Source organism: Novosphingobium sp., from assembly GCF_037133355.1.
Lineage (GTDB): Bacteria > Pseudomonadota > Alphaproteobacteria > Sphingomonadales > Sphingomonadaceae > Novosphingobium.
On sequence record NZ_JBAXOI010000002.1, the window covers coordinates 170,780 to 284,350 of the forward strand.

Genomic DNA, 113,571 nt, shown 5'->3' on the forward strand with positions numbered 1-113,571 from the left:
TGCAATCCTGTCACCCTTGCCCACCCCGCGCGCCGCCAGCGCCTCGGCGAGCGCCGCCACAGCGCGGTGAAAGGCATCGAAGCTCACGCGCTCGGCGCCGTAGACGAGGAAATCGGCCCCGCCGTGCGTCCGCGCCGCCGCCAGCACGGCGCGCAAATCGGGGAGCGCGTTCTTCCACACCCGCGTCGGCACGCCGCGAATGGTCACGGTTTCCATCTCGAACGGCTGGCCAGGCGCGCAAAGCTCCGCGCGGATCTGCGCCAGCGTGTGCACGGGCCAGCCGGCGGGAATCGTGGGGAGCGCGCCTGTTGGTACGGGGGTCGGTTCAGTCATGGCATCCTCATGAGCGCCGCTCGATCGGTGGCGCTTTTGGGGCCAAGACTAGTGGCAGCCCCGCCTTGCAGCAAGGCCCGGCCCAAGGTCCGCCAAAGCGCCCGATGCCGTAGCGGAATGCACCAAATCCGTGGGAATTGCTGGGTTTATTGGCCAGCGCTCCCGCGCAAAGCGCTTCCCTGATCCCCCTTGATGACCTAATCCGGCGCGACCGAGAAGATTCGCAAGAGGGGACAGAATTTGCCGCCAGCCGATGGCCCGGACCTGGTCGAGACGGCACCGAGCGAAGCGGACATGGGCCTCGGCGCGCTCGCGGCCCGGCTTGTTCCGCTGGGTGAAGGGCGTTTCCGGCTCGATGGCGCCGAAGGCTGGATGCAGGGCCGCACGATGTATGGCGGCGCCGCAGCTTCGATCGCATACGCCGCCGCCATAAAGGCTTTTCCCGGCCTTCCCCCGCTGCGCGCCGCGCAAGTCGGCTTCGTCGCGCCAGTGGGCGAACATCTTGAAGCCGAGGCGGTCATGCTCCGCCAGGGCCGCAGCGTCTCGCAGATCGAGACCTCGCTCTACTGCGAAGGCACGCTGGTCCAGCGCACGCTGTGGCTTTTCGGCGCAGGTCGGACAAGCAACGGCAGCATAACCGCCGCGCGCGATGAGGGCCTGACCTCCCCCGAGGACTCTCCAAACCTCGGCAAGAACGAAATGGCCCCCGCCTTCACCGCCCGGATGGACTTGCGCCGCGCCGACCTTCCCGGCGGCTCGCCTCCGGGCACGATCCGCCGCTGGGTTCGGTTCAAGGATCGCTCGGGCCTCGACCCCGTGTCCGAACTCGTCGGCATCGGCGATGCCCTGCCCCCCGGCTCGGCCCGCGCGATGGAGCGTCAGGGGCCGATCAGCTCGATCACCTGGGCGCTCACGATCCTCGGCGATGTGCCCCCGACGCGCGAGGGCTGGTGGCTGCTCGAAACCCGATCAAACCACATGGGCGAAGGCTTCAGCAGCGAAACGCTGCGCCTGTGGAACAGCGAAGGAGTGGAAGTGATGCGTGGTCTTCAATCGGTAGCGGTGTTCGGATGACAGACCTCGCCGATCCCGCCGCTCATGGCTTTGATGCCGCCCGCCTCGCGCGCATTCCCGGCTTCATCGAGGAACACTACCTCGCCCCGGGCCACTTGCCACATGCAGACCTGCTCATCGCCCGCGACGGAGAGCCGTTCTACCGCATGACCATGGGCCATGCCCGCGCCGATGGCACGCCGCTTGCGCAGGATGCCATTTTCCGCATGGCTTCGATGACCAAGCCGCTCACGTCGATCGCCTTCATGATGCTGCTCGAGGACGGCAAGGTCGCGCTTGATGATCCCGTCACCAAGGTGATCCCCGAATTTGCCGGCATGGGCGTCTATACCGGTGGCGGCGGCGATGCGCCGTTCTTCCCTGCTCGCCCTGCCACCAGCGTGATGCGCATGGTGGACCTGCTCACTCACATGTCGGGCCTTACCTACGGCATCCAGAACCGCACCAACGTGGACGCAGCCTACCGCAAGGGTCGGCTTGACGGGCATCCCTCGCTCCCCGGCGACGACCACTTCATTGCCGAACTCGCCAAACTGCCGCTCGAATTCGATCCGGGCACCGGGTGGAACTATTCGGTCGGCATCGATGTCCTCGGCGTCATCGTCTCGCGGCTTTCGGGCAAGAGCCTGGGTGAATTCTTCGCGGAGCGCATCTTCGGCCCGCTCGGCATGGTCGATACCGGCTTCTCCTGCCCGCCCGAGAAGGCCCACCGCCTCACCGACAGCTGGGCCTGGCGCCCGGCCGATGCGCCGATGCTGATCGACGTGGCGGAAAAGTCGAATACCTTGCGCGAGCCCCGCTTCCAGAGCGGCGGCGGCGGCCTGCTTTCGACCACAGCCGACTACCACCGGTTCTGCGCCGCGCTGGTGAACGGCGGCGCGCCGCTGATTTCGCCCAAGACGCTCGCGCTGATGACGGCCAACCACCTCCCCGGCGGCGCCGATCTCACCACGCTCTCGCGCGCCTTGTTCAGCGAGGCGGGCAATGCCGGCATCGGCTTTGGCCTGGGCTTCGGTGTCGTCATCGATCCGGCAAAAACGCTCGTGCAAGGCACCGTGGGCGAATTCCACTGGGGCGGCATTCATTCGACCGCGTTCTTCGTCGATCCGGCGGAGAAGCTGCACATGGTCTTCATGACCCAGCTCTTCCCCTCCTCCACTTATCCCATCCGCCGCCAGCTCAAGACACTGATCTACGCGGCCATGGCGCAAAGCCGCGCCTGAACCTACCAAAGGAGACCAACGATGTCTGATCCCATTACCGGCGCCAAGGAGCATATCGACACCGCGCGCGCCCTCGCCGCGACGATCAACGATGTTCCCGCCGATACCGCGCTCCTGCCCATTGCCAAGGTCGGCGTGATCGGCGCGGGCACGATGGGCGGCGGCATCACGATGAACTTTCTCACAGCCGGCATCCCCGTCACCATCGTCGAGATGACGCAGGAAGCGCTCGACCGGGGCGTCGCCACCATGGGCCGCAACTACGAGAACACGGTGAAGCGCGGCAAGATGGACGCTGCGCTCGCCGAAGCTGCCATGGGCCGCCTTACGCCCACGCTGGATTTCAACGCGCTCGCCGATGCCGATCTCGTGATCGAGGCAGTCTACGAAAGCATGGAAGTCAAGAAGGACGTCTTCGGCAAGCTCGACAGCATCGTGAAGCAGGGCGCGATCCTCGCCAGCAACACGAGCTACCTCGACGTGAACGAAATCGCCGCAGCCACCAAGCGGCCCGAAGCCGTGCTCGGCATGCACTTCTTCTCGCCCGCCAACGTGATGAAGCTGCTCGAAGTCGTGCGCGGCTCGGCGACCGCCAAGAACGTGCTCGCAACCGTCATGGCGCTCGCGGTGAAGATCGGGAAAGTCCCGGTCGTCTCGGGCGTATGCGACGGCTTCATCGGCAACCGCATCCTCAGCAAGCGCCAGCAACAAGCCAACGCCCTCATCATGGAAGGCGCGGACTTTGCCGAGGTTGACAATGCCTTGCTCGAATTCGGCTTCCCGATGGGACCGTTCCAGATGTCGGACCTTGCGGGCCTCGACATCGGCTGGCACCGCGATCCCGCGCGGATCGAAACCTTGCGCGATGCACTCTGCGCGCAGGGCCGCTGGGGCCAGAAGACCGGCAAGGGCTTCTACGATTACGACGCCAACCGCCAGCGCACGCCTTCCGAAGTCACGCGCGGCTTGATCGCCGAATGGGCCGCGAAGGAAGGCAAGCCCCAGCGCGAGATCGGCAAGGACGAGATTCTCGAGCGCCTGCTCTATCCCATGATCAGCGAAGGTGCGCTGATCCTCGAGGAAGGCATTTCGCAGCGCGCGTCGGATATCGATACCGTCTGGCTCAACGGCTACGGCTGGCCCGCCTGGACCGGCGGCCCGATGTTCTGGGCCGACCACATCGGTCTTGCCACGGTCGTCGCCGGCCTTGAAAAGCATGGACTCCCGGTCGCGCCGCTGCTGGCGCAAAAGGCGGCAGCAGGCGAAACCTTCAACTGAAAGCAGCTTCGGCCATGCAGATCGAGGATATCATCGCCGCGCCGTTCATTCCGCTCAGCGTGATCCTGCGCGATCACGCTGAGCGGCGCGGCCCGGCGATCGCCATCGCGGACGAGACCGCCCGAATTTCATGGGCCGATCTCGACACGATGCTCGACCGCGTGGCAGCGGCTCTGCAGCGCGAGGGCGTCGCGGCGAACGAACCGGTGGCGATTGCCGCAAGCAATGCGGTGAACACCGCGCTCGCTTTCCTCGGCGCCTTGCGCGCCGGGGCGGTCGCCGCACCGCTGACCTCGACCGCCGCGCCCGCCACCGTGCTCGCCATGCTGGCGGACAGCGGCAGCCGGGTGCTGTTTCTCGACAGCGCCATGGCCGCCGGACTGGAAGGCCTGCCCTTCCCGGCGCAAGTGCAGCGCATCGCGCTCGACGACAGCGACGTAGGCGTACCCTTCTCCAAATGGATTGCCCCCGAAGGCGCGAAGCCCGAGGAACGCCTGCCCCGCCCGGAAGACCCCTTCAACATCATCTATTCCTCGGGCACCACGGGCACGCCCAAGGGCATCGTGCAGAGCCACCAGATGCGCCACGAATATGTCCGGCGCGGGCTCGGCTCGGGCTTTGACGACGACAGCGCGACGATCTGCTCCACCCCGCTCTATTCGAACACCACGCTTGTCAGCTTCCTGCCCACACTCACGGCGGCGGGCAAAGTCGTGCTGATGAAGAAGTTCGATGCGCGCAGTTTTCTGGAACTCAGCGAGCGCGAGCGGGTGACTCATGCCATGCTGGTGCCGGTGCAATACCGCCGGATCATGGAGCACCCGGATTTCGACAGCTTCGATCTGACGTCGTACCGGCTCAAGACCTGCACCTCCGCACCGTTCCCCGCCTGGCTGAAAGCGGACGTGCTCAAGCGCTGGCCGGGCGGTCTTGTCGAAGGCTATGGCCTCACCGAAGGCGGCGCGACCACCAACCTTGTCGCGCACAAGCATCCCGACAAGCTCCACACCGTCGGCCAGCCCTCGCCGGGCCACGTCATCAAGATCATCGACGAGGACGGCAACGAACTGCCACCGGGCGCGACAGGCGAAATCGTCGGCCGCTCTCCGATCATGATGAACGGCTATCATGGCCAACCTGCCAAATCGCGCGAGATGGAATGGTTCGACGCGGACGGGAACCGCTACTTGCGCCACGGCGATGTCGGCCGGTTCGACGAGGACGGCTTCCTCATCCTGATGGACCGCGCCAAGGACATGATCATCTCGGGCGGGTTCAATATCTACCCGACCGACCTTGAATCCGAATTGACCCGCCAGAGCGCGGTGCGCGAGGCCGCCGTCGTCGGCATCCCATCCGACCAGTGGGGTGAAACGCCGCTTGCCGTGGTGGTTCTGGCCGATCCTGCTGCTGACCCCGAAGCTATCCGCACCGAAGCCAACCGCGCGCTCGGCAAGACGCAGCGCATCGCCCGTATCGAAGTGGTCGATGAACTCCCGCGCAGCCCCATCGGCAAAGTCCTGAAGCGCGAGCTGCGTGATCACTTCGGCGGTAACCCGATTGCCCAGACCCCCGTACTCTCATCCGATTCCAAGGAGACCAATGATGCGTGATGCTGTTATCGTCGCTGCCGCCCGCACCCCCATCGGGCGCGCTTACAAGGGTGCGTTCAACGCCACTGCCGGCGCCACGCTCGGCGCCCTGTCGCTAGAAGCCGCCATCGCGCGCGCCGGGATCGAAGGCGCCGAAGTGGATGACGTCGTGTGGGGCGCCGCGCTCCAGCAGGGCGCGCAGGCCGGCAATATCGCCCGCCAGGTCGCGCTGCGTGCAGGCCTGCCCGTCACTGTCTCGGGCCAGAGCATGGACCGCCAGTGCTCCTCGGGTCTGATGACCATCGCTACCGCCGCAAAGCAGATCATCGTCGACCGCATGGATGTGGTCGCAGCCGGCGGGCAGGAATCGATCAGTCTCGTCCAGACCAAGGACATGCGCGTGATGCCCGACCGCAGCCTGGTTGCCATGCACAATGCGGTCTACATGCCGATGCTGCAAACCGCCGAGACGGTGGGCAAGCGCTACAACATCAGCCGCGAAGCCTGCGATGAATACGCCCTGCAATCGCAGCAACGCACCGCCGCCGCGCAGGAGGCGGGCAAGTTCGACGACGAGATCGTGGCCGCCAGCGCCTCGATGGGCGTGCAGAACAAGGAAACCGGCGAGATCACGATGCACGACGTGACGCTCACCAAGGACGAAGGCAATCGCCCCTCGACCACGCTGGAGAACCTCCAGGCGCTCAAGCCCGTGATCGAGGGCGGCATCGTCACCGCGGGCAATGCCAGCCAGCTTTCCGATGGTTCGGCGGCAGTCGTTCTGATGGAAGCCGGTGTCGCCGCGCAGAAGGGCCTCACCCCGCTCGGCCGCTATGTCGGCATGGCAGCGGCGGGCACCGAGCCCGATGAAATGGGCATCGGCCCGGTCTTCGCGATCCCGGCCCTGCTCAAGCGCTTCGGCCTCAAGATCGACGATATCGGCCTCTGGGAACTCAACGAGGCCTTCGCGGTGCAGGTGCTCTATTGCCGCGACAAGCTTGGCATCCCCAACGACCTGCTCAACGTCAACGGCGGCTCGATCTCGATCGGCCACCCCTATGGCATGACCGGCGCGCGCTGCACCGCGCACGCCCTCATCGAAGGCAAGCGCCGCGGCGCCAAGCACGTCGTCGTCACGATGTGCGTCGGCGGCGGCATGGGCGCGGCGGGGCTTTTCGAAGTTCTCTGAACAGGAAAGCCCACCCCCAACCCCTCCCGCATGCGGGAGGGGGGAAGCTTCGACTGCACCGCCCGTTTGCCGAAAACGGCAACTCCAAGCCCCCCTCCCGCTTGCGGGAGGGTTTGTGGGTGGGCCAGTGCGCAGCAACCAAAAAACAAAAAGGGGCGCTGCCGGACCATCCGGCAGCGCCCCTTTTGTCATCCCAGCTTCAACCGATCACAGCACCAGATCGGCGGCCGTGATGGCGTTGACGCCGTCGAGCACGATGGCGAATTCCGCTGCCGGGCCCTTGTCGATGCTGCCGTAAAGCGTGTGGGTTGCGGCATCGAACCAGACCTTGCCCGCCGGATCGCCCGCCGCCGGCGCCGAGGCTACCAGCGTGAAGGCATCGTTGGCGCCGCCCTTGATCGCGTCGATTGCCGAAAGGTCGATCTTGTCGCTGCCCGAGACGAAATCCGTGATGTGGTCGGCAAGGCCGGGGCGCGAGTCTTTCGTTTCCGTGAAGCGGAAGGTATCGTTGCCTGCCCCGCCGGTCAGCATGTCGCCACCCTTGCCGCCGGTGATCGTGTCGCTGCCCGCGCCGCCATTGAGGACATTGGCTTCCTTGGTGCCGATCAGCACGTCGTCGTAATCCGAGCCAATCGCATTCTCGATACCCTTGATGGTGTCGAGCCCGGTGCCCGAATCGTTCGCGATCGGATTGGCGATGCCGATATCGAGATCGATGCTCACCCCGGCCTTGGCGCCCGAGTAATCGATCGTGTCGTTGCCCTTGCCGCCTGCGAAGGAATCATTGCCGGCGTCAAGCCCGGCGAGGAACGTGTCGTCGCCGTCGCCGCCGGCCAGCTTGTCCTTGCCCTCACCGCCCAGCAGGGTGTCGTTGCCCTTGCCGCCGTCGAGCTCGTCATCGCCGATGCCGCCGTTCAGCGTATCGTTGCCGTCGCCGCCGAAGACCTTGTCGTTACCGTCCCCGCCGCTCACAGCATCGTTACCATCGCCGCCGCCGACGACATCGTTGCCGTCACCGCCATTGAGCGTGTCGTTGCCTTCCTCGCCGCGCAGCACGTCGTTGCCGATGCCACCGGTCAGCGTATCGTTGCCAAGCCCGCCGAACAGGTTGTCGTTGCCGTCGCCCCCGGTCAGGCCGTCGTCGCCCTCTCCGCCAAGCATCTTGTCGTCGCCGGTGTTGCCATAGAGCGTATCGTCGCCCTTGCCGCCGTCGAGATAGTCACCGTTCGCGCCGCCGTAGAGGTCGTCGTTGCCTTCGCCGCCGAACATCTTGTCGTTGCCGTCGCCGCCGTCGAGAATGTCGTTGCCGGTGCCGCCGTCGATCACGTCATTGCCGTTATCGCCGATCAGGCCGTCATTGCCCGCCCCGCCATCCAGCACGTCGCCGCCGTTGCCGCCGAGCAGGACGTCGTCGCCCGTGCCGCCGTGGAGAATGTCGGCGCCGCCAAGCCCGGCGATATGGTCATCGCCCGCGCCGCCGCTGATCACGTTCTTGCCGCCATCGCCCTGGAGCGAATCGTCGTTGTTGCCGTCGTTGTCCTGATCGCCGGGCACGTTGCCGTCGCTCTCGCCTGCGGTGGGATCATTGATCACCGTGCCGTCGAGCGCCTTGAACACGATCTTGTCCTTCACGTAGAAGGTCGGATCATCGGTGGTCGAGGGCGTCGGCACGAAGGTCTTGAGCTTGACGTAGGCACCGAAAGTGCTGGTCAGCGTGATCACGCCGGTCCCGGCATCGAAGCTCAGCGACTGGTTCTTGGCGAGCGGATCGATCTCGAGCGAGCCGTCCTTCTCGACCTCGAAGCGCTGGATCGGGTTGGTCGTCGTATCGAACTTGTAGGTCTGCGTCATGGGTGGTCCCTCCTTCGCAATGCATTGCGTTCAGGCACGCGGCAAATATGGCGCGGACTGCCTTTGGCTTGCCTCCGCAAATATCGGAAATCGCAGTCAGATTGACGACATTTTCGTTCATGAGGGGTACAGGTTCGGGGGCCTTTCGGCGCAGCATTGACCGTTCAAAGCCGTGAAAACAGTTCGAAAATCCGCCCGCTTTCATGCCATCTATCGCCACTCCCCAGCGCCTCGGGAAAACACCTATGCTGCACCCTTCCCGCACCGCGCGGCGACAGGGCGAATCGCCTCGCGCCACCCGATTGGGGCTTGAGCCCGAGCCCGCACCGCCCTAGCCCATGCGGGACAAGGAGCCCTGACCATGACCGCTGCAACCGATGATCTGTGCCCCAACGACGACCGGGCATGGCCGCAGGAAGGCCGCGAGCGTCTGATCTATCCTTCGCCCGTAGGCTGGAAGGGCACCGATTTCGTCGACAACGAGGGCGAGCTCCTCAAGCTGCTGAACCCCAAGACGGTGTTCATGATGGGCGACAACCCCGCCCTGCCGCGCATGCCCGAGCGCCCGCGCCTGATGGATTTCTTCCGCTGCCGCTTCGGCGATATCACCGTGCGACACCTCCTCGTCAGCGCCAAGCGCGCACTGGATGACGGGCTGCCGGAAAAGGTCGTCCTGGCCTGCCTGCTGCACGACATTTCCAACGGCTGCCTGATCCGCTGCGACCACGGCTACTGGAGCGCGCAGCTGGTCGAGCCCTATGTCGATCCCGAAGTCGCTTTCGCGGTGAAGTACCATCAGGCGCTGCGCTATGTGCCCGACGAAAGCGTCGGCTACGCCTATCCCGAAAGCTATCACGCCTTCTTCGGCCCGGACTATCAGGTGCCGGACTACCTGCTGCGCGATGCCGAGTACGCGAAGAACCACAAGTGGTACATGACCGCGCGGCAGATGACGCTCTACGACACCTACTTCTTCGACGATTTCCCGGTAGTGGTGCCGGAGGAGCTGGAGGACGTGATCGGGCGGAACTTCAGGGAGCCGGAGGAAGGGCTGGGCTTTGATGGTTCGCCCACGGCGCATATGTGGCGCACGATGATCTGGCCGAACAACTTTCTATGAAAGCGCTGCTCAAGGGCTTCGTCGTGCTGTTCGGCGCGGTCTGCATGGCCATCGCGCTGGTGCACATCGGCTATGGCCCCGCCAGCATCCCCGGCAGCGTCCCGGTCAACGCCACGATGGACAGCGAGGACCGCTTCTATGCCACGCTGTTCCTCGGCTTCGGCGCGGCCAGTATCTGGTGTGCTCAGGATCTCGGCACGCGCGCGGCAATGTTTCGCGCGCTGATGCTGGTGTTCTTCATCGGCGGCATCGCGCGCCTGATCTCGGCTGTTCAGGTCGGGTTGCCGTCGCCGCTCTTCGTGTTTCTCGGAGGGCTTGAGCTGGCTATCCCGCCGATCCTGCTATGGGCGCGCGCCAAGGCCTTTCCAGGCTAGGCCACGCCCGCCTCAACCTTCCCCGCATGCCCGGCAAAGCCCTGCATTCCCAGCCACCACTGAAGCGCGATCACACCGCCCTTGGCGGGGCGCAGGATTGCGGCGATCAGCGCCGCCGCCATGGTCAGCGCGATCAGCATCATCGCCCATTCCGGCAGGCTCTCGATCTTGCCAAGGCCGATGATCACCGGCGCCATCAGGTGCCCCGTGAGCAGGATCGCGATATAGGGCGGGAAATCGTCGGCTGCATGCAGCGTCCAGTTTTGTCCGCACATCCGGCAGCGCTCGACCGGCTTCAGCCCGCCTGCAAACAAATGCGTGCCGCCGCAGCGCGGGCACTTGCCCTGGACGCCCCGCATGATCGCGCTGCCTGCGCTATGCGGCAGGATCGCGGGGTCGAGCGGCAGGGCGGTATCGGGCATGGTGAAACCTCAAAGGTCAAAACGAACGTCGACTTGAAAACAACCCGTCACCCTGAACTTGGTTCAGGGTCCATCCTTCCGCGCGCGCAGAGGTCAGCGCTAATAGCGCAACGACGCCGCGTCGTGCCCCCACTGAGTGCTCCGCGCTTTAGGGCGCGATGGACCCTGAAACAAGTTCAGGGTGACGAAGCAGGAACGGAAGTGAGACTTGGCTACTTCTTGGCGAAGGGGTTCGTCGGGCTGCGCAAGGTCAGCCGGATCGGTACCGCATCAAAACCCAGTTCGCGGCGGATGCCGTTGACCAGATAGCGGCGATAGCTTTCGGGAAGCTGATCGAGCCGCGTGCCGAACATCACGAAACTCGGCGGGCGGATGCGCGCCTGCGTGATGTAGCGCAGCTTGATGCGGCGGCCGCCCGGTGCCGGCGGCGGATTGGCAGCCAGCGCATCATCGAACCAGCGGTTGAGCGCCGAAGTCGGCACACGCTTCGACCACGCCGCGCGGATATCGAACGCCGCTGTCAGCATCTGGTCGAGCCCCTTGCCCGTCCGCGCCGAAACCGCAAGCAGCGGCACCCCGCGCACTTGCGCCAGCCCTTCTTCCAGCGCCGCGCGCACGCCGTTGAACAGCGCCGAAGCGTCCTCGGCAATGTCCCACTTGTTAATCGCGATCATCAGCGCCCGGCCTTCCTCGAGCACCATCGAGGCGATCTTGAGGTCCTGATGCTCGAGCCCGCGCGTCGCATCGAGCAGCAGCACCACGACTTCGGCAAAGTCGATGGCCCGGCGCGCGTCGGCGACCGACATCTTCTCCAGCTTCTCGACCACTTGCGCCTTCTTGCGCATCCCGGCGGTATCGATCAGCCGCACCGGGCGGTAGGCATCGCTGGCGGGATCGAACCACTGCCAGTCGATCGCGATCGAATCGCGCGTGATCCCCGCCTCGGGCCCCGTCAGCAGCCGGTTCTCGCCGAGCAGCTTGTTGATCAGCGTGGACTTGCCCGCATTCGGCCGCCCGACGATGGCGAGCTTGAGGACCGATTCGGGATCGAACTCCTCTTCGTCCTCCTCGCCTTCCGGCGGGGGCATGTCGTCATCGTCGTCCGCGCCTTCGATATGCGGGCGCAGCGCCTCGAACAGATCGGCGAGGCCCTGTCCGTGCTCGGCGGAAAACGCTACCGGCTCGCCAAAGCCCAGCGCGAAGGCATCGTAGAGCCCCGGATCGCCCGCACGCCCTTCGGCCTTGTTGGCCATGAGCACGATGGGGATGCGGCTGGAACGCAAATATCGCGCAATTTCCTCGTCGAGCGGGGTCACGCCCGCGCGCGCGTCGATCACGAACAGCGCGACGTCCGCACCCACCAGCGAGGCTTCGGTCTGCTGGCGCATCCGCCCGGGCAGCGTCTCGGGATCGAGATCTTCCCAGCCCGCCGTGTCGACAATGGTAAACTTCAGGCCGAGCAGATCCGCATCGCCAAAGCGGCGGTCGCGCGTCACGCCCGGCTGGTCGTCGACGAGCGCAAGCTTCTTGCCGACCAGCCGGTTGAACAGCGTCGATTTGCCCACATTGGGCCGGCCGATGATGATGACCTGAGGCAGCATCACGCCCCCGTGGCCCCATCGCGCGCGGAAGGCAAGGGCAAGCGTGGTGCGTGTTCCGTGCTAAGCCGGCGTTAACCAGCCTGACGAGAGCGGCCTTAACCAGACCGCGGCCAAGAACAGGGCATGAGCTTCAGTTCTACAAACAATGCGAAACTCCGTGGTCTGCCTATAGGCGAACGCGTTGACCAGGGGGCGCTCGCGCGGCTTGCTGTTCCTTACGTAGCCGCTGAGGGCTTCCTTAATCGTACACCCTTCAAGTCGTTTGGCATGAGAGCAAGAGCCAAAGCTGCACTGATGCTGATTGCCCTGGCATCATGGTCTGCTGAGAGTCGGGCCCGCCCCGCTGCCCCCGATCCAGCGTCGATTACCGGCGATGATCGGGGCGAGGAAGCTGGCCTCCCTTACATCCAGTGCGTGCCATACGCGCGAAAGGTTTCGGGCATCCAGCTCTATGGCGACGCGCATACCTGGTGGCCGCAAGCCGCAGGGCACTACGCGCGCGGCACGCGGCCCAAGGCCGGCGCGGTCATGGCTTTCCGCCCTTACGGCGCAATGCAACTCGGCCATGTCGCCGCAGTCAGCCGGATCGTCGATTCGCGTACCGTGCTGCTGCGCCACGCCAACTGGTCACCCATCGACGGGCGGCGCGGCCAGCCGGAAGACAACGTTCGCGCCGTCGATGTCTCCCCCGCCAACGACTGGAGCGAGGTGCGCGTGTGGTACGCCCCGCTCGGCGGGCTCGGCACCACGCACTGGCCGGTGAGCGGGTTCATCTACAACCGCAAGCCGCTAGCAAACGAACGACTGACAGTGCTCGCCTCGGCCGGAACCCCCGCCGCCAAGCCCGCCTACACCTCGCGGATCGGCCCCGATTTCCTGAAGGGCATCGTTCCCGAAACAACGCGAACCCCGGCGCGGCGCCAGTACGCTCTGCGCGAGACGCCGGTGACCGTGACGCCCAGCCTGAAGAACGACCCCATCGGCCGCATCATCGCCAGCCGCTTGCGCTGACCCCCAAACCCTCCCCATTTTTGCGCAGCACAAATGGGGAGGTGGCCCGCGAAGCGGGTCGGAGGGGTAAAAATCACAAAGTCTTGATGATCGCCGAAAAGTCGAGCCCGCCATTGCCCGCATCGGCGAAGGCCGCATAAAGCTCGGCCGCCCGCGCGCCCATCGGCACGTCGGCCCCGGCGCTCTTGGCCGCTTCCATCGCGAGCTTCAGATCCTTGAGCATCAGCGCCGTGGCAAAGCCGCCCTGATAGCCGTTGTCCGCCGGGGTCGTCGGGCCGACACCGGGCACCGGGCAATAGCTCGTCATCGACCAGCACTGGCCCGAAGCCTTGGACGAAATGTCGAAGAAGGTCTGGAGATCAAGCCCCAGCTTCTCAGCCATGGCAAAAGTCTCGCAGGTCGCGATCATCGAGGCGCCGAGCAGCATGTTGTTGCAGATCTTCGCCGCCTGCCCCGCGCCGCTGTCGCCCGCATGGATCACTGCCTTGCCCATCGCGGCAAGGATCGGCTCGCCGCGCGCAAAGGCGTCTGCGCTGCCGCCGACCATGAAAGTCAGCGTGCCGCCATTGGCCGCCGCGATCCCGCCCGAAACCGGCGCATCGACCATGGCATAGCCCGCGTCCGCCGCGAGAGTGGCCACTTCGCGAGCGGTGGCCACGTCGATGGTCGAGCAATCAAGCAGCAGCGCCGAGGTGGGCGCTTGGCCGATCACGTCCGCAGTGTAGACCGCCTTCACGATGGCACCGTTCGGCAGCATCGAGACGACGGCATCCGCGCCCTGCACCGCTTCCTTCACCGAGGTGTAGGTTGTGCAGCCGTTTTCCTTGGCGCGCGCCAGCGCCGCTTCGGCAAGATCGAACGCGTGGACGTCATGCCCCGCCTTGACCAGATTTGCGGCCATGCCGCCGCCCATGTTGCCGAGGCCAATAAATGCGATTTTCATATGCTCCCCTCCCGCTTGCGGGAGGGGCCGGGGGTGGGCCTCCTCCCAAATTGTTGTGGGCGAACTGGCCCACCCCTAACCCCTCCCGAAAGCGGGAGGGGGACTGAAGCTTACCGCCCCTTCCACACACCCGGGCGCTTCTCGATGAAGGCGGCCATGCCTTCGGCCTTGTCCTCGGTCGCGGTCAGCACCTGGAACACGCGGCGTTCGAACAGCACGCCCTGATCGAGCGTCAGCTCGAAAGCAGCGTTGACCATTTCCTTGTTGGCGATCACGGCCACCGGCGGCATCGCCGCGATGGCTTCGGCAGCGGCGACTGCCTCATCGATCAGCGAGGCCAGCGGCACGACACGGCTGACAAGGCCCGAGCGTTCGGCTTCGACCGCGTCCATCATCCGGCTGGTGAGGCACATGTCCATCGCCTTGGCCTTGCCCACCGCGCGGGTCAGGCGCTGCGAACCGCCCATGCCGGGCGCGACGCCAAGCTTGATTTCGGGCTGGCCGAACTTGGCGTTTTCCGAGGCGATGATGAAATCGGCCATCATGGCAAGCTCGCACCCACCGCCGAGTGCAAAACCGTTCACCGCCGCGATCCACGGCTTGCGGGTGGCTTTCACGATATGGCTGGTCCAGCGCGAGAAGAAGTCGCCAGTGTAGAAATCGGTCGCGGCCTTGTCGGCCATTTCCTTGATGTCGGCGCCGGCGGCAAAGGCCTTCTCGCCTGAGCCGGTGAGAATGGCGCAGCGCTGGCCGGGGTCCGCCTCATAGGCGCCGAACGCCACGATCAATTCCTCAAGCACCTGCGAATTCAAGGCGTTGAGCGACTTGGGGCGGTTGAGCGTGATCAGCGTGACCGCGCCGCGCTGTTCGACAAGGATCGTTTCGAAAGTCATAGGGGGCTCCATTCCTCGTTTGCAGGCAGGGGCGCGAAGATCGCGTCCAGCATGTCATCGGTCACGCCTTCCGGCGTCGCCGGGTTCCACTTCGGGGCATTGTCCTTGTCCACGATCACCGCGCGCACGCCCTCGGCAAAATCAGGGCGCACCAGCACGCGCGCGCCGATGCGGTATTCCATCACCATGTTGGCGGCGAAATCGGGCAAGGTCAGGCTGGTAGCAAGCTGGCGCAGCGCAACCTTGCAGGTCTGCGGGCTCTTGGTGTGGAGCGTCGTCAGCGTCGCGGCCGCGAACTCGCTGCCCTCGGCTTCAAGCGCCGCGAGGATATCTTCGTAGCGATCCGAAGCGAACAGCCGCGCGATGTCATCCGCATGGCCCGCGATCTTCGGCGCGGGCGGCACAGCGGCGAGGCTGTGAAGGATCGCCGGGATGTCCGCCGGATCGGCAGCGATCCGCGCCTTGGCATCCGCCAGCGCCGCAGCGGGCAGGTAATGCGTGGCCGAACCCGCCCAAAGGCAGTCTGCCCCGTCCATTCGCGCGCCGGTGAGCGCGAGATACTGGCCCAGCCGCCCCTTCATGCGCGAAAGGAACCAGCCGCCGCCGACATCAGGGAAAAGGCCGATCCCGGTTTCGGGCATGGCAAGGCGCGTGTTCTCGGTCGCGACGCGGTAGCGCGCCGGATCGGCAAGGCCCACGCCGCCGCCCATGGTGATCCCGTCCATGAAGGCCACGATCGGCTTCGCGTAGGTCATGATCAGGTGGTTGAGGCGGTATTCGTCAAAGAAGAACTTGCGGCCGCCCGCGCCCTCGTCGGTCAGCGCGGAATTGCGCAGGAATGCGATATCGCCGCCTGCGCAGAAGCCGCGGCCTTCGGAATGGTCGATAATCACGGCCGAAACCGCCGGATCATCGCGCCAAGCCAGCAGCGCCTCGGTCATCGCCACAACCATGTCGTGGTTCAGCGCGTGGATCGCCTTGGGGCGATTGAGCGAGAGCACGCCGCAGGCGCCCTCGATGCGAACAAGAAGATCGTCGGTCATGCAGCTTTCTCTGATGTGGCTGTGGCAGCGGGTTCGATCAGATCCCACAGATTGCCGAAGGGATCGCGGAACACCAGCACCGCGCCATAAGTCTCGCGGCGCAGCGGACGCTCGATGGCCACTCCGGCCGCTTCCAGCAATCTGGCGCTCCGGGCAATATCTTCGGTGTGCAGGAAGAAGCCGACGCGCCCGCCGGTCTGATGGCCAATCGCAGCGACCTGATCATCGTTCGCGGCGCGGGCGAGGAGCAGATGCGTTCCGTTGCCCGGTGAGACAACCACCCAGCGCTTGCACTCGCCCAGCGGGGTATCCTCCAGCACGGCAAACCCCAGCTTTCCGGCGAAGAACGCAAGTCCTTCGTCGTAATCGGGCACCACAACGGTAACCATGGCGAGCCGGCTGGCGATCATTGGCGCAGCAGATCGCGGCCGATGATGAGCTTCATCACTTCGTTCGTGCCCTCAAGAATGCGGTGCACGCGAAGGTCACGCCAGAAGCGCTCGATCGGATAGTCCTTGAGATAGCCGTAGCCGCCGAAGACCTGCAGCGCGCGGTCGACCACCGACGAGCCGGTGTCTGTGGCGAAGCGCTTGGCCATCGCGGAAAAACGCGTCTTGTCGGGCGCATTGTCGGTCACCTTGGCCGCCGCCAGATAGAGCAGCGCGCGCGCGGCTTCGAGGTCGGTCGCCATGTCGGCCAGCGCGAACTGCGTGTTCTGGAAATCGGCGATGGGCTGGCCGAACTGGCTGCGCTCCTTGGCATACTTGACCGCCTCATCCAGGCACCGCTGCGCGCCGCCGAGCGAGCAGGCTCCGATATTGAGCCGGCCGCCATCGAGCCCGGCCATGGCGAAGCGGAACCCGTCGCCCTCCGCGCCGACGCGGTTCGCCACGGGTACCTTTACGTTCTCGAAAATCACCTGCGCGGTGGGCGAGGCGTTCCAGCCCAGCTTGCGCTCGTTCGCGCCGAAGCTGAGGCCCGGCGTGCCCTTGTCGATCACGAGGCACGAAACACCCTTGGGGCTCGCATCCCCGGTGCGCACCATAGTCACATAGACATCGCTCACCCCGCCGCCCGAAATGAACTGCTTGGTGCCGTTGACGACGTAGTGATCGCCTTCAAGCCGCGCGGTGGTGCGGAGCGCCGCCGCATCCGATCCCGAACCCGGCTCGGTCAGGCAATAGCTGGCGATCTTGTCCATGGTGATGAGCGAGGGGAGATAGCGCCCCTTGATCTCGTCCCCCCCGAACCGGTCGATCATCCACGAGGCCATGTTGTGGATCGAGATGAACGCGCTGGTCGTCGGGCAGCCATAGGCCATGGCTTCCATGATCAGCGCCGATTCGAGGCGCCCCAGCCCGATGCCGCCGCTCTCCTCGCTGACATAGATCGAGGCGAAACCCAGTTCAGCCGCAGCCCTGATCGTATCGAGCGGGAAGGTGTGGTCCTCGTCCCACTGCGCGGCGAAGGGGGTGATGGCATCGGCGGTAAAGCGCCGCGCCATCTCCTGAATGGCAAGCTGATCGTCGGTAAGGGCAAACTGGTCGGTCATGCTCTGGCCTTGCGCTGCATGGGGGTATGGAAATGCGGGTGAAACGTTGCCGCCGCGCGTCGTCCTAGCCGAACCGGGGCGCGTGACAAGCGCGCCGCCGGGGCATGGACCTTGGGGCGGCTCCGGGCCATAGAAGCGCGGGCAAGCCCCAACGCCTTCACGGACCACGGATGGACAGCCTCGATACTGCCCTGCGCCTGATCGGCATCGGCCAGCTGGTGCTTGTGGCATTGGTGATCTGGCGCAGCGATGCGGCGCCACCGGTGCGCCGGATCACGGTCGCGCTGCTGGTCGGCGTAATCGGCTACCTGATCAACTCGGCCCCGCAATTTCCCGTCACGCCCTCGCCGCTGCGCTTCGTCGTGGTGCTGGCCAGCAATCTCGCGCCTTGGTTCCTGTGGCACTTCGCGCATCTGGTGTTCGATCGCGCCGTCGACCGGAGAATCGGCCTTGCCGCTCTTTCGCTGATTCTGGCCAGCGTGGCGGTCTATGTGCTTCGCCGCTGGTGTGAGCCGCTGATCCCGCTGGCCGACGCGGTGGGCCACCTCACCGCCGCGCTGCTCGTGCTCCACGCCATGGTCATCGCGCTGACCGAACGCGACGACGATCTTGTCGAGAAGCGCCGCCGCTTCCGCGTCGCCTTCGTGCTGATCGTCGCGGTGCTGTCGATCGGCGTGCTGGCAAGCGAGGCCTGGTTCGGCTTCGGCAACGAACCGGCGTGGATGCTGGCGGGCCAGTCTCTGGTCATCGCGCTTGCCATTCTCGTGATCGCCGTTGCCATGCTCGGGGCTGATCCTGCCCTGCTCGCACCCACCCGCCCGGCGGGCTCCGCTGGTCAGAGCGACGACTGGAGCCCGGCCGAACGCGTCCTTCGTGACAAGCTCGAATCTGCCATGGCGAGCCGCATCTGGCTCGAACCCGGCCTGACTATCGGCTTGCTCGCCGCCCGCCTCGATGTGCCCGAACACCGCCTTCGCGCGCTCATCAACCGCCGCCTCGGCCACCGCAACTTCTCGGCCTTCCTCAACGCGCACCGGATTGCCGAAGCGAAAGCCGTGCTGGCCGATCCGGCCCGCGTCGATCTGCCCGTCCTTACCATCGCGATGGACCTCGGCTACGGCTCGCTCGCCCCCTTCAACCGGGCGTTCCGCGAGGCTGTGGGCCAAACCCCCACCGAATACCGCCGCGCCGCGTTTGCCGAACCTGAAAAACCCTGATCGATTCCGGAAAGCATCAGCATTTTCGGGGCCAGCGCAGCCAAGCCGCCGACAGTCTGACACAGCCGGGGCATCCCCTTCACGGAGAGCCCCATGCCCATCACGTTCCTGTTCCTGGTCCACCGCATGATCGACAGCGTCTGGATCGAAGGCCTGCGCTATTTCATCGGCGCATCCGCCGTTGCGCTGCTGTGCTGGCTGCTCGCCAGCCGCATTGCCCACCGCCGCATCCAGACCCGCCGCGCGACCACCGCCGACCGCCTGCGCGAAGTGCGCCAGTCGATGTGGGCCATGGCGGTCTTCGCCTTTGTCGATCTGATCACTGTGGTGCTGATAGTGGTCGGCGCCATCGCTTTCAACCAGGGCCCGCCGGTGCTCGTCACGATCCTGTGGCAGACCGCCGCACTTATCCTGATGCACGATGCCTATTTCTACTGGATGCACCGCGCGCTGCACCACCGCACCCTGTTCCGCGCGTTTCACTCGGTCCACCACCTCAGCCGCACGCCGACGAGCTGGGCGGCCTACAGCTTCGCCACCGGCGAGGCCGCGTTCGAGGCGGTGATCGTGCCGGTCATGGTCGCCGCGCTCACACTCGTCGCCCCCGCTGAGCCCTGGGCGGTGTTCATCTTCCTCGGCCACCAGATCGCGCGCAACGCCTTCGGCCACGCCGGTTTTGAACTGGCCTGGCCCGGCTTCACCCGCTCGCCGCTCACCGGCTGGCTGACGACCACCGTCCACCACGATCTCCACCACAGCGAAGGGCGGCACAACTTCGGGCTCTACTTCACCTGGTGGGACCGCTGGCTGGGCACCGAGCACCCGCGCTACCACGAGCGGTTCGAGGCGGTGGTGAACCGCCGCCGCGAAACCGCCGGGCATGAGGTGCCGGTCCATGTTGCCGTGAGCCCTTAAGCCTCAGGTCACCCCATCGTCGGAATGACGAAGGCGTTCCCGCTGGCCGGCAGACCATCCGGCCAGCGCTGCGTCACGGTCTTCACCTTGGTCCAGAACTTCACGCCTTCAACGCCGTGCTGGTTGGTGTCACCGAAGGCGGAGCGCTTCCAGCCGCCGAAGGTGTGATAGGCGACCGGCACCGGGATCGGAACGTTGATGCCGACCATGCCGACATTGACCCGCGCTGCAAATTCGCGCGCCGCGTTGCCGCTGCGGGTGAACAGCGCCACGCCGTTGCCGTACTGGTGCTTCGAAGGCAGCGCGAGCGCTTCCTCGAAGTCCTTGGCGCGCACGATTTGCAGCACGGGGCCGAAGATCTCGTTGTGATAGCTTTCCATGTCGGGCGTCACGTGGTCGATCAGCGTCGGGCCGACGAAGAAGCCGTTCTCGTGGCCCTGCAGCGTGAAGCCGCGACCATCGATCACGATCTCGCCGCCTTCTTCCTCGCAGCGCGTGATCCAGCGCTCGATGCTCGCCTTGTGCGTGGCGGTGACGACCGGACCGTAGTGGCAATCGGCGTCGGTCGAGATGCCCACCCGCAGCTTTTCGATCGCCGGGATCAGCTTGGCCTTCAGGGCCTCTGCGGTCTCGTCGCCCACCGGCACGACCACCGGCAGCGCCATGCAACGCTCGCCAGCCGAACCGAACGCGGCACCGGCGAGATCGTTGACCACCTGATCGAGATCGGCATCAGGCATCACCACGCCGTGGTTCTTCGCCCCGCCCATCGCCTGCACGCGCTTGCCCGCCGCGACGCCGCGCTTGTAGACATAATGCGCGATATCGGACGAGCCGACGAAGCTCACCGCGCCGATGGCGGGGTGATCGAGGATCGCATCGACCATTTCCTTGTCGCCATGCACAACCTGGCAGATGCCCTCGGGCAGGCCCGCCTCGATGAACAGCTCGGCAAAGCGCACCGGCACCGACGGGTCGCGCTCGGAAGGCTTGATGATGAAGGCATTGCCGCAGGCGATGGCGACACCGGCCATCCACAGCGGGATCATGCCCGGGAAGTTGAACGGGGTGATACCCACGCCGATGCCGATCGGCTGGCGCATCGAATAGATGTCGATGCCCGGGCCCGCACCTTGCGTGTACTCGCCCTTCAGCACATGCGGGATGCCGCAGCAGAACTCGATCACTTCAAGCCCACGCTGGATGTCCCCCTTGGAATCGGCAATCACCTTGCCGTGTTCGGAGGAAAGCAACCGGGCCAGCTCGTCGATATTCGCCTCGACCAGCCGCTTGAACTCGAACATCACGCGCGCGCGGCGCTGCGGGTTGACCGCGGCCCAGGCGGGCTGCGCGGCCAGTGCGGCCTGCACCGCGCGTTCCAGCGTGTCGGCCGTGCCCAGTGCCACTTCGGCCTGCACCGCACCGGTGTTGGGATCGAACACGGGGCCCTTGCGCGCCGGGGCTCCGCCCGAACCGCCAACAATGAAATGATCGATCTGGCGCATGGCCTGCATCCTTTCCTGACTAATGTGACGGGCTTCCTGCACCCCGGATGATTTGCAAGCAAGGTGAGAAAATGCGAGGGAGGCCTGCAATGATGCAGCCGCCAGACTGGAACGACTATCAGGCTTTTCTCGCCATCGCGCGGGCCGGCCAGCTGGCGCGCGCGGCGCAGGCCATGGCCGTGGATGCCACCACCATGGGCCGCCGCCTGCGCCGCCTCGAAGCGCGCGTCGGCGCCACGCTGTTCGAACAGACGCGCGAGGGCCAGGTCCTGACCGAGGCGGGCGAGGCCTTGCTCGTCGAAGTCGAAGCGATGGAGCGCGCCGCCAGTCGCATTGCCGAACATGGCGGCGGCGGCCCGGCGGGCCTGCTTCGGGTGAGCCTTTCGGAAGGTTTCGCCAGCTGGATCGTCGCCCCCGCCCTCGCCGGCTTCACGGCCGCACACCCGCGGCTGGTGATCGATCTCGTTGCCAATTCGGGCTTCCTCAGCCCCTCGAAGCGCGAAGCGGACCTCGCCGTCACGCTTTCCCGCCCGCGCGCGGGGCCGGTGATCGCTGGCAAGCTCTCGGACTACGCGCTGCGCCTCTATGCCGCGCCAGACTACCTCGCCGCCCACGCGCCGCTGCGCCGCCCGTCCGATCTGGCGCGCGGCCATGCGCTGGTCGGCTACATTCCCGATCTGCTTTATGCGCCCGAACTGCGCTACCTTGCGGAAATCGAGCCGGGCCTCGCCGCCGCCGTGCGCTCGTCCTCGATCAATGCGCAGCACCGCCTGATCGCAGCGAGTGCCGGCATCGGCGTGCTGCCGTGCTTCGTCGGCGATGCCGATCCGAGGCTGGTGCCCGTGCTGCCTGAACGCCGGATCACGCGCTCGTTCTGGCTGGTGATGCACAAGGACACGCACAGCCTTGGACGGGTGCAAGCGTTCAAGACCTGGCTGACCGCGCTGGTAGAGCGCGAGCGGGGGAGGCTGCTCCCCCACTAGGTCCTCCCCATTTTTGCGAAGCACAAATGGGGAGGTGAGCCGCCGAAGGCGGATCGGAGGGGTACTTCCTAAAGCTTCGCGACCGGCGCGTCCTCGCCCAGATCCTCGTACCAGGCCTCGACCGGGCCGGAGAGCTTGAGCGTCAGCGGATTGCCCTTGCGGTCCATGGTCTTGCCCGCCTGCACGCGCACCCATCCTTCCGAGATGCAATACTCCTCGACATTGCGGCGCACCGTGCCCTTGAAGCGGATGCCGATGCCCCGTTGCAGCTTCTCCGCATCGAAGAAGGGGCTGCGCGGATTGATCGCGAGGTGATCGGGCGGCACGTCGGGCCCGGCAGCAGGTGCGGGGGCGCCGGTTTCGGGCGCGGCGGAGTCGGGCTGGGTTGCTTCGTCGGTCATGACGGGCGCAAATATCTTGATCCCCCCACTTGTCAATCAAGCGCCGCCATGGCAGAGGCCCGCGCCTGTTCGGCCATGACTGGCCGCGCGGGCGCGTAGCTCAGTGGTAGAGCACACCCTTCACACGGGTGGGGTCGCAGGTTCAATCCCTGCCGCGCCCACCATCGGCCCTGCCGATACGGCAAGCGCCCTTATTCGGCCGCCCACCACTCTTCCATCACCGGCAGGATCGCGCGGGCAACCAGTTCGATCACCGGGCTGCCGGGGCGTGAAAGATAGGCGATGGCGCCGTGGCCCTGATCAGCCGGCGCGCCTGCCAGCACGAGTTCCCAGCCGTCTGCCAGCATCGCCGCCGCGCTGTCCGCTACCGAATCGACCCAGACGCCAAGGTGCGAGCGGCCAAGCGCGCGCATTGCATCATAGGCAGAGCCCGGCACGCTCTCGATAAGCTCCATCCGCAGGGGGCCCTGGTGCGAATAGACGACGCGCAGGCGGGCATCCAGTTGCTCGCCCGCCGCGTTCCACACCGGCATGGGATCAAAGCTGCGCACCGGGGTCCAGGTGCAGTCCATTGTCGCGCTGAAATGAGCCATCGCGGCCTCAAGGTCGTCGACAAGCACGCCATGGTGAAAGATACCCGCCAAAATCTCCATTCGCATCGCTCCCTCTGCACTTGCCAGACATCGGCAAGCCTATGATTCTGAATTTGAAAATGAGCCTATAGCGGCCCGGAAAGCATTACTTTACAAGCATACATGAATGTTTTTAAACTGCGCCCGGAACCCGACCGTTCCGGGAGAGCAACCGATGTCCGAAACCATGACTGCCGAGCCCCCTGCCGACGATCTGGCACGCATGGCGTGGGAACGCGACCGCAATGGCCCGCCCGTCGGATTCCCTGCGCTCCCCTCGATCCCGGGCGGCCGCTATGTCGATCCCGCCTTCCTCGCGCTCGAGGAGCAGGGGATGTGGCAGCGCTCTTGGCTCTACGCCGGCCATGTCGACCAGCTTCCCGAGCCCGGCTCGTGGTTCCTCTGCCGCAACACCGGCTCCCCCGTCATCGTCACCCGCACGCTCGCAGGGGACATCAGAGCATACTACAACACGTGCCAGCACCGCGGCGCACCTCTCGTAAAGGAGGAGAGCGGCACCTCGCGCGGCTTTGTCTGCGGCTATCACGGCTGGTCCTATACGCTCGAAGGCAAGCTCACTGCGGTGCGCGACCGGCGCGACTTTGCGGATGGCTTCGACTTTTCCTGCCATTCGCTCAGCCAGGTGCGCTGCGAGCTGCTCGGCAGCATGATCTTCCTCAACGCCGATCCCGATGCGCAGCCACTGATGGAGCATATCGGCCCGATGGCGGCCGAGCTCGAACAGCTCCAGCTCGAAAAGCTGCGCCTTGTCGACAGCCGCACCTACGAGACCGAGTGCAACGTCAAGGTGCTGCTTGATGCGTTCCTCGAGGTCTATCACCTCAAGTCGATCCACGAGAACACGGTGGACCGCTTCCTCGATCACCGCGCGATGATCGTCACGCTCTGGCCCAATGGCCACAGCCGCATGGCGACGCCCAACCGGCGCGAGGGCTGGATCGATCCCGGCACCGTGGGCATGCCCGAGATCCCGACGATCTCGGAGTTCGTCGCCAAGAACAACGTCAGCTATTCGATCTACCCGAACTTCGTGATGCCGCCCGCCCCTACCGGCGTTCCGCTGCTGCAGTTCTGGCCGATGGGCCCGCGCCGCACCCGCGTGGTCTCGACCTGGCTCGCGCCCGATCACGATGCCGCCAATCCGCATCCGCTGTGGGAGATGCGCATCAAGAACTGGGAGCGCATTCTCTACGAGGACCTGCAATTCGCCCCGCAGATTCAGGAATCGGTCGAAGGCCCGGGCTTCAAGGGCATGTCGCTCAACTATCAGGAGCGCCGCATCTACAACTGGCACGAGGAACTCGACCGCCGCATCGGGGTGGAGAACGTGCCCGAGCACTTGCGCGTCACACCGGTGCTCGCGCCCTTCATCACGCGCGAATGACCGGAGCGCTTTCGCCGCTGGGCACGCCCTGGCGGACCTTCGAGGACCTGCAGGTGGGCGAGACGAGGCTCTCGCCCTCGCGCACCGTGACCGAGGCGGAAATCCTCGATTTCGCCCGCGCGCATGATCCGCAGTGGTTCCACACCGATCCCGAAGCGGCGCGCGCCTCGGTGTTCGGGCAGGTAGTCGCGAGCGGCATCCACGTTCTGGCGATCTGGCGGCAGATGGACCACGCGATCAACGGCGACATCGATTTCGTCTGCGGCGTGGGCTGGGACCGCCTGCGGCTGAAGCGCGCCGTCCGCGCGGGCGACACCCTGCGCGTCTCCAGCGATATCCTCAGCCTCGAACCCTCGCGCAGCGGCAAGCCGCGCGGCACGGCCGTCACGCGCTATGTGGTGATGCTCGAAGATGGCACCGAGTGCGTCACCTTCGAGAGCACCAACCTCGTCTACACCCGCGATGCACGGGACAGGTCGTCAACCAGCGCTTCGGCAGAAGAATAGGCCTCGGCCATCGCCGCCTCGACCGCATCAGGCGGGCCGTAAGTCGGGCGCAGATGCACAACATGCACATCGGTGATGCCGATAAAGCCAAGCCAGGCCCGCATGAAGCGCACCTGGAAATCGAGCTCGGCGGTGGGGCTGTCCGGCCGGATATCGAGCGCGCCCGAGGCGACAAGGATCGCCCGCTTTCCCGCGCCCATCCCCTCTACGCCGCTTTCCGAAACGCGGAAGGCCATGCCCGGCTGCGTGATCGTGTCGATGTACTGCTTGAGCTGCCAGGGGATGCCGAAGTTCCACATCGGCACGCTGAACACGATGCAATCGAACGAGAGGAAATGCGCCACCGCCTCGCCGATCCGGCCCCAGGCCGCGCGCACATCGTCCGCCACCTCACGGCCCTCGATCAGCGCATAGCGCCCCTCGATCACCGGTCCGGTCAGCGCGGGAAGATCGGCGTGGCAGACATTCAGCGTCTCGACCTCGGTGCCGGGGCTCGCCGCCGCCAGCCTCTCGATCAGCCGCTGCGCCACCTTCACCGAACGCGAACGCTCGCCGCGAGGGGAGCCGATGACGTGAAGAATGCGCTGGCTCACAAGTCCCCCTCCCGCTTGCCGCCGGGCCCGTAAACGTAGTCGTCGAGCACCTTGTGGAAATAGCGGATGCGCAGTTCCTGCTCGCCGATCCACAGGCCCGGGAAGCTTTCGCTCTGCATGCCGAGCTGCACTGTCGGCAAGTTGTAGGCATCCTGATCGAGCACCTGGCCGATGCTCCGCTCGCCATGCTTGAAGCGGCGGTGCTTGGCGCGGGCGGGCCAAGGCTCGCCTTCGGGCACCAATTCGAACACCCAGACGTCGTAGAGCATCTTGTTCGGATCGCTCGCGTGCGGGCGCTGGCGGAACAGCATCACATCGTCCGCATGCATGTTTACCGCCACATTGGGGAAGATCATGTAGTGGTAGTCGTCGGTCAGCTGATCATCGTTCAGCGCCGAATAGTCCTTCCCCTGCGCCTTGCCATGCTCGCGCTTGAAACGCTGCACATCGCGCCGGATATCGCCGACGCGGCCCTCATACTCGGCGGGGTCCATGCCTGCATGGCGCATGATTTCCTCGATCGCCGGCGGGATCGCACTCGGCATCGCAACGCGCGGGGAGATCGCGGCAAACGGGATCAGGTAGCGGTTGTGCCGCTCGTAGCAGTCGATCTGGATATTCACGTCATCGAGGTACCACTGCAGCTGCGGGTGTATCCCCTGCACGTGATAGCTCTCGTTGAAGGCGTCGACCGAAGCCTTCCAGTTGCAGTCCCACTCCACCGTAACATCGCGTTTCCACGCCATCCGCTCGGGGTGGTAAGGCTCGAGATGCTCCCTGAGCGGCGCGATGTACTGGTCGAACGGCTCCACATCCGGGTTCAGCGAGAACCACACGAAGCTGTTCCACTCCGCCACCGGCAGGCTCGGCAGGGTCATCCCAGGAGGCCCGCCCTGCGGGAATGTGCAGAGGTCCGGCAGCCGCTCGATCTTGCCGTCGAGCCCGTAAGTCCAGTGGTGGTACATGCAGCGGAACGCCTGCGCATTCCCGATCCCCTCGGGCCGCAAGCGATTGCCGCGATGCAGGCAGACATTGGGGAAGCAGCGCAGCGAGCCATCATGCTGGCGCACGATCAGCACGCTTTCCTTGCCGATCTCGGTGCAGATGTAGTCGCCCGGCGACGGGATATCGTCGGCCCGCCCGCCCAGCAGCCAGACCTTCGTCCACACCCGCTCCCATTCGAGCTTCATGAACTCGGCCGAATGGTACCGCGCTGCCGGAATGAGATTATGGCCCAGTTCCGGATCGGGCGCCTTGTCGACCGGGGTGCGGCCCGGATTGTCTTCGGGAGAGACGCGGATCACATCGACGACGCGCTTCACGTCCATGCGCGCCGTGTCCCAGGTTACCCGGCCGCTCATTTCAGAAGTGCGTCCGGTTGGTGAAGGCGCCATCGACCACGAGGTGCGAGCCGCTGCACCAGCTGGCCGCCTCGCTCGCCAGGAACACGATCGCGCGCGCCACTTCCTCAGGCTTGCCCAGCCGCCCCATCGGCTGCTGGCGCAGCTGCGACTGGTAGAATTTCTCCATTGTACCCTTGATCATGTCCCAGTTGCCGCCCTCGAACTCGATCGGCCCGGGCGAGACGATGTTGACGCGGATGCCATCCTTGCCGTGCGCCAGCGCCAGCTGCTTGCCATAGGTGATCAGCGAGGCCTTCATCGCGTTGTAGGCTTGCGGTCCGCCCATGGCTTCCAGCGCGCTGGTCGTGGCGACGAGCACGATCGAACCGCGCTTCTGCGCCGTCATCACCGGGATCACCGCCTCGATCGCGCGGACCGGACCCATCACGTCGGTCTCGAAGGCGTTGTGCCAGTACTTCTCGCTGCCCATGCCGCCACCGGCCGAGCTCAAGGGCACCAGCACATCGACGCCTTCCAGGGCCTCGATGGCCCATTCGAGCCATCCCTTGTAATCGTCCGCGCGCTTCACGTTGACCGACTTGCCGACGACTTTGGTGCCATAGCGCGAGAGCGCGGCGACCGCGTCCTTCACGCTGTCCTCGCCGCGCGCGCTGATCGCCACATCGGCGCCTTCGCGCACGAGGATCTCGGCGACCGCAAAGCCGATGCCGCGTGCTCCGCCGACGACGATCGCCTTCTTGCCCTGAAGTCCCAGATCCATGCCTTGTCCTTTCCTGCGGCGGGGCTACCATCTTCCGGGCAGCACATGGCTCGAATTGCACGAACCCAACCCGCTCCTCAACCGCCGCGCACTCTATTGGGCGGGGGGCAAGGCGCCAAGAAAAAAACATGCTTGAATGCTTTTTTGTGGTCCTTCATAGCGGACCGGAGCGCCGCCCCACCGAGGCTGGAAACGGGAGAAATATGAGGCACAAGGGCATCACAGGCGCGGCCATCACGGCAGCGAAGCGGGCATGAGCGGGCGCGGCAAAGGCCCCCTTGCGGGCGTACGCGTGCTTGATTGCACCAGCGTGCTGATGGGCCCCTATGCCACGCAGATCTTCGCCGATCTGGGTGCCGACGTGATCAAGATCGAAGGCCCGGCGGGAGACACCACCCGCTTCATCCCCCCCGGCCCCGACCCGACGCGCGGCGCAATGTTCCTCAACGTCAATCGCGGCAAACGCAGCCTCGCGCTCGATTTGAAGCAGCCCGCGGCGCGCGATGCGGTGCTGCAGCTTGCCAAAGGGGCAGACGTCTTCATCCACTCGATGCGCGCGCAGGCGATTGCCCGCCTCGGGCTGGACTATGCAGCCGTCGCTGCGGCCAATCCGCGCATCATCTACGCCAATCTCTATGGCTATGGCCGCACCGGCCCCTACCGCGACTATCCCGCCTACGACGATATCGTGCAGGCCGCCTCGGGCATTGTGGACTTGCAAGCGCGCCTCTCCGGCGGCGAGCCGACCTACAGCGCCACCGTCATCGCCGACAAGGTGGCCGGCCTCACCGGCGCTTATGCCGTGATTGCCGCGCTTTATGCGCGCGAAAAGACGGGCGAGGGCCAGGAAATCGAAGTGCCGATGTTCGAGACGCTTGTCTCGTTCGCGGCCACCGAACACATCTGCGGCTCGCTGTTCGATCCGCCGCTGGGCCCGCCCGAATATCCCCGCGCCACCTCGCCCTCGCGCCGCCCCTACAAGACGGCGGACGGCCATGTCGGCGTGATGATCTACAACGACAAGCAATGGCAGGCCTTCTTCCGCGAACTCGGCCATCCCGAGTGGTCGAACGACCCCATGTTCACCTCGATGCGCAGCCGCAGCGAGAATATCTCGGCGGTGCTCGCGCATGTCGAGAAGGTCATGGCCACGCGCACCACGGAAAGCTGGATGGACCTTTTCCGCCGCGCTGAAATCCCCGCAACCCCCATCGCCTCGCTGCAGGGCCTGCTCCACGATCCGCACCTCGTGGAAACCGGCTTCTGGCACAGCGCTGAAACGGAGCTTGGCACCTTGCGCTATCCGGGCATCCCCACGAACTTTTCCGGCACCCCCGGCGCGATCGGCGATCCGGGGCCGGTGCTTGGCGCAGACAGCGCAGCAGTGCTTGCCGAAGCCGGTTTTGGCGAGGACGAAATTGCGGCAATGGTCGCCAGCGGCGCGGTGCTTTCATGAGCGGGCCGGGAACCGAATGGGATGCAGCGCTCGCCGAAGGCCGCTTCCTCCTCCAGCGCCCGGTCGGCGGCGGCAAGGCGGTCTTCCCGCCGCGGGCCTTTGCTCCCGGCACCGGTGCTGAGCTCGAATGGTTCGAGACCTCGGGCCTTGGCACCGTCTATTCGGCCACCTGGATCCAGCGCAAACCGCCCGAACCGCCGTACAACGTCGTGCTTGTCGATCTCGCGGAAGGCGTGCGCATGATGGGCCGGGTAGAAGACGTGACGCCCGAAACGCTGCAGATCGGCATGGCGGTCAAGGCGCGGATTATCGGCGGGGAAGTCCCCATGATTGTATTCGATCCGGTGGAGCAGGCCGATGGGTGACATTTTCCCGCGCGGCCGCGTTTCCGTCGCCGGCGCCTCCACGTTTGGCGTGGGCGAAATGCCCGGCCATTCGACGATCGAAATGGCGGGCAAGGCAGTCCAGCTCGCGCTCGCAGACGCCCAGATCGGCCTGCCGGAAGTAGATGGCCTGTTCATCGCGCTGCCCGACGACCTCTTTGCCGGGCTCAGCCTCGCGCAGTATCTCGGCCTCCACCCGCGCTTCACCGACAACAACCGCGCCGGCGGGGCCTCGTTCATGAGCCACCTCGTCACCGCATGCATGATGCTCGATGCAGGCTACCTCGATTGCGCGGTGATCGCCTATGGCGCCAATCAGCGCTCAAGCGGCGGCAAACTCTCGACGCCCGCGCGGCCTGACCGCTGGGACGCGCCCTACAATCCGATGTATCCGCTCTCGTTCTACGCGCTGGCCGCCGCCCGGCACATGCACCAGTACGGCACGACGCGCGAGGAACTGGCGAGCGTCGCCGTCGCCGCGCGCCTCTGGGCCAATACCAACCCCGAAGCTTTCGCGAAGGGGCCGCTTACGATCGAGGACGTAGTGAATTCCCGCCTCATGAGCAGCCCGATCCGCGCGCGCGATTGCTGCCTCGTGACGGACGGCGCCGCCGCCATGGTCCTCACCCGCACCGACCGCGCGAAGGACGGGCCGCAGCCGCTCGTCCCCGTGCTCGGTGCCGCTGCGGCAACCTGGTACAATTCGGTCACGCAGGCGGATGACATAACGGTGACCGCCGCCGCCGAATCCGGCCCGCGCGCGATGGCGATGGCCGGGCTCACGCCGGGCGAGATCGACACCGTCCAACTCTACGACGCTTTCACCATCAACACGATCCTGTTCCTCGAAGACCTCGGCTTCTGCGCCAAGGGCGAAGGCGGCAAGTTCGTGGCGAGCGGCGCGATTTCGCCGGGCGGCTCGCTGCCGGTCAACACCAACGGCGGCGGCCTCTCGTGCTGTCACCCGGGCATGTATGGCATGTTCGCCATGGTCGAAGCCGTGCGTCAGATGCGCGGAGAAGCGGCGAACCAGATCGCGGGCGCCCAGACCGCGCTGGCCCATGGCAACGGCGGCACGCTCTCGGCGCAGGCGACAGTGATTTTCGGTAATGCGGAGACGGTTTGAACCGCCTCAATCCGTCGCCCCGGTCACCTCGTCACCCGCGAGCGTAGCGAAGCAATTCAGGGCGTCACGCACCACCGCTCTGGATCCCCGCCTGCGCGGGGATGAGGAAGTGTTTGATGAGGTATATCCACCCTCGTCATCCCCGCGCAGGCTGGGATCCAGAACGGCCGAGCGCCACGCTCACCCCAGCCCAAGTTCCTCGATCAGCTCGCCGCGCAGCTTGAATTTCTGGATCTTCGAGGTCGACATCGGCCACTCGCTCACCACCCGCACATGGCGCGGTATCTTGAAGCCTGCCAGCTTGCCCTTGCAGTGCGCGATCAGTTCCGCCTCGCTCGCTTGCGAACCGTCCGCCAGCTCAACGAACGCCGCCGCCACTTCGACGTAGCGGTCATCGGGAATGCCCACGACTTGCGCCAGCTTTACCGCCGGATGAGTCTGCAGCATGGACTCGATCTCGGCAGCGGCAACATTCTCGCCGCCGACCTTGAGCATGTCCTTGGTCCGGCCATGGAACATCACGTTGCCGCCCGCGTCCACGGTGCCGATGTCGCCAGTATAAAACCAGCCATCGCGGATCGCCTCGGCGGTCTTTTCCGGCGCGTTGTAATAGCCCTTGAGCATATGCGGACCGCGCAGCACGATCTCGCCGCGCTCGTCCGTGCCGCAATCCCGCCCGGTTTCGGGATCGACGATGCGCATTTCCCAATCCTCGAGCGGGAAGCCGCAGCGCCCGGTACGCACATCGAAGCTGTCATCGAGCCGGCTCGTCGAAACCGTGCCCGCTGCCTCGGTCAGGCCATAGGTCCCCACCTGGATCGTATGCGGCATGGCGGCGACAACCGCGTCCTTGATCCACGCGGGCTGCACCGCGAAGTTCGAGTTCATGACCCGAAGGCGCGAGAGATCGGTGGTCTTGAAGGTCGGGTGGTTGATCAGGTCCTGCATGATCGTAACAAAGCTGGGGTACGCAATCGTCGCCCCCTCCGCGCCCAGCATCGCCAGCGCCTGCCCGGCCTCGAAATGCGGCACGGTCATGTAGACCCCGCCCAGATCGAGGATCATCGTCATCGGCAGGATGCCGGCAATGTGGAAGATCGGCAGCGGCGACCAGACCTTGTCGTCCGCGGTGCACAGGTAGCGTTTGCCGAGATTGCGGCTGTTGCCCACTTGCGCCCGGTGCGAGATCAGCGCGCCCTTTGGGTTGGCCGTCGTCCCGCTGGTGTAGAGGATCATCGCGATGTCTTCGGGCTCGACATCGTCGATCCGCCGGTCGATCAGCTCCGCTTCCGTGCCCTCGCCCAAGGCCAGCGCCTCGTCGACCGGCAGCATGGCGTCCGCGCCGTCAGGATCGAGCGAGATGATCGTGTGCAGCATCGGCGCTTCATCGAGGCTCAGCCCCCGCACGGCATCCGCTTCAGCCAGCGAAGGCAGCGCCGCTCGCACGCGGTCGCGGTAGTCGAGCCCTTCGGCCACCTTCCCCGCCGTCACCAGCACAACAAGATCGGCATCGCGCACCAGATAGGCCAGTTCATGCGACTGGTAGCGCGCATTGATCGGCACCGCGACCGCGCCGGCCATCGTAATGCCGTAAAACGCCTCGATGAACGCGGGGCACGTCGGCATGAACAGGCCGACGTGCTGGCCCGGCTGCAAGCCAATCGCGATCAGCGCAGCGGCCCAGCGGCGCGCGGCGGCATCAAGATCGGCGTACGAAATGCGCCGGTCGGGAAAGACCAGCGCCTCGCGCTCCCCGAAGGCCTGCGCGGAACCGCGGATCATCGCGCCCATGGTGAGGATCGGCCCGCTGGCCGGCGGCTGTCCGTTGTTCATGCATCCCCTGCCCCGGCGGGGCCCATTATTGCTCTTGGGAAATGGATACACCCTGCACCGAAAAAGACAATCATATCTGTCTTTTTCCTGACGATCCGCTACCTTGTCCCCAAGGGCGGCCGGCAGGTCCTGGACGTTCGATCGAATGCGCTTTCACGCTGGGGCAAACCCACCGCTTGCACAGGTACGCCGGCACTTGTCCCCGGACCGGTGGCAACGGCGGTTTTACCAGTGCTGAAAACGCATTATGGGTTGGGAAACAGTACGCCGGGCCCGGCGTGCTTTCGGTTTGGGCAGTTTTAGCATGGCTCTTTCTCGTACGCGGGCGGCACGGCCCGCACCACGGCCCGCCCGCCCGGTGGCCGATCGCGCGCGCACATTGCAGGCTGCCAAGGCAGCACAGACCCGTGCGCGGCTGATCGACGCGACGGTGCGGTGCCTCGTGAAGTACGGCTATGCCAACACCACTACGCCCAAGGTGGCCGAAGAGGCTGGCCTATCGCGCGGTGCCATGGTCCACCATTTCGAGAACGGTTCGGCGCTGATCAAGGCCGCGATAACCGAGCTTCACGAAAAGCGCCTGCGTGCGTTCCGGCGCGCTGCCGACCGACCCGAGCATGAGGTAACCGACCTCGTCGAAACCTACTGGCGCCAACTGCAGAAGCCGGCGTTCATCGCGTTCCACGAACTCGCCGTCGCCGCGCGCACCGATGCCGATCTCGCCTCGATCCTCTCGCCGTTGCAGGACGAATTTCGCTCCAAGTTCAATGCGCAGGCCGAGCAGCTTTTTCCCGAATGGCTGGGTTCGCGCAACTTTGCGCTGGCCATGACGCTCTCGCAGACGATCCTCGAAGGCATGGCGATCTCGCTGCAGACGGGCGGGATGGAGCCGGCTCAGGTCGAGCCGATGCTGCGCCATCTCGAAGCCCAGATCCGCGCGCTCGCGCCCGCGCAGCAAGGCTGACTCGCCCACCATCACGGGCGCTTTTCCCGGCGGTCATTGGAGGTAACAAACCCCGGCGCGCCTTGCGCAAATCAAGGCGCGGGAACGCGAATCAAAATCAAACCTGTTTGTTTTTTCCGAGCTATGTTCTAGCACATCTCAACCGACTTCCTGAGGGACGAACCGTTGAACGCGCCGAACATGCAAGCCCCGCGCATCTTCCGCCCAGAACCCGGCGATCCCGGCCGGCCCAAGCGCGGGCTTGATGAAGAGGCGTTGCGCGCGCAGCAAAGCGTGTTCCGCGAAGACCTGCTTGCCGGCCACACCATACTGATCTCAGGCGCAGGCAGCGGCATGGGCAAGGCCGCCGCCTTCCTCGCCGCGCGCCTCGGCGCCAATGTTGCGATCTGCGGCCGCACGCGCGAAAAGCTCGACGCCACAGCCGCGTTGATCCGCGAGGAAACCGGCCGCGAAATACTGTGCCATGAAGCCAATATCCGCGATCCCGAAGCGGTCGAGGGGTTGATCGGTGCGGTCCACGATCATTTCGGCGGGCTCGACACGCTGGTCAACAATGCCGGCGGCCAGTTCCCGCAGGACGCGATCGATTTCAGCCGCAAGGGCTGGCTCGCGGTGATCGACACCAATCTCAACGGCACCTGGTGGATGATGCAGGAAGCCGCCAAGCGCTGGCGCGCAGATGGCAAGCCCGGCCATGTCATCAACATCGTCGCCAATGTCGAGCGCGGCATGCCGCAGGCTGCACACACCTGCGCGGCGCGCGCCGGCGTGATCTACCTTTCGAAAACAGTCGCCACCGAATGGGCGCAGCACAATATCCGCGTCAACTGCATCGGCCCCGGCGTGATCGAGACCGAAGGCTTCCGCATGTATCCGGAGGAAGCGCTTGCCCGCTTCCACAAGGCCAACCCGCTGAAGATGCGCGGCAATGCCTGGGATGTGGCGGAGGCCATCGCCTACCTTGCCAGCCCCGCTGGCCGGTTCATCAATGGCGACCTCATGATCATCGACGGCGGACAGGCGCAGTGGGGCGTGATCTGGCCAGCCGGAATGCCCGATTATTTCTCCGAAGACGGCGCCGCCTGAGCGCGGCCGGATTTTCGACACCACAGCAGGGAGAACAGGGATGGGACGGCTTGAAGGCAAGGTGGCGCTGGTCACCGGCGGCGGTTCGGGATTGGGTGCGGCAGACTGCGAGGCGCTCGCAGCCGAAGGCGCCAAGGTGATCGTCACCGATGTGAACCTCGCCGCCGCGCAGGCCGTGGCGGACCGCATCGGCGGGGATGCTGTGGCGATGGCCCTTGATGTTGCCGACGAAGCGCAATGGGTCGCGACTTATGCCGCGATCGAGCAGCGCTTCGGCGGCCTCCACGTGCTGGTGAACAACGCTGGTGTAGTGCTCAACGCCGATGTCGAGGACACCAGCCTCGACAAATTCCGCTGGGTCAATTCTATCATGATCGACGGCGTGTTCCTCGGCATGAAGCACGCGATCCCGCTGATGAACAAGAGCGGTGGCGGCTCGATCATCAACATGTCGTCGGTCGGCGCGCTGCTCGGCTATCCGATCTTCTTCGCCTACTCCGCAGCCAAGGGCGCAGTCCGTTCGATGAGCAAGTCGGTCGCGGTCATGGCGCAGGTCAAGGGCTACAAGATCCGCTGCAACTCGATCCACCCCGGCGCGATCGAGACGCCGATGGTCCAGCAGGCCGAGGGCCGCCCGGGCGAGGCCAAGGACATTCCCGAGGGGGTACTGCCGCACGGTTCGCCAGGTCATCCGAAGGATGTCGCCGCGCTGGTCGTGTTTCTGGCGAGCGATGAAAGCCGCTACATCACCGGCGCGGAGCTGGTGATCGACAACGGACTGACGATCCGCCCGTTCTGAGGGCCGCAGGCGCTGCGGCTGGCGCTCTGGATTCCCGCCTGCGCGGGAATGACGAAGGGTGGGACGGGGATGACGAAAGGCTGAACCTCGTCATCCCCGCGCAGGCGGGGATCCAGAGCCGCACACACCGGCGGCGAGGAGATCAGGCCCCCATCATCCGGTCCAGCTCGGCATGGAAGTGCCGCAGCCGGCCTTCCTGCTCGCTCCACAACGGGCCCCTGAACCCGCGCGAGCGGGCGCCCCTCTGCACGATCGGCAGCAGGTCGCTGTCCTGGTCGAGCACTTCGCCAAGGCACGGCGGTTCGCCCAGCCTCGTGTGGATCACCTCGGGGCGGGTACGGCCCGACAGGTCCACGTCCGCGCCCATGCCCATCCAGGCCGGGGCCGAATATCCCGGCGCGTCGACATGGCGGTAGAGGATGATGGTGTCGTAGGTGAACTGGTTCGGATCACTGGCGTGGGGGATGAAGCGGTGGAGGAACACTGCTTCGGGGTGGCAACCGATCTGGACGTTGGGAAACACCGAATAGACCACCGAATCCGAAAGCTGGCTGTCGCTGAACCGCTCGTAGCGCAGGCCCAGTTCATCCGAGCGCTGGCGCTTGGCCTGCTGGACAGCGGTGCGCGTGTCACGCGCAGTGCCCTCGTAGGTTTCGGGATCGATCCCGGCATCGCGCAGCATCATCTGGATGCCGGGGTTGACACTTTCCTGATCGGGAAAGCGCGGGCTCGGCTGGGCGAAGGGCACAAACTGACGGCTGAGGCCGCCCGGCCAGAGGTCGATCTGCGTGCGGTCGTCCATCAGGCACTGGGTCTGCGGGTGCACGGCGTGGAGGTGATAGATCTCGGCGAAGGCATCAACGCCGCCTTTCCAGTTCGCGCCCCAGTCGGAACGACGATGCTGGACAACGTACATCTGGTCGATTTCGTAGAGTTCGAGGTGCGGCAGGATTGGCCCGAGGAACTCGGCCAGCGGCTTGATCTCGGGGTCCATCGCAATGAACACGAAACCCGCCGCCACTTCGCAGCGCACCGAGGTAAGGTCGGTACCATGGCAGAGCACTTCGGGGCGGAAGGTCTCGGCATCGGTGATTTCGACGCTTTTCCCATCAAGCGAGAACTTCCACGAGTGGAAGGGGCATGTGAAGCTGTCCACAGATCCGAGATCGGCGGTCACGAGCTGGCTGCCCCGATGCGGGCAGACGTTGTAGTGCGCGCGCACCGAACCGTCGTCGTCGCGCACCACGATGAAGCTTTCCGGTCCGATATCGAACTTCATGAAGTCGCCGGGTTCGGGGATGTCGGACAGCGGGCCGGCCAGCAGCCAGCTCTTCGCGAAGACCTTGTCCCATTCGGCGGCGGCATAGGCCGGATCGACATAGCGGTCCGGTGCGGGGCGACCGGTGCCGTTCTCGATACGCGGCGCGCGGGCGTCGAAGGGAAAGCGCTTGCCGGTGTGAATGTCCCAGAGATCCAAAGCGTTCATCGTCTTACCCCAAGATGATTGTGGGCCGCCCGCGCGCAAAACCTTGCACGGGCGGCCCACAGGCGTTGGTCTTGCCGGTCACAATGGGCCGGTCGCTGGCGATCAGTGATTGCGGAACTTCACACCGACTTCGAGGCCGAAGTACCGCGGGGCGCCGAAGTTCGAGTTGAGCCACAGGCCCGCCACGTTCTGCGAGGCGATCCGGTAGCGCTCGTCGGTCAGGTTCCGGCCGATCGCCTTGATGTAGTACTTGTCGTCGATCTGCGAGAGCGTGAGCGACGCGTTCACCAGCGTGCGGCTGTTGAGGAACGTGTTGCCCGCGATATCGGTGATCGACTGGGTATTGAGGTTCTTGGCCGTGTAGGCGGCCGAGGCATTCGCGATGATCTTGTAGTTCGAGCCGAGCGGCACCTCATAGGCGCCGTCGATCGTCCACTGCCACTCGGGTGCACGGTCCAGAGGCGCGTCGGCGAGGTTGTAGCCCGCACCGGCCGCTGTGTACTGGTTGTACTTGCCGTTCTGGTAGCCCAGCACGCCGCGCAGGGTGAAGCCCTTGAACAGGCGAGCGGTGGCTTCCGCCTCGATACCCTTCACCGTGGCGCTTGCCGCGTTGACGAAGAGGGTCACCTGGTTCGGATTGCCGTTGACCACGATCGGCACGTTGAGCTGCTTCTGGAGATCCTTGTACTTCACGTAGAAGCCGGTGAGGTTGAAGCGCAGGCGGTGATCCCACAGCTCGGTCTTAACACCTGCCTCGAATGAGTCGGCAGTTTCCGGACGTGTGGCACGCGCCGCTTCGCGGAACGCGTTGAGGTCGCTCGCGAAAGCCGCAAATCCGCCAATCTGGTCGTTGAACCCGCCCGCCTTGAAGCCGCGCGAATAGTTCACGTAGGCGTAGATGTCAGGCGTCGCCTGATAGCCGAGCGTGATGCGCCAGGTCGGCTTGTTCGACTTGTTGTTCACCGTCACGACGTTGGCCGGGAACTTGAACACGCTCGCGTCCAGCGCTTCGTTGACCTTGATCGAGGGATCGAAACCGCCGTTCAGCTGCGGAATGAACGCCTGATTGCGGCCATACCAGGTCTTGTCTTCCCAGGTATAGCGCATGCCGCCGGTCAGCGAGAGCTCTGGCGTGATCTTGTAGGTGCCTTCGGCGAAGACCGCCTTCGAGTTGGAACGCTGCGCGTTGCACAGGATGTAGGGCGTATCGTTCCAATTGCCGAAGGGCAGCGGCCCGGCGGTAAGATCAAGGAAGCCGAGGATCTGCGCCACGCAGAAGTCCACCGTCTCGCGCTGGTAGAACCCGCCGATCACCGCATCGAACGCCGTGCCGGTGTTGGTGGCGAAGCGCAGTTCCTGCTGGAAGGTCTTGCGATTGTCGTCGCGCGTCGCATCGAAGAACGAAAGCGGCGTGCCATCCTTGCCGATCGGCGCAGCGCCGGCGTAGGAGTTCGGGATGCGCGAGAGCTGGCGGCGCCAGCCGGTGACCGAGGTCAGCTTGCCGAAGTCGAAGTCGTAGTCGGCGTTGAGATAGAAGCCGTCGACCGAAATCCGCTGGCCGTTCTTCATCTTGATCAGGCCGTCCTGACGGAACGAAACTGCCGCGTTGTCGAGCGGATCGCTGCTCGCCGGGTTCTGGCGGATGGTGCCGAGAATATCGGTGAGGAACGGCGTTGTGCCCTTGTAGACGTAGTTCTCGTTGACCGAGGGCACCGTCTCCGAGCGGTCGCGCAGATACTCATACTGCGCCAGGATGCTGAGGCGGCTGGTGGGCTGCCACAGCAGCTTGCCGCGCAGCGTGGTCACGTCCTTGCCGCCGGCCGTCCGGCCGTCGAGACAGCCCGAGACGCCCGAGTAGTTGCTCGGCACGAAGCTGACCACCGGGCCATAGCAGGCGCCGTTCTTGTAATAGCCGTCCGAGGTCTCGGCCCCCGCTACGACGCGCAGCGCCATATTGTCGAAGATCGGAATGTTGGCGGCCAGCTGCAGCTTGCGCGTGCCGAACGAGCCGATCTCGCCGCGGCCGTCGATGCCGACAACGCCGAGCTCGGGGCGCTTGGTCTTCACCGTCACCGCGCCGCCGGTGGTGTTCTTGCCGAACAGCGTGCCCTGCGGGCCGCGCAGCACTTCGACCTGCGCCACGTCGAACGTGTCGAGCAGCTGGGTCTGCACCGAAGGCACGACGAAGTCGTCGACCAGCACCGCGACCGGCGGCTCGAAGTAGACGATGATCGAGGTCTGGCCCACACCGCGCATCGCGAACGAGGCCGCGTTGAAGTTGGTGATCGTGTTGGCCGAGAAGTTGGGCACGAAGGCAGCGAGATCGCCGATATCGCGCGGGCTCGACTGACGGATCAGCGAGGCATCGACCGCAGACACCGCGACCGGGGTGCGCTGGAGGTTGGAATTGCGCCGGGTGGCGGTCACGACGATATCGCCAAGCCGATCGCTCGCCATCTCCTCCGCGCTCGACTGCGTCTGAGCAGCCTGGGCCTGGCCAGCCTGCGGCTCGTCATTCGCCAATGCCGGTGTCGCCATCATCGCCGCAGCAATCGCCCCGAATGCCGCCGACCAGCGAAGGTCCCTCAGTTCCATCCCCATACTCCTCAAGTCCCGCATGTAGCTGCGAGTTCGCCCAAAGGATAACCCGGGCGTCGGGTTTTGCAAGCAGACATGTATGTTTTTTTAGCCGACTCCGGCGAAGCTTCCAAAGCCTGTTGCAAAGCCGCCGCAGCCCTTGAAGGCGCCCGCCTCGGGGAATGTCAGTCGAGCTTTCCCTTGGCGCGCATACCGGCGAGACTAGGCGGCATAAGTCAGCGGGTCACCCCAAACATTCATGATTGTTTTCACTCGCCGCCGGGCTATCATGCCGTCAAGCAGGCACGCACCAAGCGCGCCGCGGGAGAGAGCATATCGGCATGGCCAACCCTGGGGCCGATCTGGAAGCGCGCATCGCTCGGCTTGAAGCCGAATCGCAGATTCGCCAGCTCATCGCGCGCTACTCCTTCGATATCGATGATCGCCGCATCCCCGCAGTGCGGGCGCTATTTGCCGATGATGCGGTGCTGCGCTCGCACGACGGGGTGATGCACGCCGAAGGCGTCGATGCGATCATGACCCAGTTCGCAGGCCGCTTTGCCGTGCTCGGCCCTGGCCACCATGTGATGCACGATGTGCAGATCGATTTCGTGGATGCCGCGAATGCCACCGGCCGCGTCTCGGGCCATGCCGAACTGATGCGCCACGGCCGCATGATGGTCGCCGCGATCCGCTACGACGACCGCTACCGCCTGACCCCACACGGCTGGAAGTTCGCCGAGCGGGTCATCGGCTTCCTCTACTACGTGCCGGTCGAGGCCTATCCCGGAATACTCGCCCGGCCCGACCGCAACCACGCCTACGCCCAGCCCATGCCCGCCGACTATCCCGAAAAGCTGGCGGACTGGGCCGCCTACGCCAGCAGCCAGCGGGACTAGCGCCCAGAAAGACACGCCGATGCCCTTTTCCTTCCTCTCCCGCTTCCGCATCCGCGCCGACAAGGAAGCCGAATTCATCGATCTCGCCAAAGCCATGGAAGCGCTTGCCCCGGGCGAGCCGGGCACCTTGGCCTATCAGTTCTACCGGCTTGCGGAACCGGGCATGTTCGCGGTCTACGAACGGTTCACCGACGAGGAAGCAGATCAGGCGCATATGGCCTATCCCCACAACCAGCCACTGATCGAACGCATGATCGCCTGCATGGACGGCTCCTACTCGCGCGAGCTGCTTTTCGATCTCGAACCTGCTGCCGAAGGCTGAACCAATGACCTCCAAGAGTTTCATCGCGCAGTTGCGCACCCGCCCGGAGAAGCGCGACGAGCTGATTGCGCTCCAGACCGAGCTCAAGAAGCTGGTTTTCGCAAATGAGCCGGGCGCACTCGTCTATGAACTGTTCCAATCCGAGGAGGACCCGGACCTGTTCCAGTGCGTGGCGACCTTCAAGGACGATGCCGCGTTCGAGACGCACATGCATATCGATTTCCATGACCGGCTGGTGCCGCCGGTCCTCGCGTGCCTCGCCGAGGACATGCAGATTTCATTTTACCGCTCGCTCGATTGAAGGGCCCACACGCCATGCTGTTCAAATCCGGTCGTCTCGCCGTGCTCTCGGGGCTCGCCGCGCTCGCACTCGCCGCGGGGCTGAATGCCGCGCCGCCGCAGCAGCGCATCAAGTCGACCGAGGAGATGAATACCCGCGCAGGGCCGCGCATCGATCCGGAAACCGCACCGGGCCGATCGCTGTTCGAGAAGGCCTGCGCGATGTGCCACCTCGGCGGTGTGCCCAAGGCGCCCTCGCCCGGCTTCCTTGCCATGCTTGCGCCCGATGCCATCGTCGCGGCGATGACCACCGGCGTGATGCGCCAGCAGGCCGCGAGCCTGAGCCCGGCGGAAAAGATCCAGGTCGCCGAATACCTCACCCGCACGCCCTATGCCTCCTACCAGCGCCCGGCCCCGCCGCCGCGCTGCAAGGGCGCTGCTGCGAAGTTCGACATGACCGACGTGCCGGCGGAAATTGGCTGGGGCCATGACAACCGCCGCTTCATTCCCGCGGGGATCGCGGGCCTCGCCAAGGCCGACGTGCCCAAGCTGAAACTCAAGTGGGCCTTCGCCTATCCTGCGGCGACGCATATCCGCTCACAGCCCACGATCGGCTGGGGCACGCTTTTTGTCGGCAGCCAGGATGGCACGATCTATGCCATGGATCCCGATAGCGGCTGCACCAAGTGGACCACGCGCCTCAGTGCCGAAGTGCGCACCGCAATCGTCACCGATGCCGCCACCAAGCGCCTCTATTTCGGCGATCTCCTCGGCAAGGTCCATGCGCTCGATGCCATGACCGGCAAGGAGCTCTGGGCGAGCAAGATGAGCGACCACGCCGACGCCACGATCACCGGCACGCCGACGCTCGGCGGCGGGCTGCTCTATGTGCCCGTGTCCTCACTCGAGGTCGTGCAGGCTGGCAATCCTGCCTATCCGTGCTGCACCTTCCGCGGCTCGGTCGTCGCGGTCGATCCCGAGACCGGTGCCGAGAAGTGGGGCGCCTGGACAGCGGGCCAGCCCGTGCCGCAAGGCAAGACCGCCGACGGCACCCCGATCCTCGGCCCCTCAGGCGCCCCGGTGTGGAACAGCCCGACGTATGACGCCGCCACGAACCGCGTCTATTTCGGTTCGGGCGAGAACTACTCGAGCCCCGCCGACGACGGCTCCGACGCGGTCTTCGCGGTCGACGCAAAGACCGGCGCGCGCGTCTGGCACACCCAGCTCACGCTGGGCGATGCCTGGAACGTCGGCTGCATGATGGGCCTCGGCTCGTGCCCCAAGGAAGGCGGCCCGGACTACGACGTCGCCGCCTCCCCGCTTCTCATCGATACCGGCACGGGTAACAAGATGCTCGTCATCGGCCAGAAATCGGGTCAGGCCTGGGGCCTCGATCCCGACAGCGGCAAGGTCAAGTGGATGACCCGCCTCGGCCACGGCGGCACACAGGGCGGCGTCCACTTCGGCATGGCCGCCGAAGGGAGCCACGTCTTCGTCCCCATCAACGACATGGCCGATACCGGCGACGCCCGCCTCTATGATCCAGCCATTCGCGGCGCCGGGCTCCACGCACTCGATGCCGCCACTGGCAACGTGATCTGGCAGGCCCGCGCGCAGGACAACTGCGCCGGCCACAAGTTCTGCGATCCCGGCATTTCGGCCGCGGTCACCAGCATCCCCGGCGTGGTCTTCGGCGGCCACCTCGACGGCATGCTACGCGCCTACGATGCCGGTTCCGGCGCGGTGCTCTGGCAGTACGATACGACCCAGCCGGTCAAGGGGATCGATGACCGGATGGCGCAGGGCGGCAGCATGAGCGGCCCCGGCGCGGCGGTGTGGAAGGGCAAGGTCTTCGTGAACTCGGGCTATGGCATGTACAGCCATATGCCCGGCAACGCGCTGTTGGTGTTCGAGGTGGCGAAGTAAGGGGGGCCACTTCGTCATTCGCCCCCCACTACCGTCAATCCGTAACCCACCCTTCGTCATCCCCGCGAAGGCGGGGATCCAGTGCGAGGTAGCGCTGTGGCCGCTCTGGGTTCCGTGAGTTCACGACACAAGTGCAATACCGTGGGAAGGTGTTGCCGCGATGGGAAAAAGCTATGGCCAGCTCAGCCTTGATGAGCGCGTTGAGATATACCGCCTGCATGCAGGCGGTATATCTCAAACCGGAATTGCCTCCGCGCTTGGGCGGTTAGGTTCGACGATCAGTCGGGAATTGAGACGCAACGGCAAGCGCACCAAAAGCTGGCCGGGCGGTTACAAGCCAGTTCGTGCCCATGAATTGGCGAGGCGCCGAAGGCGTTGGGATGCGCGCTTCAAGCTGGTACGCCAGCCGGACCTGCGCAAACGCGTTGGAGAGCACCTTGCGATGGGACACTCCCCCGAGCAGATCGCCGGCCGACTGGCGCTCGAAGACGGTCACACCGTTATCAGCCACGAGTCAATCTATCGGTACATCTATCACCGCACCGGCCAGAAGGATTACTGGCACCGCTTGCTGCCGCGCGCCAAGCACAAACGCGGTCGTCCGGGACGACAAGGAGGAAGTGCGGCCAGTTTCATCAAGTTGCGCCGTCCGCTCTCGGAACGGCCTGCTGAAGCCGAAGACCGCAACCAGGCGGGACATTGGGAAGCCGACTTCATGTTGTTCGCCAAGTACGGGCAAAACCTGCTCGTTCTTCACGAACGCCAGACGCGCTTCACACTCGTCAGCCATCCTGCCGACCGGAAAGCTGCGTTGACCGCAAGGACCATCACACAAAACCTCGTCGATCTGCCCTCCGCCCTGCTGCGAACGATCAGCTTCGACAACGGCACAGAGTTCGCCGAGCACCATCGACTGCACGATACTCTCGGTGTCGAAACATTCTTCTGCGATCCCCATAGCCCCTGGCAAAAGGGCGCCGTCGAAAACGCCATCGGACGGCTGCGAAGAGGCCTCCCTCGCAAAACAAACCTCGATACCATCGATCAGGCCAACATCGCGGCAAACGCCGATCGCCTCAACCACACACCCAGAAAATGCCTTGGCTTCATAACCCCCTTCGAGGCATTCTCCGCCCTCAAATCAGCCATTGCACTTCAAACGTGACTCCATCTCCCCGCCTTCGCGGGGATGACGAGTGACTGGGTGGAACCACCCGCCGGGCTTCGTCGCCCCCATTTCGTCATTGCGAGCGCAGCGAAGCAATCCAGAGCAACATGCACTAACGCTCTGGATTGCTTCGTCGCTTCGCTTCTCGCAATGACGATGGCCTGAGGGCTACCCCTTCTTCGCCTCGAACTCGATGTGCAGCGCCTTCAAGCTGCGCAGGAGGAAGTGCGGATGGACCGAAAAGTCGTTCGCTCCGTCCGCGAAGTGCATGTCCTCGAACCGGTCGACCACCGCCTGGAAACCCCAGGCGAGCTCCCGCCGGGCGAGCGGCGCGCCGAGGCAGTGGTGTGTGCCCGAACCAAAGCCCATGTGCGACCCCGCCTTGGGCCGGTCGAGATCGAGCTTCTCGGGGCATTCGAACACGCGCTCGTCGCGGTTGGCGGCGGCAAAGCGCACGTTCACCAGCGCCCCCTTGGGGATCACCGCACCATCCAGATCGGTATCGTGCGCGCAGAAGCGCATCAGGCTCTGCACCGGGGATTCGAGGCGCACCACTTCCTCGACGAAGGTCTTCATGTAGCGCTCGGGATCGGACCTGAGCTTGTGCCAGACATCCTTGTTCTCGATCAGCAGCTTCATCCCCGCTGCCAGAGCATTCGTCGTCGTCTCGCTGCCGCCGACAAAGGTATCGGCCATCATCTCGGCGTGGAGCTCGTTGTCATTGAGCGGGCGCCCCCAGCCCTCGATCACGGTGTTGACCAGCACGCTGATCAGCGAATCGTCCGGGCTGGCGCGCAGTCGTTCGAAGATCGGCTGGAAATAATGCTGCGCCTCGATTTCGCGATCGACCATCTCGATCTCGTCTTCCTCGGGCAGCATCATCGAGATGCGCTTGAAGAAGGCGTCAGTCCACCGCTTGATCTTCCACATGTCCTCGCGGCGTGCGCCCATCTGCTCGCCGATGATGTAGAGCGGCAGCGGCACGCAGAACTGGCTGACCCATTCGCAGCGCCCATCCGCCACGAAGCCGTCGATCAGCTCGTAAGCCAGTGTTTCCACCAGCGGATCGATCTCCTTGATCCGGCTGGGCTTGAACGCCTCGTTGAACATGGCGCGCATCTGCTTGTGGTTCGGATCGTCGCGCCCGCTCAGGGTTGGTTCGGGCAGCCAGCCGCGCTCTTGAAACCGCGCGACGACCTTCTTCTGCCGCTCGACGCTGGCCGACAGAGTCTGAAGCCCGGCGGTCTTTGGGCTGCTCGGGAAATTTTCGGTATCCAGCAGCACCCGCCGCACATCCTCATAACGGGTGACCACATAGATATTTGTGCCCGGCTGCCGATAGGCCGGCGCCTGATCCCTGAGCGTGCGATAGGCATCATAAGGGCACTGCTGCACTGCCGGGTCGAACAGGTTGACGCCCAGCTCCTGCGCGCCATCGCTCATCGCACGACCACCCGTTCCTCACCCCAGGGCGCGACCACACCCTCGCGCCGGAAGGCATCGGGCAGTTCCTCGACCATGTGGAGCGTCGCCGCCAACCGGCCGAAGCCCACGAAGAATGCGCAGGTCATGCCGAGTTCGACAATCTCGGATTCGCTGAAATGCTCGCGAAGCGAAGCGTACATCGCCTCGTCGATGCGCAGATGGTCGGTTGCGAAGGCCTCGCCGAAACGGATCGCTGCTTTCTCGGCGGGCGTGAGGTTCTCCGCCTCCTGCGGCCGCTCGAGCGAGCACACGAGGTCTTCGGTCACGCCGTCTTCCAGCGCGTCGGTATAGCGGATCGCCATGCAACTGCGGCACTGGTTGAAGAAGGCGACGCGCAGGCGCACCAGTTCGACCAGCTTCTCCGGCAGTTGCCGATGGACCTTCAGCGCCCCGGCAAACTGCATCATGCCCAGCACCTGATCGGGGCAGTGGGCGAGGAATCGGATCATGCCTTGCTCGATCTCGGTCCGGTCTTCGGGCCGCAGTGCGGCGCGCAGGCGCGGATCCCAGTCCTCGGGGGCAATCTTGGCGACGCGGGTCATTGGGCAGTCCCTTCCGTCAGGCGCTGCCAAAAGTGAGCATGGCAGGCTCCGCATTGGTCATGCACCATGCCCCCAACAACAACTGGCGATTTGAATAAAGCCAGGGGAGAGAGGCCATGCGCCACGCCAATCACGAGCTGAGCCCGATGCCGTGTCCGCACGCGCTGGCGGATGTCGACCTTTTCGCACCCGGCGCGGCGGAGCATTGGTACGAAGCCTATGCGATCCTCCACGCCGAAGCGCCGGTGCTGCGCCTTCCCGGCGAGGGCCTGACGGCAGACCGCGACGCGTTCATTCTCTCCAAGTACGAAGACATTGCCCGGGTGGTCCGCGATTGGGAGCGGTATCCGCCGACGCTTTCGCTGCTCCTCGCCGCGCGGGCGCAGGACCCGGCTTCGGTCCGTGCCATGCCCGATATCGATGCCATGGTGAAATCGATCGCCTCGCTGCGCCCCAATCCCGAACTGTGGCGCGCCCACCGCCAGCAGCTCACCGATCCGTGGGTCGGCCCCGGCGCCAAGCGGCACGAGGCTATGATCACCGGCCATGTCGATACGTTGATCGACGCGTGGATCGCGGGCGAGAGCTTCGATTTCGTCGCAGATTTTGCGCGCCCCCTGCCCCAGCGCACCATGGCCAGCGTACTCGGCTTTCCGCTGGAAGACGTGAAGGACCTCGAGATCTGGGGCAACGCGCAGGTCATGTCGTATGTCCACGGCTGCGGGCACAACAACGTGCTCACACCCGAACAGTCTGCCGAGAAGTTCCGCCTTCTGGCGGGCTTCTCCGATTATGTCGGGACGCATGTCCGCCGCCGCCGCGCCAATCCCGGCGAGGACATGATCAGCTACCTCACACAGGTCCATTACGAGGCGCTGGACCGCAAGCTGACGGACGAGGAGATCGACGGGATTGTCTACGCCATGGTCATCGGCGGACTGGAAACCACGCAGTACGCGCTGGTCGAGCAGGCCCAGCTCCTGATCGAGCGCCCCGGCCTGTTTGGCCAGATCAAGGCCGACCGCGCACTGATCCGCAGTTTCATCGAGGAAGGCATGCGCCTGCGCTCGCCCACGCAGGGCCTCTCCACCCGGATCACCTCGCAGGACGAGGTGTTCCAGGGCGTTCAGGTCCCCGCCGGATCGACGCTGCATCTTCGGTGGGGTGCGGCCAATATCGACCCGGACGAATTCGAGGACCCGCTCGACCTCAAGCTCGACCGCGCAGCCGTCACCCGACACCTCGCGTTCTCGGCAGGCCCGCGCGTCTGCCCCGGCACCGGCCTCTCGCGGCTCGAACAGACCATCGCCTGGAACCGCCTATGCGACCGGCTCGCCGCGCTCGACTACGCCCCCGGCAACACCTTCCTCCACCAGCCGGGCATCATGCTCGGCACGCTCGCGCTTCATTGCACCTTCCAACGGGAGACCACAGCATGACCACCCTGCTCGCGCATATCCGCATCAAGCCCGGCGCCGAGGCGCAGTGGGAAGAGATCATGGCAGATATGGCCCACCAGACCTGGACCACCGAGACCGGCGTCAAGCGCTACGAGTACTGGAAGGGCGAGGCGCCCAACCTCTACTATTGCCTGCTCTCGTTCGACGACAAGGCCACCTTCCACCGCCACCAGATGTCGCCGCACCACGAAGGCCACGATTTCGGGGCGGTGCTTGAAGACATCCGGCTCGAGTATGTCGACCCGGTCAAGGGCGCGGGCGGTGGCCTGGTTCCCACCGTCGACACGCCGCTGCCTGCCGACGCGGATGCGGACCTCACGACCGCTCAGGAGCGCTTCCCTCTCACCATCCCGGCCTGGTGGAGCGGCCGGGCATGAGCGGCGCGACCTCGCTTGACGAGCTGCTTGCCAAGGACGCGATCATCGATGTGCTGGCGCGCTATTCGCGCACGCTGGACTGGCTCGACGAGGCGGGGCAGGCCAGCTGCTACTGGCCCGACGCCGCAATCGACTACGGCTTCTTCAAGGGCAATGCGGCCGATTTCCTGCCCGTCGTCATGGCTATCGAGAAGCAGAGCGCGCGGCGCTGGCACTTCCTCAACGCGCCCGCGATCCGCTTCGTCGATGCCGCCAATGCCGAAGTCGAGACCTACGGCATGGCCGCCGGCGTGCGGCAGAGCGAAGCGGGGAACTATGCCGGCGCGCTCTATGGCGGGCGCTATCTCGACGGCTTCGAGAAGCGCGGCGGCGAATGGCGCATTTCCCGGCGCGACTATATTCTCGACTGGTCGCACCCCCTGCCCGATCAGCCGGTGTTCGATCCCGCCTCCGCATTCCCGCTGCCGATCCTCGATATCCTGCAGTCGGGCCACCCACGGTACCGCGACCTGTAACCTCTGCCCTCTGCCCTCTGCCCTCTGCCCTCTGCCCTCTGCCCGCTCCCCATCTTCATCATCCCCGCGCCCCCTTAATCCCCCCTCGTCATCCCCGCGAAGGCGGGGACCCAGAGCGGCCACAGCGCCACCTCGCCCTGGATCCCCGCCTGCGCGGGGATGACGAAGGTCGGGGTAGCACGCCAGTGTCCCCACTTGATCCGTATCAATGCACCGCGCTCAAAGCGCACCCATAAGGCCTCCACACCAAGCCCCAGTGGAGGACCAATCCCATGTTCAAGAGCAATATCGGCGAAGCCGACAGCGTGATCCGCCTCGCGCTGGCCGCGATGATCATCGTCTTCAGCCTGATCACCGGGCATCCCGCGCTGGCGCTGGTGGCAATCGTGCCATTTTTGACCGCCATCGTCGGCGTGTGCCCGCTCTACAGCGTGCTCGGCCTGCACACCTGAGCTTGCCCGGCACTTGCCCCGCGCGCTGCCAGACGGCATAGCGCGCGGGCCATGCACGACATCCGCCTGATCCGCGAGAACCCGGAAGGGTTCGACACCGCCCTCGCCCGCCGCGGCGTCGCCCCGCAATCGGCGGCGATCCTTGGTCTGGATACCACGAGGCGCGATGTCGCCACGCGGATGCAGGAGGCGCAAGCGCGCCGCAACGAGGCCTCCAAAGCCATCGGTGCCGCCATGGGCAAGGGCGACAAGGATGCGGCCGAAGCGCTCAGGGCCGAAGTTGCCGAGCTCAAGACCGCGCTCCCCGCGCTGGAGGAAGACGAGCGCCGCCTCACCGCCGAGCTCAACGCCGCGCTGGCCGCACTTCCCAACCTCCCCGCCGCCGATGTACCGGAAGGCGAGGATGAGGCCGGCAACGTCGAAGTGAGCCGCTGGGGCACGCCGCGCGCCTTCGATTTCCAGCCCATCGAGCACGCCGATCTCGGCCCGCCGCTTGGCCTCGATTTCGAGACCGGCGCGCTGATTGCAGGCGCGCGCTTCACGTTCCTGCGCGGCCCCATGGCGCGGCTCCACCGCGCGCTCGCGCAGTTCATGCTCGACCGGCAGACCGGCGAGAACGGCTATACCGAATGCAATCCGCCGCTCATGGTGAAGGACGAAGCCGCCTTCGGCACCGGTCAACTGCCCAAGTTCGCCGAAGACCTGTTCAAGACGACCGACGGCCGCTGGCTCATCCCCACCGCCGAAGTCAGCCTCACTAACTCCGTCCTCGGCCAGATCCTGCCCGACGCCGCTCTCCCCATGCGCATGACCGCGCTCACCCCCTGCTTTCGCTCCGAAGCGGGCGCCGCCGGGCGCGATACGCGCGGGTTCATCCGCCAGCATCAGTTCGAGAAAGTCGAGCTTGTCTCGATCACCCGGCCCGAGGACTCCGAGGCCGAGCACGAGCGCATGACCGAGGCGGCCGAATCGATCCTGCAGGCGCTCGATCTGCCCTATCGCAAGATGCTGCTCTGCGCGGGCGACATGGGTTTCACCGCGCGGCGGACCTACGATCTCGAAGTGTGGCTGCCCGGACAAGGCGCCTACCGCGAGATTTCCTCGTGCTCCAACTGCGGCGATTTCCAGGCGCGGCGGATGAATGCGCGGTATCGGCCGGAAGGCGCGAAGGGGACCGAATTTGTCCACACGCTCAACGGCTCGGGTCTGGCGGTCGGCCGTACGCTCGTCGCGGTGCTGGAGAATTACCAGCAGGGCGATGGCACGGTGGACGTGCCCGAGGTGCTGAAGCCCTACATGGGCGGCGTGACCCGCCTCTCCCCGCTCGGCTGATGCGGAGGCTCTGGCTGGCTGCGGCGCTGCTGCTCCTGCCGGGGAGCGGCATCGCCGCGCAGGGGCGGCCGGAAAACCTGCTCCCGCAGTCAGATACGCCCAGCCGCAAAGTCCCGACCCAAAAGCCTGCGCCCCGCAAGCCGGCAGCGCTACCCGCGAAGCCGCCCGCCAAGCGCGAGGCTGGTGCTCCGCGCCTTGCCTGGCCGACATCGGGCGCAGTCACCAGCCGGTTTGGCGCACAGGTCAAGGGCCTTGCCAACAACGGGATCGATCTGGCCGCCTTCGCCGGGATGACTGTCCATGCCGCAGCGGCGGGCAAGGTGGTCTTTGCCGGGACCGAGCCGGAGCGCTTCGGCCAGCTGATCGTGATCGAGCACGGCGGCGGGTGGGTTACGGCCTATGCCTATCTCGGGCAGGTCAAGGTCACGGAGGGCCAGAAGGTCTCCGCCCGGCAGGTCATTGCCCGGATCGGCAAGAGCGGGGAGGCCCGGCGGCCCGGCCTCCATTTCGAACTGCGCAAGGGCACCGCCCCCCGCAATCCGGCGCTGTATCTGCCGATCAGGCTTTGAACAGGAAGAACACGAGGCCCATCAGGAGGTAACTGGCGATCCAGAACACCGCGCCGCCCAGCACCTTGCCCGCAGAAGCTCCGCTCCGCGCCTCGCCGATCGCCAGTGCGGGCGCAACGAACGCCAAGGCCAGTCCGCCCGACATCATGAAATAGAGCCACGGCTTCACCGCCAAGGTCACCGCGCCGACACGGGCGAACATATGCCCCATCATCGCGGCGGTGATCAGCAACAGCGCCCCCGCCAGCAGCACCTGTGCGGGCTTGCGCGCCGCCGGCCCCTGCGCGCCGACGCCAAATGCCAGCGCCGCCAGCGCCGCCACAACCACAGCCAGCCAGTTTACCGGACCCATGCCAAACGCCTTTCCGTCACGGCCATAACCATTCCCGCGTAGCCCCACGCGGGGCAGCGCGCCAGTCGTCCGCAAGGGCCGCAACCGCCACCACGATCGCTTCGTGCTGCGCCGCGCCGATGGCCGGACAGGCGACATGGCTGGCCGCGCAAGACGGTTCCGCCATGGCCAGGACATCGTCCAGCGTGCCGCCGCCACCCCACAAAAGGGCCTCGTAGCATTCGACCAGCCGCTCGGCCTGCAGCAGCTCGACAACCCCCGCATCGGGCACCCCCGCCCGGCTCGCGCTGGCATGCCCGCCCGCCTTGGCGCGCGCCTGAATGTCCTCCGGGTGCCGACCGTCCGCCACCATGCCCCAGAAGGCACCGGCCAGCCCCAGCTCGCGCTCGACGATCACATGCACCGCATCATGCGGCACCGGCCCCTTCCAGGGAAAGCGCGTCTCGGTCCGCGACCCATCGGCTCGCACAATCGCGACATGGTCCTCACCGCTGCCCTTGGTGATACGAATGATCATCGCTGGCCCATAGCGCGTGGTGACGACCCGGCCAATTGCGTGTAAGCGCCGCCGCCATGGCCACAATTCCCATCATCCTGCCGGAAGCCCCCAAGGTCGGCATGGTCAGCCTCGGCTGCCCCAAGGCGCTCGTCGACAGCGAACGCATCCTCACCCGCCTGCGCGCCGATGGCTATGCCATGAGCGCGGACTATGCCGGGGCCGATGTCGTGCTCGTCAACACCTGCGGCTTCCTTGATAGCGCCAAGGAGGAAAGCCTCGCCGCGATCGGCGAAGCCATCGCCGAAAACGGCCGCGTGATTGTGACCGGGTGCATGGGCAATGAAGCCGAGGTGATCCGCGCGCGCTTCCCCAGCGTCCTCGCCGTCACCGGCGCGCACCAGTACGAAGCGGTAGTCGAGGCCGTCCACGAAGCCGCGCCGCCCTCGATGGGCCCCTATGTGGACCTCATCCCGCAAGCGGACCCCGGCGACGTCAAGCTCACCCCGCGCCACTACAGCTACCTCAAGATTTCCGAAGGCTGCAACCACGCCTGCGCCTTCTGCATCATCCCATCCTTGCGCGGCAAACTCGCCAGCCGCCGCATCGATGCCGTGCTGCGCGAGGCCGAAAAGCTGGTGGCAGCGGGAACGCGCGAACTCCTCGTCATCAGCCAGGATACCTCGGCCTACGGCGTCGACGTGCGCCACGAAGAACGCCAGTGGAAGGGCCATCCCGTCCGCACCCACATGACCGACCTCGCCCGCGAACTCGGCCAGCTGCGCACACCGGACGGGCAGACGCCGTGGGTGCGCCTCCACTACGTCTACCCCTACCCCCACGTCGATGCGGTGATCCCGCTGATGGCAGAGGGGCTGCTGACGCCCTACCTCGATATTCCGTTCCAGCACGCCAGCCCCAATGTGCTGCGCGCCATGAAGCGCCCCGCCAACGAGGCCAAGGTGCTCAAACGCCTCAAGGCCTGGCGCGCCATCTGCCCGGATATCGCCGTGCGCTCCAGCTTCGTCGTCGGCTTCCCCGGTGAGACCGAGGCGGACTTCCAGTACCTCCTCGACTGGCTCGACGAAGCCCAGCTCGACCGCGTCGGCGCCTTCCGCTTCGAACCCGTGGCCGGCGCCGCCGCCAACGATCTGCCCAATCCCGTGCCGGAGGCGGTCAAGGAAGAACGCTACGCCCGGATCATGGCGAAGACCGAGGCCATCAGCGCCGCCAAGCTCGCCGCCAAAGTCGGCCGCACCGTCCGCGTGATCATCGACGAAGTCGGCGAACCCGACGAAGACGGAGACGTGGGCGCCACCGCCCGCAGCCAGGCCGACGCCCCGGAAATCGACGGCGCCGTCTACTTGCGAAACGTACCCGCCGATCTGAAGGCCGGAGACTTCGCCGACGTGCTGGTGGAAGACGCCGACGCGCACGACCTGTACGGCGTCATCACCCAGCCCTGACCCCAAATAGCCCCCTCCTCTTCAGAAGAGGGGGTTGGGGGTGGTGCCGCCAACCAAGCCCCACGCTGATCCTCCCCATTTTTGCGCAGCACAAATGGGGAGGTGGCATCGGCCCAGCCGATGACGGAGGGGTAATTCCTACCCGGAACGGGGAGGGGGACCACCAAAGGTGGTGGAGGGGCACGGCTGAAGAAAAGAGCCTCCGGCGGGCAAGAGCCATCGCCCTTGCATCCCTAAGCTTGGGGGTTGTTGCACGTGTCAGCCTAACGCCGTACCCTGGGTAACCCCAATGCGATCATGAGCCGCGCTTCGCGTATTGCTTCTGCTCCGTTTTCCCGGCAGCTTAGGATTACGCAACGAGGCATATGGCGAACATGACGAACGTTTTGGATATGGATGGATTTGATCCACTATCGATTGATATCTCTGATCCAGAAACCACTCGTATGCTGGATGATCAGAATAGGCGTATTGTTTCCAATATTCTCAAATCATATACAGGCTATTTCGATCTTTTCTCAGAACTAATCCAAAATGCACTCGATGCGATGGAAGCGAAGTCTCGGACTGAGGCAAATGGCTATCGCCCCGAAATTTGGATCCACATTGATATTCAGGGATCAAAAATTCGCGTTGTCGACAATGGCGTAGGAATGGATGCACATCAGTTACGCTATTTTGCTAAACCAAATGTAAGCTTTAAAAAGCCGCGTGAGTATAGAGGGCAGAAGGGCGTTGGGGCGAATTTTTTGGCGTACGGATTTTCACTTATCCGGATACATACACGTAAAGATCGGCAGGAATATGCAGTCAATCTGAGGCAAGGTAGGCAGTGGGCTCAAGATCAGCACGACACTGTTCCCCGGCCAAAATTTTCTACCGAACTGTTTGGCATACCTGAATTGAGCCAAGGCCAGGATGGAACCGCAGTTGAAGTCGTCGTAGGCGGCGTTTCTGGTGAGCGTCCGAAGCGATTTGATTGGATTGGCGCAAGGACTGCACAACAGTGGGCAGACGTCCTGAGAATTAAGACACCAATCGGCGGAATTTATCTTCGCACTTCATCGCTCTCACCAATCGTCAATGTCAAGGTAACCGACTCTTCCGGAAATGTTACTTTTACAACTCTATCGAAACCAGAATATTATTATCCGCATGAGATGGCCGACATAAAAGTCGGAGCAGTCACAGACATCGAAAAAGCGCTTCACGGCTTACAGGGTTCAACTGATGAACGTTATGCGCGGCTCGACAGTCAATATAAAAGACTAGACTGTCTCTGGGAAATTTATGACACCAAGCAAATCGTAGACGAAGATTGGTGGTTTTCAAAAACGCTCGATGACGATCAAAGAGCTCTAGTTCGAAAACACAATGTTGTTATTTACTCTGCATTTTTGCGATCGGCAAAGATGTGGGGCGAACTCAATGAAGAGATTCTGGGTCTCAATAAAGGCCAGAGGGTCATTCGTGGCGGTCTTCAGCTTGCGTCTGATTTTATGGCCCAGGGCGACCTTACCATTATCCCGCTAACAAGTACCATAGGCTATCAAGCTAATACACATATCATAGTTCACTTCATGGATGGATCCCCGGATATGGGGAGAAAGGCATTCCAGCCCGAGCTTGAGGAGCTCGCTAAAAGACTTGCTGTTCAGTGCGTGAACATTTTTAAGCGATACTTGCAAAATTTGAAACCAGATAGCGGCGCGGTTGCAATAACGCCGGACAAGGAACTTCACGAATGGAAACGAGCTCAAGAGCAGTATCGGGATCGGAAATCGCTTAGCTTTAAGGCCGCAAACGGAAATATCACTCTTCTTTCTGAGCCTCAACAGGAGCAGGATGTAATAGCTTTATTCCATCAACTCATTGGCCTTAACTTGATTCGCGGCATTAAATTTTTCTCAACGTCACAAAGCGAACGATACGACTCACTTTACTTGCTGGATTACGATCCAGACGAAGATATCAGGTACTCGAAAACAAACAACCCTCTCGGTATTGGTCCAGATAGCACACTACCTTACCCATCTGAACCAAGGGTTCTTGAGTATAAATATGACCTAGACGCACTGACACGTGATTTTGCGAATGATGTTAAATATCCAAAGCATATAAATTTTGTCGTTTTCTGGAAGGCAACTAAACAATTTAAGGAAAAATATTACCTCAATTCGCTCCTGGTTGGCGACGAAGGCGCTAGTCGACTCACCTTTGGCGCAACTCATCTTGCGTTTGCCGATGGAAATCAGCAGCCAGATTTTGAGGTCTGCATCTTAGAGGATCTACTGGGTTACCTTATGGATCCGATGGAGGAAGAGCATCGGCAAAGGCAGAAATACAAAGACTAATACTTCGGTTGCTGTGACAGATGCAGCAAACCCGAGAGTCGGGGATGCAAGGGCGATGGCCCTTGCCCGCCGGAGGCATCCTCCCGCCCCCTGCCAACCTGCAAACCACCTCGCGGCCACCTTCCGGTTCCGATCCCGCCCCCCTGCTGCGTCATCATTTTCCTACATCGCCGAAACCTGCCAGAATGCGCGTGAGGCTTTTTGGCTTCGGCGTTCTTTGACAGTGTTGGCAGGCTGCGAGGGTGACGGGTGCGCGACGTGTCCGGATGTCACCTGGACTTGATTTTATGGCGTTTGATCAGACGGTTGCATACGCATTTTGTAGGTGACACCGGTGTAACTTGTGTCACCCTGAAATGGGCCGAATTGCCGGGATGCAAGGGCGATGGCCCTTGCCCGCCGGAGGCAGGTTTCTGGGGGTTCCCCTCCTCTTTCCGGGGAGGAATTTACCCCTCCGTCAGCCCTTTGGGCTGCCACCTCCCCATTTGTACGTGCCGCAAAAATGGGGAGGGGTTGAAGGCTCAGCGCGGGAGTTCGGTTGTGCCCATCAGGGCTTCGTCCACGGCGCGGGCGCATTGGCGGCCTTCGCGGATGGCCCAGACGACGAGGCTCTGGCCGCGGCGCATGTCGCCGCAGGCGAAGATGCGTTCGTGGCTGGTGTGGTAGTCGGCGGTGCCCGCCTTGACGTTGCCGCGCGCGTCGAGATCGACGCCGGCCTGTTCGAGCAGGCCCTGCTTGCGCGGGCCGGTGAAGCCCATGGCGAGGAAGATGAGATCGGCGGGGATGACGAAAGTGCTATCGGGCACTTCCTCCATCTTGCCATTGTTCCATTCGACGCGGACGCATTCGAGGCCTGAGACGTCGTTTTCGCCCAGCACGCGCTTGGTCAGCACGGCGAATTCGCGCTCGACGCCTTCTTCGTGGCTGGAAGAGGTGCGCAGCTTGAGCGGCCAGTTGGGCCAGGTCAGCGCCTTGTCTTCCTTTTCGGGCGGGCGCGGCATGATTTCGAGCTGGGTGACCGAGAGGGCGCCCTGCCGGTTCGAAGTGCCGACGCAGTCCGACCCGGTATCACCGCCGCCGATGACGACGACGTGCTTGCCGGTGGCGAGGAGCGAGCCGCGCGGGGCGGCGCGGATCTCATCGTCTCCGGCGACGCGCTTGTTCTGCTGGGTGAGGAATTCCATGGCGTAGCGCACGCCGGGGAGCTCGAAGCCGGGGATGCCGATGGGGCGTGGGTCTTCCGCGCCGCCGGCGAGAACGACCTTGTCGAAGTTTTCAAGCAGGTTCGCGACCGAGACAGTAACGCCGACTTCGACCGAGGTGCGGAACTCGACGCCTTCGGCCATCATCTGGACGAGGCGGCGGTTGATGAGGTGCTTCTCGAGCTTGAAATCGGGGATGCCATAGCGGAGCAGGCCGCCGACACGGTCCGACTTTTCGAAGACTGTCACCGAGTGGCCGGCGCGGGCGAGCTGCTGCGCGCAGGCAAGGCCCGCCGGGCCCGAGCCTACGACGGCAACCGACTTGCCGGTCTTGTGCGCGGGCACTTGCGGCTCGATCCAGCCGTCCTTCCAGCCCTTGTCGACGATGGCGCATTCGATCGACTTGATGGTGACGGGCTGGTCGACGAGGTTGAGCGTGCAGGATGCCTCGCACGGAGCGGGACAGATGCGGCCGGTGAATTCCGGGAAGTTGTTGGTCGAATGGAGATTGTCGAGCGCGGTGCGCCAGTCGTTCTCGTAGACTAGGTGGTTCCAGTCCGGGATCTGGTTGTTCACCGGGCAGCCGTTGTGACAGTACGGAATGCCGCAGTTCATGCAGCGCGCGGCCTGGCCCTTCAGCGTGGTATCGTCATGCGGGATGACGAACTCGCGGTAGTGCTTCAGCCGCTCCTGCGGCGCGTCATACGTGCGATCCTTGCGATCGATTTCGAGGAAGCCGGTTGCCTTACCCATGTTGTTGATACCTTGACTTATTCTGCCCGGAGTTACTCTGCAGCCTCGCTGGCGGCTTCGGCGCGCTCGGCTTCGAGCTGACGAAGCGCGCGGGCATAGTCGCGCGGCATGACCTTGACGAAGTGCGGCAGCGCTTCGGACCAGTCGTCGAGCAGCGCGCGGGCGTGCTTGCTGCCGGTGTGGAGATGGTGGCGCTCGACGAGGATGCGCAGGCGCTCCGCATCGTGGCGAAGCATATCGCCCATGCCGAAATCGGTGACATCGACGCCGCGCTGCTGCGGGCGGCCGGTGCCTTCCTCCTCGTCGCGATCAGGCGAGACAGGGAGCACATCGACCATCGCGCCGTTGCACAGCGCCGGAAAACGGCCTTCCGGATCATAGACATAGGCCACGCCGCCCGACATGCCTGCGGCGAAGTTGCGCCCCGTCTTCCCGAGCACGACGACCACGCCGCCGGTCATGTATTCGCAGCCATGATCACCGGTACCTTCGACCACCGCGACGGCGCCCGAATTGCGCACCGCGAAGCGTTCACCCGCAACGCCGTTGAAATAGGCTTCGCCCGCGATGGCCCCGTAAAGCACGGTGTTGCCGACGATGATATTCTCGTTCGCCGCGCGCTCGACATGCGCGGGCGGACGGACGATGACGCGGCCGCCGGAGAGGCCCTTGCCGACATAGTCGTTGGCATCGCCCGTAAGATCGAGCGTGACGCCGTGCGCGAGGAAGGCGCCGAACGACTGGCCGGCAACGCCGGTGAGCGTGACGTGGATCGTGCCCGAAGGCAGGCCGCGGTGGCCGTGGCGCTTGGCGACTTCGCCCGAGAGCATGGCGCCGACCGTGCGGTTGACGTTGCGCACCTTGCTTTCGATGCGCACGACTTCACCGCGCGCCAGCGCCGGTTCGGCAGCGGCGACCAGCGTGTTGTCGAGCGCGGCGTCGAGGCCGTGGTCTTGGCGGCCGCTCCAGCCGAGCGTGGTGCCCGGCGCGGGTTCGACCTTGTGGAGCAGGCGCGACAGATCGATGCCGCGCGCCTTCCAGTGCGTGATCGCCTCGCGCGTATCGAGGCAATCGACGCGGCCGACCATCTCGCCGACGGTGCGGAAGCCCAATTCGGCCATGATCGCGCGCAGCTCTTCGGCGACGAAGAAGAAGTAGTTGATCACATGCTCGGGCTGGCCGGTGAAGCGCGCGCGCAGCACCGGGTCCTGCGTCGCGACGCCGACCGGGCAGGTGTTGAGGTGGCACTTGCGCATCATGATGCAGCCGGCCGCGATCAGCGGGGCGGTGGCAAAGCCGAACTCGTCCGCGCCGAGGAGCGCGGCAACCGCGACGTCGCGGCCGGTGCGCAGGCCGCCATCGGCCTGCACCGCGATGCGGCTGCGCAAGTTGTTGAGCAGAAGGGTCTGCTGGGTTTCGGCGAGGCCGATTTCCCACGGGCTGCCCGCGTGCGTCAGCGAGGTGAGCGGCGAAGCGCCGGTGCCGCCTTCGTAGCCCGAAATCGTGACGTGGTCCGCCTTGCACTTCGAAACGCCGGCGGCGACGGTGCCAACGCCGACTTCGGAGACGAGCTTGACCGAAACGCGCGCCTTGCCGTTCACGTTCTTCAGGTCGTGGATCAGCTGGGCAAGATCCTCGATCGAGTAAATATCGTGGTGCGGCGGCGGCGAGATCAGGCCGACACCCGGGGTCGAGTGGCGGGTCTTGCCGATCACCTTGTCGACCTTGTCACCCGGCAGCTGGCCGCCTTCGCCGGGCTTGGCGCCCTGGGCCATCTTGATCTGGATGTCGTCGGCATTGACGAGGTATTCGGTGGTGACGCCGAAGCGCCCGCTCGCGACCTGCTTGATCGCCGAGCGCATCGAATCGCCGTTGGGCAGCGGTACGAAGCGGTCCGGCTCCTCGCCGCCCTCACCCGTGTTCGACTTGCCGCCGATGCGGTTCATCGCGACTGCGAGCGTGGTATGCGCCTCGCGGCTGATCGAGCCGAACGACATGGCGCCTGTCGCAAAACGCTTAACGATGTCACTCGCCGATTCGACTTCATCGATCGGCACGGGCGCGCCGACGGGCTTCAGTTCGAGCAGGCCGCGGATGGTGAGCATGCGCGCCGACTGGTCGTTGATCGACTGCGCGAAATCGCGGTACTTGTCGGGGATGTTGCCGCGCACCGCGTGCTGGAGGCTGGCGACGTTTTCTGCCGTCCATGCGTGTTCCTCACCGCGCAGGCGCAGCTGGTACATGCCGCCGACGTCGAGCATCTTGCGGTAGAGCGGGCTGTCACCATAGGCGGCAGCGTGACGGCGCACTGTCTCTTCGGCGATCTCGGTCAGGCCGACGCCTTCGATCATGGTGGCGGTGCCGGTGAAGTACTTGTCGATGAAGGCCGAGCTGAGGCCGACCGCATCGAAGATCTGCGCGCCGCAATAGGACTGGTAGGTCGAGATGCCCATCTTGGACATGACCTTGAGCACACCCTTGCCGACCGCCTTGATATAGTTCTTCTCGACCTCGTAGGCCGTGAGCGGCATCTCGCGCGCCAGGCGGATCGATTCCAGCGTCTCGAACGCGAGGTAGGGGTTGATCGCCTCGGCGCCGTAGCCCGCGAGGACGCAGAAGTGGTGCACTTCGCGCGCCTCGCCCGTCTCAACCACGAGGCCGGTCTGCATGCGCAGGCCCTGGCGGACGAGGTGGTGGTGGACAGCGGCGGTGGCGAGCAGCGCGGGCATCGCGATGCGGTGCTCGTTCTGCGCGCGATCGGACAGGATCAGGATGTTCTTGTCCGCAAGCACGGCTTCGGTCGCGGCCCAGCACATTTCCTTGATCGCCATTTCGAGGCCCGCTGCGCCGGTTGCGGCGTCCCAGGTCGTGTCGATCGTTTCGGTGCGGAAGGCGCCGTCGAGCGCGGCTTCGACCGAGCGGATCTTGGCGATATCAGCGTTCGTCAGGATCGGCTGATCGACTTCGAGACGCTTGTGCGTACCGGCATCGTGGCCGAGCAGGTTCGGACGCGGGCCGATCATCGAGACGAGGCTCATGACCAGTTCCTCGCGGATCGGGTCGATCGGCGGGTTGGTGACCTGCGCGAAGTTCTGCTTGAAATAATCAAACAGCAGGCGCGAGCGATCGGACAGCACGGCGATCGGCGTGTCGGTGCCCATCGAGCCGATCGGATCATCGCCGGTCATTGCCATCGGCTCGAGGAACCGGGCGATGTCTTCCTGCGTGTAGCCGAAGGCCTGCTGGCGATCGAGCAGCGCCTCGGTCGTCACCGGGAGCGCGGCTTCTTCCGGCTCCACCACGGCGAGTTCCTTGAGCTTGTACTGCGCGGCGGCCAGCCACTCCTCGTACGGCTCCTCGCTGGCGAGGCGGGTCTTGATTTCCTCGTCCTCGATGATCCGGCCCTCTTCGAGGTCGATCAGCAGCATGCGGCCCGGCTGGAGCCGCCACTTGCGCACGATATCTTCCTCGCGGAACGGGAGGACGCCGCTTTCGCTGGCCATGCAGATGAGATCATCGCGGGTGATCGAGAAGCGCGCAGGGCGCAGGCCGTTGCGATCAAGCGTTGCGCCGATCTGGCGGCCATCGGTGAAGGCGACCGCGGCGGGGCCATCCCACGGCTCCATCAGCGCGGCGTGGTATTCATAGAACGCGCGGCGCGCCGAGGACATCAGCGGGTTGCCGGCCCAGGCTTCGGGGATCAGCATCATCACCGCGTGGGCAAGGCTGTAGCCGCCCGCAAGCAGCAGTTCGAGCGCGTTGTCGAGGCTGGCGGTATCGGACTGGCCATGCGGGATGAGCGGCCACATCTTGTCGAGATCGGGGCCCAGAAGCTCCGATTCCATCGTGCGGCGGCGCGCGTTCATCCAGTTGACGTTGCCGCGCACGGTGTTGATTTCGCCGTTGTGCGCGATGAACCGGTAGGGGTGCGCCAGCTTCCAGCTGGGGAAGGTGTTGGTCGAGAAGCGCTGGTGGACGAGGCCGAGCGCCGAAACGCAGAAGGGATCGCGCAGATCATCGTAGAACGAGCCGACCTGATCGGCGAGCAGCAGACCCTTGTAGACCACGGTACGCGACGAGAAGCTCGGCATGTAGAGCTGCGTCACGCCGGGAAGCCCGTGCTTCTCCGCCATCGCGGCGAGCGGGTTCTGCGTCTGCTTGCGGATCGCGAGCAGCTTGCGCTCGAACGCGTCCTGATCGGGGCAGTTCTCGCCGCGGCGGATCACGCACTGGCGGATCACCGGCATCTGCTCGATCACCGTCTTGCCGAGGCCATCCAGCGTGGTGGGCACATCGCGCCAACCGATGAGGTGCTGGCCTTCCTTGGCGATGAACCGCTCGAACAGCTCGATTACGAAGTCGCGCGCGGCAGCGTCTTGCGGGAGGAAGCACATGGCCACGGCATAGTCGCCGGGCGCGGGCAGTTCCTTGCCCTCACCCTCCGCCCAGCGGCGCAGCAGCGCATCGGGCAGCTGGATCAGGATGCCGGCGCCGTCCCCCAGCAGCGGATCAGCGCCGACAGCGCCGCGATGATCAAGATTGCGCAGGATTTCGAGCGCCTGCTCGATAATTCCGTGGCTTTTGACGCCTTTGATATGCGCCACGAAGCCGACGCCGCAGGCATCGTGCTCGTTGCGCGGATCATAAAGCCCCTGAACCTGCGGAAAACCCATCGCAAATATCGCCCTGCACTCGGTCGCCAGAAACGGACCCGGTTGACACAGACGCGCGAATCACGCTGCCCGGAGGACAACGAAAGTTGCGCGAAGCCCCCCCATGACTGCAGGATTGTTATTTTGCAACTGCGGCAGGTGATTTGCCCGAAGGGTCGCCCCACCACCGGGCCGGAAATACGCATGCAGGCGGGCGCCGCGCCCCGACAGGGCGCGCAGATCCTGCATTCCGTAGCGTCAGGTGCGCGTTCAGCCGCGCGCGGTCATGCGCTGGAGCGTGGCCAGCGCCGAGCGCAGGGCCGCGTCGGTCTCGAAGGGGACCGGGACTTCGGCCGGGCTGGCGGCGGGAGCGGGCTGGGCCGGAGACGCGGCCGCCCGTGCGGCGGGCGCCGCGAAGGGACCGGGGCCGGCTGAGGGTTCGGCCGGGCGCAGCGGAACGACCGGATCGACAGGTGCAGGCGCCGCCTCCACCCGGACCGGCCGGCTGAACGGCATGTGCGCGGTTTCAAGGGGCGCGGCAGGAACGGGCGCTATGGGAGCGGGCGCCGCGGCAATCGCGCCAAGCCGCCGCAGGATCGCTTCACGCGCGGAGCCCACCGGCTCGCCGTTCGCCGGGGGGGCTGCGTCGGGACGCGTTTCGAACTGGAGCGGCAGGGTCGAGGAGTCAGGCACGGGCATGGCTTCGGCGACGGGTGCGGGTTCGACCGCCGTTTCCGCGTCCGGGCCGATGCCGGTGGTCGGCGGGGTCGGGCCAGCGTCGCTTGCCGCCTTGCGCGCGGCAATCGCCAGCGCCAGCCGCTCGATCAATTGCACGAGGCCGAGCGCATCGAGTGATGCTCCGGCAACCGGCGACCAGGTCTCGCCCGCCTTGAGCCGCTCCAGATCGGGGAGTGCGGCAGCAAAGCCCCGGGGGAGCTGCGGCGTGGCGGCCAGCAAGGTGGGCACGGGTTCGGGGGCAGGCTCGGGCAGAGGCTGGGGTTGCGGCGCGGACGTGGGCGGCGGCGCAAACGGGGCCGCAGCTGCGCTTGCAGGTTCAGGCTCCACGGCCGCGACCGGCGCGGCCTGAGCGAGTTCCGACAGATCAAGTGCGGCAAGGTCAAGCGGCTCGATTACGCTCTCGCCGCCCGGGGTAAACACCGGAATCCACGGCTCGGGCTCGCTGGCCAGCACCGCGCTGGCGGACTGGCCGGGCTTGCGGCGGAGCAGCGGGGCCTCGGCGGCGGGCAGTGCCGGTTCTTCGGGAGCTTCGGCAGGTTCGTCGGCAAAGGCCTCGGTCAGGACCAGCGGACGGCGCGGCGGGGCATCGGGATGGGCATCGCGGGCGCGCACCCTGGGCATGTCGCCGGTTTCGGGGGCCGGGGCGGGGCGCGGCGCAGGTTCTGCCGGGCTGACGGCTTGCACCTGCCCTCGCGCTCGCAGGCGCAGCGCGCCGAAAAAGCCGAGCGCGGCGCCGGCGATGGTCAGCGCGAAGGCAACGAGGAGGTGCGCGGTGAAACCGAGCGGGGGGGCGGTGAGGGGGACCAGAGCGGGCAGCCCGATCGCACTGACAATCGCGCCAAGCACTTCGCCCGAGATGGCAAGGCTGCCAAGGCCGAACAGCGCGGCAAACCAAAGCGCGGCAAACACGGGGAAAAGGCGGTGCGCGGTAACTGGTGTCTGCGAAGGGACGCGGCTTCGGGGCTCCTTGCGGGGCTGGCGACGGAACCGCTTGGCCCGCGGCTCGCCCGCGTCATCGGGATCGGGCTGCACCCAATTGGTCGTGGCCTGAACCTTCTGGCGGAACGTACTCATGCGCGCTTCAGACCCCGGTCTCGAAAGGAAACGTCCGGCGACTCCGGATGCTGCCCCCTTCGGATCAGGCTGCGGCGCCGGAGATTGCTTGCCTCCGGGTTAACAGGGTTTGGTAAACAGGATCATAACGCCGCGCGTTGACCGACCAGTCGTGCGCGCGTTCGACGAAGGCGCGGGCGACAGCGCGGCGGGCGTCCCACATCGCGGAATCGTCCAGCAGCGCGGCCATGGCGGCGGCGAGGCCCGCAGCATCATCAGGCGGAAACAGCGTGCCGGTCATGCCGTCCTCGATCAGTTCGCGGTGGCCGCCGACAGAGCTTGCCGCGACGAGCTTGCCCTGCGCCATGGCCTCGAGCGGCTTCAGGGGCGTGACCAGATCGGTGAGGCGCATGGCCTTGCGCGGATAGCAGACGACATCGACGAGGGCGTAGTAACGGTCGACCTCGTGGTGCGGGACACGGCCGACGAAGTGGATCGCGGCTGCAGCGGGCGAGCTTTGCGCCTGCGCGCGCAGCGCCGCCTCGGCCGGGCCGCCGCCGACGAGGAGCAGGCGGACATCGGGGCGGGCCGCGAGGATCGCAGGCATTGCGGCGATAAGGTCGTCGAGCCCTTCATAGGGATAGAAGCTGCCGAGGAAGCCGATCACCGGCCCTTCGCCCAGGCCGAGGCTCTGCGCGAAGGCGGCATCGCGCTCCAGCGGCTGGCCGAAGAGGGCGAGATCGACGCCGTTGGGCATGACCGTGATGCGCGCGGGATCATTGCCGCGTGCGACAAGATCGCCCCTCAGCCCTTCGCAGATCGTGACGACGGCATCAGCGCCGCGTACCACCCGATCTTCCAGCGCGCGCGTCAGCCGGTAGCGCAGCGAGCCTTCGCGGCCCGTGCCGTTGCCGACCGCGGCGTCTTCCCAGAAGGCGCGGATCTCGTAAACCACCGGCAGGCCGAGCCGCCGCCCGGCACGCACTGCGGCCAGGCCGCCGAGCGCGGGCGAATGCGCGTGGAGCACTTGCGGACGCCATTCCTGCGCGACTGCCTCGATCCGCCGGGCGAAGGCGCCGATTTCCTGCCATTCGGACAGGCCCGGCGGGCCCGAGGGCGTGCCGGGGGTGCGGTAGAAGCAGAGGCCATCGTGCGATTCGGGTTCAGCCCCTTCGGCCGGCGCGATGTGGCGCTGACCGGTGAGGCCGCGCACTTCGTGGCCGAGCCCTTCCTGCGCCTTGAGAATGGCGCGGGTCCGGAAGGTGTAGCCGCTTTGCAGGGGCAGGCTGTGATCGAGGATATGGAGCACCCGGGTCATGCCAAGCCTCATGGCACGGGAGGACTTAACGCCGCGTCAACCGAACCGGCCTAAAGCTGAAACGCGAAGGGGCCCGATCCGGGGCCGCAATCCAGCCTGGGCGCTACCCGCATGATCGATATCTTCACCGTGGTGGTGCCGCATGTGCTGATGGCAATTGCCATCTGGCGGCTGATCCACAACGACGATCTCGATTTCGACCCGATCCTGCCCGGCTCGGCCGACGCGCTGGCGCGGCTGAAGCGGGGCTTTTCCGCACGGCGCGGCGACAAATCCCGTGAGGGGAAGCCGCCGCGTGCTTAACCTCTTCCTCACGGCCTTTGTCACCGCGTTTCTGGCAGCGGGCGTGCGACGCCCGTTCCTGTTCGTGCTGGCCTACGCCTATATCGATATCGTGGCACCGCAGAAGGTTTCCTGGGGCTTTCTCTCCAGCATACCCGTCAGCCTCATCGCTTTTGTTTGCGCGGTGACGGCCTGGGCGGCAGCCGAAGACAAGAACGGCATCCGCTTCTCGCCCCGCCAGTTCATCCTGCTGCTGCTGCTCATCTATTGCGGCCTTACCACCCGAACCGCAGACTTCCCCGACGAGGCGCTGGAGAAATGGGCCTGGGTGTGGAAGGCGCTGGTCTTTGCCATCTTCCTGCCGCTGACCTTGCGCACGCGCCTCCGGATCGAGGCGTTTGCGCTGTTCATGGTGCTCTCGGTGGGGGTCATCATCATCGGCGGGGGCATCAAGACTCTGGCGGGCGGCGGCGGCTATGGCGAGCTCAAGCTGCTCGTGAACGACAACACCGGGCTCTATGAAGGCTCGATCATCTCGACCGTGGCGGTCTGCGCGATGCCGCTGGCGCTGTGGCTGGCCAAGCACGGCACGATCTTCAAGCCCGGCTGGCTGGTCTGGCTCTTTGCCATGGGCATCTGCCTCTCGTGCCTGCTCATGCCGGTGGGCACGCAGGCGCGCACCGGACTCATCTGCGTGGCGGTGCTGGGCGTGATGATGCTGCGCTCGGTGAAGCGGCCACTGACCTATATCGCGGTGATCGCCGCGCTCGGCCTCGTTTCGATGCCGCTGCTGCCGCAAAGCTTTACCGATCGGATGAGCACCATCGGCAACCACCAGTCCGACCAGTCCGCCTCGACCCGCGTGGCGGTGTGGAAATGGACCATCGAGTTCGCCAAGACCCATCCCTTCGGCGGTGGCTTTGCAGCCTACATCCAGAACCACGTGAGCTACGACACGTACAAGGCCGAAAAGGCGGGCGACAATAACACCGCGCTCCAGACCGTGCGGATCGAGGAAAAGTCGCGCGCCTACCATTCGAGCTATTTCGAGATGCTGGGCGAACAGGGCTATCCGGGCCTCGCGATGTGGCTGCTGCTCCACATCATGGGCGTGGTCCACATGGAGCTGATCCGACGCCGCTACGCCAAGAACCCGCCTCCCGAGCTTGCGTGGGTGACGCCGCTGGCCGATGCCTTGCAACAGGCGCAGATCGTCTATCTGGTCGGCGGGGCCTTCGTTGGCATTGCGTTCCAGCCGTTCTGCTACATGCTGGTGGGGCTGCAATGCGGGCTTTCGGCCTACATCGGCCGCGTGAAGCGCGCGGTGCCCAAGCCCTTCCGCGCGCCGCGCGCACCGGCGGCGGCTGCCCGCTCCGAAGCTGCAGCCAGCGCCTGACCGTTGCAAGCGCGCCCGCTTGCCGCCAAGAGAGGGGCAAGCGGCAACGCACAACGGGAGACGAGACAATGAAGACGATGGCACCGGCGGCGATCAAGGAACTGGTCGGCCAGGTGGTGGGCACTTCGGCATGGGTCGAGGTGACGCAGGAGCGGATCAACAAGTTCGCCGAAGCGACGGGCGACTTCCAGTTCATTCACATCGATGCCGAAAAGGCGAAGCTGACCCCCTTCGGCGGCACGATCGCGCACGGGTTCTTGACCCTGTCGCTGATCCCGCTGCTGACCCAGGAAAGCGATTGCCCGCGCCCCGAAGGCGTGAAGATGGGTGTCAACTATGGTGGCAACAAGACGCGCTTCCTGGCGCCGGTCCGCTCGGGCAAGCGGGTGCGCGGGGTGTTCAAGCTGCTCGAGCTTGACGAGAAGCGCCCCGGCCAGTGGCAGCAGGTGATGGAAACCACCGTCGAGATCGAAGGCGAGGACAAGCCCGCGCTGATCACCGAATGGATTTCGCAGTTTTTTGTGTGATGTGAGGGGTTAAGTCCCCTTCCCTCGCCATTTCGAGCGTAGCGAAGCAATCCAGAACGGTTGTGCAGGCCGCTCTTGATTGCTTCGCTGCGCGCGAAATACCGAAGTAGTGCAGTCGCTGAGCGCGTGGCGGCTTACGCCACCACGCTCAGCCGGCGCGCGGCCGTATTGCTCTTGATCCAGCCTTCGACCACCGGGGCGATCGTGCTGCGCCAGCGCGAGCCGTTGAAGATGCCGTAGTGGCCGACTTCGGGCGCGAGGTGGTATTTCTTGAGCTTTTCGGGGAGGTTCGGCGTGACCTTGAGCGCGGCCCTGGTCTGGCCGATGCCCGAGATGTCGTCGCGCTCGCCTTCGATGCACAGGATCGCGGTGTCGCGTATCGCGGCGAGATCGACGAGGATGCCGCGGTGGACCAGCTCGCCCTTGGGCAGGGCGTGGGTCTGGAACACGACATCGACGGTCTGCAGGTAGAATTCGGCCGTCATGTCGCAGACGGCGCGGTATTCATCGTAGAACGTCTTGGTGGCATCGGCGCTTTCACCGTCGCCCTGCACGAGATGCTTGAACAGGCCGTAGTGGGCATTCATGTGGCTGCCGAGGTTCATCGACATGAAGCTCGCGAGCTGGACAAAGCCGGGATAGACCTGCCGGCCAGCGCCCGGATAGTTGGCGGGCACGGTGGTGATCACATTGTGCTTGAACCAGACATAAGGCTTGGTGATCGCGTGGTCGTTCACCGCGGTCGGGCTTTCACGCGTGTCGATCGGCCCACCCATCATGGTGAGCGTGACCGGGCGGCACGGGTTCTCGCGCACCGCCATCACGCCGGTCGCGGCGAGCGCGGGGACCGAGGGCTGGCACACCGCCATCATGTGCGCGCCGGGGCCGATGTGTTCGAGATAGCCGATGATGTAGTCGATATACTCGTCAAGGTCGAAGCGACCGTCGGCGAGCGGCACGTACTTCGCATCGGCCCAGTCGGTGATGTAGACCACGCAGCGTTCGAGCATGCGTTCCACCGTGCCGCGCAGGAGCGTGGCGTAGTGGCCGCTCATCGGCGCGACGATCAGGAGGCGCGGCGCATCGGCGGGCAGGCCTTCGTGCGTGAACTTCCTGAGATCGCCGAAGGGCTGGTGGATCTCCACCGTCTCGTTCACCGCATGGGCCGTGCCGTCGACAGTGAGGACCTTGAGGCCGAACGTGGGCTTGCCGCGCGGCGCGGCGGCATGGGCGAAGACCTCGAGCGCGGAGGCCATCATCTGGGTGCCGCCAAAGGGCGCCCAGGGGTTGCGCGGATCGGCGAGCATATCGGCCCACATCGAGGCCATCGCGCTGCCGGCATTGAGCAGCGAGCGCTGGATTTCATAGGCTTTGTAGAGCACTGCGAACACCTTTTGATTGTTGCGGAGGCGTAGTGTCCTCCGATTGGCTACAGTCTGCCGTGATTTTGCACCTTGTGCAACGCACCATTGCCCCATCCTGGACCGGCCAATCCCGATTCCGGGGGCAGTTTGCCCAGCTGCCCCCTTTCAGGCCCTGTCCGCTTGGGCTAGGGCGGGCGCGATGGATGCCGTGACCGAGACCCCCGCCCCCGAGCGCACCGCTGCCGAAACCCCTGCTGCGCCGCGCCCCGCCAGGACCCTGAGCCCGCTGCGCATGCTGCTGCGTGAGGGTGCGTCCTATCCCGGCCAGGTTGCCATCGCGCTGACCGCGCTGCTGATCACTTCCGGCGCTACGATCGCGATTCCCGCCAGCTTCCGCTCGATCATCGACAAGGCCTTCGGGCCCGGCGCCAATGCCGCGACGATCAACGCCGCGTTCCGCTGGCTGCTGCTGATCGTGGTGATCCTCGCCATCGGCACCGCGGTGCGGTTCTATTTCGTTTCGTGGCTGGGCGAGCGCGTCGTCGCCGATATCCGCCTCAAGGTCCAGACCAACCTGCTGCGCATGCCGCCGAGCTTCTTCGAGAGCAACAGCCCGAAGGAAATCTCCTCGCGCATGACCTCGGACACCGCGATCATCGAGCAGGTGGTGGGCACCACCGCCTCGATCGCGCTCAGGAATGCGATCACCGCGCTGGGCGGGATCGCTTATCTGTTCACGCTGGCTCCGGCGCTGACCGCGGGTCTGCTGGTCGGCATTCCGGTCGTGGTCGGTCCTATCGTGTTCTTCGGATCGCGGCTGCGCAAGGCCTCGCGCTCCAGCCAGGACCGGGTTGCCGATATCGGCGTGCAGATCAGCGAAGTGCTCGGCGCGATGAAGGTGGTCCAGGCCTTCGGGCAGGAAAAGCGCGAGGCGGGGCGCTTTGCCGATGCCGTGGAGCGCACGTTCGGCGCGGCCAAGCGGCGCATCATGATCCGCTCGATCATGACCTCGATCGTCATCGTGCTGGTGTTTGGCGGGATTGCCACGTTGATGTGGCAGGGCGCGACGGCCGTCGCAAACGGCTCGATCAGCGGCGGCACGATTGCCGCTTTCGTGCTGACGGGCGGGATCGTCGCAGGCGCGGTCGGCGCGCTGACCGAAGTCTATGGCGACCTCTTGCGCGGCGCAGGGGCGGCCGGGCGGCTCAACGAGCTGCTGCTCGAGCAGCCCGACATCACCGCACCGGCGCGCCCGCTGCACTTGCCCCAGCCGCCGCGCGGGCAGATCGCGTTCCAGAACGTGTCGTTCCGCTATCCCAGCCGACCCGAAGTCGCCGCGCTCGAGGATTTCTCGCTGGCGGTCGAACCGGGCGAGACGGTGGCGATTGTCGGGCCCTCGGGCGCGGGCAAATCGACGCTGTTCCTGCTTGCCGAGCGGTTCTACGACCCGCACGCCGGCACGGTGCGGATCGACGGAGTGCCATTGCCGCAGGCCGACCCTGCCAAAGTGCGCGCGCGCATGGCGCTGGTGCCGCAGGACGGCGTGCTGTTTGCCGCCTCCGCGCGCGACAACCTGCGCTATGGCAACTGGGGCGCGAGCGATGCGCGCATCTGGGAAGCAGCCGAGGCGGCCAATGCCGCAACGTTCCTGAAAGAGTTGCCGCAAGGGCTCGACACGTTCCTCGGCGAGGACGGCGCTCGGCTTTCGGGCGGTCAACGCCAGCGTATCGCGATTGCCCGCGCGCTGCTGCGCGACGCGCCGATCCTGCTGCTCGACGAGGCGACGAGCGCGCTCGATGCCGAGAGCGAGCGGCTGGTGCAGGACGCGCTCGACACGCTGATGAAGGCGCGTACCACGCTGGTCATCGCGCACCGCCTTGCCACGGTGCGCGCGGCGGACAGGATCGTGGTGATGGACAAGGGCCGGATCGTCGAGCAGGGCACGCATGCCTCGCTTTCGGCGCAGGATGGGCTCTATGCCCGCCTCGCCCGCCTGCAGTTCGACAGCGCCGAGGCCTGAAGAGCGCACCATGTGACGGATTCGGCGGGATGCTGGACATGCGGCAGCGCATGGTTAATGTCCGGTAACGTTTCATCTGCAATCGAATGGACGGCCTAAGATCCATGCTGAAACACACCCTCGGCGCGTTGACCGCCGCCTCGCTGTTCGCGCTCGCCGTTTCAGACGCTGCCCACGCTGAACCCGCAGCAGCCCCCGCCCCGGCTGCGCCCCCCACACAACCGGCCGGCACGATCGACGGATACCGCATTCCCACCTTCGGTGGCTGGGGCTTCAATCCCGCCGACCTCGATCCGGCGGTGAAGCCGGGTGACAACTTCTTTGCCTATGTGAACGGCAAGTGGGACCGCAGCGAAACGATCCCGCCGCAGTACCCCTACAGCGGCGCCGCGCTTGCGCTGGTGCTGGGAGCCGAACAGGCGGTGAAGCAGATCGTCGAGGACCTTGCTGCCCGGCCGCAGGCCCAAGGCAGCGATGGCCAGCGTATTGGCGACAGTTACCGTGCCTATCTTGACAGCGCGGCGATCGATGCCGCCGGCATGGCCCCGGTGCAGCCCTATCTTGACCGGATCAAGGGGACCAGGACCCGCGACGAGCTTGCCGCGCTGTTTGCAGCGCCCGGCTACCCTTCACCCGTTGCCTTCTCGGTGCAGATCGATGCCGAGAACCCCGGCTTCTACGCGGCCTATACCGGGGTCGGCGGGCTCGGCCTGCCCGACCGCGACTATTACCTTATCGACAATCCGCGTAACCGCGAGCTGCAGGACAAGTACCGCGCGATGCTGGCCTTCCTGCTGAGCAAAGCAGGCTATGCCGATCCTGCCGGTGCAGCGGCCAAGGTCTATGCGTTCGAACACAAGATCGCGGTGCTCGACTGGGACAAGGCGGTGCAGCGCAACCCGCTGCTGACGATCAACCGCATGAACCGCGAGGACCTGATTGCACTGGGCGGGGCCTTCCCGGTGGCGCCGCTGCTCGAGGGCACGGGGCTGGGTCAGGTCAAGGCGATCATCGTGGCCGAGATCCTGCCAAGCGCGGAGAAATCGGCAAAGCTGGGCGTGACACAGGAAGACCTCGCCAAGCTGGGCGGGGGCTTTCCGGCGCTGATCAAGCTGCTGGGCGAGGAGGACCTTGCCGTGCTGCAGGCCTGGTGCGCAGCGCATTTCATGATCGACAACGCCTCGGTGCTGCCGAGCGATGTGGATGACGCACGCTTCGCGTTCTACGGAAAGACGCTGCAGGGCCGCGAGCGCGACCGCCAGCGCTGGCAGCGCGCTCTTTCGGCGGTGCAGTCGCAGATGGGCGAGGCAATCGGCAAGGCTTATGTCGACCGCTACTTCCCGCCTTCGAGCAAGGCGGCGATGGTCACGCTCGTCGCCAACCTGCGTGCGTCGCTGGCCACCAAGCTCAAGGACCTCGACTGGATGAGCCCGGCAACGCGCGCGGCTGCGCTTGCCAAGCTTGACGCGTTCACGGTCAAGATCGGCTATCCTGACACGTTCAAGACCTATGAGGGCATGGCGATCAAGCCGGGTCAACCGCTCGCCAATGCGATCGAATCGAACCGCTGGCACTGGCAGGACATGCTGAGCGATCTGCCGAAGCCCGTCGACAAGGCCCGGTGGCTGATGACCCCGCAGACGGTGAACGCCTATTTCCAGCCCACTGCCAACGAGATCGTGTTCCCGGCCGCCATTCTCCAGCCGCCCTTCTTCAACCCCGCAGCAGACCCGGCGGTGAACTATGGCGCGGTGGGCGCCACCATCGGCCACGAGATCGGGCACGGCTTCGATGACGCGGGATCGCGCTATGACGGAACCGGCGCGCTGAGGGACTGGTGGACCGAGGCGGACCGCAAGACATTCGACTCACTCGGGGCAAAGCTTGCCGCGCAATATGACAAGCAATGCCCGTTCGACGAGGGCAAGACCTGCCATAACGGCCGGCTTACCCTGGGCGAGAACATCGGCGATCTGGCCGGGCTCTCGATGGCCTACACCGCCTACAAGCTCTCGCTGGGCGGCAAGCCCGCGCCAGTGCTGAACGGGCTCACCGGCGACCAGCGGTTCTTCCTCTCCTATGCGCAGGCGTGGCGCTGGAAGTACCGCGAGGCCTTTGCCCGGCAACTGCTCGCGACGGATCCGCATTCGCTGGCCGAGGCGCGCGTCAACGCGGTCCTGCGCAATTTCGATCCGTGGTACGCGGCCTTCAAGGTGAAGCCGGGCAACAAGCTCTACCTGCCGCCCGAGGAGCGGGTGCGGATCTGGTGAGATGACCAAAGTTTAAGCGCTGCCCGCGCTTGACATGGCGCGGCGCGGCGGCAAGGCCTAGGCCCCATGGATACGATCATCACCGCCATTCTGCTCGGCATCGTCGAGGGGCTCACCGAGTTCCTGCCCGTCTCGTCGACTGGGCACCTGATCCTCGCTTCCGAGCTCTTCGGCTATGATGCCAAGACCTGGGAAGTGTTCAACGTGGTTATCCAGCTGCCCGCGGTCATGGCCGTGGTGGTGCTCTACTGGCGAACTTTTGCCACTGTCACGGTGGGCGCACTGCGGGGATCGCGCGAATCGATCGCGTTCATCCGCAACGTGCTGGCCGCCTTTGTGCCCGCCGCAATCGTGGGCGTGCTGTTCAAGTCACGGATCGACCTGCTGCTCGAAAATCCGATGGTGGTGTGCGTGGCGCTGATCGTGGGCGGTTTCGTGATAATTGTGGTCGAGCGGCTGGTGCGCCACCAGGACTACCGGCCGGTTGGGCGGATGCCGTTGGGGCAGGCGATCGGGATCGGCATGATGCAGTGCATCGCGGTGATCCCCGGCATCTCGCGTTCGGGCGCGACGATCATGGGCGCGCTGACCTTGGGCGAGAACCGGCGCACGGCGGCCGAATTCAGCTTCTTCCTCGCGGTGCCGACGATGCTGGGGGCAACGGTCAAGCAATTATGGGACCACCGCCACGAGCTGGCTGTCGGCGCTGGGCAAGTGGGCTGGCAGGAGATCGCGATCGGCTCGGTCGTCTCGTTCGTCGTCTCGCTGATCGTGATCCGGTTCTTCATCGACTATGTCAGCCGGCAGGGTTTCACGCCTTTCGCGGTGTACCGTATCGTGCTGGGAAGCGCGGTACTGGCCTGGCTGCTCTGGGCCTGATCAGACCGGCAGGGCGCCCGAGCCCCGCCCGCCGCGCAGGTGATACTCCAGCGTGCCGCGGTGGAGCACGTCGTCGACATCGATCACCGCGCTGCCGGCATAGGTGAACCCGGCGCCGAGGCCCCGGTAAAGCCGGTCGAAATCGCGCTCGACGGTCTGGCGATAGAGATCCGCAAAGCTCTCGATCACGAAGTAGGTCGGTTGCAGGTCATCGATCGCATAGTCGGTGCGCATGACCCGATCGACGTGAAGGAAAATGCGGTTGGGCGACCTTGCCTCGAGCGCGAAGACCGCTTCGGCGGGGCCGGAAAGAATGCCCGCGCCGTAGGCCCTGAGGCCTTCGGGCTCCATGATCAGGCCGAACTCGACCGTGTACCAGTAGAGCGCGCCGAGTCCCTTCAGCCGGTTGTAGCGCATCGCCTTCCACCCGGCGCGGCCATATTCCTGCATGTAGTCCGCAAAGACCGGGTCGGTGAGCATGGGCACATGGCCGAAGACATCGTGGAAGACATCGGGCTCCTCGATATAGTCGAAGCGCTCGCGCGGGCGGATGAAGTTGCCGGCGGGGAAGCGGCGGTTGGCGAGGTGCCAGAAGAACACGTGATCGGGAATGAGCATGGGCACAGGCACCACGCTCCAGCCCGTGAGCGCGCCGAGCTCTGCCGAGAGCCGGGCGAATTCGGGCACGCCGCCGCGCCCGAGGTCGAGCCGCTCAAGCCCCTTGAGGAAGGCGCTTGCGGCGCGGCCGGGCAGGACCGCCAACTGGCGGGCGAAGAGATCGTCCCAAACGCGGTGCTCATCCGCCGAATAGTCGGTCTGGCTGGGCTCCAGCCAATCATCGCCCACGTGCGCCGGGCGCTGCAGCGGCGCGGTGAAGACACCGGCGGGCAGTTCGGGGAGGCGCACGAAGGCGTCGAGCGTGGCGGATTGGCCTATCATGGTATCAATTGAAACTTGTAACAGGTGCCGCCGGTCTGCGCAATCGGCGGCGATTGCCAAAGCGGCGGGGCTGCGACACTGTGGCGCATCAGGAGACCAAGGGGATGCGCGTGGGCGAACTGGGGCGCAAGGACTATGAGGACCTGCTCGAGCCGCTGCAGGCCGAGCTGACCGCCATGGCCGGCTGGGCCAGCCAGACAGGCGCACGCGTGCTGGTGATCCTTGAGGGGCGCGATACTGCCGGCAAGACCGGGGCGATCAATGCGATCTCGCAAAAGCTCAATCCCCGGCAAGTGCGCACCGTGGCGCTGAGCGCCCCTACCGAGCGGGAAAAGACACAGTGGCATTTCCAGCGCTATGTCCCCCACCTGCCCGCCGCAGGCGAAATCGTGCTGTTCGACCGCAGCTGGTACAACCGCGCGGGGGTCGAGAAGGTCATGGGCTATGCCACCAAGGAGCAGGTGGCAGCGTTCCTCGATGCGGTGCCCGGCTTCGAGCGGATGCTGGTCGATGACGGCCTGCTGCTGCTCAAATACTGGCTGACCTGCGATCAGGAGGAGCAGGAAAGGCGCCTTGCCGAGCGGCGCGAGGATCCGGGCAAGCGCTGGAAGATCTCGCCCGTCGATATTGCCGCACGCGGCCAGTACCGCGCATATACAGATGCGCGCGAGGCGATGCTGAAGGCAACGCATACGAAGCACGCGCCGTGGACGCTGGTCGATTTCAACGACCAGCGTCGGGGAAGGCTGACCCTGGTGCGCGATCTGCTGGATCGGCTGCCTGTAAAGACGGTGGAGCAGGCGCCGCCCGAGCTGCCGAAGTTGGCCGAACCACTGGCAAAGGAGCACTTCGGCGTGCTGAAACCGCTGACGCCATATCCCGACACTTGACTTTTGCGCGATTCGCTCACAACGACCGGCCCCTGTCTGGCGGCGTGGCGACGCGCCGCCCTATTCGTTTTTCGCGCGACCGCAAAGTTTCAGGATAAAGCCATGGCCAAGCCAACTACCGTCAAGATCCGCCTGGTCTCGACCGCCGACACCGGCTTCTTCTACGTGACGAAGAAGAACCCGCGGAACACCACTGAGAAGATGGTGTTCCGCAAGTATGACCCGGTGGTGCGCAAGCATGTCGAGTTCAAGGAAGCCAAGATCAAGTAAGTCGGACTTGACCGGGCGTGCGGGTGCTTGTTCGCCCCGCCCGGTTCCTGCTTCCCGCGAACGGGCGAAGTTCACGCTGAGTTCAACGCCGCTGCTGCAAGGAACGGCGATGCAAACGCTCAAGCACCTCGGCATTCGTGCCGCCCGCCCGTCCCGCGTCGCCCGGTTGTCTTGGGCGGCTCTCCTCGCACTGGCCGCGCCCGCTTCCCAGCTTGCCGCCGCGCCCGAAGCGCCCGCCGCGCAGTCCAATCCGCAGATCGATCAGGCCGTGGCGGCACTGCGCGCGATCACCTCCCTTCAGGCCGATTTCGTCCAGACCGACCGCAACGGTCAGCGCCTTAGCGGCGTGATCAGCTTGCAGCGGCCGGGCAAGATCCGCTTCCAGTATCAGCCCGGCGTGCCGCTGCTGATTGTCTCGGACGGTTCGTCGCTGACCTTGATCGATTACGAAGTGCGCCAGGTCCAGCGCTGGCCGATTCGCAACAGCCCGCTTGGCGCATTGCTCGATCCGAACAAGGACGTGGCGCGCTATGCAACGCTCAACGCCACTGGCCATCCCGACGTGGTGAGCATGGACGTGCGCGATCCGCGTCATCCGGAATATGGCTCGATCACCATGATCCTGCTGAAGAAGGCCGGCGCGCCGGGCGGGCTGGAGCTCAACAGCTGGGTCGCGCTCGATTCGCAGAACCGGCGCACAACGGTGCGGCTGTCGAACCAGCGCTACGGCGTGGCGCTGCCTGCCAACATCTTCCGGTGGAACGATCCCCGGACCACCGGGCGCAAATAGGGGCCAGTCTGTCGCACCGACACACGATCCTGCGACAATTTGCGACCAGCCTGACTCCAGTCTGACAGCGGTGTTCATCCGCCAGAAAGCGGCGGGGTCCTAGAAGGAGGGGGTCAAGACGGACAGCGACCGGGATCGCCCCCCCTGTTACCCGGTCCACAATCCCCCGTTCGCCTTGACAGCGTGACGAACGCACAAGGAACCCTCGGACCATGCCCCCGGTCCGAGGGTTTTTTGTTGCGCCTTCGGCCGGCCCACCCCCGACCCCTCCCGAAAGCGGGAGGGGGGAAATCAGGAGCGCCCTGCCGCATGTGGGAAGGCATACGGCAAGTTGCCCGCGCGCGCGGCTTGCCGCTCAGGGTCAAGGTCCGTAAAGCCCGCGCATGGCTAGTCCCACGCTCACTGTCGCCACCTGGAACATCAATTCGGTGCGGCTGCGCATCGATCAGGTCGAACGGTTCCTTACCGAACAGGCGCCCGATGTCCTGTGCCTGCAGGAGATCAAGACCGCCGAGGCGCTCTTTCCGCACGAGATGTTCGAGAAGCTGGGCTACACCCACCGGGCAGTGCATGGGCAGAAGGGCTATCACGGCGTCGCCACGGTGAGCCGCGTGCCGATCCGCGAAGTGAGCCGGCATGACTGGCAGGCCAATGGCGAAGCCCGGCATGTGGGGGTAGAAGTGCTCGGCCCCGGCGGAAGGCTGGTGCTGGAAAACGTTTACATCCCGGCGGGAGGCGACATTCCCGATCCCGAGGCAAACCCGAAGTTCGGGCAAAAGCTGGCGTTTCTGGAGCGGATGACACGCTGGGCGGAAGCGCTCGACCGCCCGACGCTGATCGTGGGTGACTTCAACATCGCCCCGCTCGATTGCGACGTCTATGACCACAAGGCGCTGCTCAAGGTCGTCAGCCACACGCCGCAGGAAGTGGCTGCGCTTGGCACGTTTGGCGATGCGCATGGCTGGGTCGATCTGGGCCGCAAGCATATCCCGGCGCCCGAACGCAACTATTCCTGGTGGTCCTACCGTTCCTACTGGCGCGAGAAGGATCAGGGGCGGCGGCTCGACCATATGTGGGCCTCGCCGGAGCTTGCCGCGCAGTCGGTCTCGCACCGGTTCGTCGAGGAAACGCGTCGCTGGGACCAGCCTTCGGACCATGTGCCGCTGGTGACGGAGTTTGCGCTTTGAGCGGAAAACCCCGGGCTGTGGCACTGGCGCTCGATGCGCTTCGCCATGGCTGGGCTATCCGGGTGGAGGGCGAGGATGGCGCGCTCGATCTGCTGCCCGCCGAAACCGCATTCGTGCAGCCCGGACTTTATGCCGCACGGCTGCTGATTTCCCACGCCCGCGCCGCGACGCTCAAGCTTGCCAACCAGCGTGATGCTGCCGAGCCGCATATGCCGGTGATGATCCACGGTGCGGAGCCGTTCTCGCTCCATGCCGCGCGCACCTTGGCCGATCCGGCGCTGGACCTCGCCGAGCCGCTGCGCGGGCCGTTTCGCGCCGACCGCTGCCCGGCGCAGGCCGCCGCTGTCGCGGCGATGGAACTGGCGCGGCTTGCGGGAATCCTGCCAGCGTTCATGGTCGCGACCGGGGTGGAGCCTGCCGCGCAGGTCACAGCCACCGATCTCGCGGCCTTCAAGGACCCGCTGGAGCTCACGATCCAGGCGCGCGCGCTGCTGCCGGTCGATGCATGCGATGCAGCAGAGATCGTGGCGTTCCGCGCGCGCGATGACCTGCGCGAGCATGTCGCGCTGGTGGTCGGGACGCAGAGCGGCGACCATGTGCCGCTGGTGCGGCTGCACAGCGAATGCCTGACCGGCGATGTGCTTGGCAGCCTCAAATGCGATTGCGGGCCGCAGCTTGATGCGGCGCTGGCGCGCATGGCGGACGAGGCCAATGCGGGCGGCTGGGGCCTGCTGCTGTATCTGCGGCAGGAAGGGCGCGGGATCGGCCTCATCAACAAGCTGCGCGCTTATGAGTTGCAGGATCAGGGCTTTGACACGGTGGATGCCAACGAGCGGTTGGGCCTGCCTAGCGAGGCGCGGGATTTTCCGGTGGCGGCGCGGATGCTCGATCTGCTTGGCGTGCCGGCAGTGCGGCTGCTGACCAACAATCCTGCGAAGGTGGCCGCGCTGGAAGCGGTCGGGGTTACGGTGACCGAGCGGGTGGCACACCAGTTGCCATCCAATCCGCACAATGCGCGCTATCTCGATACCAAACGCGACCGGACGGGGCATTTGCTGAAATAGGGGGCGAAAAATAGGGACTGTCCCTATTTTTCAGAGGTCGCCGCGCTCCAGTTCGAGCAGCGCGGGCGGCAGGCGCAAGGTGCGTGCAGCGAGGCGGGTTTCGAGCAGAAGCAGCACCAGCGCGCCCATCAGGAGTGCGATCGCCAGCACGAACGTGAGCGCGGTCACCACCCGCAGATCAGTTCCGGCAAGCTCGCTGAGGAACAGCGCGGCGACCGTTGTGCCGACGGCAAGGCCGCTGATCACGAGGCACAGCAGCGCACGGCCGATATGGGCGATGCGCTGGTCGATCGTGCGCATTTCCACGACGACCGCGTCGTGCTCGCTGCCCTGCGTTCCGGCATGAAGCATCTGCAGATGACGCGAGCGATCGACCATGCGGCCGAGCCGGGTGGTCAGGATGTTCATGATATTGCCGATCGCAACGAGCACGAAGACCGGGGCCAGCGCCAGTTGAATGGTCTGCGCGATCATTGCGTGATGCTCAGGCAGCACGGACGAGGATGCTTTGGCTCTCGGTGCTGAACGTGATGGCTGAAGCCGAGGGGGCGGCGGCGCATTCGCCGGGGCGCAGAAGGTCTCCGGCGAGTTCCACTTCGCCCCGGCGCGGAACCACGAGCATGGGGCCGGCATATTCGGCGAGGAGCGCCGCATCGGGAACCCCATCGACGCGGTGCGCCGTGAAATAGGGGCCGCGCGCCAATTCCACCGTGCCGGTGGGGGGCAAGTGACGGTGGAGCGACGGGGCATAAACCTCGCCCTTGGCCACGGCGATGCCCTTTTCGAGATGGAGCGGGCGCGGCCTGCCGTAGTCGTAGAGGCGGTAGGTGATATCGGAGTTCTGCTGGATTTCGATCAGGCTCACCCCGGCACCGATGGCGTGGACGGTGCCAGCCGGGATGTAAAAGAAATCGCCGGCCTGCACCGGGTGCCACACAAGCAGATCCTCGATGCTGCCATCGAGTGCGGCAGCGCGCATCGCCTCGGCCCCGATCGGTCTATCGAAGCCGATGCCGAGCGTGGCGCCGGGCTCCGCATCGATCACCAGCCAGCATTCCTCCTTGCCGGTATCGAATTCGCCGAGTTCCTTCGCCTGCGCGTCGTCGGGGTGGACCTGGACCGAGAGCTTTTCGCTGGTGAAGATGTATTTGACGAGGAGCGAGAACACGTCCTCGGCCGGTTCGAACCAGATTTCGCCGATGCGTTTGCCGAACGGCGCGGCGAACGGGGCCGGGATCTGATCGCGGCCCCACGGCTTCTCGACGGTGCGGACGGCCAGCGCACTCACTGGTTGACCGCGCCGGACAGCTTGCCAACCTTCTGCGCGCCGGCGGTGGTGCAGACGAGGACCTCGCCCTTGTCTACCACCACGATGAGATCGCGCGCGCCGATCACCGACACGCGCGGGCCGTCGCTGTCGACGAGGACATTGGCACAATCGACAAGCTCGGCGGGGCCGCGCGATACATTGCCATCCGCGTCATGGTCGAGCGCATCGTGCAGCGCCTGCCAGTTGCCGATATCGGACCAGGCCATCGTAGCCGGGACCATGGCGGCGCGGGCGGTGTTCTCCATGACCGCGTAGTCCACCGACTCGCCTTCGATGCGGGCGAAAGCCTGCGAATCGGGATGGAAGCGGGTGCCATCTTCGCGGCCATTCGCCGCAGCATCGCGCACGGCTTCGGCCAGTGCGGGACGGTGCGCGGCGAGTTCATCGAGGAAAGTTCCCGCGCGGAAGGCGAAAATGCCGCCGTTCCACGCGTAACCGCCATCGGCGAGGAAGCCGATGGCGCGCTCGAGATCGGGCTTTTCCACGAACTGCGCGACCGCAAAGCCGCCCGATCCGGCGATGGCGTCGCCGCGCTTGAGATAGCCGAAGCCGGTTTCGGGCGCGGTGGCGGCAATGCCGAAGGAGACGAGCCAGCCTTCGCGGGCCAGCGCGGCAGCTTCGTGCGCGGCGGCCTGAAACGCGGCAACATCGCCGATGTGGTGGTCGCTCGGGCAGACCAGCATCACCGCATCGGCGGGCAGGCGCAGCGCGGCGAGCGCGATGGCGGCGGCGGTGTTCTTGCCCTCGGGCTCGACGATCACGCGGCTTGCGGCGGGATCAGGCAACTGCGCTTCGACATGTTCGAGGTGAAGCGCACCCGTCACCACAACCGGCGCGCCAAAGCCAGCCTCGGCGCTGCAGCGCAGGACAGTCGCCTCAAACAGCGTGGTATCGCCCACCAGCGGGAGGAACGGCTTGGGCATGGTCTTGCGCGAGCGCGGCCAGAGGCGGGTGCCGCTGCCGCCGCACAGAACAACGGGAATGATCGCGTCCATGGGATTCCTGTCAAACGGCCCCGCGTGCGGAGGCAGGGCTATACGCATCCTTTCGGTGCCATGCCGGGCCCATGCGCGCAAGGGACTGCGAATGGGTTACAGTCAAGGCTTCGGTGCGGTGCCGGGCACGAAAAAGCGCTGTTGCCAGCCATATTCCGATTCGATGGCGTTGCCGGCGCGGTCGGTAGCGGGGCGGAAGCGGAAGCGCTGGATCGCAAGGCGGCAAGTGATCGAATCGGCTTCCGCATCGGGGCTGGGTTGGTGGACACGGCAGGCGCGGACGCGGCCATCGGTGCCGACGGTGAGCACCACGATAACGCTCGACCCGAGCCGGAGGGCACGGGTGCGCGCGGGGTAGTCGCGCGTCGCGGTGATATCACCCTGGATCTTGACTGCGCGCTGGGCACCGGGTCCTGCGCCATTGCCGCTGCCGCCGCTGCCCGTGCCGGTGCCTGATGTGCCGCCGCCTGTGCCAGCGCCCGCGCCGGCAGCGCCCGAGCGGGTATCATCGCCGGTTGAGGCGACTGGCGCAGCAGCAAGCGCCTTGGTGGGGATGCGCGCCGGGGGCGCGGCGATGGGCTTGGGCTTGGCCTGCTTGGCTGCCGCGCCGTCGGCACCTGCAGGCTGGGCCGTAGGCGCCGGGCTGGCGGGGGGCGGAGGAGGCGGATCGAGCGGGACCGAGTAGGCCGACGTGGCGGCATCCTGGATCAGTGTGATCGCGCTGGCGGCAAGGCCGGTGAAGAGCGCGAAGCCAAGCCCGACATGCAGCACCGCCACCGATATCAGGAGCCACATGCGCGTGCGGGGGCTGAGCGCGGGGCGATCGCTGAAGCGGGTGCTGGCGGGCTCTGGGATCACCCGGTGCTATCTAGAGCAAGCGGAGGGAAACCGGAATCCTAGTCGGACAGGAAGCTGTCGGCACGAGCGAGCGATACGAGGCGCAGGCCGTGTGCGGCGGCTTGCTCTGCCGCGAGGGTGGATGCGGCGGAGATCGTGACAAGCAGCGGGCAGCCAGCGAGGACCGCCTTCTGGACAAGTTCGAAACTGCAGCGGGCGGTGAGGACAATGAAGCCCTCTCCTGCCCGGAGATCGGCATGGGCCATCGCGCCGAGCAGCTTGTCGAGCGCGTTGTGGCGGCCGACATCCTCGCGCACCAGCCGCACCTCGCCATCGGGCGTGCAGAAGGCGGCGGCGTGTACGGCGCGGGTGGCGCGGCCAAGGGGCTGCAAATCCGGGAGCGCGGCGACGGCGCGGAAGATGGCGGCGTCCTCCACCTCGATTTGCGCAAGTACGGGGGGCAGCGGGCGCAGGACTTGTTCGAGGCTTTCGATCCCGCACAGGCCGCAGCTGCCTTCGGCCAGGCGCAGGCGGGCGCGTTCCATCAATGGAGCGGCATCATCGGCGGCCAGCTGGATCCGCAGCATCCAGCCACCTGCGGGGACTTCGCCGGCTTGGGAACTGAGGAGCTGTGCGGGGGCGGAGATGAGTTGTTCGGAAAGGCAGAAACCCAGCGCATAGTCGGCAAGGTCCGCCGGGGTCGCCATCATCACCGCATAGCCGAGACCGTTGATTTCGATCGCGATGGGGGCCTCGATGGCCAGCAGCCGCTGGTGCGCGGCGGGTGCGCGGCCATCGGCGAAGTGTTCGGCAAAGCTGCGGGGCTGGGCCGCCTCAGTCGGCATGCGCGGCGAGCCGCTCGAGCGCCGCACGCGCGACGGGATCGAGCGCGGCGCCTTCGGGGCCGCCCAGCGCGGCGAAGACATCATCCTTCATCCGGGGCGACCAGAACGCATGGACGTGATCGGCGATCATCGCCACCGGATCGGGCTCGTGCGTGACGTTCCGGGCGATCTGGTTCGCCATGTAGATCAGCTTCTCGAGAGTGTGCGCGCTCATTCGGCTGGCTCCATCGCGCCTTCATGGCCCTTGATGCGGCGCGAGCGGGCGGCCTGCGCCTCGTATTCCTCCTGCCAGTCCGTGGGCCCGTTGGACGGGGTCACCTGCACGGCCGTTACCTTGTATTCCGGGCAATTGGTCGCCCAGTCCGAATAATCGGTGGTGATCACGTTGGCCTGCGTCACGGGGTGGTGGAAGGTGGTATAGACCACGCCCGGCGCGACCCGATCGGTCACCGTCACGCGCAAGGTGGTTTCCCCGGCACGGCTGGCGAGGCGGACCCAATCGCCCGACTTGATGCCCCGGTTTTCCGCATCGGTCGGGTGGATTTCGAGCAGGTCTTCCGGATGCCACACGACATTAGCGGTGCGGCGGGTCTGCGCGCCGACGTTGTAGTGGCTGAGGATGCGGCCCGTGGTGAGCAGCAGCGGGAAGCGCGGGCCTGTGCGCTCGTCGGTCGGCACATAGTCCGTCACCACGAACTTGCCCTTGCCGCGCACAAAGCCATCGACGTGCATGATCGGCGAGCCATCGGGCGCGGCATGATTCACCGGCCACTGCAGCGAGCCTTCGGCATCGAGCCGCGCGAAGCTGACGCCCGCGAAGGTCGGCGTGAGGCGGGCGATCTCGTCCATGATCTCGCGCGGATGGGTGTAAGCCCAGTCCAGCCCCATCGCCTGCGCCATGAGCTGGGTGATCTGCCAGTCCTCGTAGCCGTTCTTGGGCTCCATCACCTTGCGCACCGGCTGGATGCGGCGCTCGGCATTGGTGAAGGTGCCGTTCTTTTCAAGGAACGTGGAGCCCGGCAGGAAGACGTGCGCGTAGTTGGCGGTCTCGTTGAGGAACAGGTCCTGCACGATCACGCATTCCATCGCGGCGAGGCCGGCGGCGACGTGCTTGGTATCGGGGTCGGACTGGAGGATGTCCTCGCCCTGGATGTAGATCGCCTTGAACAGGCCATCGGTCGCGGCATCGAGCATGTTGGGGATGCGCAGGCCGGGTTCGGGATCGATCCTGACGCCCCATTCCGCCTCGAACAGCGCGCGCGCGCCGGCATCCGAAACGTGGCGGTAGCCCGAGAGCTCGTGCGGGAAGCTGCCCATGTCGCAGGCGCCCTGCACGTTGTTCTGCCCGCGCAGCGGGTTCACGCCGACGCCGCGGCGGCCGATGTTGCCCGTCGCCATCGCGAGGTTGGCAATGGCCATGACGGTGGACGAGCCCTGGCTGTGCTCGGTGACGCCGAGGCCGTAGTAGATCGCGCCGTTGCCGCCGTTGGCGAATAGGCGCGCCGCACCGCGCAGGTCGGCGGCGGGAACACCGGTGACCGGCTCGAGGAATTCGGGGCTGTTGCGATCCAAGGACACGAAATCGGCCCAGTGGCGATATTCCTCCCAGTCGCAGCGTTCGCGCACGAAGGCTTCGTCGGCGAGGCCTTCGGTGACGATAACGTGCGCCAGCGCGGAGAGCACCGCGACATTGGTGCCCGGGCGCAGCGGCAAGTGATAGTCGGCCTCGATATGCGGGCTGCGAACCAGGTCGGTGCGGCGCGGATCGATGACGATCAGCTTCGCCCCCTTGCGCAGGCGGCGCTTCATGCGGCTGGCGAAGACCGGGTGGCCATCGGTCGGGTTCGCGCCGATCACGAGGATCACGTCGCTGTCCTCGACCGAATCGAAATCCTGCGTGCCGGCCGAAGTGCCGAAGGTGGTCTTGAGGCCATAGCCGGTGGGCGAGTGGCAGACGCGCGCGCACGTATCGACATTGTTGGTGCCGAACCCGGCGCGGACCAGCTTCTGGACGAGGAAGGTCTCCTCGTTGGTGCAGCGGCTGGAGGTGATGCCGCCCAGCGCGTTGCGGCCGTACTTCGCGGTGATGCGCTTCAGTTCGCTGGCGGTGTGGGCGATGGCCTCGTCCCAGCTTACTTCCTGCCAAGGCTCGTCGATCGAGGCGCGGATCATCGGGGAGAGAATGCGCTCCTGATGCTGGGCATAGCCCCAGGCGAAGCGGCCCTTGACGCAGGAGTGGCCGCGATTGGCCTTGCCGTCCTTCCACGGCACCATACGCACGACTTCCTCGCCGCGCGTCTCGGCGCGGAAAGTGCAGCCGACGCCGCAATAGGCGCAAGTGGTGACGGTGGCGCGCTCAGGCTTGCCGATTTCCTTGACCGCCTTCTCCTGCAGGGTCGCGGTCGGGCAGGCCTGCACGCAGGCGCCGCACGAGACGCATTCGGAACTGAGGAAGCTGTCGGACGAAAGGCCGGCACTCACCTTGCTGTCAAAACCCCGGCCCTCGATGGTGAGCGCGAGGGTGCCCTGCACTTCATCGCAGGCGCGCACGCAGCGCGAGCAGACGATGCACTTCGACGGGTCGAAATCGAAGTAGGGGTTCGAGACATCCATCGGCTGGGCGAGATTGTTCGCGCCCTCATAGCCATAACGCACGTCGCGCAGGCCCACGGCGGCGGCCTGATCCTGCAGTTCGCAGTCGTTGTTCGCGCTGCAGGTGAGGCAATCGAGCGGGTGGTCCGAGATGTAGAGTTCCATCACCCCGCGCCGCAGCTTCTCCAGCTTCTTCGTCTGGGTGTGGACCTTCATGCCTTCCGAAACCAGCGTGGTGCAGCTGGCCGGCGTGCCGCGCATCCCGTCGATCTCGACCAGGCAGAGGCGGCACGAGCCGAACTGCTTGACGCTGTCGGTCGCGCAGAGCTTGGGGATCGAGCCGCCCGAGACGGCAGCGGCGCGCATCACCGTGGTGCCGGCCGCGACGGAAACTTCGCGGCCATCGATATTCAGCGTGACCGTCGCGGCGCCACGGACTTCCGGCGTGCCGAAATCGGGCTGGGGGCGATAGGTTTCGCGTTCACTGTCCATCGAGGTGCTCCTGCGCGAGGGCGAGATCTTCGCGCGTGTTGATATTGGCGGCTTTGGCCGAAAGATTGACGGGCCTTGCGCCGATCATGGCGGCGAAAGCGCGCATCGAATGCTTGGCGTCGGTGGCGAGGAAGGCATCGAGCATGGGCGCGGCTGAGGCGGGCCAGAGGCCGATGACCGGCTGGTCGGCGGCGTAGGCAGGTGCGGGGGCAAGATCGGCGCGGCTATCGGGACCGAGGCCAGCGCAATCGACACCGCACGTGAGCACATCACTGTAGCCATGGCTCGCGGCGTGGTGGAGCGCGGCGTTGATGCCGCCGAGCGGGCCCATGCCGGGGCGCGGGCGATCGGGCACATCACCGCGGCCGACGACAATCACACCGTCGCACTGCGCTTCAAGCGCGGCGATGGCCCGCGCCAGCAGGCTGCGCCCGCCCAGCTCGGCCAGCGCCTTGTCGCTGCCGAAGCGGGTGGAATGGCCGCCGGCGAGGACCGCGCCGAGGATCACTCTGCCGCTTCCTGTTCAGGCGAGGCGATGCCGAAATCCTCCGGCCAGTGCTTGAGCGCGGAAAGCACTGGGTAGGGTGTGAAACCGCCTAGCGCGCAGAGGGAGCCGAACTTCATCGTCTCGCACAAGTCCTCAAGCAAGGTGACGTCTTCGGCCAGCGTGCGCGGGGCCTTGCGGGCATTGTGCATCTGGGGAAGCGTTTCGACCTTGTCTGCCTGACGGCCCGAGCGCGCGCGGATGCGGTCAATCAGTTCGACGCCGCGCGTACTGCCGATGCGGCAAGGGGTGCACTTGCCGCAGCTTTCGGCGGCGCAGAAGCTCATCGCGAAGCGGGCCTGCGCGCTCATGTCCGCCGTTTCATCGAACACCGTGAGGCCAGCATGACCGATCAGGCCATCGGCAGAAGAGAACGCCTCATAGTCGAACGGCAGGTGGAAATCGGCGGGCGGATGATAGGCGCCGAGCGGCCCGCCGACCTGCACCGCGCGGACCGGGCGGCCAGAGGCCGTGCCGCCGCCGATGTCGAACACGAGTTCTCCGAGCGTCACGCCGAAGCCGATCTCGAACAGGCCGCCATGCTTCACGTTGCCCGCCAGCTGGATCGGCATGGTGCCGCGCGAACGGCCGAAGCCGACTTCGGCATAAGCCGTGCCGCCGTTGGCAAGGATCCACGGGACCGCCGCCAGTGTCAGCACGTTGTTGACGACGGTGGGCTTGCCGAACAGGCCCTCAAGCGCCGGTAGCGGCGGCTTGGCGCGCACTTCGCCGCGCTTGCCCTCGAGGCTGTTGAGCAGAGAGGTTTCCTCACCGCAGACATAGGCCCCCGCGCCAACGCGGACTTCGACCTCGAACGGAGCGATGTGCGGCACGGAAAGCGCGATCGCGCTCTGCAGCTTGCCGATGGCGTGCGGGTATTCGCTGCGCACGTAGATATAGCCCTTGCCTGCACCCACCGCGTGGCCGGCAATCGCCATGCCTTCGATCAGCATGAAGGGATCGCCTTCCATGACCATGCGGTCTGCGAAAGTGGCGCTGTCGCCCTCGTCGGCGTTGCAGACGATGTACTTGATGGGGCCAGCCGCCTTGGCAACGGTGGTCCACTTGATGCCCGCCGGGAAGCCCGCGCCGCCGCGGCCGCGCAGGCCCGAGGCGGTGACTTCGGCGATGGTGGCTTCGGGGCCGAGTTCGCGCGCGCGCTTGAGGCCTGCCCAGCCGCCGGTCGCGGCGTAGTCATCAAGGCTGAGAGGCCGCGTCTTGCCGGCGCGGGCGAAAGTGAAGCGCTGCTGGCGGGCGATGAACGGGTGTTCGGCGATTGTGCCGATGGCCTTGGCGCTGGTGCCGGCGAGGACTTCGGCGACGTCCTCCGGGCTCAGCGGGCCGAAGCCCTGCCCGTCGATCTCGGCCAAAGGTTCAAGCCAGTGCATGCCCCAACTGGAGACGCGCTCTACCGTGCAGCCGGCCTTGGCGAAAGCGGCGGCAACCCCATCGGCACCGCAGGCGAGCGCTGCGGCATCGTCGGAAATCCGGACAGTGGTCATGCGAGGCTCTCCACCAGCGCACCGAGCCGGGCAGCGTCAAGGCGGCCGTAGACTTCATGGCCGACCATGGCGGCGGGGCCGACGCTGCACAGGCCGAGGCAGTAGACCGCCTCCACCTTCACGCGGGGGTTATCGGACAGCGCGGCGGCGAGCGCTTCCACCCCGCGCGCCTGGCAGCTTTCGGCGCGGCAGAGCTTGAGCACGGGGCGCGCCTCGGGCTCCTCGCGGAAATCGTGGTAGAAGCTGACGACGCCGTGAACTTCCGCGCGGGTGAGATTCAGCGCCTGCGCGATGTGGCGGACCGCATCCTCGGAAATGTAGCCATGGGCGGCCTGCACATCGTGCAGGATCGGCAGCAGCGCGCCATCCCGGCCGGCGTGGGCAGCGAGGATCTCATCAAGCTCTTGGCGGTCAGTCATGCGCCATTGCCTTGGGAAAACAAGGCGAAAGGTCAAATCGAAATGCGTGATGTTCGATAGAGAAAAGCTATCAAGCTGCTGGGCGCAACTCCAGCACGCGCGCCGCCGCCAATGCGGCGCGGGCCATCGGCCCCATCGGATCGCGGTTGACCACGACGAGCCCGACCCGCCGCGCATCCTCCGCCTCGTCGAACGGCACGAAGCGGGCCCATTCGACCCCGGCCATGAGACGCGCATAGCCATCGGGCACGATCGTGGCGAAAGCCCCCGAATGGACCATGGCGAAGAGCGCGAAGTGGCTGTCCGCCGTCGCGCGGGGCGAAACAGCAAGACCGCGTGCGGCAAGGCGTTCGTCGAGGATGCGGCGGTATTGCATGCCTTGGTGGAGCAGGCACAAGTCCACGGAGCAGGCCTCGTCCCACCCGATCGCGGCATGATCATCGAACCCCGTGCCGCGCGCCGCCAGGAACACGTAGCGCTCCGCATAAAGCGGCACGGCGAGGACATTGGCGGGCGGCTCGTGATCGAGGTAGGTCAGCCCGCCATCGACTTCGAAGGCATGGAGCCCGTGTTCGATCGCACGCGAGGTGGCCGAGCGCACGGCGAGCGTGATGCCCGGGTTCTGTGCGAGAAGGACTTCGCCGAACAGGCCGACCAGCGGCAAGGCGGCAGGGATCGCGGCGAGGCCGAACTCGCCCCTGAGCGGTTCGGCGGTTGCGGCCACCGCGCTCGCCATGCCGCTGACCGCGCCGAGGATCTGCTCGGCCCAGGGGAGCATCGCCTCCCCGTGCGGGGTCAGGCCGATGAAGCGCCGGTCACGCTCGACGAGGCGGCGGCCGAATTCGGCCTCGAGCGCGCCGAGCCCCGCCGAGAGCGTCGGCTGCGAAATGCCGCTGGCGGCCGCAGCCTTGGCGAAATGACGCTCGCGCGCGAGCGTGACGAAATAGCGCAAGTGGCGCAGCTGCATGACAGGCCCCGGTGATGAAAGGCGGAGCCTATCACCGCACCGGCCCCGCGGTCCAGCGGCGCGCGGTCAGTAGGGACGGGCGGCGCGTACCGAGCCGAGCACCAGCGAGAGCAGGAACGCGAGCAGCAGGCCCACCAGCAACCCTTCGAGCGCGAGCATGCCGAGATTGGGCGAGCTTGGAAGGTCCTCCGCCACGGGCCGCGCGATTACGGTGAGGTAGCGGCGCAGGCGGCTCGTCTCGCGCAGTGCCTGCTGATAGGCGTCGCGGGTCGCGGCGAGGTTGGTGTCGGCAAAGGTCTGCGCGTTCTTGAGCTGGGTGAAAGTCCGCAGGTGATTGGCCTGCGAATTCGAGCCCCCTGCCAGCCGCTCCCGCGCGGCCGCCAGCTGGCCTTCGAGCGCCTCGACCTGCATGCGCGCCGGGGCGAGCATGGGATGGTCGGGATTGCCGAAAGCGCGCACCTTGGCATAGCTGATCTTGGCGGCGCTGAGCTCGTTCTCGATCTGGCCGATCATCTGGAGCACCATGGTCGATTCCGCCTCCGGATCGACGTTGCGGTTGGCAGCGCGCCACGAAGCCACCGCATTGGCCGCCTCAACCGCCTGGTTTTCGGCCGAACGGAGCCGCGCTGTCTCGACATCGAGCGTGTTCTGCACGCCCTGCGCATCCATTTTCTGGACGAATTCCTCCGCCAGCACGACCAACGCCTCGGCAATCCTGCGCGAACCGTCGGGCGTGAAAGCGGCGACGTCGATCACGTTCTCCTGCTCGACGAGATTGAAGCGCACGGTCACGGCGCCGGAATAGGCCTTGTAGAGGGCTTCCTGCGAGGAAGCACCGCCGGGCTCGCCGCTTGATGACAGCAGCCGGGGCAGATCGACCCGCGTTGCGAGCTGCAGCATGCAATCGCGCGACTTGAGAAAGTCATTGACGGCAAAGCCGTCGACGAAGCCCGTACCCATGGCATTGGCGCCCGTCGTCAGCAGTCCGGTGCCACCAGTGGCGGGCCCTGCCGGGCTCGATCCGCGCACGGCAAAACGGGCCTCGGCCTCGTAGCGCGGGGCGATGATGAAGAGACCGAGCAGCAGCGCGGCCCCCACCGTCGCCGCGATCACAGCCAGATAGATCGCCTCGCGAATGCGGCGGGCGCGGCGGCTGGCGGCGCGCAGATCGCGCGCGACGGCGAGCGCGCGCGAGCCGGTCGGCTCGCCCCCGCCGTCCTGGCCGGGATAGCTTGCGGACTGCTCAGAAACCAAGATCGCCTCCATCTTCGGCAGGTGTGGCCCCGCTGCCAGTCGAATCCTCGCGCGAAGGGCGCACCGGGAAGCGCTCGATGCACGCTTCCAGATCATCGTTCACCGCAAACCGCCGGCCTTCATAGACCAGCGCCCTTGCGCAGTAATCCAGCAATTGCTTCTGCCGGAAAGACGAGAGGATCAGCGTTTTGCCGACCAGCCGTTCCTCGAACAGCGCCTGCCACAACCGGGTGAAGCGCGAGGGTTCGGACGGCATCGAACCGTCGATCACATAGATATCGAAATCGGGCACGAGCCCGAGCGCGAAAGTAAATTCGATCCGCGCGAACTGCGGCCAGTGCTCGAGTGGGCGCTCGATGAGATCGGGCCGCGAGACCAGCATGGTCACCAAGTCGGCAGTGGTCTCCGGATCGACATCGTGGACTGCGGAAACGAGGTTGATCACATCGAGCCCGGTGCCCTTGCCGCGCACGAAGCCCTGGCGACCGAGCGGCCAGGATACCGAGCCGCCATGAGCAACACGGCCGCCGCCGGGGCGGCGTACGCCTGCCAGCACGTCGATCAGCGGGCGGTGCCATTCCGGGGTCTGCGACATCAGCGCGTAGCGGCCGGGCGGCAGGTGGAAATCCTCGTGCTCGAGCAGCGGCACATACTCGCCGAAGAGCCGGGGTGCGTCGCTCACGTCATAGAGGTCGATCATCGCTGCCCGCCCCTCACATCGGCTGACTGCGCGCACGCACCGCGCGCTGCATCACCGCAGCGACCAGCACGAGCACACCGAGCCAGACAAGGAAATACTCGCCGTCAGCATCGAGCGAGACATAGCTTTCGAAGTAGGACGAGCGCAGCTTCTGCAGCGCGTGGGCGAACGGGCACCACAGCAGGTAGGGCCGGTATTGGTCGGGCAGCTGTTCCGAGACGAAGAACACCCCGGAAAAGAGCTGCAACCCGCGCTCGATCACCGGGGCAAAGCGCAGGAAATAGGGCCAGATCACTGCGATCGAACCGAAAATCACCCCCAATGCGGCCGCCGCGGCAGCCATCGCGCTGATCCACGCCGCGGGCTGGAGCACGTGCGCCGGGGTGGAGAAGAAGCCTGTGATCCAGCCGCCGGTGATCAGGACCGCGAAGACCCCGATATAGGTGAGGAAATGGATCATCCCCTGGGTCAGGCCGATCGTGGTCGCGGTGAACGGCCTGAGATTGAGCAGCGCGCGCTGCGCATAGAACGCCGTGCTGGTGCGGAAGATGATCTGGCGGAACATGATCCAGGTCGTCGCGCCCAGCATTGCAAAGGTCTGCACGTCCATATCGAGGATATGGTGCGTGCCGACGACGAGATAGAGCAGCGAAATCAGCGTGAGCAGAGCTGCCGGGCCGAGCAGCGTCCAGGCAAGTGCAACGCGGCTTTCGCCCATGAGCAGCCGCACCTCGTAGCGCAGCAGCGCCGCGATGGCGCGCGGGCCAGCGCCTTCCTCGGCGCGGCGCCGGGGCCCGCGGGTCGCATCGATCCGGTCGAGCGAAGCGCGCAGCAGCGCAATATCGCCTTCGTCCTCGGGCTCGAGCGCGACGGAATAGGCCTCGTCCGCGAGCACCGCCTGCCGCCTTGCAGCCTGCGTTTCCTGCGCCTCGCGCCGTTGCAGCAGGCGCTGGTAGCTCGTGGTGAGCGGATGCATCGCCTCTTCGATCGCGGCGGGGCGATAGCCAGGCGCACGCACGTCTACGCCTTCGCGCAAATCGGTTTCGACCATGCGCACCATCACGCGCAGTTGGCGTCGGCGCAATTCGGCGAGTTCGGGATTGATCCCGGCGGTTTCGCCGCCACGCTCAAGCCCCTGGGCCAGCGCATCGTAGATTGCGCGGCGATCGGCGTTGCTCTGGCTGGGCAGGCCGCGCAGACCGGTGACGAGCGCGGAAAGCAGCGCGCCGGTATCCTCGGGCGCGGCGGTGGCGAGCGTTTGCGCGCTCGCCGCGATCACGGCCAGCGAGGGCGGCAGATCGCCATGCGCTTCGCGCGCGGCCGCCTCGGCCTCGCGCCGCGCCCGCCAACGGGCAATGCGTTCCTCGTTGCTGCTCACGCCCGCAGTCTGCCGATTCCGTGATCGCTCATGGGGCGATCTGCGCCGCCGACCGCGCAGTGTTGAGCACGCCGCTGAACGCGCTCAGCACCTTGCTCGCCTGCGTGAAGGGCGCATTGGCAATGAGCACGGCATCGCCATCGTGCACCACAAAGCGGGCCGCGACCGCGATCTGCGCCGGATCGCGGAAGTCGAAATGGTAGACCGTGGGCGCTGTGGCGGTGAGCTCGTCGGGATTGCTCAGCCGCATGAGGTAGACGGCGCCGGGGCTGGCCGCATCGTCGTTGAGCCCGCGCGAATCGGCCACCGCGTCGATCAGGCTGTAGGTCCGCTTGGTGATCCGCACCCGGCCCTGCAGCCCCGCCGCGCCGAGCACGCTGACCGACGAAACGACATTGCGCACGATGACGACATCGCCGGGACGTAGCGCGATATCCTGCGCGGGCTGCTCGAAGACCTCGGAGAGGCGCAGCGAGGTGGACTTCACGCCGCGTCGCACGGTGACGACCGCTTGCTCGAGATTGGCCGGCGTGGGCGCGGCCTGGCTGAGCAGCGAGGTAAGCCGCCGCGTTTCGGGGCCAAGCGGGACCATGCCGGGCTTCGTCACATCGCCTTGCACCGAGACGAGCAGGCTGTGCCGGCCCGAGATCGCCACGGTAACATCCGAGCTCAGCACCACGCGCCGCAACCGGCGCAGCAGCGCGGCCCGCGCTTCGGCCGGCGTCAGACCGGCAACTGCGACGCTGCCGACATAAGGCACTTGCACTGCGCCGCCCGCCTCGACCGGCAGGCCGGCAAGGCGCGAGGCACCATCGGGCCCGGCAGGGAACATGCCGAGCCCATCGCGCTCGAAAATCGTCACGTCGAGCGTATCGCCCACGCCGATCAGATCGGTGTTGAACGGCGCAAGCGCTTGCCATTCGGGCGTGAAACCCACGCCGGGATCGGCCAATCGACTGGTGGCGGCGTCCTGCGCGGTCGCCTCGACGAGGCGGATCGCGCCAGAATCAGCCGAACGGGCAAATTCGGCCGCAGAGGGACCGCTGCGCGGCAGCATGCAGCCCGACAGCGCCAGACTGAGCCCAGCGGCGAGGGCGACGGCGGCGGTGGAACGATCTGGCCGGATGAAACGCACTGGTGTCCTTCCCGAGGCGGCCCCTACCCGCGAGGGCCAAGCGTGCCGTTTCGACACGGCGCCGCGCGTTCCCCTATAGGCAATACCGCAAGACCCCTGCAATGGCCGAGGCGGCTGCCTTGCCGGAATGTCACGCGGCATTCATCGTGGTGCCATAACCGCAAGGCTAAGGGTGGCTGCATCCCGAACCAATCCGCCCCAGGAGCGCGTCCATGGCCCGTCTGCTCTCGCTCTTTACCCCGCTGCGTGCCGCGCTGCTCAGCGCCTTGCTTGTTCTGCCGGCCTGCATGGCATCGAGCCAGCTTGCCGCGCAGACCGGCGGCGGGCTCGGCCCCGCAGCTGAGGATCAGGTCACTTTCGCGCAGATCACCGACAATCGTCCGCTTGATCTCAGCCAGACGGGCAGCGAGGTAGGCTTCATCTGGAGCGGCTGGGGCCCGCGCGGGCGCGGCGACCGGGCTACGCGCGGCAGCTTCTACTACCCCATGGACCGCGATCTCGACAAAACCCACACGATGGACTGGTACAAGGCCAACCATCCGGACTGGGCGGTCTACAAGTGCGACAAGACCTCGCCCGCGCCGATCTTCGTCTACGACTGGGGTTTCAACACCCCGCTCGATGTGACCAGTCCGGCGGTGCGCGACTATGTGATCAACGAGCACATCGCCCCTGCCATCGCGGAAGGCCGCCGGGTGATCGCGCTCGACAATGTCAGCCTCAACAACGATTCGAACCGCTGCGGCGTGTGGCGCGATGGCCAGTGGGTGCAGCTCTATTCGGGCGAGAAGCAGGACCCGAAGTATACCGAAGCGGTGTTCGATTATCTCGGCTGGCTATCACGCGAGATCCATGCGCGCGGCGGGATGCTGGCGCTAAACGCCAAGGTCAATTTCGTCTCGCCCGAACAGACGCAGCGCCTCGTCGCGCTGGGCGACGTATGGCTTGAGGAAGCGGCGTTCACTCGCAATTGCCAGAACCGCGTGACCGACGACTACTGGAACACCAAGTTCAAGCTGTCACGCTGGGCGGCCGAGCGCATGCCGTGGATCGACAGCGACAAGAGCTGCGCCAGCCCCGCCGCGCTGGACGCGGACGAAGCGCAGTGGATCGTGGGCAATTTCCTCCTCATGCGCGGAAGCCGGAGCTATCTCTCCGTGATCCACGACGGCGATGGCAAGGGGGTGATCAGCTATCCCGCCGCACTCAATCCGCCGGTCGGCAAACCGAGCGGCGAGCCCTTTGCCATCGAAGGTGGCGGTTGGGCGCGCAAATATGAACGCGGCCTCGTGGTGGTGAATCCCTCGTCGAAAGCTGGCCTGCGGTATGATTTGCCCGCAGGCGAGTGGACTGACGCGGGCGGACAGCCGGTGAGCGGCGAGCTAGCGCTGGCGCCGGCGAGCGCGCGGGTGCTGATCGCACGCTAGGCGTAGCCGAAGGCGGCGCGATAGGCGGCGCATGCGGCGGTAATCTCCGCGACGAGCTCAAGCTCTTCAGACTCCAGCCCGCGCGCGGCAAGGTCCGGCGCGCCCGCGCCGACCCCGCCGCCGTGGCGCTCGGCTTCAAAGGCGCGGCCGAGGTGATCCATATGGCGCGTCACGTCGCCTTCGCCCGGCCAGCCGACAAAGCGGGCAAGTGCTTCGCGCTGCGCGGGGGAGGCGACAAAGTCCTCGTAGCGCACCACCAGGGCAGGGGTGCCCTCGGCGATGAGCTTGGCGTGGAGCGCCATGATCAGTCCCGTCTCGCGCCGGCAGTAGTCTGCAACCCACTGCTCGTCGAAGCGGTGGCGATTGTTCTGCAGGCGGTGCTTTTCAAGGAAGCTGGCGGCAATCGCATCTATATCGCGCACTGTGATCACCACCGGGAGCGGGCCAAAGGCGGCGAGCACCTTGCGGTGCTCCTCCCCCAGCACTTCCTTCACCGCCCAACGCCGCCCTGCCAGACGCGGGGCGAACAGCCGGCGCAGGCGCGCTTGCCAATCGGCATCGGTCGTCGCCCATTCCTCCGCGCTTGCCGCAAGGCCGAGGTGGTCAAACTGGCGGTGCAGCATGGCCGGATTGGCCGCAGCGAAAAGGAACGGCTCGATCAGCACGATCTCGCCCGGAGGCCGGGTCAGCCAGTTGGAGATCATCGTGCTGCCTGACCGGCCGAGCGCGGCAATGAGGAAATCGGGGCGCGGGAGGTCGGCTTCGGCGGCGCTCATGCAACCGCCTCCGCCATCCAAGCCAGTTCGCGGGGGATGATGACCTCGTGGCCCGACTGCGCGCGCACCCGCGCGGCGGCCGCGGCAGACCGGGAGAGGAACAGCGCCGGGTCCTCCACCATGGCCGCGATCTCGCGCGCGAGCCCGGCCGCATCGTCCGGCCCCACCAGCCCCGCACAGGCCGTGTCGACAAATTCCGGCACGGCATAGACCGCGTTGGTTACAGGGACGAGCGCAGAGGCCATGGCCTCGTCGCGCGAGACGCCTTGCGTGTCGAGCCGCGTCGGCACGAGGAATACACCGTGCTCGCGGTGCAGCCGGGCGATCTCCTCCTGCCGCAGGAAACCGCGCTGGATGGTGACATTGGCGAGCAGGCGGAGCGGCGCCAGCGTCTCCTCGAACAGCGGCCCGTCGCCCACGAAAGTGAACCGCATCCGGTCAAACCACGGCTTGTCGCGCAGCGCCAGAACCGCGGCAACGGCCAGATCATTGCCATAGGAATGACTGTCGTGTGGGCGGATCGAGAGTACGGCAAAGCGATCGCAGGGCTGCTTCGGGTACGCCGCGAAAAGAGCGGTATCGATGGGATTGTAAAGGATCGCCGTCCGCGCGTCCTGCAGCAAGCCGCCAAGGTCGCCGCGCATCAGCTCGCGCGCATCGCGCGAGACGAAGGCAAGCCTGAGATTCGCCGGCCAGGCGCCGAGAACCTCTCGCCAGAACGCGATGCGCTTCTCTAGCAGACCGAACTGTCGGGCCCGCTCCGCCGGATCAGGCACCCAGCCAGCCTTGGCGCGCAGGAAGCCCGGAATTTCCGAACCATGCAACCATGCGCAGACAGGCAGCGCCGGATCGATCGCCGCGAAGGCCTGCCACAGCGTTTCGCTGGGACCATGAAACGCCGCAACGTCCGGGCGGAACCGGGTCAGGGCGCGGCCCAGCGCGGCCACATCGCCCGTCTCGCAGGTCACGCCTTCGAACACGTGCTCGCCCCCAGGCCTGGCGGGATCGAAGCGGAATACCGCCACCTCGTGCCCCAGCGCGCGATAGGCGAGCACACGGCGGTGGACGAAGGGATACTGGTAGAGATCGTCCGCGCTCGGATAGGAGCGCGTCAGCACGAAGATGCGCAAGCGTCTCTGCCCCGCGCTCAGCGAATCAACCGCCAGATCCCGCCCGACAGCCGCAAGTTTTGCGGCTCGCCCGAGAGGAACCGGCGCAGATGGCCGAAATAGACGGCCTGCCAGCGATTGGCATAGTCGTTGGCGCTCTCGCCTTCTTCGGGCATGGGCATGGCTTCCAGCACGAAGCCGAGCCGGTTGTCCGGCCGCCAGACCGGCGCGACGAAGGCCGAAGGCGCGCCCATGCGCCAGGCGGTGCGGGAGGCGAACTGCGAATAGGTCACCTCGCGCCCTTCGAAGGAAATGCGCGGCGCGGCAAGGTTGATCGCCCCGTCGACCACGACGACGACGATGCTGTCCTGCCCCAAGGCCCGCATGAAGGCCCGAGCGACCTGCGTGTCGGTCTGGTCGCTCGTCGAAATCAGCGATTCGGCATAGGAGGTGCGCGCCACGCTGGGGGTGGAGGCGAGCCAGCGCGAGCGCTCCCCCACGAGTTCAAGCGAAAGCGGGCCGAAATACATCGCACCGATATGCGCCGAGGCATAGATCGCGCCCTTGCCAGGGGCCATGGCGCGCATCTTGGCGTTGAATTCCTCAAGGTAATCGAACTCGTCGGCGAAGTGCAGCATCGCCTCGTGCACCTGATCATCGCGGCATTCGAGCCAGTCGAGCAGGTAGTGGTCGGCAAGGTGGCCCCACTTGGCGCGCCGCTCCCACTCGGCGCGATCGAGTGTCGAGGCGGGATCGCGCAGGCTCCACGCCCAGTCGAGCCTCCCTTCAGGTATCTTCGCCTCATCAAGCCGGTCCCAGAGCGCGTTCAGGCCTTCATCGAACGTGGCCGGCAGCGCAGCGCGGCGCTTGGCGACATAGGCATCGAACAGTTCGGCCGCTTCCTCGCGGTGCCCGGCCTGCGCCAACGCGCCGGCCGCAAACCGCTGCCAGCGCCCGCCATCGCCCGGCACCAGCTTGAGCAGCTGGCGGAATGATTGCGCCGCTTCCTCCAGCCGGCCTGCCTGCTTGAGCGCGCGGGCATAGAGTGCGCGGACCTGCGCGAGCTTCGGCTGAAGTTCGCACGTCTTGGCGAGATAGGGCAGCGCCGCATCGACGCGCCCCGCGCGCAGCAGCAGATCGCCCAGCGCCGCGTTCATCTGGATATCGTCCGGCGCCATGACCAGCCCGGCGGTGAAGTGTTCGGCGGCGCGGTCGGTGCGCTCCGCCAAGGGGCCTCCCGCGACCCATGCCTGCCCGAGATGCGAACGCAGCATCGCGCCGTCAAGCCCGTGGTGAAGGATCCGCTCGCCCGCCGCAATGGCCGCCTGATGCCGCCCGGCACGCGAGAGGGCCTGCACGACATAGCCGGCGAGGCTGCTGCCAATGAGGGTTTCTGGCCCGATCCGTGCGGCGAGGTCGGCCGCCTCCTCCATGGCCTCGGCGCGCAGCAAGACCGCGAGCATGATCGCAAGCAACCGTTCCTCGATCGGCAGTTCCGGGCCGAGCGTGCGGACGAGCGCCAGCGCTTCCGCCTTGCGTCCGCCCTGCAGGCGGTACTGGATGCGGCTGACCATGGCGAGTTCGTCGTCGCCCAACTCAGCGAGTTCGGAGGCGCGATCGGCATCCGCAATCGCATCATCCCACCGCCGCTGGCGCGCACGAACGCTGCCGCGCTGGGCGTGGTCCTCGGCTTTGGCCAGCCCCGCCTCAACCAGTCGGTCGAGCAGAATGCCGGCCACCTCGTGGTTGCCGCCGCGCAGCAGGGGCGAGATCGCGAGGCGGCGCAGATCACGCCGTCCGTCTGCCGCGCGGAGCAGATCGGCATCGATCGCTTCTGCGCCGAGGGTGCCGCTGCGCAGACCGGCCAGCGCCAGCAGCAGCCGCGTCGCGGCATCGGGCTCGCCCCCTGCGGCGCGGGCAGCCTCCGCCAAGGCGATACCTTCTGCCCATGCGGAATCGCGAATGCGCGCACGGGCCTCGACAAAGGGATCGGCGGCGTCCTGGGTGCCAAGAGGGGAGGATAGCGCAGCAGTCATCGGATCGGCCCTTCGCGGAACGGCGCGCCGGTCAACCCGCGTCCGCGCTGCCCGCTTGCATGTAACCCAGATACCACTTCACGAAGTTCGCGACACCCTGTTTGACCGTCGTCGCGGGCTTGTAACCCAGTTCACGCTCGAGGTCGGAAACGTCGGCAAAGGTATCGGGCACGTCGCCCGCTTGCAGCGGCAGCAGATTGCGCTGCGCCTTCTTGCCAAGCGCCTCTTCGAGGGCCTCGATGTATTCAGTGAGCTTGACCGGGCTGTTGTTGCCGATGTTGTAGATCCGGTAGGGCGCATTGCTCGTGGCAGGATCGGGCTTCATCGCATCCCAGGCCGGGTTGGGCTGCGCGGGATTGTCGCAGGCGCGGATCACGCCTTCGACGATGTCACTCACATAAGTGAAGTCGCGCGTGTGGTTGCCATAATTGAACACGTCGATGGGCTTGCCCGCGATGATGTTCCGGGCAAACAGGAACAGCGCCATGTCGGGTCGGCCCCAGGGGCCATAGACCGTGAAGAACCTGAGGCCCGTGGTCGGCAGACGGTAGAGATGGCTGTAGCTGTGCGCCATCAGCTCGTTGGCCTTCTTCGTCGCGGCATAGAACTGCAGCGGATGATCGACGCCGACATGCTCGCTGAAGGGCATGGCCTGGTTGGCGCCATAAACGCTGCTGGTCGAGGCATAGACCAGATGCTCGACCCCGCCGTGGCGGCAGGCTTCGAGGATGTTGGTGAAGCCGATGATGTTGCTTTCAACGTAGGCGTGCGGATTTTCGATCGAGTAGCGCACCCCGGCCTGTGCGGCGAGATTGATCACCCGGCGGATATCGTTCTCGCCAAAGGTGCGCTCCACCGCGGCACGGTCGGCAAGATTGGCGCGCACGAAGGTGTATTTCGCGTTGGTCTTGCGCGCGGTTTCTTCAAGGATGGCGAGGCGCGCCTCCTTGATCGCGGGGTCGTAGTAGTCATTGACGACATCGAGCCCGACCACGTCGTCGCCGCGTTCCAGCAAGGTCTTGGCCGTGTGAAAGCCGATGAAGCCGGCGTTGCCGGTTACGAGGATTGCCACTGTCTATCTCCACCCAGGATCGCAGGTCGCGCGGCGCGCGGCCCTTTTCAGCTTGCAGCGGATTCGGTGAAAATCCCGCAACTGGTCGAAACGAAATTCTCGAGCATGCGCGGCACCGAAAACTTGGCATCGAGGAAATCGCGCGTTGCCGGCTCGAAAATCTCCGGATCGTGCGCCCGGCCAACCAGCGCGCGGACCTTGGTGCAGGCCTCGTCGAGATCGGTCTTGTCGGCCGAGCCCAGGATATGGCCCGTCACGCCCTCGATAAAGCATTCGGCGGCGCCGCCCGCTGGAGTCGAGACCACCGGCACGCCGAGGAACTGCGCCTCGATCAACACGTTGGGTAGGCCCTCGAAGCTGGACATGAGCACGAGCACGTCCATGTGCTTCATCCAGTAGCCCACTTCGGTCGACCGGCCGACGAACAGAATGCGATCGCGCACCCCCAGCGATTCAGCGAGCGCAATGGCATCGTCGAGCAGGCGCCCGCCTCCCACGAGCAGGAAGCGCGCCTTGGGATGCGCCTTGGCGTATCGCGCGGCGAAACGGATCCACAGCAGCGGGCGCTTGTCCGTATCGAAGCGGAACACCCCGCCCACAGTGTGATCGGCATCAGGCGTCGCGGCGAGAAAATCCTGCCACTGCGTATCGAGATCCTCGCTGCTGGCCGAGGCCATGCGCTGCACGCCGTTGTAGACAATGGCGAACCGTTCGAGCGGAAGATCGAGCCATTCGGCATAGGCGCGGGCCGCAGCCTTGCTGTTGCTGATGAACTCCACCCCGGGCACAGCGGCAAGCGCGCGGTACATGACCTCGTATTCGGGCTGGAACATGTGGCGGCGAATGACCGGCGGCAGCCCGCGGATAACAAGCTGGATGCGCGGCACCCCGGCGAGGACCGCAGCGAGCCCGGCGAACAGGCAGGCGCCATCCTGCCAGATCGAGACCACATCGGGCTGCGACTGGCGGAAATGCTGCACCAGACGCCGCGTGCCGAAATTGACCTTAGGCGGCAGGAAATCGAGCAGCGCGAGCAGCGTCTTGTCATCGACACCGAGCTCGGTCACCCGCGCCTGCGGCATTGTGTTGATCTCGAACAGGTCAACTTCTGCGCTGCGCAGATCCTCAAGGAAGAAATCGTGCTGGCCATTGGGCTGGTGCGAACGGACCACCACCTCGACCGGACGGTCGATCGCAAAATCGCCCACCTTGCCCGTCGCGCGGCGCCGCTTTTCAAGCTCGGCCGCAGTGCGGGTGAGCTGGCGCTCGGCGCCGCCGGGGCCAAGGCTGCCGGTGATCAGCGAGATGCGGCCCAGCCGGTCCTTTGGCAGATCACGAACCGGGCGGTTCTCGAAGGCGGCGATGGCGAGGCGTAGAGCACGCATCCGCGCATCCTCGTCCTCGTCCAGCGGACCGCCGTCGGCCGCCTTGAAGATGGCCATGAGCCGGACCAGCCGCCGATAAAGCTGCAGCGAGCGGCTGTCTTGCGGCAGGGTATCGGCCACGGCATGGAGCACCGCATGGGCCCGCAGCAAGAGGCCGCGCACATGGAGGCGCTTGGCATAGGCGACATGGATCTCGCGGTTGCCGGGATAGGCGGCCAGGAGGCGCTCGAACACTTGGTCCGAAAGCTCGGGCGCGCGCGCGTCGATCAGCGCTTCAGCCCATGCAATCTGAAAGGCGATGTCCGACCCTGCCGGAAGGAACACGGGGTCGAGCTCAGCCGCAGCGGCCTTGAAATCGCGCGCCGCGATGAGGTTGAGCGCGCGGGCAAAGTGCTCCGGTGCGTCGTTGATCGATAGATCGGCAGGCGCGGTTTCAGAAGTGAGCGTGGGAAGGACAAGGGTCGGCGCGACAGCGGCGGCCAGACGAAGCGCGGCCGCATTGCCGACCTCGCTCTCCTCCGGTGCTGCCTCGATTCCCTTTACTTGGACGTAAGCCATGGCGCTCCCCTAGGGCCTCTTGTCACGCGGCCAGCTCATGCGGCAAGCGCGGGGCGCACGCGGCCCCGCCGAGCGGCCTGGCGCTGGGCATGGATCTGGCACCGATTGATGTTGTGGGCCGTGCTTTCAAGGCCGGGCGAGACCCGGTCAAGCTCGCGCCAGTAGTCGAGCGCGCTCTCGAAATCCTGGATTTTCATCGCCTCGATCGCGATGCGGCGCAGCGTACCGGGATCCTCGGGCATGACCGCGAGCATGACCTTCAGGATCCGCATCGGCTCGCTGCCGGTATCCTCTTCCTCGTCGAGTTCGCGCAGGCGATTGCGCAACACGCGGCGAAGCTTGACCAGTTCGACCGAAATGCGCTCGCGCGCGGCAGTCTGCTGCTCGAGCAGCCCGCACAGCTCGACCGCCTGCTCGAAATCGCCGGCCGCGACAAGCGTGCGCACAGTCTTGACCCCGTTGCGGCCGACGCGCTCGAAGAACCGCTCGGCTCTTTCGCGGTAGCGCAGCGCCGCCGGATCGGGATCGGCCCGCAGCTCCCCATAGAGCTTGAGCGCCAACGTGATTTCACCGATGCTCGCAGCGATAAGCGCGGTCAGCCCGCGCAGGTCGACGCTATCGGGGAAGGCCGCGCAGCCCTGCCGGGCCACGGCCAGCGCCTCGAGCCCCCGCTCTGCCGCAAGCAGCGAGCGGGCGTAGGCGGCGACGATCTCGAAGCGGCGGTAGAGCATCCGCCCGGCACCCTCGCCCATTGCAATCACAGCCTGGTGATCGCCGCGGGCCTGCGCGGCGCGGATCTTGTCGCGCAAGTGCAGCACGACGTTGCGCTCGATCCGGCGCGCCTCGCTGTTTTTGGGCAGCACCGCCTTGCACGCGGTGGCGAGAGCATAGGCATCGCCGATGCGGCCTTCCGCCAGCATGGTCTCGCAAACAGACGGCCAGTCTGCCGCGAGATTGCGAAAATTGCGCATCACGTTGGCATCGGCATTAGGCAGCGCATCGATCTCGACAATGGTTTCGGCTGCGGCGGTGACCATGCCCTGCGCCACCGCTTCCTCGACCAGCCGCACGATGCTGCGCAGTTCGCCGCGCGCGACGACCAGGCTTGCTGCGCGGAACATCGGCTCATCGCGCCGCACCACGGCCCATTCGGCGAGGGCCCGCGCCAGCGGCACGCTTGGCGCGGCCGCCAACCGATCGCGCACTTCGGCGTGCCAGCTGCGCAGCTGCTCGCTCTCGCCCGAGGCGATATAGTAATCGAGCACGCGGGTGGCGAACCGGTGCTGGCCGGAATCGAGCCGGAATGCGAGCTTGCCATAGTGCACGGCTTGCTCGCTGCGGCCGAGCCGTTCAGCAGCGAGCCCGGCGATCTCGTACACCTCGATGGTCTCGTACTCGTCGGTCAGCAGCCGGTCGGCGATCTCCACCGCCTGCTTCGCATCACCGCTTTCATAGGCGGCGCGCATGAGGGCGATCAGCCCGGGCACGGTCATGTCCGGACTGTCGACCAGAGGCTGGAGTATCCGCACGGCAGCCTTGTAGTCCCCGATGCGGCCATAGACCTGCCCAGCAAGAAGACCCAGCGCAGCGTTGTCAGGGTGCTCGGCGAGCGCGGCAAAAAGCTGGCGCGCGCCGTCGAAGAAATCGTCGTACTCGATCGCGACGCCGATGCTTTCAGCCAGGAGCGAAGGACTGGCGGCCTCGCCCGGGTCAGCGTCAAGGCCGCCTTCGAGAATACGCGGCAGGACATATTCGCGGTGCGCGTGGGTATACCAGCGGTCCGCGAAAACATTGGTGTAATGGGTGGTGTCGAGCCCCTGGCGCTCCATCGCGCGTTCCTGCCCGAAATCGCGCATCATCGAAGTGGGATCGAAAACCTGCGTGCCCAGTCGTTCGGCCGCGAGCTTGACCCAGCGGATCACCTTGTCACGCGATGGGATGACGGCACCATCGGGCGCTGAGGCGTTGACATGCGTCACGAAAACGACGCGCCCTGCCCCGAGTCGCTCCACCATTTCGCCCATATGTTGCAAGATCTCGTCAAACCCCTGCATCCGCATGGAGATTGAGGACAGAAGCGCCCTATCGCTCTCGCTGTAGAGTTTGTAGACCGGATCCGCTTTAAGAAATGCGGCCATTTCGGCGCGAGCAGCGCGATCAGCCTCGCTCGCAAGGGCCCAGAACCGCCGCGCGCGCGGAGTCGAGGCGAAGAAATCCGCAAAATAGCGCGTCAGATAATTCGACTGGACCGCCGTTTCGCCCACTCGGTAGCTCTTGGCCGAGCTCACCTCGATGAAGTTGATATCGGAAGGCTGCCACACACTGTCCTTCAGACCGGCCTGTTCACCGGGGCGAAACAGCAGCGGCAAAACCTCTTCACCGAAGCTGCGCTCGCCCTGCATGAAGGCGAGTTGCTGCAGCGCCTCCTCCGTCGTGTGGACGAAGCCGTAGACCCGGTCGAGGTTGAGATGGATCGGATAGCGCGCGGCGCCGCGCCGCAGCGGCGTGGCGATGCGGCAGGTTCCAATCGGGGTGATCGCAATCTTGCTCAATGGCGGCGGTCCTGAAAACCAAGGAATACGCGGATTTTGCGATCCACGATCCCGATTAGAGACTCCAGTAGCGGATGTCACTCCGCAAGGATGCGGGCTGCACGGCAGACTTCACGTCGATCAGGATGCCGCCCTCCGCAACCATCCCTTCAATCGCCGATACACCAAGCGCCGCATAGGCATCGTGCGATACCGCATAGATGAGCACGTCGAGAGAGGCGAATGCATCGAAATCGGAGAGGGTTATGCCGAACTCGCGTTCAGCGGCGCCCGGATTGGCCAGCGGATCGTGGACAAGAGGACGAATGCCGAACTCGCACAGCTCGCGGTAGATGTCCTCCACCTTCGAATTGCGGATATCGGGCACGTTTTCCTTGAAGGTCAGCCCGAGAATGCCGACCCGCGCATCCTTGAGCGGTCGGCCCGATACCGCGAGCAGCTTGACTGCACGCTGTGCGATATAGCTGCCCATGCCATCGTTGATGCGCCGGCCCGAGAGGATCACTTCGGGGTGATAGCCCAGCTGTTCGGCCTTGGCGGTGAGATAGTAGGGATCGACCCCGATGCAGTGCCCGCCGACAAGGCCGGGGTAGAACTTGAGGAAGTTCCACTTGGTGCCTGCCGCCGCCAATACCTCGTTCGTGCGGATGCCGACCAGATCGCAGATCTTGGAGATCTCGTTCATCAGCGCGATGTTGATGTCGCGCTGTGTGTTTTCGATCACCTTGGCCGCCTCGGCCACGCGGATCGAGGACGCGCGGTGGATGCCGGCGTGGATGATCGAGCCGTAGAGTTCGGCGAGCGTATCGAGGGTTGCGGCATCCTGCCCGGCCACGACCTTGACGATGGCTTCCAGCGGATGCGCCTTGTCACCCGGATTGATCCGTTCGGGGCTGTAGCCGAGCTTGAAGCCCTCGCCGCTCTTGAGGCCCGAGGCCTGCTCGATCACCGGCGCGCAGACTTCCTCGGTCGCGCCGGGATAGACGGTGCTTTCGAACACGATGATCGTGCCCGGCGCGATCACCTTGCCGATCGCTGCGCAAGCATCAACCAGATTGGAGAAATCGGGGCGGCAACTGTCATCAACCGGAGTCGGCACAGTCACAATAAGTATGCCACATCCCCTGAGATCCTCGACCGAGCCGGTGATCACGAGGCTGGAGTGCTGCAGCTCTTCAGGCGCGATCTCGTTGGTGTAGTCGATGCCCTGACGCAGCGTGGAAACACGTCCCTCGCTCACGTCGAACCCGATCACATCGTACTTGCGGGCGAACGAGACAGCGAGTGGCAGACCTACGTAACCAAGCCCAACAATACCGATTTTGCTGATCGAATTCATATAATGACAACCTGCCTCACGAGCTCAGTCTTTCAGGTGCGGTCCCGTTCGCTCACCCGAAAACGCTTCAACAGCCCGGGCCTGAGGCCTGCGCATGCGAACGCGAAAAGGGCCAATACGGGCATCGCCGCATCAACTCAAGCGCGGCACCCTACGTGCCACACTCCCTTCGCCCCACCCATTAGCATTGGTTATGTGACAGTATTCAAACAGGTTTGCTACCTACCCCCAAAGCGGTCGGTTGCAAAGTACGCAGCCTGCCGGGGCTTTGGGGACCCTAGCGGCCTATCGGAAATGCAGGGCAGGTTGGCGCATACGCCGTGATCGCTGACTGCACAGGGACTCCATTTCCTTTTTATTTTCCGCGCCTTGAACGATATGTTGCAGAACTGCACCACCTGCAGACGAACCGGCAGGCCATGCCGCAAGACGTGCCGCCGGTATCCTGCGCGCACCCGATGTCTCATGACGCAACAAAACGTCATGCCGCAGCATATTGACGCCCCGCCGCCTGGCTTGGCAGAGGCGCGGACATGGGCGCTTTTGTTGTAACCGGAACGGGCAGCGGAATTGGCAAAACGGCGTTTTCGGCAGCTCTGGCCGGAGCGCTCGGAGCGCATTACTGGAAACCGGTGCAGGCGGGCCTCGTCGGCGGCGCCGAGGCAACCGACAGCGAGACCGTCGCACGCCTCGCCAACCTTCCCGCTGCGCAGATCGTCCCAGAGACCTACCGGCTGGCCGCGCGCCTCCCGGCAGAAGGAACAACCACCGCGCTGGCGGAAGACATCGACATCGACCGGCTTATCCTGCCGACCCGGCGCCCTCTGGTTATCGAAGGCACCGGCAGCGCGCTCCAGCCGCTCGCGCGCGGGGTGGTCTTTGCCGATGTCCTGGCCGAATGGGGCCTGCTGACCGTGCTGGTCGCCCCCACCGCGCCCGGCAGCTTCGATCACAGCCTTTTGATGATCGACGCACTCCACAGCCGTCGCGTTCCGCTCCACGGCGTGGCCTTCGTTGGCGCGGCAAACGAGGCGCTCGAGGCCTCGCTGACCGAGCGCGGTGAGGTGCGCAGGCTTGGCCGCCTTCCCGATCTTGGCGAGCTTTCCCCGGCGGCCCTGGCCGAGGCGTTCGCCACCGGCTTCGATATCGACGACTTCGCCTGAGCGGCGCACCGGACGGCGCGTTGGGTCCACGCCGGTTGCGCTTCCAGATGCCGCCTGCTCGCCCGGCTGATACGCGCGTGGTAGAACGGCATCATGTTTCGATGGCGCGTACTTCTGATCCTCGCAGCGGGACTGCTGCTGGACGCCTGTTCGAACCGCCTCGTCTCTGCCGAGCCATGGTTCGTGGCAGAGGCGGCCGGGGCGCCGCACTTGCGCGAGGGACTTTGGCGAACCGAGGATCCCAAATGCAAGGTGGATGAAGCGAAACCGGCGGAGCAATGGCCGGTCTGTGCCAACTGGTTCCATGTGCGCAGCAACCGTTCGTTCGCGCCACGCTGGATCGGGACGGGAACGGACTATGCCCATAACCGCGAGGTCGTGGGCTGGACCGAGTCCGCCATTGTCCTTGCGGGCGGAGACCCCGCGATCCTTCAGGCAGACGATTGCCAGACGGCCGAGGAGGAAGCAGCAGAGCCGGCCGAAGCAGCCGACAGCATGCCTTCCCCCACGTCCGAAGTGGTGCCAGGAACGCAGAGCCCACCGAAGCACCTGTACTGCTATTACGGGCTCGAAGTGCCGCCGCGCGGCGACCGGAACGAGATCACCGCCGCTGCGTTCTGGCAGGTGGTCTGCGGCCCCCTCCCCGGGAAGGGAGCGGACGTGACCGACCAGCCATGGCCGGGTTTGCGGCTAGCCGGGAAGGATTGCACCGCCGACAGCGAGGCGGCCTTGCGCAATGCCGCGCGCCTCAGCCGCACCCTATTTCCAGGGCCATCGTCGCTGCTGCCTCGCATCCACTGGGTGCGCGGCGGCTATCATTGAGCCCGATCCCCGCCTTGGCGCAGTGGTCAACGGCAGCCCATGCGCGAGAACACTTAGAGCGCGGCAACGACAGCGCAACACACAAAAACAGCCGCTTAAGCGCATCCGCTGGGAGCGCATTAAGGCACCTTCGACAAAACCTAGCCGCGTCCCGCTGATGGAGACTGTGCGATGGTTCGCCGTGTTGAAATGCCCCCCGCCCGTGCCGCATCCGTTCGCCCGGCGATCCGGATAACCGTGCTGCTCGCGCTGCTGGCCGCCTGCGGGCCGGTGCAGCTCCGCCGCACCGCCGAGGTTGCCTCGCCAATCGGGACCGCACAGGCCGCCGGCCCCGCAGGACGCAACATCACCGGGAACCTGCCGCCATCGCCGATGGTGCTGGGGGTACAGACTCATTTCAGCCAGGGCTGGCCGCTCGCCGCGCTGGCCCTTGCGCGGCAGGTCTCCGCGCCGATGCTGCGCGACGCCCTTGGCTGGGCAGAGGGCGAGAAAGTGCGCGGCAGCTACAACTTCGACACCCCGGCGGCGCGGGCGCTCGGCGCGGCCTGTGCCGGAGGGCAGCGGTTGCTGCTCACGGCGGTGCCGGCCAATCCGCTCTACGACGGCGGCCAGTGGGTTTCGAGCGCTGCGGGCAATGCTGCATTCGCCGCCTGGTTGGCCGCACTGGCCGACCGCTTCGGCCCGTGCCTCGCTGCGATCGAAGTGGGTAACGAGATCAACGGGCCCGGCACGCTGGTCTATCCCGCTGGCGCCAACCGTGCCGCAGCCTATGTGGCCACGTTGAAGGCAGTGCGCGCACGGATTGGCGGGCGCACCGCTGTCCTTGGTGGATCGACCAACACCATCGGCACCGGCTTCCTAAAATCGCTGTTCGCCGCAGGGATGCTGGCCGAGGTCGACGGCATCGCCGTCCACCCTTACCGCAGCCGCGCGGAGGGGCTCGATATCGAGCTTGCCCAGCTGAACGCCGCGATGGATGCCGCCGGGCGGCGCGTGCCGGTGTGGGCGAGCGAATTCAGCCGCGATACCAGCGACCAGCCGCTCGCAGCGGGCGAACTTGTGAAGCAGGCGACCATGCTGGCCGCTGCCGGGGCGGCGCAGGCAAGCTGGTATGCGCTGATCGACCAGCGCTGGTATCCAGCCATGGGCCTCTACGCAGGTACCCAGCCCAAGGCGCAGGCGAGCGCCTTTAGCCTGATGCAGCAGCTGCTTGCGTTGGGCCGGCCACAGCGGCTCGATCTGGGCGATCCGCTGCTCTTTGCCTACCGCTTCGGCAAGGACACCACGGTGGTCTGGGGCGCGCCGCGCTCCGTCAGTATCGAGGGGGGGCTGGTCAGCGATGCGACCGGCGCACCCGCACCTGCCGCTGCCGTTGGCGAGAGCCCGCTGGTCATCACCGGCACCACGGCGATCCGCTTCGGCGCCTCCACCTGGATCGCCGATACGCTGATGGGCTGGGGCACGCCGCAATGGCGCTATGCCGTGCGGCTCAAGGCCGATACGAGTTACCGCCTGCCGCTGTTTGATGACCAGTTCACCAGCTATTTCGGCGATCGCTGGTATCGCCCGCTCAGGATCAATACCACGTCCGCCGCGCCGGGGGGCACCGGGGCGGCGCCCATCCGCGCTGTGTGGCGCCATGTCGCCGCGGCGGCCGAGTCGCTCGATATCGGCGGGTGCATGGCCAAGGGCGCGGCGGGTGACGGCGTCGATCTCACGATCACGGCGGCGGGCAAGGTGCTATGGCGCGGGGTTCTGACCGACCGGATGCAACTGCCGCCGATCAGTGCCGAGCTTGCGCCGGGCGAGGCGCTGGAATTCATGGCCGGGCCCAACCAGACGGCGGGCGGCGATTCGTTCAATTACCGCCTGGTGCTGTTCCGGCGCGGCGCGGGCGAGCAGGTGGCCTGCCCGGGTTGAACCGGACTCAGGGCGCAGGAGCGGGTGGCGGGGCCGGTTCGGGGGCAGGCAGCGGCGGCAGGCGCCGCGCGCTCAGCACCTTTACCGGCTTCTCGAGCATCTGCCCAAGCATCGCGCCTTCGCCCGCAGTGGCCGAGCGCGGACTGTCCCAGATTTTGCAGACCACATCCATTCCCACAGAGACGTTGCCAAACGCGGCGTAGCCGGCCTGCACCTCGGGATCGCTTGAAGTGGGATCGCTATCAAATCCGGTGAGGTCCGAGAGCATGATCGTGAAATCCGCCCTCGCCGTGCCCGGCGCGCCACGCGCCATCGAGATTGCGCCGGCCTTGTGGCTGAGGCCTGTCTGGCTGGTGGGCTCGTGCGCGATTGGCGGGAACAGCAGCCGCGGATCACGTGTACCTCCCTGCAGCAGGCCATTGGGCTGATCCCCCCAGGCCAGGTGCATGGCGCGGTAGAAAGTAATCCCGTCGAACCGCTTGGCATCGACATAGCGCAGGAAATTGGCGGTCGTGATCGGCGCATGGGCGCCGTCGAGCATGAGCTCGATCATGCCAAGCTCGGTGACCAACGCAACCCGTTCGACTGCGGCGAGCGGGCGCGGGGGTGGCGGCGCGGCGGGTTTGCGCAGCGCGGCAAGACGGCGGGGCGCGGCACCTGCCAGCAAGGCGGCAAGCGGAAGCGCGGCGAGCACGAATCGGCGGTTCATCATGGCTGCGCATTAACCTTCAAGGCGCGCCGAGAGGCAAGGCGCACACGGTGCAAAGGCGCCAAATGCAGTGAATCGCCGCTCCGGTGCCGTTCGTAAGCCCGGTTGGCGCGAAACTAACGGCCCAGCCGCCAGATGGAGCCACCCCACGCCACCGATTTCCAGGCGACAGACCCGAAGTACCCACACCAACACCAATCGGAAGGACCAACGATGTTCAAGACTGCCAAGATCATGGCCGCCGGTCTCGTGGCCGCTGCCTGCATTGCCAGCCCCGCCCATGCCCAGTCGGCCGACTGGATCAAGCAGGTGACACGCACCATCGCCGCCAAGCAGGTCTACCCCAGGGCCGCACAGGCGCGCGGCGAGCAGGGCACCGCCAAGGTGAAGATCTACGTTGCAGCCTCGGGCGCGGTTGAGCGGGCCGAGCTGATCTCACCCTCGGGATCGACCGTGCTCGACCGCGAGGCGCTCGCCCTGCCGAGCCGCACCGGTTCGGTGCCGCCGCCGCCGGGCGGTGCAACTTCGGTGACCGTGCCGATCACCTGGAAGCTGCTGTAAGCGGCAATTCCGGCCCTCGCCGGACACGCGACACGACCGGAGCCGATGGCCCACGGCCGGGGAAGGGGCGGAGCAATCCGCCCCTTCTTTTCCTTGGTCTAACGCTTCGTGTGAGGTTCAGCCGGCGAATTCGCCCTCGCCGAACAGGGACCTCAGCGCGGCAAGCCCGCGGTGGATATTGACCTTGACCAGCGCCTCGGACTGACCGGTCATCGCCGCTGCCTCGCGCACCGAAAAGCCCTGGAGCTTGACGAGCCTGATCGCCTCGGCCTGCGGCCGGCGCAAGCGCTCGAACAGGCCGGCCATCACGATCCCGCTGAGCGCCGCCCGCTCGTGGCTCGCGGCGCCGTGCGCGTTCTCGTCGAGTTCCTCGCCCCGGTTGCGACCGACGCTGCGCATGCTGTCCACGCCCTTGAAGCGGGCGATCGCGGCGAGCCAGGGCAGAAACGGGCGTCCCGGTTCGAACGTGCCGCGCTTGAGGTGCAGCGCGGTAAGCGCCTCCTGCACGGCATCGTCGACCAGTTCGGGCGAGAGGCGGCGCGCGAAATAGCGGCGCAGCCAGCGGCCGGCCTCCTCGAGCAGGCGGCGATAGGCGGCGGCATTTCCTGCAAGGCTTTCGGCCATCGCGCCCTCCCAATCGAAGCCTGCGGGCTTGGCCCTGCTCGTCGCGGCGCGTCCGGCGTTCTCCGATTGGCTTGCCATGCTGTCCTCCATATCCTCTTGATGAAAGAACAATGCCCGGAGAGCGGCGGAGCGACCACGCACCAGACGGCTATATGATCAATGCATGGCAGGAATGGGCCATTCAACCACCTGTTTTCATGAAATAAATCACGCTGCCACAGCCCGATTGCGGGCGAGCGCAGGGGCCAGTTCGCGTGTTGCGGGCAGATCTGGAGCGACATCGCCGGTGATCAGGCGCGCTCCTCGCTGGTAGGTGAGATAGCTCCACAGCCAACTGATTCCGACCGAGATTCGGTTGCGGTGCCCGGTAAGGAACCAGATATGGGCGACGCACCACAAGAGCCAGGCGGCGAGGCCCGAGACGCGCAGGTGCCCAAAATCGGCGACCGCCCGGCTGCGCCCGATCGTCGCCATGTTGCCCCAATCACGGTAGCGGAATGGCGGCACCGCTCGCCCAGCCAGCGCGGCGCGGATAGCGCGTGCGGCGTGCTGGCCCTGCTGCTTGGCAACCGGGGCAACTCCGGGAAGCGACCGGCCGTTGCCATCGGTGCAGGCCGCGGTATCGCCGATCACGAAGATCGACGTGTCGCCCGCCGGGTGAAGGTCTGGCCCCACCGGCACGCGCCCCGCGCGGTCGCATTTGCAGCCGAGCCACTCTGCCGCGCGGCTGGCCATGACGCCCGCCGCCCAGATCGTGTTGCCCGCAGCTATGCGCTCGCCATCGACGATCACGCCCAGGGCATCGATATGAGTGACATCGGCCCCGAGTCGAACCTCCACGCCTAGCTCCTCGATACCCTTGCGTGCCTTGGCCGAAAGCGCGGGCGGGAACGAGGGCAGGATGCGGTCTCCACGCTGCAGCAGGACAATGCGCGAGCAATGCGGGGTGATATGGCGGAAGTCGCGGCTGACCGACTGGCGCGCCAGTTCGGCGATTGCGCCAGCCATCTCGACCCCGGTCGGTCCGCCGCCGATGACCACAAAGGTCAGCAACGCCTTGCGCCGCGCCGCGTCGGTTTCGGTTTCAGCGCGCTCGAGCGCGAGCAGCACGCGGCGGCGGATCGCGGTCGCATCGTCGATGGTCTTCACACCCGGCGCGAATGGCGCCCAATCCTCGCGGCCGAAGTAGCTGTGCGTGGCGCCGGTGGCGAGGATCAGCCAGTCGTAGGCAAGCGGCTCGCCATCGCCGAGGATCACCCGGCGGCTGGCCTGATCGACGCCGTAGACCCGGTCGAGCAACACGCGCACATTGGCTTGCGCGGCAAGGATCGCGCGGATCGAGCCGGCGATATCTGCGGGCGAGAGTCCGGCGGTCGCCACTTGATAGAGCAGCGGCTGGAACAGGTGGTGGTTGCGTTTGTCGACCAGCGTGACATCGACAGGCGCGCCG

The 113,571-nt window shown here is 65.8% G+C and carries 100 protein-coding genes, 1 tRNA gene and 1 pseudogene (2 of these 102 only partly in view); 49 read left to right on the forward strand and 53 right to left on the reverse strand.

Annotation, left to right across the window (positions count from 1 at the left end; genetic code table 11):
• Positions 1-333, reverse strand: partial view of a class I adenylate-forming enzyme family protein gene (locus WCL10_RS03040; RefSeq protein WP_336894149.1) — the beginning only. 1,410 nt of this gene lie to the left of the window's left edge; only the first 333 of its 1,743 coding nucleotides appear in the window; the start codon lies at positions 331-333; the stop codon falls past the left edge of the window.
• A gap of 240 nt (positions 334-573) precedes the next feature.
• Between WCL10_RS03040 and WCL10_RS03045 the strand changes: the two genes are divergently transcribed.
• The 5 genes and pseudogenes from WCL10_RS03045 to WCL10_RS03065 all read left to right on the forward strand — a co-directional run bounded on the left by WCL10_RS03045 (position 574) and on the right by WCL10_RS03065 (position 6,689).
• Positions 574-1,407, forward strand: coding sequence for a thioesterase family protein (locus tag WCL10_RS03045; protein WP_336894150.1), 834 nt, complete (start codon positions 574-576; stop codon positions 1,405-1,407).
• Positions 1,404-2,630 carry a serine hydrolase domain-containing protein gene (locus WCL10_RS03050; protein WP_336894151.1) on the forward strand — a complete coding sequence of 409 codons (1,227 nt, stop codon included), beginning with the start codon at positions 1,404-1,406 and terminating at the stop codon, positions 2,628-2,630. Before WCL10_RS03045 ends, WCL10_RS03050 begins: the two co-directional genes overlap by 4 nt.
• An 84-nt stretch (positions 2,631-2,714) precedes the next feature.
• Positions 2,715-3,908, forward strand: a pseudogene (locus WCL10_RS03055) (3-hydroxyacyl-CoA dehydrogenase NAD-binding domain-containing protein); the annotation flags it as partial.
• Positions 3,909-3,922: 14 nt separating this feature from the next.
• Positions 3,923-5,521, forward strand: coding sequence for a class I adenylate-forming enzyme family protein (locus WCL10_RS03060; RefSeq protein ID WP_336894152.1), 1,599 nt, complete (start codon positions 3,923-3,925; stop codon positions 5,519-5,521).
• Positions 5,514-6,689 carry an acetyl-CoA C-acyltransferase gene (locus WCL10_RS03065; RefSeq protein ID WP_336894153.1) on the forward strand — a complete coding sequence of 392 codons (1,176 nt, stop codon included), beginning with the start codon at positions 5,514-5,516 and terminating at the stop codon, positions 6,687-6,689. The genes WCL10_RS03060 and WCL10_RS03065 overlap by 8 nt, the downstream gene beginning before the upstream one ends.
• Before the next feature lie 207 nt (positions 6,690-6,896).
• Here the strand turns inward: WCL10_RS03065 and WCL10_RS03070 are convergent, their stop codons facing one another.
• Positions 6,897-8,540 (reverse strand): calcium-binding protein, encoded by a 1,644-nt coding sequence (locus WCL10_RS03070; protein WP_336894154.1) that lies wholly within the window; start codon positions 8,538-8,540, stop codon positions 6,897-6,899.
• Positions 8,541-8,901: 361 nt separating this feature from the next.
• Here WCL10_RS03070 and WCL10_RS03075 point away from each other — a divergent pair, with 361 nt between their 5' ends.
• Entirely contained in the window at positions 8,902-9,660 is a 759-nt protein-coding gene (locus WCL10_RS03075) for a hypothetical protein (protein WP_336894155.1), read from the forward strand.
• Entirely contained in the window at positions 9,657-10,034 is a 378-nt protein-coding gene (locus WCL10_RS03080) for a DUF4345 domain-containing protein (RefSeq protein ID WP_336894156.1), read from the forward strand. The genes WCL10_RS03075 and WCL10_RS03080 overlap by 4 nt, the downstream gene beginning before the upstream one ends.
• Here the strand turns inward: WCL10_RS03080 and WCL10_RS03085 are convergent.
• Together WCL10_RS03085 and der are read right to left on the reverse strand one after the other, a co-directional pair.
• A complete protein-coding gene (locus WCL10_RS03085) occupies positions 10,031-10,456 on the reverse strand; it encodes a DUF983 domain-containing protein (protein WP_336894157.1) in 426 nt (141 codons plus the stop codon). The two genes, WCL10_RS03080 and WCL10_RS03085, sit on opposite strands and share 4 nt — an antisense overlap.
• 212 nt (positions 10,457-10,668) lie before the next feature.
• Positions 10,669-12,057, reverse strand: coding sequence for a ribosome biogenesis GTPase Der (der, locus tag WCL10_RS03090; RefSeq protein ID WP_336894158.1), 1,389 nt, complete (start codon positions 12,055-12,057; stop codon positions 10,669-10,671).
• Positions 12,058-12,351: 294 nt separating this feature from the next.
• On the opposite strand from der, the gene WCL10_RS03095 reads away from it, so the two are divergent.
• A complete protein-coding gene (locus WCL10_RS03095; RefSeq protein WP_336894159.1) occupies positions 12,352-13,068 on the forward strand; it encodes a CHAP domain-containing protein in 717 nt (238 codons plus the stop codon).
• Positions 13,069-13,141: 73 nt separating this feature from the next.
• On the opposite strand, the gene mmsB is transcribed toward WCL10_RS03095, so the two are convergent.
• The 5 genes from mmsB to WCL10_RS03120 all read right to left on the reverse strand — a co-directional run bounded on the left by mmsB (position 13,142) and on the right by WCL10_RS03120 (position 17,499).
• A complete protein-coding gene (gene mmsB / locus WCL10_RS03100) occupies positions 13,142-14,011 on the reverse strand; it encodes a 3-hydroxyisobutyrate dehydrogenase (protein ID WP_336894160.1) in 870 nt (289 codons plus the stop codon).
• A 110-nt stretch (positions 14,012-14,121) separates the two neighbouring features.
• A complete protein-coding gene (locus tag WCL10_RS03105) occupies positions 14,122-14,904 on the reverse strand; it encodes an enoyl-CoA hydratase-related protein (RefSeq protein ID WP_336894161.1) in 783 nt (260 codons plus the stop codon).
• Positions 14,901-15,947 (reverse strand): enoyl-CoA hydratase/isomerase family protein, encoded by a 1,047-nt coding sequence (locus WCL10_RS03110; protein WP_336894162.1) that lies wholly within the window; start codon positions 15,945-15,947, stop codon positions 14,901-14,903. Before WCL10_RS03110 ends, WCL10_RS03105 begins: the two co-directional genes overlap by 4 nt.
• On the reverse strand, positions 15,944-16,357 hold the full coding sequence (locus WCL10_RS03115) for a VOC family protein (RefSeq protein WP_336894163.1): 414 nt from the start codon (positions 16,355-16,357) through the stop codon (positions 15,944-15,946). The genes WCL10_RS03110 and WCL10_RS03115 overlap by 4 nt, the downstream gene beginning before the upstream one ends.
• Positions 16,354-17,499, reverse strand: coding sequence for an acyl-CoA dehydrogenase family protein (locus tag WCL10_RS03120; RefSeq protein ID WP_336894164.1), 1,146 nt, complete (start codon positions 17,497-17,499; stop codon positions 16,354-16,356). The genes WCL10_RS03115 and WCL10_RS03120 overlap by 4 nt, the downstream gene beginning before the upstream one ends.
• A gap of 170 nt (positions 17,500-17,669) precedes the next feature.
• Here WCL10_RS03120 and WCL10_RS03125 point away from each other — a divergent pair, with 170 nt between their 5' ends.
• The gene (locus WCL10_RS03125; RefSeq protein ID WP_336894165.1) at positions 17,670-18,716 is read left to right on the forward strand and encodes a helix-turn-helix domain-containing protein; all 1,047 of its coding nucleotides are present in this window, start codon (positions 17,670-17,672) and stop codon (positions 18,714-18,716) included.
• A 93-nt stretch (positions 18,717-18,809) separates the two neighbouring features.
• Positions 18,810-19,631, forward strand: a complete 822-nt coding sequence (locus tag WCL10_RS03130) for a sterol desaturase family protein (protein WP_336894166.1) — start codon at positions 18,810-18,812, stop codon at positions 19,629-19,631.
• Between the two features lie 8 nt (positions 19,632-19,639).
• On the opposite strand, the gene WCL10_RS03135 is transcribed toward WCL10_RS03130, so the two are convergent.
• Positions 19,640-21,136 carry a CoA-acylating methylmalonate-semialdehyde dehydrogenase gene (locus WCL10_RS03135; protein ID WP_336894167.1) on the reverse strand — a complete coding sequence of 499 codons (1,497 nt, stop codon included), beginning with the start codon at positions 21,134-21,136 and terminating at the stop codon, positions 19,640-19,642.
• Positions 21,137-21,228: 92 nt separating this feature from the next.
• Here WCL10_RS03135 and WCL10_RS03140 point away from each other — a divergent pair, with 92 nt between their 5' ends.
• Positions 21,229-22,119 carry a LysR family transcriptional regulator gene (locus tag WCL10_RS03140; RefSeq protein ID WP_336894369.1) on the forward strand — a complete coding sequence of 297 codons (891 nt, stop codon included), beginning with the start codon at positions 21,229-21,231 and terminating at the stop codon, positions 22,117-22,119.
• Between the two features lie 68 nt (positions 22,120-22,187).
• Here WCL10_RS03140 and WCL10_RS03145 read toward each other — a convergent pair whose 3' ends face one another.
• On the reverse strand, positions 22,188-22,520 hold the full coding sequence (locus WCL10_RS03145; protein ID WP_336894168.1) for a DUF3297 family protein: 333 nt from the start codon (positions 22,518-22,520) through the stop codon (positions 22,188-22,190).
• Between the two features lie 89 nt (positions 22,521-22,609).
• Here WCL10_RS03145 and WCL10_RS03150 point away from each other — a divergent pair.
• Positions 22,610-22,684, forward strand: a tRNA-Val gene (locus WCL10_RS03150).
• 27 nt (positions 22,685-22,711) lie between these two features.
• On the opposite strand, the gene WCL10_RS03155 is transcribed toward WCL10_RS03150, so the two are convergent.
• Positions 22,712-23,173, reverse strand: a complete 462-nt coding sequence (locus tag WCL10_RS03155; protein ID WP_336894169.1) for a VOC family protein — start codon at positions 23,171-23,173, stop codon at positions 22,712-22,714.
• A gap of 154 nt (positions 23,174-23,327) precedes the next feature.
• Between WCL10_RS03155 and WCL10_RS03160 the strand changes: the two genes are divergently transcribed.
• Both WCL10_RS03160 and WCL10_RS03165 read left to right on the forward strand, forming a co-directional pair.
• Positions 23,328-24,557, forward strand: coding sequence for an aromatic ring-hydroxylating dioxygenase subunit alpha (locus tag WCL10_RS03160; RefSeq protein WP_336894170.1), 1,230 nt, complete (start codon positions 23,328-23,330; stop codon positions 24,555-24,557).
• A complete protein-coding gene (locus WCL10_RS03165) occupies positions 24,554-25,063 on the forward strand; it encodes a MaoC/PaaZ C-terminal domain-containing protein (RefSeq protein WP_336894171.1) in 510 nt (169 codons plus the stop codon). Before WCL10_RS03160 ends, WCL10_RS03165 begins: the two co-directional genes overlap by 4 nt.
• Here WCL10_RS03165 and WCL10_RS03170 read toward each other — a convergent pair.
• The 3 genes from WCL10_RS03170 to WCL10_RS03180 are packed head-to-tail and all read right to left on the reverse strand — an operon-like array spanning position 25,009 to position 27,780.
• On the reverse strand, positions 25,009-25,656 hold the full coding sequence (locus WCL10_RS03170; protein ID WP_336894172.1) for an NAD(P)H-dependent oxidoreductase: 648 nt from the start codon (positions 25,654-25,656) through the stop codon (positions 25,009-25,011). The genes WCL10_RS03165 and WCL10_RS03170 overlap by 55 nt on opposite strands.
• Positions 25,653-27,017, reverse strand: coding sequence for an aromatic ring-hydroxylating dioxygenase subunit alpha (locus WCL10_RS03175; RefSeq protein ID WP_336894173.1), 1,365 nt, complete (start codon positions 27,015-27,017; stop codon positions 25,653-25,655). The genes WCL10_RS03170 and WCL10_RS03175 overlap by 4 nt, the downstream gene beginning before the upstream one ends.
• A gap of 1 nt (position 27,018) precedes the next feature.
• Positions 27,019-27,780 (reverse strand): SDR family oxidoreductase, encoded by a 762-nt coding sequence (locus WCL10_RS03180; protein ID WP_336894174.1) that lies wholly within the window; start codon positions 27,778-27,780, stop codon positions 27,019-27,021.
• 253 nt (positions 27,781-28,033) lie between these two features.
• Here WCL10_RS03180 and WCL10_RS03185 point away from each other — a divergent pair, with 253 nt between their 5' ends.
• From WCL10_RS03185 to WCL10_RS03195, 3 genes are read left to right on the forward strand one after another with little or no spacing between them, the layout of a single operon-like run.
• Complete coding sequence (locus WCL10_RS03185; protein WP_336894175.1) at positions 28,034-29,236, forward strand: CoA transferase; 1,203 nt, start codon at positions 28,034-28,036, stop codon at positions 29,234-29,236.
• Positions 29,233-29,601: an OB-fold domain-containing protein gene (locus WCL10_RS03190; protein ID WP_336894176.1), complete on the forward strand. Its 369-nt coding sequence runs from the start codon at positions 29,233-29,235 to the stop codon at positions 29,599-29,601. The genes WCL10_RS03185 and WCL10_RS03190 overlap by 4 nt, the downstream gene beginning before the upstream one ends.
• Positions 29,594-30,745 carry an acetyl-CoA acetyltransferase gene (locus tag WCL10_RS03195; protein ID WP_336894177.1) on the forward strand — a complete coding sequence of 384 codons (1,152 nt, stop codon included), beginning with the start codon at positions 29,594-29,596 and terminating at the stop codon, positions 30,743-30,745. Before WCL10_RS03190 ends, WCL10_RS03195 begins: the two co-directional genes overlap by 8 nt.
• A gap of 180 nt (positions 30,746-30,925) precedes the next feature.
• Here WCL10_RS03195 and WCL10_RS03200 read toward each other — a convergent pair whose 3' ends face one another.
• Positions 30,926-32,578, reverse strand: a complete 1,653-nt coding sequence (locus WCL10_RS03200) for a class I adenylate-forming enzyme family protein (RefSeq protein ID WP_336894178.1) — start codon at positions 32,576-32,578, stop codon at positions 30,926-30,928.
• Between the two features lie 304 nt (positions 32,579-32,882).
• Between WCL10_RS03200 and WCL10_RS03205 the strand changes: the two genes are divergently transcribed.
• The 3 genes from WCL10_RS03205 (at position 32,883) to WCL10_RS03215 (ending at position 35,427) form a co-directional block, all read left to right on the forward strand.
• Positions 32,883-33,542, forward strand: a complete 660-nt coding sequence (locus WCL10_RS03205) for a TetR/AcrR family transcriptional regulator (protein ID WP_336894179.1) — start codon at positions 32,883-32,885, stop codon at positions 33,540-33,542.
• Between the two features lie 165 nt (positions 33,543-33,707).
• The gene (locus WCL10_RS03210; RefSeq protein ID WP_336894180.1) at positions 33,708-34,628 is read left to right on the forward strand and encodes an SDR family oxidoreductase; all 921 of its coding nucleotides are present in this window, start codon (positions 33,708-33,710) and stop codon (positions 34,626-34,628) included.
• A gap of 40 nt (positions 34,629-34,668) precedes the next feature.
• On the forward strand, positions 34,669-35,427 hold the full coding sequence (locus WCL10_RS03215) for a glucose 1-dehydrogenase (RefSeq protein WP_336894181.1): 759 nt from the start codon (positions 34,669-34,671) through the stop codon (positions 35,425-35,427).
• Between the two features lie 142 nt (positions 35,428-35,569).
• Here the strand turns inward: WCL10_RS03215 and WCL10_RS03220 are convergent, their stop codons facing one another.
• Together WCL10_RS03220 and WCL10_RS03225 are read right to left on the reverse strand one after the other, a co-directional pair.
• The gene (locus WCL10_RS03220; RefSeq protein ID WP_336894182.1) at positions 35,570-36,913 is read right to left on the reverse strand and encodes an aromatic ring-hydroxylating dioxygenase subunit alpha; all 1,344 of its coding nucleotides are present in this window, start codon (positions 36,911-36,913) and stop codon (positions 35,570-35,572) included.
• Positions 36,914-37,015: 102 nt separating this feature from the next.
• Positions 37,016-39,508 (reverse strand): TonB-dependent receptor, encoded by a 2,493-nt coding sequence (locus WCL10_RS03225; RefSeq protein WP_336894183.1) that lies wholly within the window; start codon positions 39,506-39,508, stop codon positions 37,016-37,018.
• A gap of 323 nt (positions 39,509-39,831) precedes the next feature.
• Between WCL10_RS03225 and WCL10_RS03230 the strand changes: the two genes are divergently transcribed.
• From WCL10_RS03230 to WCL10_RS03250, 5 genes are all read left to right on the forward strand, one after another.
• Positions 39,832-40,389 carry a nuclear transport factor 2 family protein gene (locus WCL10_RS03230; RefSeq protein ID WP_336894184.1) on the forward strand — a complete coding sequence of 186 codons (558 nt, stop codon included), beginning with the start codon at positions 39,832-39,834 and terminating at the stop codon, positions 40,387-40,389.
• A gap of 19 nt (positions 40,390-40,408) precedes the next feature.
• Complete coding sequence (locus WCL10_RS03235; protein WP_336894185.1) at positions 40,409-40,711, forward strand: antibiotic biosynthesis monooxygenase; 303 nt, start codon at positions 40,409-40,411, stop codon at positions 40,709-40,711.
• Between the two features lie 4 nt (positions 40,712-40,715).
• The gene (locus tag WCL10_RS03240) at positions 40,716-41,012 is read left to right on the forward strand and encodes an antibiotic biosynthesis monooxygenase (protein WP_336894186.1); all 297 of its coding nucleotides are present in this window, start codon (positions 40,716-40,718) and stop codon (positions 41,010-41,012) included.
• Positions 41,013-41,026: 14 nt separating this feature from the next.
• The gene (locus tag WCL10_RS03245; protein ID WP_336894187.1) at positions 41,027-42,916 is read left to right on the forward strand and encodes a PQQ-binding-like beta-propeller repeat protein; all 1,890 of its coding nucleotides are present in this window, start codon (positions 41,027-41,029) and stop codon (positions 42,914-42,916) included.
• Positions 42,917-43,076: 160 nt separating this feature from the next.
• On the forward strand, positions 43,077-44,081 hold the full coding sequence (locus tag WCL10_RS03250; protein WP_336894188.1) for an IS30 family transposase: 1,005 nt from the start codon (positions 43,077-43,079) through the stop codon (positions 44,079-44,081).
• Positions 44,082-44,252: 171 nt separating this feature from the next.
• On the opposite strand, the gene WCL10_RS03255 is transcribed toward WCL10_RS03250, so the two are convergent.
• Together WCL10_RS03255 and WCL10_RS03260 are read right to left on the reverse strand one after the other, a co-directional pair.
• A complete protein-coding gene (locus tag WCL10_RS03255; RefSeq protein ID WP_336894189.1) occupies positions 44,253-45,527 on the reverse strand; it encodes a cytochrome P450 in 1,275 nt (424 codons plus the stop codon).
• Positions 45,524-46,111, reverse strand: coding sequence for a carboxymuconolactone decarboxylase family protein (locus WCL10_RS03260; RefSeq protein WP_336894190.1), 588 nt, complete (start codon positions 46,109-46,111; stop codon positions 45,524-45,526). Before WCL10_RS03260 ends, WCL10_RS03255 begins: the two co-directional genes overlap by 4 nt.
• Positions 46,112-46,227: 116 nt before the next feature.
• On the opposite strand from WCL10_RS03260, the gene WCL10_RS03265 reads away from it, so the two are divergent.
• From WCL10_RS03265 to WCL10_RS03290, 6 genes are all read left to right on the forward strand, one after another.
• Complete coding sequence (locus tag WCL10_RS03265; RefSeq protein WP_336894191.1) at positions 46,228-47,550, forward strand: cytochrome P450; 1,323 nt, start codon at positions 46,228-46,230, stop codon at positions 47,548-47,550.
• Entirely contained in the window at positions 47,547-47,948 is a 402-nt protein-coding gene (locus tag WCL10_RS03270) for an antibiotic biosynthesis monooxygenase family protein (protein ID WP_336894192.1), read from the forward strand. The genes WCL10_RS03265 and WCL10_RS03270 overlap by 4 nt, the downstream gene beginning before the upstream one ends.
• On the forward strand, positions 47,945-48,463 hold the full coding sequence (locus WCL10_RS03275) for a nuclear transport factor 2 family protein (protein WP_336894193.1): 519 nt from the start codon (positions 47,945-47,947) through the stop codon (positions 48,461-48,463). Before WCL10_RS03270 ends, WCL10_RS03275 begins: the two co-directional genes overlap by 4 nt.
• 272 nt (positions 48,464-48,735) lie before the next feature.
• Positions 48,736-48,915 (forward strand): DUF2892 domain-containing protein, encoded by a 180-nt coding sequence (locus tag WCL10_RS03280; RefSeq protein ID WP_336894194.1) that lies wholly within the window; start codon positions 48,736-48,738, stop codon positions 48,913-48,915.
• A gap of 51 nt (positions 48,916-48,966) precedes the next feature.
• Positions 48,967-50,247 (forward strand): serine--tRNA ligase, encoded by a 1,281-nt coding sequence (gene serS, locus WCL10_RS03285; protein ID WP_336894195.1) that lies wholly within the window; start codon positions 48,967-48,969, stop codon positions 50,245-50,247.
• Positions 50,247-50,816 (forward strand): M23 family metallopeptidase, encoded by a 570-nt coding sequence (locus WCL10_RS03290; protein WP_336894196.1) that lies wholly within the window; start codon positions 50,247-50,249, stop codon positions 50,814-50,816. Before serS ends, WCL10_RS03290 begins: the two co-directional genes overlap by 1 nt.
• Here the strand turns inward: WCL10_RS03290 and WCL10_RS03295 are convergent.
• A complete protein-coding gene (locus WCL10_RS03295; protein WP_336894197.1) occupies positions 50,806-51,168 on the reverse strand; it encodes a DUF1761 domain-containing protein in 363 nt (120 codons plus the stop codon). The two genes, WCL10_RS03290 and WCL10_RS03295, sit on opposite strands and share 11 nt — an antisense overlap.
• Before the next feature lie 16 nt (positions 51,169-51,184).
• Positions 51,185-51,685 (reverse strand): hypothetical protein, encoded by a 501-nt coding sequence (locus WCL10_RS03300; RefSeq protein WP_336894198.1) that lies wholly within the window; start codon positions 51,683-51,685, stop codon positions 51,185-51,187.
• Between the two features lie 56 nt (positions 51,686-51,741).
• On the opposite strand from WCL10_RS03300, the gene rimO reads away from it, so the two are divergent.
• Both rimO and WCL10_RS03310 read left to right on the forward strand, forming a co-directional pair.
• Positions 51,742-53,130, forward strand: coding sequence for a 30S ribosomal protein S12 methylthiotransferase RimO (gene rimO, locus WCL10_RS03305; RefSeq protein WP_336894199.1), 1,389 nt, complete (start codon positions 51,742-51,744; stop codon positions 53,128-53,130).
• Between the two features lie 374 nt (positions 53,131-53,504).
• Entirely contained in the window at positions 53,505-55,484 is a 1,980-nt protein-coding gene (locus tag WCL10_RS03310) for a hypothetical protein (protein WP_336894200.1), read from the forward strand.
• Positions 55,485-56,005: 521 nt separating this feature from the next.
• Here WCL10_RS03310 and WCL10_RS03315 read toward each other — a convergent pair.
• The 4 genes from WCL10_RS03315 to WCL10_RS03330 all read right to left on the reverse strand — a co-directional run bounded on the left by WCL10_RS03315 (position 56,006) and on the right by WCL10_RS03330 (position 65,200).
• Positions 56,006-57,439: a glutamate synthase subunit beta gene (locus tag WCL10_RS03315; protein WP_336894201.1), complete on the reverse strand. Its 1,434-nt coding sequence runs from the start codon at positions 57,437-57,439 to the stop codon at positions 56,006-56,008.
• 32 nt (positions 57,440-57,471) lie between these two features.
• Positions 57,472-62,112: a glutamate synthase large subunit gene (gltB, locus tag WCL10_RS03320; RefSeq protein ID WP_336894202.1), complete on the reverse strand. Its 4,641-nt coding sequence runs from the start codon at positions 62,110-62,112 to the stop codon at positions 57,472-57,474.
• Between the two features lie 249 nt (positions 62,113-62,361).
• The gene (locus WCL10_RS03325; RefSeq protein ID WP_336894203.1) at positions 62,362-63,903 is read right to left on the reverse strand and encodes a hypothetical protein; all 1,542 of its coding nucleotides are present in this window, start codon (positions 63,901-63,903) and stop codon (positions 62,362-62,364) included.
• Between the two features lie 64 nt (positions 63,904-63,967).
• Positions 63,968-65,200 carry a TIGR04063 family PEP-CTERM/XrtA system glycosyltransferase gene (locus WCL10_RS03330; RefSeq protein ID WP_336894204.1) on the reverse strand — a complete coding sequence of 411 codons (1,233 nt, stop codon included), beginning with the start codon at positions 65,198-65,200 and terminating at the stop codon, positions 63,968-63,970.
• 111 nt (positions 65,201-65,311) lie between these two features.
• Here WCL10_RS03330 and WCL10_RS03335 point away from each other — a divergent pair, with 111 nt between their 5' ends.
• From WCL10_RS03335 to WCL10_RS03345, 3 genes are all read left to right on the forward strand, one after another.
• The gene (locus tag WCL10_RS03335) at positions 65,312-65,503 is read left to right on the forward strand and encodes a hypothetical protein (RefSeq protein WP_336894205.1); all 192 of its coding nucleotides are present in this window, start codon (positions 65,312-65,314) and stop codon (positions 65,501-65,503) included.
• On the forward strand, positions 65,496-66,878 hold the full coding sequence (locus tag WCL10_RS03340; protein WP_336894206.1) for a putative O-glycosylation ligase, exosortase A system-associated: 1,383 nt from the start codon (positions 65,496-65,498) through the stop codon (positions 66,876-66,878). Before WCL10_RS03335 ends, WCL10_RS03340 begins: the two co-directional genes overlap by 8 nt.
• Before the next feature lie 68 nt (positions 66,879-66,946).
• Positions 66,947-67,405: a MaoC family dehydratase gene (locus tag WCL10_RS03345; protein ID WP_336894207.1), complete on the forward strand. Its 459-nt coding sequence runs from the start codon at positions 66,947-66,949 to the stop codon at positions 67,403-67,405.
• Positions 67,406-67,539: 134 nt separating this feature from the next.
• Here WCL10_RS03345 and phaZ read toward each other — a convergent pair whose 3' ends face one another.
• Positions 67,540-68,787 carry a polyhydroxyalkanoate depolymerase gene (gene phaZ, locus WCL10_RS03350; protein WP_336894208.1) on the reverse strand — a complete coding sequence of 416 codons (1,248 nt, stop codon included), beginning with the start codon at positions 68,785-68,787 and terminating at the stop codon, positions 67,540-67,542.
• Between the two features lie 181 nt (positions 68,788-68,968).
• On the opposite strand from phaZ, the gene WCL10_RS03355 reads away from it, so the two are divergent.
• The 3 genes from WCL10_RS03355 (at position 68,969) to WCL10_RS03365 (ending at position 73,938) form a co-directional block, all read left to right on the forward strand.
• Positions 68,969-70,789 carry an ABC transporter transmembrane domain-containing protein gene (locus WCL10_RS03355; protein WP_336894209.1) on the forward strand — a complete coding sequence of 607 codons (1,821 nt, stop codon included), beginning with the start codon at positions 68,969-68,971 and terminating at the stop codon, positions 70,787-70,789.
• Between the two features lie 104 nt (positions 70,790-70,893).
• Positions 70,894-73,059 carry a M13 family metallopeptidase gene (locus tag WCL10_RS03360; RefSeq protein ID WP_336894210.1) on the forward strand — a complete coding sequence of 722 codons (2,166 nt, stop codon included), beginning with the start codon at positions 70,894-70,896 and terminating at the stop codon, positions 73,057-73,059.
• Between the two features lie 66 nt (positions 73,060-73,125).
• On the forward strand, positions 73,126-73,938 hold the full coding sequence (locus tag WCL10_RS03365; RefSeq protein WP_336894211.1) for an undecaprenyl-diphosphate phosphatase: 813 nt from the start codon (positions 73,126-73,128) through the stop codon (positions 73,936-73,938).
• On the opposite strand, the gene phhA is transcribed toward WCL10_RS03365, so the two are convergent.
• The gene (gene phhA, locus WCL10_RS03370; RefSeq protein ID WP_336894212.1) at positions 73,939-74,877 is read right to left on the reverse strand and encodes a phenylalanine 4-monooxygenase; all 939 of its coding nucleotides are present in this window, start codon (positions 74,875-74,877) and stop codon (positions 73,939-73,941) included.
• A gap of 104 nt (positions 74,878-74,981) precedes the next feature.
• Between phhA and ppk2 the strand changes: the two genes are divergently transcribed.
• The 5 genes from ppk2 (at position 74,982) to ribA (ending at position 79,078) form a co-directional block, all read left to right on the forward strand.
• The gene (ppk2, locus tag WCL10_RS03375; protein ID WP_336894213.1) at positions 74,982-75,767 is read left to right on the forward strand and encodes a polyphosphate kinase 2; all 786 of its coding nucleotides are present in this window, start codon (positions 74,982-74,984) and stop codon (positions 75,765-75,767) included.
• 102 nt (positions 75,768-75,869) lie between these two features.
• Positions 75,870-76,037: a 50S ribosomal protein L33 gene (gene rpmG / locus WCL10_RS03380; protein ID WP_054106051.1), complete on the forward strand. Its 168-nt coding sequence runs from the start codon at positions 75,870-75,872 to the stop codon at positions 76,035-76,037.
• 109 nt (positions 76,038-76,146) lie between these two features.
• A complete protein-coding gene (locus tag WCL10_RS03385) occupies positions 76,147-76,827 on the forward strand; it encodes an outer membrane lipoprotein carrier protein LolA (RefSeq protein WP_336894214.1) in 681 nt (226 codons plus the stop codon).
• 383 nt (positions 76,828-77,210) lie between these two features.
• Positions 77,211-78,014, forward strand: a complete 804-nt coding sequence (locus WCL10_RS03390; RefSeq protein WP_336894215.1) for an exodeoxyribonuclease III — start codon at positions 77,211-77,213, stop codon at positions 78,012-78,014.
• On the forward strand, positions 78,011-79,078 hold the full coding sequence (gene ribA, locus WCL10_RS03395; RefSeq protein ID WP_336894216.1) for a GTP cyclohydrolase II: 1,068 nt from the start codon (positions 78,011-78,013) through the stop codon (positions 79,076-79,078). The genes WCL10_RS03390 and ribA overlap by 4 nt, the downstream gene beginning before the upstream one ends.
• Positions 79,079-79,108: 30 nt before the next feature.
• Here the strand turns inward: ribA and WCL10_RS03400 are convergent, their stop codons facing one another.
• From WCL10_RS03400 to WCL10_RS03470, 15 genes are all read right to left on the reverse strand, one after another.
• The gene (locus WCL10_RS03400) at positions 79,109-79,552 is read right to left on the reverse strand and encodes a DUF2721 domain-containing protein (protein ID WP_336894217.1); all 444 of its coding nucleotides are present in this window, start codon (positions 79,550-79,552) and stop codon (positions 79,109-79,111) included.
• Positions 79,553-79,562: 10 nt separating this feature from the next.
• The gene (locus WCL10_RS03405; RefSeq protein WP_336894218.1) at positions 79,563-80,366 is read right to left on the reverse strand and encodes a class I mannose-6-phosphate isomerase; all 804 of its coding nucleotides are present in this window, start codon (positions 80,364-80,366) and stop codon (positions 79,563-79,565) included.
• Positions 80,363-81,403 carry a sugar phosphate nucleotidyltransferase gene (locus tag WCL10_RS03410; RefSeq protein WP_336894219.1) on the reverse strand — a complete coding sequence of 347 codons (1,041 nt, stop codon included), beginning with the start codon at positions 81,401-81,403 and terminating at the stop codon, positions 80,363-80,365. Before WCL10_RS03410 ends, WCL10_RS03405 begins: the two co-directional genes overlap by 4 nt.
• A gap of 102 nt (positions 81,404-81,505) precedes the next feature.
• Positions 81,506-82,198 carry a TonB family protein gene (locus WCL10_RS03415; protein ID WP_336894220.1) on the reverse strand — a complete coding sequence of 231 codons (693 nt, stop codon included), beginning with the start codon at positions 82,196-82,198 and terminating at the stop codon, positions 81,506-81,508.
• A 101-nt stretch (positions 82,199-82,299) separates the two neighbouring features.
• Positions 82,300-83,085 (reverse strand): formate dehydrogenase accessory sulfurtransferase FdhD, encoded by a 786-nt coding sequence (fdhD, locus tag WCL10_RS03420; RefSeq protein WP_336894221.1) that lies wholly within the window; start codon positions 83,083-83,085, stop codon positions 82,300-82,302.
• Entirely contained in the window at positions 83,075-83,299 is a 225-nt protein-coding gene (locus WCL10_RS03425) for a formate dehydrogenase subunit delta (RefSeq protein WP_336894222.1), read from the reverse strand. The genes fdhD and WCL10_RS03425 overlap by 11 nt, the downstream gene beginning before the upstream one ends.
• Complete coding sequence (fdhF, locus tag WCL10_RS03430) at positions 83,296-86,169, reverse strand: formate dehydrogenase subunit alpha (RefSeq protein WP_336894223.1); 2,874 nt, start codon at positions 86,167-86,169, stop codon at positions 83,296-83,298. Before fdhF ends, WCL10_RS03425 begins: the two co-directional genes overlap by 4 nt.
• Positions 86,159-86,677, reverse strand: a complete 519-nt coding sequence (locus WCL10_RS03435; protein WP_336894224.1) for a molybdenum cofactor guanylyltransferase — start codon at positions 86,675-86,677, stop codon at positions 86,159-86,161. Before WCL10_RS03435 ends, fdhF begins: the two co-directional genes overlap by 11 nt.
• Positions 86,674-88,215 carry an NADH-ubiquinone oxidoreductase-F iron-sulfur binding region domain-containing protein gene (locus WCL10_RS03440; RefSeq protein WP_336894225.1) on the reverse strand — a complete coding sequence of 514 codons (1,542 nt, stop codon included), beginning with the start codon at positions 88,213-88,215 and terminating at the stop codon, positions 86,674-86,676. Before WCL10_RS03440 ends, WCL10_RS03435 begins: the two co-directional genes overlap by 4 nt.
• Complete coding sequence (locus WCL10_RS03445; RefSeq protein WP_336894226.1) at positions 88,212-88,634, reverse strand: NAD(P)H-dependent oxidoreductase subunit E; 423 nt, start codon at positions 88,632-88,634, stop codon at positions 88,212-88,214. Before WCL10_RS03445 ends, WCL10_RS03440 begins: the two co-directional genes overlap by 4 nt.
• 70 nt (positions 88,635-88,704) lie before the next feature.
• A complete protein-coding gene (locus WCL10_RS03450; protein ID WP_336894227.1) occupies positions 88,705-89,601 on the reverse strand; it encodes a LysR family transcriptional regulator in 897 nt (298 codons plus the stop codon).
• A gap of 66 nt (positions 89,602-89,667) precedes the next feature.
• Positions 89,668-90,855 carry a hypothetical protein gene (locus tag WCL10_RS03455; protein WP_336894228.1) on the reverse strand — a complete coding sequence of 396 codons (1,188 nt, stop codon included), beginning with the start codon at positions 90,853-90,855 and terminating at the stop codon, positions 89,668-89,670.
• The gene (locus tag WCL10_RS03460) at positions 90,845-91,555 is read right to left on the reverse strand and encodes a hypothetical protein (protein ID WP_336894229.1); all 711 of its coding nucleotides are present in this window, start codon (positions 91,553-91,555) and stop codon (positions 90,845-90,847) included. Before WCL10_RS03460 ends, WCL10_RS03455 begins: the two co-directional genes overlap by 11 nt.
• A gap of 13 nt (positions 91,556-91,568) precedes the next feature.
• The gene (locus tag WCL10_RS03465) at positions 91,569-92,933 is read right to left on the reverse strand and encodes a hypothetical protein (RefSeq protein ID WP_336894230.1); all 1,365 of its coding nucleotides are present in this window, start codon (positions 92,931-92,933) and stop codon (positions 91,569-91,571) included.
• A gap of 28 nt (positions 92,934-92,961) precedes the next feature.
• The gene (locus WCL10_RS03470; RefSeq protein ID WP_336894231.1) at positions 92,962-94,068 is read right to left on the reverse strand and encodes a polysaccharide biosynthesis/export family protein; all 1,107 of its coding nucleotides are present in this window, start codon (positions 94,066-94,068) and stop codon (positions 92,962-92,964) included.
• A 212-nt stretch (positions 94,069-94,280) separates the two neighbouring features.
• Between WCL10_RS03470 and WCL10_RS03475 the strand changes: the two genes are divergently transcribed.
• A complete protein-coding gene (locus tag WCL10_RS03475) occupies positions 94,281-95,495 on the forward strand; it encodes a hypothetical protein (RefSeq protein WP_336894232.1) in 1,215 nt (404 codons plus the stop codon).
• Here the strand turns inward: WCL10_RS03475 and WCL10_RS03480 are convergent.
• The 7 genes from WCL10_RS03480 to WCL10_RS03510 are packed head-to-tail and all read right to left on the reverse strand — an operon-like array spanning position 95,492 to position 106,322.
• Complete coding sequence (locus tag WCL10_RS03480; RefSeq protein ID WP_336894233.1) at positions 95,492-96,271, reverse strand: sulfotransferase; 780 nt, start codon at positions 96,269-96,271, stop codon at positions 95,492-95,494. The genes WCL10_RS03475 and WCL10_RS03480 overlap by 4 nt on opposite strands.
• Positions 96,268-97,401 (reverse strand): glycosyltransferase family 4 protein, encoded by a 1,134-nt coding sequence (locus tag WCL10_RS03485; protein ID WP_336894234.1) that lies wholly within the window; start codon positions 97,399-97,401, stop codon positions 96,268-96,270. The genes WCL10_RS03480 and WCL10_RS03485 overlap by 4 nt, the downstream gene beginning before the upstream one ends.
• A 17-nt stretch (positions 97,402-97,418) precedes the next feature.
• Positions 97,419-99,416: a tetratricopeptide repeat protein gene (locus WCL10_RS03490; protein ID WP_336894235.1), complete on the reverse strand. Its 1,998-nt coding sequence runs from the start codon at positions 99,414-99,416 to the stop codon at positions 97,419-97,421.
• Positions 99,417-99,447: 31 nt separating this feature from the next.
• Positions 99,448-100,488 carry an NAD-dependent epimerase gene (locus WCL10_RS03495; RefSeq protein WP_336894236.1) on the reverse strand — a complete coding sequence of 347 codons (1,041 nt, stop codon included), beginning with the start codon at positions 100,486-100,488 and terminating at the stop codon, positions 99,448-99,450.
• Between the two features lie 47 nt (positions 100,489-100,535).
• The gene (locus WCL10_RS03500; RefSeq protein WP_336894237.1) at positions 100,536-102,431 is read right to left on the reverse strand and encodes a glycosyltransferase; all 1,896 of its coding nucleotides are present in this window, start codon (positions 102,429-102,431) and stop codon (positions 100,536-100,538) included.
• A gap of 35 nt (positions 102,432-102,466) precedes the next feature.
• On the reverse strand, positions 102,467-104,983 hold the full coding sequence (locus WCL10_RS03505; protein ID WP_336894238.1) for a hypothetical protein: 2,517 nt from the start codon (positions 104,981-104,983) through the stop codon (positions 102,467-102,469).
• Positions 104,984-105,038: 55 nt separating this feature from the next.
• A complete protein-coding gene (locus tag WCL10_RS03510; protein WP_336894239.1) occupies positions 105,039-106,322 on the reverse strand; it encodes a nucleotide sugar dehydrogenase in 1,284 nt (427 codons plus the stop codon).
• Between the two features lie 533 nt (positions 106,323-106,855).
• On the opposite strand from WCL10_RS03510, the gene WCL10_RS03515 reads away from it, so the two are divergent.
• The 3 genes from WCL10_RS03515 (at position 106,856) to WCL10_RS03525 (ending at position 110,227) form a co-directional block, all read left to right on the forward strand.
• Entirely contained in the window at positions 106,856-107,485 is a 630-nt protein-coding gene (locus WCL10_RS03515) for a dethiobiotin synthase (RefSeq protein ID WP_336894240.1), read from the forward strand.
• 93 nt (positions 107,486-107,578) lie between these two features.
• Complete coding sequence (locus tag WCL10_RS03520; protein WP_336894241.1) at positions 107,579-108,307, forward strand: hypothetical protein; 729 nt, start codon at positions 107,579-107,581, stop codon at positions 108,305-108,307.
• Positions 108,308-108,478: 171 nt separating this feature from the next.
• A complete protein-coding gene (locus WCL10_RS03525) occupies positions 108,479-110,227 on the forward strand; it encodes a hypothetical protein (RefSeq protein WP_336894242.1) in 1,749 nt (582 codons plus the stop codon).
• 7 nt (positions 110,228-110,234) lie between these two features.
• Here the strand turns inward: WCL10_RS03525 and WCL10_RS03530 are convergent, their stop codons facing one another.
• A complete protein-coding gene (locus tag WCL10_RS03530) occupies positions 110,235-110,936 on the reverse strand; it encodes a peptidylprolyl isomerase (protein ID WP_336894370.1) in 702 nt (233 codons plus the stop codon).
• 213 nt (positions 110,937-111,149) lie between these two features.
• Here WCL10_RS03530 and WCL10_RS03535 point away from each other — a divergent pair, with 213 nt between their 5' ends.
• The gene (locus WCL10_RS03535) at positions 111,150-111,497 is read left to right on the forward strand and encodes an energy transducer TonB (protein WP_336894243.1); all 348 of its coding nucleotides are present in this window, start codon (positions 111,150-111,152) and stop codon (positions 111,495-111,497) included.
• A gap of 117 nt (positions 111,498-111,614) precedes the next feature.
• On the opposite strand, the gene WCL10_RS03540 is transcribed toward WCL10_RS03535, so the two are convergent.
• Both WCL10_RS03540 and WCL10_RS03545 read right to left on the reverse strand, forming a co-directional pair.
• Positions 111,615-112,199, reverse strand: coding sequence for a sigma-70 family RNA polymerase sigma factor (locus WCL10_RS03540; RefSeq protein ID WP_336894244.1), 585 nt, complete (start codon positions 112,197-112,199; stop codon positions 111,615-111,617).
• A 129-nt stretch (positions 112,200-112,328) separates the two neighbouring features.
• Positions 112,329-113,571: the 3' portion of an NAD(P)/FAD-dependent oxidoreductase gene (locus WCL10_RS03545; protein ID WP_336894245.1), read on the reverse strand. It continues 107 nt past the right edge of the window; only the last 1,243 of its 1,350 coding nucleotides appear in the window; its start codon lies off the right edge, out of view — the gene reads right to left on this strand; its stop codon occupies positions 112,329-112,331.

What these genes read in the sequence shown, in the direction of transcription:
- WCL10_RS03050 (WP_336894151.1), top strand. Translation starts at nt 1,404, where the DNA reads ATGACAGACCTCGCCGATCCCGCCGCTCATGGCTTTGATGCCGCCCGC.
- WCL10_RS03060 (WP_336894152.1), top strand. Translation starts at nt 3,923, where the DNA reads ATGCAGATCGAGGATATCATCGCCGCGCCGTTCATTCCGCTCAGCGTG.
- WCL10_RS03065 (WP_336894153.1), top strand. Translation starts at nt 5,514, where the DNA reads ATGCGTGATGCTGTTATCGTCGCTGCCGCCCGCACCCCCATCGGGCGC.
- WCL10_RS03070 (WP_336894154.1), bottom strand. Translation starts at nt 8,540, where the DNA reads ATGACGCAGACCTACAAGTTCGATACGACGACCAACCCGATCCAGCGC.
- WCL10_RS03075 (WP_336894155.1), top strand. Translation starts at nt 8,902, where the DNA reads ATGACCGCTGCAACCGATGATCTGTGCCCCAACGACGACCGGGCATGG.
- WCL10_RS03080 (WP_336894156.1), top strand. Translation starts at nt 9,657, where the DNA reads ATGAAAGCGCTGCTCAAGGGCTTCGTCGTGCTGTTCGGCGCGGTCTGC.
- WCL10_RS03085 (WP_336894157.1), bottom strand. Translation starts at nt 10,456, where the DNA reads ATGCCCGATACCGCCCTGCCGCTCGACCCCGCGATCCTGCCGCATAGC.
- der (WP_336894158.1), bottom strand. Translation starts at nt 12,057, where the DNA reads ATGCTGCCTCAGGTCATCATCATCGGCCGGCCCAATGTGGGCAAATCG.
- WCL10_RS03095 (WP_336894159.1), top strand. Translation starts at nt 12,352, where the DNA reads ATGCTGATTGCCCTGGCATCATGGTCTGCTGAGAGTCGGGCCCGCCCC.
- mmsB (WP_336894160.1), bottom strand. Translation starts at nt 14,011, where the DNA reads ATGAAAATCGCATTTATTGGCCTCGGCAACATGGGCGGCGGCATGGCC.
- WCL10_RS03105 (WP_336894161.1), bottom strand. Translation starts at nt 14,904, where the DNA reads ATGACTTTCGAAACGATCCTTGTCGAACAGCGCGGCGCGGTCACGCTG.
- WCL10_RS03110 (WP_336894162.1), bottom strand. Translation starts at nt 15,947, where the DNA reads ATGACCGACGATCTTCTTGTTCGCATCGAGGGCGCCTGCGGCGTGCTC.
- WCL10_RS03115 (WP_336894163.1), bottom strand. Translation starts at nt 16,357, where the DNA reads ATGATCGCCAGCCGGCTCGCCATGGTTACCGTTGTGGTGCCCGATTAC.
- WCL10_RS03120 (WP_336894164.1), bottom strand. Translation starts at nt 17,499, where the DNA reads ATGACCGACCAGTTTGCCCTTACCGACGATCAGCTTGCCATTCAGGAG.
- WCL10_RS03125 (WP_336894165.1), top strand. Translation starts at nt 17,670, where the DNA reads ATGGACAGCCTCGATACTGCCCTGCGCCTGATCGGCATCGGCCAGCTG.
- WCL10_RS03130 (WP_336894166.1), top strand. Translation starts at nt 18,810, where the DNA reads ATGCCCATCACGTTCCTGTTCCTGGTCCACCGCATGATCGACAGCGTC.
- WCL10_RS03135 (WP_336894167.1), bottom strand. Translation starts at nt 21,136, where the DNA reads ATGCGCCAGATCGATCATTTCATTGTTGGCGGTTCGGGCGGAGCCCCG.
- WCL10_RS03140 (WP_336894369.1), top strand. Translation starts at nt 21,229, where the DNA reads ATGCAGCCGCCAGACTGGAACGACTATCAGGCTTTTCTCGCCATCGCG.
- WCL10_RS03145 (WP_336894168.1), bottom strand. Translation starts at nt 22,520, where the DNA reads ATGACCGACGAAGCAACCCAGCCCGACTCCGCCGCGCCCGAAACCGGC.
- WCL10_RS03155 (WP_336894169.1), bottom strand. Translation starts at nt 23,173, where the DNA reads ATGGAGATTTTGGCGGGTATCTTTCACCATGGCGTGCTTGTCGACGAC.
- WCL10_RS03160 (WP_336894170.1), top strand. Translation starts at nt 23,328, where the DNA reads ATGTCCGAAACCATGACTGCCGAGCCCCCTGCCGACGATCTGGCACGC.
- WCL10_RS03165 (WP_336894171.1), top strand. Translation starts at nt 24,554, where the DNA reads ATGACCGGAGCGCTTTCGCCGCTGGGCACGCCCTGGCGGACCTTCGAG.
- WCL10_RS03175 (WP_336894173.1), bottom strand. Translation starts at nt 27,017, where the DNA reads ATGAGCGGCCGGGTAACCTGGGACACGGCGCGCATGGACGTGAAGCGC.
- WCL10_RS03180 (WP_336894174.1), bottom strand. Translation starts at nt 27,780, where the DNA reads ATGGATCTGGGACTTCAGGGCAAGAAGGCGATCGTCGTCGGCGGAGCA.
- WCL10_RS03185 (WP_336894175.1), top strand. Translation starts at nt 28,034, where the DNA reads ATGAGCGGGCGCGGCAAAGGCCCCCTTGCGGGCGTACGCGTGCTTGAT.
- WCL10_RS03190 (WP_336894176.1), top strand. Translation starts at nt 29,233, where the DNA reads ATGAGCGGGCCGGGAACCGAATGGGATGCAGCGCTCGCCGAAGGCCGC.
- WCL10_RS03195 (WP_336894177.1), top strand. Translation starts at nt 29,594, where the DNA reads ATGGGTGACATTTTCCCGCGCGGCCGCGTTTCCGTCGCCGGCGCCTCC.
- WCL10_RS03200 (WP_336894178.1), bottom strand. Translation starts at nt 32,578, where the DNA reads ATGAACAACGGACAGCCGCCGGCCAGCGGGCCGATCCTCACCATGGGC.
- WCL10_RS03205 (WP_336894179.1), top strand. Translation starts at nt 32,883, where the DNA reads ATGGCTCTTTCTCGTACGCGGGCGGCACGGCCCGCACCACGGCCCGCC.
- WCL10_RS03215 (WP_336894181.1), top strand. Translation starts at nt 34,669, where the DNA reads ATGGGACGGCTTGAAGGCAAGGTGGCGCTGGTCACCGGCGGCGGTTCG.
- WCL10_RS03220 (WP_336894182.1), bottom strand. Translation starts at nt 36,913, where the DNA reads ATGAACGCTTTGGATCTCTGGGACATTCACACCGGCAAGCGCTTTCCC.
- WCL10_RS03225 (WP_336894183.1), bottom strand. Translation starts at nt 39,508, where the DNA reads ATGGAACTGAGGGACCTTCGCTGGTCGGCGGCATTCGGGGCGATTGCT.
- WCL10_RS03230 (WP_336894184.1), top strand. Translation starts at nt 39,832, where the DNA reads ATGGCCAACCCTGGGGCCGATCTGGAAGCGCGCATCGCTCGGCTTGAA.
- WCL10_RS03235 (WP_336894185.1), top strand. Translation starts at nt 40,409, where the DNA reads ATGCCCTTTTCCTTCCTCTCCCGCTTCCGCATCCGCGCCGACAAGGAA.
- WCL10_RS03240 (WP_336894186.1), top strand. Translation starts at nt 40,716, where the DNA reads ATGACCTCCAAGAGTTTCATCGCGCAGTTGCGCACCCGCCCGGAGAAG.
- WCL10_RS03245 (WP_336894187.1), top strand. Translation starts at nt 41,027, where the DNA reads ATGCTGTTCAAATCCGGTCGTCTCGCCGTGCTCTCGGGGCTCGCCGCG.
- WCL10_RS03250 (WP_336894188.1), top strand. Translation starts at nt 43,077, where the DNA reads ATGGGAAAAAGCTATGGCCAGCTCAGCCTTGATGAGCGCGTTGAGATA.
- WCL10_RS03255 (WP_336894189.1), bottom strand. Translation starts at nt 45,527, where the DNA reads ATGAGCGATGGCGCGCAGGAGCTGGGCGTCAACCTGTTCGACCCGGCA.
- WCL10_RS03260 (WP_336894190.1), bottom strand. Translation starts at nt 46,111, where the DNA reads ATGACCCGCGTCGCCAAGATTGCCCCCGAGGACTGGGATCCGCGCCTG.
- WCL10_RS03265 (WP_336894191.1), top strand. Translation starts at nt 46,228, where the DNA reads ATGCGCCACGCCAATCACGAGCTGAGCCCGATGCCGTGTCCGCACGCG.
- WCL10_RS03270 (WP_336894192.1), top strand. Translation starts at nt 47,547, where the DNA reads ATGACCACCCTGCTCGCGCATATCCGCATCAAGCCCGGCGCCGAGGCG.
- WCL10_RS03275 (WP_336894193.1), top strand. Translation starts at nt 47,945, where the DNA reads ATGAGCGGCGCGACCTCGCTTGACGAGCTGCTTGCCAAGGACGCGATC.
- WCL10_RS03280 (WP_336894194.1), top strand. Translation starts at nt 48,736, where the DNA reads ATGTTCAAGAGCAATATCGGCGAAGCCGACAGCGTGATCCGCCTCGCG.
- serS (WP_336894195.1), top strand. Translation starts at nt 48,967, where the DNA reads ATGCACGACATCCGCCTGATCCGCGAGAACCCGGAAGGGTTCGACACC.
- WCL10_RS03290 (WP_336894196.1), top strand. Translation starts at nt 50,247, where the DNA reads ATGCGGAGGCTCTGGCTGGCTGCGGCGCTGCTGCTCCTGCCGGGGAGC.
- WCL10_RS03295 (WP_336894197.1), bottom strand. Translation starts at nt 51,168, where the DNA reads ATGGGTCCGGTAAACTGGCTGGCTGTGGTTGTGGCGGCGCTGGCGGCG.
- WCL10_RS03300 (WP_336894198.1), bottom strand. Translation starts at nt 51,685, where the DNA reads ATGATCATTCGTATCACCAAGGGCAGCGGTGAGGACCATGTCGCGATT.
- rimO (WP_336894199.1), top strand. Translation starts at nt 51,742, where the DNA reads ATGGCCACAATTCCCATCATCCTGCCGGAAGCCCCCAAGGTCGGCATG.
- WCL10_RS03310 (WP_336894200.1), top strand. Translation starts at nt 53,505, where the DNA reads ATGACGAACGTTTTGGATATGGATGGATTTGATCCACTATCGATTGAT.
- WCL10_RS03315 (WP_336894201.1), bottom strand. Translation starts at nt 57,439, where the DNA reads ATGGGTAAGGCAACCGGCTTCCTCGAAATCGATCGCAAGGATCGCACG.
- gltB (WP_336894202.1), bottom strand. Translation starts at nt 62,112, where the DNA reads ATGGGTTTTCCGCAGGTTCAGGGGCTTTATGATCCGCGCAACGAGCAC.
- WCL10_RS03325 (WP_336894203.1), bottom strand. Translation starts at nt 63,903, where the DNA reads ATGAGTACGTTCCGCCAGAAGGTTCAGGCCACGACCAATTGGGTGCAG.
- WCL10_RS03330 (WP_336894204.1), bottom strand. Translation starts at nt 65,200, where the DNA reads ATGACCCGGGTGCTCCATATCCTCGATCACAGCCTGCCCCTGCAAAGC.
- WCL10_RS03335 (WP_336894205.1), top strand. Translation starts at nt 65,312, where the DNA reads ATGATCGATATCTTCACCGTGGTGGTGCCGCATGTGCTGATGGCAATT.
- WCL10_RS03345 (WP_336894207.1), top strand. Translation starts at nt 66,947, where the DNA reads ATGAAGACGATGGCACCGGCGGCGATCAAGGAACTGGTCGGCCAGGTG.
- WCL10_RS03355 (WP_336894209.1), top strand. Translation starts at nt 68,969, where the DNA reads ATGGATGCCGTGACCGAGACCCCCGCCCCCGAGCGCACCGCTGCCGAA.
- WCL10_RS03360 (WP_336894210.1), top strand. Translation starts at nt 70,894, where the DNA reads ATGCTGAAACACACCCTCGGCGCGTTGACCGCCGCCTCGCTGTTCGCG.
- WCL10_RS03365 (WP_336894211.1), top strand. Translation starts at nt 73,126, where the DNA reads ATGGATACGATCATCACCGCCATTCTGCTCGGCATCGTCGAGGGGCTC.
- phhA (WP_336894212.1), bottom strand. Translation starts at nt 74,877, where the DNA reads ATGATAGGCCAATCCGCCACGCTCGACGCCTTCGTGCGCCTCCCCGAA.
- ppk2 (WP_336894213.1), top strand. Translation starts at nt 74,982, where the DNA reads ATGCGCGTGGGCGAACTGGGGCGCAAGGACTATGAGGACCTGCTCGAG.
- rpmG (WP_054106051.1), top strand. Translation starts at nt 75,870, where the DNA reads ATGGCCAAGCCAACTACCGTCAAGATCCGCCTGGTCTCGACCGCCGAC.
- WCL10_RS03385 (WP_336894214.1), top strand. Translation starts at nt 76,147, where the DNA reads ATGCAAACGCTCAAGCACCTCGGCATTCGTGCCGCCCGCCCGTCCCGC.
- WCL10_RS03390 (WP_336894215.1), top strand. Translation starts at nt 77,211, where the DNA reads ATGGCTAGTCCCACGCTCACTGTCGCCACCTGGAACATCAATTCGGTG.
- WCL10_RS03400 (WP_336894217.1), bottom strand. Translation starts at nt 79,552, where the DNA reads ATGATCGCGCAGACCATTCAACTGGCGCTGGCCCCGGTCTTCGTGCTC.
- WCL10_RS03410 (WP_336894219.1), bottom strand. Translation starts at nt 81,403, where the DNA reads ATGGACGCGATCATTCCCGTTGTTCTGTGCGGCGGCAGCGGCACCCGC.
- WCL10_RS03415 (WP_336894220.1), bottom strand. Translation starts at nt 82,198, where the DNA reads ATGTGGCTCCTGATATCGGTGGCGGTGCTGCATGTCGGGCTTGGCTTC.
- fdhD (WP_336894221.1), bottom strand. Translation starts at nt 83,085, where the DNA reads ATGCCGACTGAGGCGGCCCAGCCCCGCAGCTTTGCCGAACACTTCGCC.
- WCL10_RS03425 (WP_336894222.1), bottom strand. Translation starts at nt 83,299, where the DNA reads ATGAGCGCGCACACTCTCGAGAAGCTGATCTACATGGCGAACCAGATC.
- fdhF (WP_336894223.1), bottom strand. Translation starts at nt 86,169, where the DNA reads ATGGACAGTGAACGCGAAACCTATCGCCCCCAGCCCGATTTCGGCACG.
- WCL10_RS03440 (WP_336894225.1), bottom strand. Translation starts at nt 88,215, where the DNA reads ATGACCACTGTCCGGATTTCCGACGATGCCGCAGCGCTCGCCTGCGGT.
- WCL10_RS03445 (WP_336894226.1), bottom strand. Translation starts at nt 88,634, where the DNA reads ATGACTGACCGCCAAGAGCTTGATGAGATCCTCGCTGCCCACGCCGGC.
- WCL10_RS03450 (WP_336894227.1), bottom strand. Translation starts at nt 89,601, where the DNA reads ATGCAGCTGCGCCACTTGCGCTATTTCGTCACGCTCGCGCGCGAGCGT.
- WCL10_RS03460 (WP_336894229.1), bottom strand. Translation starts at nt 91,555, where the DNA reads ATGATCGACCTCTATGACGTGAGCGACGCACCCCGGCTCTTCGGCGAG.
- WCL10_RS03475 (WP_336894232.1), top strand. Translation starts at nt 94,281, where the DNA reads ATGGCCCGTCTGCTCTCGCTCTTTACCCCGCTGCGTGCCGCGCTGCTC.
- WCL10_RS03480 (WP_336894233.1), bottom strand. Translation starts at nt 96,271, where the DNA reads ATGAGCGCCGCCGAAGCCGACCTCCCGCGCCCCGATTTCCTCATTGCC.
- WCL10_RS03490 (WP_336894235.1), bottom strand. Translation starts at nt 99,416, where the DNA reads ATGACTGCTGCGCTATCCTCCCCTCTTGGCACCCAGGACGCCGCCGAT.
- WCL10_RS03500 (WP_336894237.1), bottom strand. Translation starts at nt 102,431, where the DNA reads ATGGCTTACGTCCAAGTAAAGGGAATCGAGGCAGCACCGGAGGAGAGC.
- WCL10_RS03510 (WP_336894239.1), bottom strand. Translation starts at nt 106,322, where the DNA reads ATGAATTCGATCAGCAAAATCGGTATTGTTGGGCTTGGTTACGTAGGT.
- WCL10_RS03515 (WP_336894240.1), top strand. Translation starts at nt 106,856, where the DNA reads ATGGGCGCTTTTGTTGTAACCGGAACGGGCAGCGGAATTGGCAAAACG.
- WCL10_RS03520 (WP_336894241.1), top strand. Translation starts at nt 107,579, where the DNA reads ATGTTTCGATGGCGCGTACTTCTGATCCTCGCAGCGGGACTGCTGCTG.
- WCL10_RS03525 (WP_336894242.1), top strand. Translation starts at nt 108,479, where the DNA reads ATGGTTCGCCGTGTTGAAATGCCCCCCGCCCGTGCCGCATCCGTTCGC.
- WCL10_RS03530 (WP_336894370.1), bottom strand. Translation starts at nt 110,936, where the DNA reads ATGAACCGCCGATTCGTGCTCGCCGCGCTTCCGCTTGCCGCCTTGCTG.
- WCL10_RS03535 (WP_336894243.1), top strand. Translation starts at nt 111,150, where the DNA reads ATGTTCAAGACTGCCAAGATCATGGCCGCCGGTCTCGTGGCCGCTGCC.
- WCL10_RS03540 (WP_336894244.1), bottom strand. Translation starts at nt 112,199, where the DNA reads ATGGCAAGCCAATCGGAGAACGCCGGACGCGCCGCGACGAGCAGGGCC.